The 115,343-nt window shown below is 71.4% G+C and carries 102 protein-coding genes and 1 tRNA gene (2 of these 103 running past the window's edge); 25 read left to right on the top strand and 78 right to left on the bottom strand.

Annotation, left to right across the window (positions count from 1 at the left end; all coding sequences use genetic code 11):
- The 13 genes from metK to EDF47_RS12125 all read right to left on the bottom strand — a co-directional run.
- Nucleotides 1–341, bottom strand: the start of a protein-coding gene (gene metK / locus EDF47_RS12185; RefSeq protein ID WP_133937009.1) for a methionine adenosyltransferase. It extends 871 nt beyond the left edge of the window; the window shows 341 of its 1,212 coding nt (coding positions 1–341); it begins with the start codon at nucleotides 339–341; the stop codon falls past the left edge of the window.
- A gap of 5 nt (nucleotides 342–346) precedes the next feature.
- Nucleotides 347–610: a DNA-directed RNA polymerase subunit omega gene (rpoZ, locus tag EDF47_RS12180; RefSeq protein ID WP_114849971.1), complete on the bottom strand. Its 264-nt coding sequence runs from the start codon at nucleotides 608–610 to the stop codon at nucleotides 347–349.
- 27 nt (nucleotides 611–637) lie between these two features.
- Nucleotides 638–1,576, bottom strand: coding sequence for a guanylate kinase (gene gmk, locus EDF47_RS12175; RefSeq protein ID WP_133937011.1), 939 nt, complete (start codon nucleotides 1,574–1,576; stop codon nucleotides 638–640).
- Nucleotides 1,573–2,457, bottom strand: a complete 885-nt coding sequence (gene pyrF / locus EDF47_RS12170; protein WP_279586384.1) for an orotidine-5'-phosphate decarboxylase — start codon at nucleotides 2,455–2,457, stop codon at nucleotides 1,573–1,575. Before pyrF ends, gmk begins: the two co-directional genes overlap by 4 nt.
- Nucleotides 2,454–5,747 (bottom strand): carbamoyl-phosphate synthase large subunit, encoded by a 3,294-nt coding sequence (gene carB, locus EDF47_RS12165; RefSeq protein WP_133937015.1) that lies wholly within the window; start codon nucleotides 5,745–5,747, stop codon nucleotides 2,454–2,456. Before carB ends, pyrF begins: the two co-directional genes overlap by 4 nt.
- Nucleotides 5,747–6,946, bottom strand: a complete 1,200-nt coding sequence (carA, locus tag EDF47_RS12160) for a glutamine-hydrolyzing carbamoyl-phosphate synthase small subunit (protein WP_123937797.1) — start codon at nucleotides 6,944–6,946, stop codon at nucleotides 5,747–5,749. Before carA ends, carB begins: the two co-directional genes overlap by 1 nt.
- Nucleotides 6,943–7,506, bottom strand: a complete 564-nt coding sequence (locus EDF47_RS12155; RefSeq protein WP_131846507.1) for a hypothetical protein — start codon at nucleotides 7,504–7,506, stop codon at nucleotides 6,943–6,945. Before EDF47_RS12155 ends, carA begins: the two co-directional genes overlap by 4 nt.
- Nucleotides 7,503–8,861 carry a dihydroorotase gene (locus tag EDF47_RS12150; RefSeq protein WP_131846506.1) on the bottom strand — a complete coding sequence of 453 codons (1,359 nt, stop codon included), beginning with the start codon at nucleotides 8,859–8,861 and terminating at the stop codon, nucleotides 7,503–7,505. The genes EDF47_RS12155 and EDF47_RS12150 overlap by 4 nt, the downstream gene beginning before the upstream one ends.
- Nucleotides 8,858–9,817 (bottom strand): aspartate carbamoyltransferase catalytic subunit, encoded by a 960-nt coding sequence (locus EDF47_RS12145; protein WP_123294316.1) that lies wholly within the window; start codon nucleotides 9,815–9,817, stop codon nucleotides 8,858–8,860. Before EDF47_RS12145 ends, EDF47_RS12150 begins: the two co-directional genes overlap by 4 nt.
- Complete coding sequence (gene pyrR / locus EDF47_RS12140; RefSeq protein ID WP_111083911.1) at nucleotides 9,817–10,416, bottom strand: bifunctional pyr operon transcriptional regulator/uracil phosphoribosyltransferase PyrR; 600 nt, start codon at nucleotides 10,414–10,416, stop codon at nucleotides 9,817–9,819. Before pyrR ends, EDF47_RS12145 begins: the two co-directional genes overlap by 1 nt.
- 24 nt (nucleotides 10,417–10,440) lie before the next feature.
- Complete coding sequence (gene nusB, locus EDF47_RS12135) at nucleotides 10,441–10,893, bottom strand: transcription antitermination factor NusB (protein WP_123294314.1); 453 nt, start codon at nucleotides 10,891–10,893, stop codon at nucleotides 10,441–10,443.
- A gap of 11 nt (nucleotides 10,894–10,904) precedes the next feature.
- Nucleotides 10,905–11,468, bottom strand: coding sequence for an elongation factor P (efp, locus tag EDF47_RS12130; RefSeq protein WP_111083909.1), 564 nt, complete (start codon nucleotides 11,466–11,468; stop codon nucleotides 10,905–10,907).
- Between the two features lie 90 nt (nucleotides 11,469–11,558).
- Nucleotides 11,559–13,250 (bottom strand): AarF/UbiB family protein, encoded by a 1,692-nt coding sequence (locus EDF47_RS12125; RefSeq protein ID WP_133937017.1) that lies wholly within the window; start codon nucleotides 13,248–13,250, stop codon nucleotides 11,559–11,561.
- A gap of 135 nt (nucleotides 13,251–13,385) precedes the next feature.
- Here EDF47_RS12125 and EDF47_RS12120 point away from each other — a divergent pair, with 135 nt between their 5' ends.
- Nucleotides 13,386–13,688, top strand: a complete 303-nt coding sequence (locus tag EDF47_RS12120) for a hypothetical protein (RefSeq protein ID WP_131846504.1) — start codon at nucleotides 13,386–13,388, stop codon at nucleotides 13,686–13,688.
- Nucleotides 13,688–13,867 carry a hypothetical protein gene (locus tag EDF47_RS12115; protein ID WP_123937793.1) on the top strand — a complete coding sequence of 60 codons (180 nt, stop codon included), beginning with the start codon at nucleotides 13,688–13,690 and terminating at the stop codon, nucleotides 13,865–13,867. Before EDF47_RS12120 ends, EDF47_RS12115 begins: the two co-directional genes overlap by 1 nt.
- A gap of 7 nt (nucleotides 13,868–13,874) precedes the next feature.
- Here the strand turns inward: EDF47_RS12115 and EDF47_RS12110 are convergent, their stop codons facing one another.
- Nucleotides 13,875–14,489: a nucleoside deaminase gene (locus EDF47_RS12110; RefSeq protein ID WP_123937792.1), complete on the bottom strand. Its 615-nt coding sequence runs from the start codon at nucleotides 14,487–14,489 to the stop codon at nucleotides 13,875–13,877.
- A 391-nt stretch (nucleotides 14,490–14,880) separates the two neighbouring features.
- Between EDF47_RS12110 and EDF47_RS12105 the strand changes: the two genes are divergently transcribed.
- Nucleotides 14,881–16,194 (top strand): LLM class flavin-dependent oxidoreductase, encoded by a 1,314-nt coding sequence (locus EDF47_RS12105; RefSeq protein WP_208320944.1) that lies wholly within the window; start codon nucleotides 14,881–14,883, stop codon nucleotides 16,192–16,194.
- Here the strand turns inward: EDF47_RS12105 and aroB are convergent.
- From aroB to EDF47_RS12060, 9 genes are all read right to left on the bottom strand, one after another.
- Nucleotides 16,191–17,288 (bottom strand): 3-dehydroquinate synthase, encoded by a 1,098-nt coding sequence (aroB, locus tag EDF47_RS12100; protein WP_207895421.1) that lies wholly within the window; start codon nucleotides 17,286–17,288, stop codon nucleotides 16,191–16,193. The two genes, EDF47_RS12105 and aroB, sit on opposite strands and share 4 nt — an antisense overlap.
- Nucleotides 17,285–17,782, bottom strand: coding sequence for a shikimate kinase (locus tag EDF47_RS12095; RefSeq protein ID WP_123294441.1), 498 nt, complete (start codon nucleotides 17,780–17,782; stop codon nucleotides 17,285–17,287). Before EDF47_RS12095 ends, aroB begins: the two co-directional genes overlap by 4 nt.
- Nucleotides 17,783–17,871: 89 nt before the next feature.
- Nucleotides 17,872–19,092 carry a chorismate synthase gene (aroC, locus tag EDF47_RS12090; RefSeq protein WP_123294309.1) on the bottom strand — a complete coding sequence of 407 codons (1,221 nt, stop codon included), beginning with the start codon at nucleotides 19,090–19,092 and terminating at the stop codon, nucleotides 17,872–17,874.
- A gap of 43 nt (nucleotides 19,093–19,135) precedes the next feature.
- Nucleotides 19,136–20,719 (bottom strand): endolytic transglycosylase MltG, encoded by a 1,584-nt coding sequence (mltG, locus tag EDF47_RS20210; RefSeq protein WP_243834050.1) that lies wholly within the window; start codon nucleotides 20,717–20,719, stop codon nucleotides 19,136–19,138.
- A gap of 89 nt (nucleotides 20,720–20,808) precedes the next feature.
- The gene (gene ruvX / locus EDF47_RS12080) at nucleotides 20,809–21,252 is read right to left on the bottom strand and encodes a Holliday junction resolvase RuvX (RefSeq protein ID WP_185094197.1); all 444 of its coding nucleotides are present in this window, start codon (nucleotides 21,250–21,252) and stop codon (nucleotides 20,809–20,811) included.
- Between the two features lie 8 nt (nucleotides 21,253–21,260).
- Nucleotides 21,261–23,918, bottom strand: coding sequence for an alanine--tRNA ligase (gene alaS, locus EDF47_RS12075; protein ID WP_133937019.1), 2,658 nt, complete (start codon nucleotides 23,916–23,918; stop codon nucleotides 21,261–21,263).
- A gap of 80 nt (nucleotides 23,919–23,998) precedes the next feature.
- Nucleotides 23,999–24,181, bottom strand: a complete 183-nt coding sequence (locus EDF47_RS12070; RefSeq protein ID WP_111083901.1) for a hypothetical protein — start codon at nucleotides 24,179–24,181, stop codon at nucleotides 23,999–24,001.
- A gap of 132 nt (nucleotides 24,182–24,313) precedes the next feature.
- Nucleotides 24,314–24,943, bottom strand: a complete 630-nt coding sequence (rpsD, locus tag EDF47_RS12065) for a 30S ribosomal protein S4 (RefSeq protein ID WP_111083900.1) — start codon at nucleotides 24,941–24,943, stop codon at nucleotides 24,314–24,316.
- Between the two features lie 223 nt (nucleotides 24,944–25,166).
- The gene (locus EDF47_RS12060; protein WP_111084157.1) at nucleotides 25,167–26,519 is read right to left on the bottom strand and encodes a replication-associated recombination protein A; all 1,353 of its coding nucleotides are present in this window, start codon (nucleotides 26,517–26,519) and stop codon (nucleotides 25,167–25,169) included.
- A 129-nt stretch (nucleotides 26,520–26,648) separates the two neighbouring features.
- Here EDF47_RS12060 and EDF47_RS12055 point away from each other — a divergent pair, with 129 nt between their 5' ends.
- The gene (locus EDF47_RS12055) at nucleotides 26,649–27,461 is read left to right on the top strand and encodes a peptidylprolyl isomerase (protein ID WP_133937021.1); all 813 of its coding nucleotides are present in this window, start codon (nucleotides 26,649–26,651) and stop codon (nucleotides 27,459–27,461) included.
- Nucleotides 27,462–27,574: 113 nt separating this feature from the next.
- Nucleotides 27,575–28,807: a DUF349 domain-containing protein gene (locus EDF47_RS12050; RefSeq protein ID WP_173168634.1), complete on the top strand. Its 1,233-nt coding sequence runs from the start codon at nucleotides 27,575–27,577 to the stop codon at nucleotides 28,805–28,807.
- Between the two features lie 102 nt (nucleotides 28,808–28,909).
- On the opposite strand, the gene EDF47_RS12045 is transcribed toward EDF47_RS12050, so the two are convergent.
- Genes EDF47_RS12045 through EDF47_RS12025 form a run of 5 tightly spaced genes read right to left on the bottom strand, consistent with a single transcriptional unit; the run spans nucleotide 28,910 to nucleotide 32,163 of the window.
- A complete protein-coding gene (locus EDF47_RS12045) occupies nucleotides 28,910–29,872 on the bottom strand; it encodes a bifunctional riboflavin kinase/FAD synthetase (protein ID WP_133937023.1) in 963 nt (320 codons plus the stop codon).
- Between the two features lie 8 nt (nucleotides 29,873–29,880).
- Complete coding sequence (locus tag EDF47_RS12040) at nucleotides 29,881–30,327, bottom strand: hypothetical protein (RefSeq protein ID WP_123339724.1); 447 nt, start codon at nucleotides 30,325–30,327, stop codon at nucleotides 29,881–29,883.
- A gap of 45 nt (nucleotides 30,328–30,372) precedes the next feature.
- Entirely contained in the window at nucleotides 30,373–30,738 is a 366-nt protein-coding gene (locus EDF47_RS12035) for a hypothetical protein (protein ID WP_111083896.1), read from the bottom strand.
- Nucleotides 30,735–31,694 (bottom strand): tRNA pseudouridine(55) synthase TruB, encoded by a 960-nt coding sequence (gene truB / locus EDF47_RS12030; RefSeq protein WP_133937025.1) that lies wholly within the window; start codon nucleotides 31,692–31,694, stop codon nucleotides 30,735–30,737. Before truB ends, EDF47_RS12035 begins: the two co-directional genes overlap by 4 nt.
- A 22-nt stretch (nucleotides 31,695–31,716) precedes the next feature.
- Entirely contained in the window at nucleotides 31,717–32,163 is a 447-nt protein-coding gene (locus EDF47_RS12025; RefSeq protein WP_133937027.1) for a hypothetical protein, read from the bottom strand.
- Between the two features lie 88 nt (nucleotides 32,164–32,251).
- On the opposite strand from EDF47_RS12025, the gene EDF47_RS12020 reads away from it, so the two are divergent.
- Complete coding sequence (locus tag EDF47_RS12020; protein WP_208320953.1) at nucleotides 32,252–33,106, top strand: A/G-specific adenine glycosylase; 855 nt, start codon at nucleotides 32,252–32,254, stop codon at nucleotides 33,104–33,106.
- A gap of 72 nt (nucleotides 33,107–33,178) precedes the next feature.
- Here the strand turns inward: EDF47_RS12020 and rbfA are convergent, their stop codons facing one another.
- The 12 genes from rbfA to EDF47_RS11955 all read right to left on the bottom strand — a co-directional run bounded on the left by rbfA (nucleotide 33,179) and on the right by EDF47_RS11955 (nucleotide 47,629).
- On the bottom strand, nucleotides 33,179–33,643 hold the full coding sequence (rbfA, locus tag EDF47_RS12015; protein ID WP_123294301.1) for a 30S ribosome-binding factor RbfA: 465 nt from the start codon (nucleotides 33,641–33,643) through the stop codon (nucleotides 33,179–33,181).
- Nucleotides 33,644–33,754: 111 nt separating this feature from the next.
- On the bottom strand, nucleotides 33,755–36,607 hold the full coding sequence (gene infB / locus EDF47_RS12010) for a translation initiation factor IF-2 (RefSeq protein WP_123294300.1): 2,853 nt from the start codon (nucleotides 36,605–36,607) through the stop codon (nucleotides 33,755–33,757).
- A gap of 73 nt (nucleotides 36,608–36,680) precedes the next feature.
- Nucleotides 36,681–36,992 carry a YlxR family protein gene (locus EDF47_RS12005; RefSeq protein ID WP_133937029.1) on the bottom strand — a complete coding sequence of 104 codons (312 nt, stop codon included), beginning with the start codon at nucleotides 36,990–36,992 and terminating at the stop codon, nucleotides 36,681–36,683.
- Nucleotides 36,993–37,058: 66 nt separating this feature from the next.
- Nucleotides 37,059–38,054 carry a transcription termination factor NusA gene (gene nusA / locus EDF47_RS12000; protein WP_111083890.1) on the bottom strand — a complete coding sequence of 332 codons (996 nt, stop codon included), beginning with the start codon at nucleotides 38,052–38,054 and terminating at the stop codon, nucleotides 37,059–37,061.
- A 159-nt stretch (nucleotides 38,055–38,213) separates the two neighbouring features.
- Nucleotides 38,214–39,965, bottom strand: coding sequence for a proline--tRNA ligase (locus tag EDF47_RS11995; RefSeq protein WP_133937031.1), 1,752 nt, complete (start codon nucleotides 39,963–39,965; stop codon nucleotides 38,214–38,216).
- Nucleotides 39,966–40,249: 284 nt separating this feature from the next.
- Nucleotides 40,250–41,383: a flavodoxin-dependent (E)-4-hydroxy-3-methylbut-2-enyl-diphosphate synthase gene (ispG, locus tag EDF47_RS11985; protein ID WP_111083888.1), complete on the bottom strand. Its 1,134-nt coding sequence runs from the start codon at nucleotides 41,381–41,383 to the stop codon at nucleotides 40,250–40,252.
- Nucleotides 41,384–41,457: 74 nt separating this feature from the next.
- Nucleotides 41,458–42,030 carry a cysteine hydrolase gene (locus EDF47_RS11980; protein ID WP_133937035.1) on the bottom strand — a complete coding sequence of 191 codons (573 nt, stop codon included), beginning with the start codon at nucleotides 42,028–42,030 and terminating at the stop codon, nucleotides 41,458–41,460.
- Nucleotides 42,031–42,050: 20 nt separating this feature from the next.
- Nucleotides 42,051–43,523, bottom strand: coding sequence for a cytosine permease (locus EDF47_RS11975; RefSeq protein ID WP_133937037.1), 1,473 nt, complete (start codon nucleotides 43,521–43,523; stop codon nucleotides 42,051–42,053).
- A 24-nt stretch (nucleotides 43,524–43,547) separates the two neighbouring features.
- Nucleotides 43,548–44,882 (bottom strand): site-2 protease family protein, encoded by a 1,335-nt coding sequence (locus tag EDF47_RS11970; protein WP_208320945.1) that lies wholly within the window; start codon nucleotides 44,880–44,882, stop codon nucleotides 43,548–43,550.
- Between the two features lie 174 nt (nucleotides 44,883–45,056).
- Nucleotides 45,057–46,139: a 1-deoxy-D-xylulose-5-phosphate reductoisomerase gene (gene dxr / locus EDF47_RS11965; RefSeq protein WP_132100290.1), complete on the bottom strand. Its 1,083-nt coding sequence runs from the start codon at nucleotides 46,137–46,139 to the stop codon at nucleotides 45,057–45,059.
- 2 nt (nucleotides 46,140–46,141) lie between these two features.
- The gene (locus EDF47_RS11960) at nucleotides 46,142–47,113 is read right to left on the bottom strand and encodes an FKBP-type peptidyl-prolyl cis-trans isomerase (protein ID WP_132100289.1); all 972 of its coding nucleotides are present in this window, start codon (nucleotides 47,111–47,113) and stop codon (nucleotides 46,142–46,144) included.
- A 6-nt stretch (nucleotides 47,114–47,119) separates the two neighbouring features.
- Nucleotides 47,120–47,629: an OsmC family protein gene (locus tag EDF47_RS11955; protein WP_132100288.1), complete on the bottom strand. Its 510-nt coding sequence runs from the start codon at nucleotides 47,627–47,629 to the stop codon at nucleotides 47,120–47,122.
- Between the two features lie 58 nt (nucleotides 47,630–47,687).
- Here EDF47_RS11955 and EDF47_RS11950 point away from each other — a divergent pair, with 58 nt between their 5' ends.
- On the top strand, nucleotides 47,688–48,680 hold the full coding sequence (locus EDF47_RS11950; RefSeq protein ID WP_132100287.1) for an asparaginase: 993 nt from the start codon (nucleotides 47,688–47,690) through the stop codon (nucleotides 48,678–48,680).
- A 5-nt stretch (nucleotides 48,681–48,685) separates the two neighbouring features.
- Here the strand turns inward: EDF47_RS11950 and EDF47_RS11945 are convergent, their stop codons facing one another.
- From EDF47_RS11945 to EDF47_RS11845, 22 genes are all read right to left on the bottom strand, one after another.
- On the bottom strand, nucleotides 48,686–49,354 hold the full coding sequence (locus tag EDF47_RS11945; protein WP_132100286.1) for a hypothetical protein: 669 nt from the start codon (nucleotides 49,352–49,354) through the stop codon (nucleotides 48,686–48,688).
- Nucleotides 49,355–49,424: 70 nt separating this feature from the next.
- Nucleotides 49,425–51,296 (bottom strand): FHA domain-containing protein, encoded by a 1,872-nt coding sequence (locus EDF47_RS11940; RefSeq protein WP_133937041.1) that lies wholly within the window; start codon nucleotides 51,294–51,296, stop codon nucleotides 49,425–49,427.
- A 23-nt stretch (nucleotides 51,297–51,319) separates the two neighbouring features.
- On the bottom strand, nucleotides 51,320–53,779 hold the full coding sequence (locus EDF47_RS11935) for a transglutaminaseTgpA domain-containing protein (protein WP_133937043.1): 2,460 nt from the start codon (nucleotides 53,777–53,779) through the stop codon (nucleotides 51,320–51,322).
- Entirely contained in the window at nucleotides 53,776–55,188 is a 1,413-nt protein-coding gene (locus tag EDF47_RS11930; protein WP_133937045.1) for a DUF58 domain-containing protein, read from the bottom strand. The genes EDF47_RS11935 and EDF47_RS11930 overlap by 4 nt, the downstream gene beginning before the upstream one ends.
- The gene (locus EDF47_RS11925; protein WP_133937047.1) at nucleotides 55,185–56,156 is read right to left on the bottom strand and encodes a MoxR family ATPase; all 972 of its coding nucleotides are present in this window, start codon (nucleotides 56,154–56,156) and stop codon (nucleotides 55,185–55,187) included. The genes EDF47_RS11930 and EDF47_RS11925 overlap by 4 nt, the downstream gene beginning before the upstream one ends.
- Before the next feature lie 69 nt (nucleotides 56,157–56,225).
- Entirely contained in the window at nucleotides 56,226–62,105 is a 5,880-nt protein-coding gene (locus EDF47_RS11920) for an Ig-like domain-containing protein (protein WP_133937049.1), read from the bottom strand.
- A complete protein-coding gene (locus EDF47_RS11915; RefSeq protein ID WP_133937051.1) occupies nucleotides 62,102–63,514 on the bottom strand; it encodes a serine/threonine-protein kinase in 1,413 nt (470 codons plus the stop codon). The genes EDF47_RS11920 and EDF47_RS11915 overlap by 4 nt, the downstream gene beginning before the upstream one ends.
- A gap of 140 nt (nucleotides 63,515–63,654) precedes the next feature.
- Nucleotides 63,655–64,476: a protein phosphatase 2C domain-containing protein gene (locus EDF47_RS11910; RefSeq protein WP_123294286.1), complete on the bottom strand. Its 822-nt coding sequence runs from the start codon at nucleotides 64,474–64,476 to the stop codon at nucleotides 63,655–63,657.
- Nucleotides 64,477–64,479: 3 nt separating this feature from the next.
- On the bottom strand, nucleotides 64,480–65,253 hold the full coding sequence (locus EDF47_RS20205; RefSeq protein ID WP_243698082.1) for an FHA domain-containing protein: 774 nt from the start codon (nucleotides 65,251–65,253) through the stop codon (nucleotides 64,480–64,482).
- 52 nt (nucleotides 65,254–65,305) lie between these two features.
- Nucleotides 65,306–65,884, bottom strand: coding sequence for a hypothetical protein (locus EDF47_RS20200; protein ID WP_165900971.1), 579 nt, complete (start codon nucleotides 65,882–65,884; stop codon nucleotides 65,306–65,308).
- Nucleotides 65,885–65,988: 104 nt separating this feature from the next.
- A complete protein-coding gene (yaaA, locus tag EDF47_RS11900; RefSeq protein WP_131879676.1) occupies nucleotides 65,989–66,750 on the bottom strand; it encodes a peroxide stress protein YaaA in 762 nt (253 codons plus the stop codon).
- 5 nt (nucleotides 66,751–66,755) lie between these two features.
- Nucleotides 66,756–67,019, bottom strand: a complete 264-nt coding sequence (locus EDF47_RS11895; protein ID WP_017885743.1) for a F0F1 ATP synthase subunit epsilon — start codon at nucleotides 67,017–67,019, stop codon at nucleotides 66,756–66,758.
- A 1-nt stretch (nucleotide 67,020) separates the two neighbouring features.
- Nucleotides 67,021–68,475 carry a F0F1 ATP synthase subunit beta gene (atpD, locus tag EDF47_RS11890; protein ID WP_065959250.1) on the bottom strand — a complete coding sequence of 485 codons (1,455 nt, stop codon included), beginning with the start codon at nucleotides 68,473–68,475 and terminating at the stop codon, nucleotides 67,021–67,023.
- A 47-nt stretch (nucleotides 68,476–68,522) separates the two neighbouring features.
- On the bottom strand, nucleotides 68,523–69,425 hold the full coding sequence (locus EDF47_RS11885) for a F0F1 ATP synthase subunit gamma (RefSeq protein ID WP_123339744.1): 903 nt from the start codon (nucleotides 69,423–69,425) through the stop codon (nucleotides 68,523–68,525).
- Nucleotides 69,426–71,054 carry a F0F1 ATP synthase subunit alpha gene (atpA, locus tag EDF47_RS11880; protein WP_123339745.1) on the bottom strand — a complete coding sequence of 543 codons (1,629 nt, stop codon included), beginning with the start codon at nucleotides 71,052–71,054 and terminating at the stop codon, nucleotides 69,426–69,428.
- Between the two features lie 107 nt (nucleotides 71,055–71,161).
- The gene (locus EDF47_RS11875) at nucleotides 71,162–71,956 is read right to left on the bottom strand and encodes a F0F1 ATP synthase subunit delta (protein ID WP_123937769.1); all 795 of its coding nucleotides are present in this window, start codon (nucleotides 71,954–71,956) and stop codon (nucleotides 71,162–71,164) included.
- Nucleotides 71,957–71,958: 2 nt separating this feature from the next.
- Complete coding sequence (locus EDF47_RS11870; RefSeq protein WP_123312395.1) at nucleotides 71,959–72,513, bottom strand: F0F1 ATP synthase subunit B; 555 nt, start codon at nucleotides 72,511–72,513, stop codon at nucleotides 71,959–71,961.
- 9 nt (nucleotides 72,514–72,522) lie between these two features.
- Nucleotides 72,523–72,759: an ATP synthase F0 subunit C gene (gene atpE, locus EDF47_RS11865; protein WP_027465781.1), complete on the bottom strand. Its 237-nt coding sequence runs from the start codon at nucleotides 72,757–72,759 to the stop codon at nucleotides 72,523–72,525.
- A gap of 61 nt (nucleotides 72,760–72,820) precedes the next feature.
- Nucleotides 72,821–73,633 (bottom strand): F0F1 ATP synthase subunit A, encoded by an 813-nt coding sequence (gene atpB / locus EDF47_RS11860; RefSeq protein ID WP_111084153.1) that lies wholly within the window; start codon nucleotides 73,631–73,633, stop codon nucleotides 72,821–72,823.
- A 155-nt stretch (nucleotides 73,634–73,788) separates the two neighbouring features.
- Complete coding sequence (locus EDF47_RS11855) at nucleotides 73,789–74,280, bottom strand: hypothetical protein (protein ID WP_123294279.1); 492 nt, start codon at nucleotides 74,278–74,280, stop codon at nucleotides 73,789–73,791.
- A complete protein-coding gene (locus tag EDF47_RS11850) occupies nucleotides 74,277–75,503 on the bottom strand; it encodes an MraY family glycosyltransferase (RefSeq protein WP_111083866.1) in 1,227 nt (408 codons plus the stop codon). The genes EDF47_RS11855 and EDF47_RS11850 overlap by 4 nt, the downstream gene beginning before the upstream one ends.
- The gene (locus tag EDF47_RS11845; RefSeq protein WP_123294277.1) at nucleotides 75,500–76,174 is read right to left on the bottom strand and encodes an L-threonylcarbamoyladenylate synthase; all 675 of its coding nucleotides are present in this window, start codon (nucleotides 76,172–76,174) and stop codon (nucleotides 75,500–75,502) included. Before EDF47_RS11845 ends, EDF47_RS11850 begins: the two co-directional genes overlap by 4 nt.
- Before the next feature lie 37 nt (nucleotides 76,175–76,211).
- Here EDF47_RS11845 and EDF47_RS11840 point away from each other — a divergent pair, with 37 nt between their 5' ends.
- The gene (locus EDF47_RS11840; protein WP_131879678.1) at nucleotides 76,212–76,862 is read left to right on the top strand and encodes an HAD family phosphatase; all 651 of its coding nucleotides are present in this window, start codon (nucleotides 76,212–76,214) and stop codon (nucleotides 76,860–76,862) included.
- A 126-nt stretch (nucleotides 76,863–76,988) separates the two neighbouring features.
- Here EDF47_RS11840 and prmC read toward each other — a convergent pair whose 3' ends face one another.
- The 9 genes from prmC to argS form a co-directional block, all read right to left on the bottom strand.
- A complete protein-coding gene (prmC, locus tag EDF47_RS11835) occupies nucleotides 76,989–77,825 on the bottom strand; it encodes a peptide chain release factor N(5)-glutamine methyltransferase (protein WP_207913252.1) in 837 nt (278 codons plus the stop codon).
- A gap of 64 nt (nucleotides 77,826–77,889) precedes the next feature.
- Nucleotides 77,890–78,972: a peptide chain release factor 1 gene (gene prfA, locus EDF47_RS11830; protein WP_123294274.1), complete on the bottom strand. Its 1,083-nt coding sequence runs from the start codon at nucleotides 78,970–78,972 to the stop codon at nucleotides 77,890–77,892.
- Between the two features lie 3 nt (nucleotides 78,973–78,975).
- Nucleotides 78,976–81,273 carry a transcription termination factor Rho gene (gene rho, locus EDF47_RS11825; RefSeq protein WP_133937053.1) on the bottom strand — a complete coding sequence of 766 codons (2,298 nt, stop codon included), beginning with the start codon at nucleotides 81,271–81,273 and terminating at the stop codon, nucleotides 78,976–78,978.
- Nucleotides 81,274–81,455: 182 nt separating this feature from the next.
- Nucleotides 81,456–82,397, bottom strand: coding sequence for a homoserine kinase (gene thrB / locus EDF47_RS11820; protein WP_123294435.1), 942 nt, complete (start codon nucleotides 82,395–82,397; stop codon nucleotides 81,456–81,458).
- Between the two features lie 101 nt (nucleotides 82,398–82,498).
- Nucleotides 82,499–83,578: a threonine synthase gene (gene thrC, locus EDF47_RS11815; protein WP_123294272.1), complete on the bottom strand. Its 1,080-nt coding sequence runs from the start codon at nucleotides 83,576–83,578 to the stop codon at nucleotides 82,499–82,501.
- 70 nt (nucleotides 83,579–83,648) lie between these two features.
- Nucleotides 83,649–84,956, bottom strand: coding sequence for a homoserine dehydrogenase (locus tag EDF47_RS11810; protein WP_123294271.1), 1,308 nt, complete (start codon nucleotides 84,954–84,956; stop codon nucleotides 83,649–83,651).
- Nucleotides 84,957–84,981: 25 nt separating this feature from the next.
- Nucleotides 84,982–86,409 carry a diaminopimelate decarboxylase gene (gene lysA, locus EDF47_RS11805; RefSeq protein ID WP_131920025.1) on the bottom strand — a complete coding sequence of 476 codons (1,428 nt, stop codon included), beginning with the start codon at nucleotides 86,407–86,409 and terminating at the stop codon, nucleotides 84,982–84,984.
- A 58-nt stretch (nucleotides 86,410–86,467) separates the two neighbouring features.
- Nucleotides 86,468–87,223, bottom strand: a complete 756-nt coding sequence (locus tag EDF47_RS11800; protein WP_131879684.1) for a DUF2993 domain-containing protein — start codon at nucleotides 87,221–87,223, stop codon at nucleotides 86,468–86,470.
- A gap of 178 nt (nucleotides 87,224–87,401) precedes the next feature.
- Nucleotides 87,402–89,072, bottom strand: a complete 1,671-nt coding sequence (gene argS, locus EDF47_RS11795; protein WP_131879686.1) for an arginine--tRNA ligase — start codon at nucleotides 89,070–89,072, stop codon at nucleotides 87,402–87,404.
- Nucleotides 89,073–89,131: 59 nt separating this feature from the next.
- Between argS and EDF47_RS11790 the strand changes: the two genes are divergently transcribed.
- From EDF47_RS11790 to EDF47_RS11775, 4 genes are all read left to right on the top strand, one after another.
- Entirely contained in the window at nucleotides 89,132–89,719 is a 588-nt protein-coding gene (locus EDF47_RS11790; RefSeq protein ID WP_133937055.1) for a hypothetical protein, read from the top strand.
- A gap of 404 nt (nucleotides 89,720–90,123) precedes the next feature.
- Nucleotides 90,124–90,195: transfer RNA gene (locus EDF47_RS11785), tRNA-Arg, on the top strand.
- A gap of 296 nt (nucleotides 90,196–90,491) precedes the next feature.
- Nucleotides 90,492–94,376 (top strand): Pls/PosA family non-ribosomal peptide synthetase, encoded by a 3,885-nt coding sequence (locus EDF47_RS11780; RefSeq protein WP_131879690.1) that lies wholly within the window; start codon nucleotides 90,492–90,494, stop codon nucleotides 94,374–94,376.
- 26 nt (nucleotides 94,377–94,402) lie between these two features.
- Entirely contained in the window at nucleotides 94,403–95,731 is a 1,329-nt protein-coding gene (locus EDF47_RS11775; RefSeq protein ID WP_243698083.1) for a M1 family metallopeptidase, read from the top strand.
- On the opposite strand, the gene EDF47_RS11770 is transcribed toward EDF47_RS11775, so the two are convergent.
- A complete protein-coding gene (locus EDF47_RS11770) occupies nucleotides 95,728–95,997 on the bottom strand; it encodes a helix-turn-helix domain-containing protein (RefSeq protein ID WP_027465796.1) in 270 nt (89 codons plus the stop codon). The two genes, EDF47_RS11775 and EDF47_RS11770, sit on opposite strands and share 4 nt — an antisense overlap.
- A 32-nt stretch (nucleotides 95,998–96,029) precedes the next feature.
- On the opposite strand from EDF47_RS11770, the gene map reads away from it, so the two are divergent.
- Complete coding sequence (gene map / locus EDF47_RS11765) at nucleotides 96,030–96,797, top strand: type I methionyl aminopeptidase (protein ID WP_131879692.1); 768 nt, start codon at nucleotides 96,030–96,032, stop codon at nucleotides 96,795–96,797.
- Here map and EDF47_RS11760 read toward each other — a convergent pair.
- Together EDF47_RS11760 and EDF47_RS11755 are read right to left on the bottom strand one after the other, a co-directional pair.
- The gene (locus EDF47_RS11760; protein ID WP_131879694.1) at nucleotides 96,781–97,365 is read right to left on the bottom strand and encodes a 4'-phosphopantetheinyl transferase superfamily protein; all 585 of its coding nucleotides are present in this window, start codon (nucleotides 97,363–97,365) and stop codon (nucleotides 96,781–96,783) included. The two genes, map and EDF47_RS11760, sit on opposite strands and share 17 nt — an antisense overlap.
- 46 nt (nucleotides 97,366–97,411) lie before the next feature.
- The gene (locus tag EDF47_RS11755; RefSeq protein ID WP_071255966.1) at nucleotides 97,412–97,615 is read right to left on the bottom strand and encodes a hypothetical protein; all 204 of its coding nucleotides are present in this window, start codon (nucleotides 97,613–97,615) and stop codon (nucleotides 97,412–97,414) included.
- Nucleotides 97,616–97,917: 302 nt separating this feature from the next.
- Here EDF47_RS11755 and EDF47_RS20345 point away from each other — a divergent pair, with 302 nt between their 5' ends.
- From EDF47_RS20345 to EDF47_RS11730, 5 genes are all read left to right on the top strand, one after another.
- A complete protein-coding gene (locus EDF47_RS20345) occupies nucleotides 97,918–99,825 on the top strand; it encodes a TPM domain-containing protein (protein WP_279432385.1) in 1,908 nt (635 codons plus the stop codon).
- Between the two features lie 80 nt (nucleotides 99,826–99,905).
- Nucleotides 99,906–100,631 (top strand): PspA/IM30 family protein, encoded by a 726-nt coding sequence (locus EDF47_RS11745; protein ID WP_133937057.1) that lies wholly within the window; start codon nucleotides 99,906–99,908, stop codon nucleotides 100,629–100,631.
- Nucleotides 100,632–100,686: 55 nt separating this feature from the next.
- Nucleotides 100,687–101,508: an arginase family protein gene (locus EDF47_RS11740; RefSeq protein ID WP_123294263.1), complete on the top strand. Its 822-nt coding sequence runs from the start codon at nucleotides 100,687–100,689 to the stop codon at nucleotides 101,506–101,508.
- Nucleotides 101,509–101,563: 55 nt separating this feature from the next.
- A complete protein-coding gene (locus tag EDF47_RS11735; RefSeq protein WP_123671673.1) occupies nucleotides 101,564–102,967 on the top strand; it encodes an NAD(P)/FAD-dependent oxidoreductase in 1,404 nt (467 codons plus the stop codon).
- A 2-nt stretch (nucleotides 102,968–102,969) separates the two neighbouring features.
- Nucleotides 102,970–103,338, top strand: a complete 369-nt coding sequence (locus EDF47_RS11730) for a Fe-S oxidoreductase (protein ID WP_123294261.1) — start codon at nucleotides 102,970–102,972, stop codon at nucleotides 103,336–103,338.
- Between the two features lie 518 nt (nucleotides 103,339–103,856).
- On the opposite strand, the gene EDF47_RS11725 is transcribed toward EDF47_RS11730, so the two are convergent.
- Nucleotides 103,857–104,654, bottom strand: a complete 798-nt coding sequence (locus EDF47_RS11725; RefSeq protein WP_243650039.1) for an ABC transporter ATP-binding protein — start codon at nucleotides 104,652–104,654, stop codon at nucleotides 103,857–103,859.
- A 26-nt stretch (nucleotides 104,655–104,680) separates the two neighbouring features.
- A complete protein-coding gene (locus tag EDF47_RS11720) occupies nucleotides 104,681–105,598 on the bottom strand; it encodes a siderophore-interacting protein (protein WP_243834049.1) in 918 nt (305 codons plus the stop codon).
- 66 nt (nucleotides 105,599–105,664) lie between these two features.
- On the opposite strand from EDF47_RS11720, the gene EDF47_RS11715 reads away from it, so the two are divergent.
- The 7 genes from EDF47_RS11715 to EDF47_RS11685 all read left to right on the top strand — a co-directional run bounded on the left by EDF47_RS11715 (nucleotide 105,665) and on the right by EDF47_RS11685 (nucleotide 113,589).
- Nucleotides 105,665–106,606: an alpha/beta fold hydrolase gene (locus EDF47_RS11715; protein ID WP_166673227.1), complete on the top strand. Its 942-nt coding sequence runs from the start codon at nucleotides 105,665–105,667 to the stop codon at nucleotides 106,604–106,606.
- A gap of 58 nt (nucleotides 106,607–106,664) precedes the next feature.
- Nucleotides 106,665–108,218 carry an ABC transporter substrate-binding protein gene (locus tag EDF47_RS11710; RefSeq protein ID WP_133937063.1) on the top strand — a complete coding sequence of 518 codons (1,554 nt, stop codon included), beginning with the start codon at nucleotides 106,665–106,667 and terminating at the stop codon, nucleotides 108,216–108,218.
- A gap of 28 nt (nucleotides 108,219–108,246) precedes the next feature.
- Nucleotides 108,247–109,200: an ABC transporter permease gene (locus EDF47_RS11705; protein ID WP_123339771.1), complete on the top strand. Its 954-nt coding sequence runs from the start codon at nucleotides 108,247–108,249 to the stop codon at nucleotides 109,198–109,200.
- Nucleotides 109,197–110,084, top strand: a complete 888-nt coding sequence (locus EDF47_RS11700; protein WP_133937065.1) for an ABC transporter permease — start codon at nucleotides 109,197–109,199, stop codon at nucleotides 110,082–110,084. The genes EDF47_RS11705 and EDF47_RS11700 overlap by 4 nt, the downstream gene beginning before the upstream one ends.
- Nucleotides 110,081–110,923 carry an ABC transporter ATP-binding protein gene (locus EDF47_RS11695; protein ID WP_243834048.1) on the top strand — a complete coding sequence of 281 codons (843 nt, stop codon included), beginning with the start codon at nucleotides 110,081–110,083 and terminating at the stop codon, nucleotides 110,921–110,923. The genes EDF47_RS11700 and EDF47_RS11695 overlap by 4 nt, the downstream gene beginning before the upstream one ends.
- Nucleotides 110,920–111,702: an ABC transporter ATP-binding protein gene (locus EDF47_RS11690; protein WP_133937067.1), complete on the top strand. Its 783-nt coding sequence runs from the start codon at nucleotides 110,920–110,922 to the stop codon at nucleotides 111,700–111,702. The genes EDF47_RS11695 and EDF47_RS11690 overlap by 4 nt, the downstream gene beginning before the upstream one ends.
- A 294-nt stretch (nucleotides 111,703–111,996) precedes the next feature.
- Nucleotides 111,997–113,589, top strand: coding sequence for a DUF4832 domain-containing protein (locus tag EDF47_RS11685; protein WP_133937069.1), 1,593 nt, complete (start codon nucleotides 111,997–111,999; stop codon nucleotides 113,587–113,589).
- Between the two features lie 79 nt (nucleotides 113,590–113,668).
- On the opposite strand, the gene EDF47_RS11680 is transcribed toward EDF47_RS11685, so the two are convergent.
- Both EDF47_RS11680 and EDF47_RS11675 read right to left on the bottom strand, forming a co-directional pair.
- On the bottom strand, nucleotides 113,669–114,328 hold the full coding sequence (locus EDF47_RS11680; protein ID WP_133937071.1) for a ThuA domain-containing protein: 660 nt from the start codon (nucleotides 114,326–114,328) through the stop codon (nucleotides 113,669–113,671).
- Nucleotides 114,325–115,343 carry the 3' portion of a heparinase II/III family protein gene (locus tag EDF47_RS11675; RefSeq protein ID WP_133937073.1) on the bottom strand. 880 nt of this gene lie beyond the right edge of the window, so 1,019 of the gene's 1,899 nt are visible here — the last part of the coding sequence; its start codon lies off the right edge, out of view — the gene reads right to left on this strand; it ends in the stop codon at nucleotides 114,325–114,327. The genes EDF47_RS11680 and EDF47_RS11675 overlap by 4 nt, the downstream gene beginning before the upstream one ends.

Here is a 115,343-nt window from a genome sequence, read left to right as displayed (position 1 = left end):
AGCGACTCGTCGACGCCCTGCGCGATGTCCGGCGACTGCGCACCGATCGACACCTCGACGCCGCACGTGGCGCCGTCGAAGGAGACGTCCGACGAGTTGTAGCCGATGCCCGTGATGACGTCACGGACGAGCTTGGGGATCTCGACGTAGCCCGAGGTCGTGACCTCGCCGGCGACGTGCACGAGGCCGGTCGTCACCATCGTCTCGACGGCGACCCGAGCGTGCGGGTCCACCGTGAGCAGTGCGTCGAGGATGCTGTCCGAGATCTGGTCGCAGATCTTGTCGGGGTGCCCCTCGGTCACCGACTCGGACGTGAAGAGGCGCAGAGCAGCTGCAGTCACCGGGATCAGTCGGAGGGCTGCTGCTGCTTGGTGACGGTGAGCTTGTCCTCGTTGATCTCGTGGAGAGCCACGGACAGCGGCTTGTCGTCGATCGTCGAGTCGACGAGCGGGCCGACGTTGTCGAAGAGCGAGCCCTCGTGCAGGTCGGCGTAGTAGTCGTTGATCTGACGCGCGCGCTTGGAAGCGAAGATGACGAGCGCGTACTTCGACTCGACCTTGCTGAGCAGGTCGTCGATGGGCGGGTCGATGATGCCCTGGGGGTTGGCCATGGAGTCTCCTCGTCGTCGGTGCACCCGTCAGGGCGCAGAGAACAAGTCTACGACCTGTCGTGCCGCGGTGCCGACATCGGAGTTCACGATGCGGACGTCGAACTCGTCCTGGGCGGCCAGTTCGACCTTCGCGGTGTCGAGTCGACGCGCCTGTTCCTCGGGCGACTCGGTGCCGCGGCCGATGAGTCGACGCACCAGTTCTTCCCACGTCGGGGGCAGCAGGAACACGAGCACGGCCTCGGGCATGGCGTCACGGACCTGGCGAGCACCCTGCAGGTCGATCTCGAGCATGACCCGCTCGCCGGCGTCGAGCGCTCGGTCGATCGGCGGCCGCGGGGTGCCGTACCGGTACGAGTTGTGCACCGTGGCCCACTCGAGCAGTTCGCGCTCGCGGATCATCCGGTCGAACTCGGCGTCGTCGACGAAGTAGTAGTGCACGCCGTCGACCTCGCCCGGGCGGGGCTTCCGGGTCGTGGCGGAGACGCTGAGGTTCACGTCCGGGTACTGCTCGCGGATGTACGCGCTCACCGTTCCCTTGCCGACGGCGGTCGGCCCGGCGAGGACGACGAGCTTCGAGGCACCGCGCTTGCGACCGCGCGCGGCGAGCCAGTCGGCCAGGGCCGTGCGCTGCCGGGTGCCGAGGCCCCCGAGGCGCTTCGACGGCGCGATGCGCAGGGTGCCCATGATCGACTCGGCACGCGCCGGACCGATGCCGGACAGGCTGACGAGCAGGTCGCGCACCCGGAGCGAGCGCTCCGCCGAGGTCGTGTCGACCAGGGCGTCGTCCCATGCCGATCGAGCGACCTCGAGTGCCGAGCGCTCCCCCGACGCGACCTGGGACTTCACCGCGGCCCGGGCGCGTCGCGCGGCGACCGCCGCCTGGGCCGCCGCGACGCGGTCGACCTCCGGTGGGGTGCGGTGGGCCGGCAGGCCGGTGCCGTCGGTGCGGTCGCCGCCGGTGGTCATGCTGCGGCTCCGAGGGCGGCGCGGATCCGGTCGGCGCGGTCGGACACGAGTGCCGTGACCCCGTCCGGACCGTCGGTCAGCAGACCGCGCGACTCGCTGACGAGCACCTGCTCGGCGCGCGCACCGTACAGCGCACGGAGGTCCTCGATCCGGGCACCCTGGGCACCGAAGCCCGGGGCGAGCACCGGCGCGGTGCCGATCGCGTCCGCGTCGATGCCGAAGTCGTCGAGGTGAAGGGTCGCGCCGAGCACGAGCCCGACGTCGCCGAGGGCCTGGTCGCCCGCGGCCCGGTTGTCGTCTGCCACGTCCAAGACGATACCGGCAGCCACGGACCGCCCGGCACGCGGGCCCTCCGCCAGGACCGCGGTCTGCAGCACCCGCGCCTCCGGGTTGCTCGTCGCAGCGAGCACGAAGACCCCGGCACCGTTCCGCCGGGCGACGTCGACCGTCCCGCTGAGCGAGCCGTAGCCCAGGTACGGCGACACCGTCATCGCGTCGGCCGCGAACGGCCCGTCACGGTCGAGCCACGCGAGCGCGTAGTCGTCACCGGTCGACCCGATGTCGCCCCGCTTCACGTCGGCGACGACCAGGAGGCCCGCATCACGTGCACGACGGATCGTCGCGTCGAGCGCGCGGTAGCCCGCCACCCCCGCCGCCTCGAAGAAGGCGATCTGCGGCTTCACGATCGCCGCGCGGCCAGCGGCCGCGTGGACCAGCGTCGCTCCGAAGGCGGTCAGGCCCTGCTCGTCGCGGCCGAGCCCCCACGCCGCCAGGGTGGTGGCGTGGGGGTCGATGCCGACGCAGAGCGGTGAACGCTCGCGCATCGCGGACGCGAGCCGATCGCCGAAGGAGGCCGGGCCTCCCGTGTGCCCCTCGCTCACCAGGTGGCGCGCTCCCGCGCGTAGTCCTGCAGGCTCCGGACGTTGAGCGGCGTGCCGATCGTCTCGATCGCCGCGACCGCCGCACCGATCTGCGCGATCGTCGTGAACAGCGGCTTGTCCGCTGCGACCGTGGCCGCACGGATCTCGTACCCGTCCGCACGACCGGCGGCACCCGACGGCGTGTTGATGACGATGTCGACCTCGTTGCGCGTCAGCAGGTCGACGACGCTCTCGCCGCCCTGGCTGTACTTGCCGACGATGCCGACCTCGATGCCGTTGCGGCGGAGGATCTCCGCCGTGCCCTCGGTTGCGATGATCGTGAAGCCGAGCTGCTGCAGGCGGTGCACCGGCAGCACGATGGCGCGCTTGTCGGTGTCCGCGACGCTCACGAAGACCGTGCCGCTGGTCGGCAGGCCGCCGTACGCGGCGTCCTGCGACTTGAGGAACGCCCGCGGGAAGTCGCGGTCGATGCCCATGACCTCGCCGGTGGAGCGCATCTCGGGGCTGAGGACCGAGTCGACGACCTGACCCTCGCGGGTGCGGAAGCGGCGGAAGGGCAGGACGGCCTCCTTGACGGCGACCGGGGCCTCCATCGGGACGAACGCCCCGTCGCGGGCCGGCAGCATGCCCTCGGCGACGAGCTCGTCGACGCTCGTGCCGGTCATGATGCGCGACGCGGCCTTGGCCAGTGCGATGCCGAGCGCCTTCGAGACGAACGGGACCGTGCGGCTGGCGCGCGGGTTCGCCTCGAGGACGTAGAGCACGCCGGCGCCGATGGCGAACTGGACGTTGAGCAGACCCTGCACGCCGATGCCGCGGGCGATCTTCTCGGTCGCGTCGACGACGCCCTGGATCTCGGCGCGGCCGAGGCCGACCGGGGGCAGGGTGCAGGCGGAGTCACCGGAGTGGATGCCGGCCTCTTCCAGGTGCTCCATGATGCCGCCGATGTAGAGCCGCTCACCGTCGAAGAGCGCGTCGACGTCGATCTCCACCGCGTCGTCCAGGAACCGGTCGACGAGCAGCGGGAGCTCCGGGCCGATGATCGCCTGGTCGGCCATCCGGTCGAAGTAGTCGGCGAGCGACGGGGAGTCGTACAGGATCTCCATACCGCGGCCGCCGAGCACGAAGGACGGGCGGACGAGCACCGGGTAGCCGATCTCCTCGGCCACGGCGGTCGCGCTCGCCAGGTCGTGGGCGGTGCCGTTGCGCGGCGCGAGCAGCCCCGCGGCGTCGAGGATGGCGGAGAACTGGCCGCGCTCCTCGGCGGAGTCGATCGCCGTCGGGCTGGTGCCGAGGATCGGGATCCCCGCCGCCTCGAGCGGCTTCGCCAGGCCCAGGGCGGTCTGCCCGCCGAGCTGCACGACGACGCCGACGAGCTCGCCCGACGCCGCCTCGGCCTCGATGACCTCGAGGACGTCCTCGGCCGTGAGCGGCTCGAAGTACAGGCGGTCCGAGGTGTCGTAGTCGGTGGAGACCGTCTCGGGGTTGCAGTTGATCATGATCGTCTCGAACCCGGCGTCGCTCAGCGCGAAGGACGCGTGCACGCAGGAGTAGTCGAACTCGACGCCCTGGCCGATGCGGTTCGGGCCGGAGCCCAGGATGACGACCTTCTTGCGGTCGCTCGCGACCACCTCGGTCTCGGCGTCGTACGACGAGTAGTGGTACGGCGTCAGGGCCGGGAACTCGCCGGCGCAGGTGTCGACGGTCTTGAAGACGGGGCGGATGCCGAGGGCGTGCCGGTCGTCGCGGACCTGCTGCTCGCTGACCGGGTGCTCCGGGGTGCTGCGCAGCGCCGCGATCTGGGTGTCGCTGAATCCGTGCTCCTTGGCCCAGCGGATGGTGTCCGCGTCGAGCTCGTCGGCGGCCGCGACCTCGGCGGCGACCTCGTTGATGAGCACGATCTGGTCGATGAACCACGGGTCGATCTTCGTGGCTTCGAAGACCTCGTCGGCGGTGGCGCCGGCGACCAAGGCCTGCTGCACCGTGACGATCCGGCCGTCGGTGGGGATGGACGACTTCGCGAGCAGGGCGTCCTTGTCGAGCTCCGACGCCGGGGTGTCCCAGTGGAAGCTCGAGCCGCGCTTCTCGAGCGAGCGCAGCGACTTCTGCAGCGCCGTCGCGTAGTTGCGGCCGATGGCCATCGCCTCGCCGACGCTCTTCATCGTCGTGGTGAGCGTGGCGTCCGCCGCGGGGAACTTCTCGAACGCGAAGCGCGGGGTCTTCACGACCACGTAGTCGAGCGTCGGCTCGAAGCTGGCCGGGGTGACCTTCGTGATGTCGTTCTGGATCTCGTCCAGGCGGTACCCGATGGCGAGCTTCGCGGCGATCTTCGCGATCGGGAAGCCCGTGGCCTTCGAGGCCAGCGCCGACGAGCGGGAGACGCGCGGGTTCATCTCGATGACGATCAGGCGGCCGTTCGACGGGTCGACGGCGAACTGGATGTTGCAACCACCGGTGTCGACACCGACGCGACGGATGATGTCGATGCCGATGTTGCGCATGTTCTGGTACTCGCGGTCGGTGAGCGTGAGCGCCGGGGCGACGGTGATCGAGTCGCCGGTGTGCACGCCGACCGGGTCGACGTTCTCGATGGAGCAGATGACGACGGTGTTGTCGTAGTTGTCGCGCATCAGCTCGAGCTCGTACTCCTTCCAGCCGAGGATCGATTCCTCGAGCAGGACCTCGGTCGTCGGGCTGGACTGCAGCCCGTCGCCGACGAAGCGGACGAGCTCGGCTTCGTCGTACGCGAAGCCCGAACCGAGACCACCCATGGTGAAGGACGGGCGGACGACGAGCGGGTAGCCGAGGTCCTTCGCGAACTCCTTCGCCTCGTCCAGCGTGTGGGCGATGTGGCTCCGGGCCACGTCGGCGCCGGACTCGAGCACGAGCTCCTTGAAGAGCTGGCGGTCCTCACCGCGCTGGATGGCGTCCACCTTGGCACCGATGAGCTCGACGCCGTGCTTCTCGAGGATGCCGGCCTCGTCGAGCGCGATCGCCGCGTTCAGGGCGGTCTGGCCGCCCAGCGTCGGCAGGACGGCGTCCGGCTTCTCGATGCGGATGATCTCCTCGAGGCACGCGTTCGTGATCGGCTCGATGTAGGTCGCGTCGGCGAAGTCGGGGTCGGTCATGATCGTCGCCGGGTTCGGGTTGACGAGGATGACCCGGACGCCCTCGGCGCGGAGGACACGGCACGCCTGGGTGCCGGAGTAGTCGAACTCGGCGGCCTGACCGATGACGATCGGGCCGGAACCGATGACGAGGACGGAGTTGATGTCTGCGCGCTTGGGCATCAGTTCGCTTCCTTGGTGATGTCTGCTGCGGGAGTGGTCGCGTCGGCGGTGGCCGCGTCGAGCGGCTCCCCGTCACGTCGCGCGCGCACCAGGTCCGCGAACCGGTCGAAGAGGTACATGCTGTCGTGCGGACCAGCGGCGGCCTCGGGGTGGTACTGCACGCTGAACGCGGGCACGTCGAGCGCCCGCAGGCCCTCGACCACGTCGTCGTTCAGCGAGTAGTGCGAGACCTCGACGCGGCCGAACCCGGCCGGCGACTCGAGGACCTGCCCCAGGGGAGCGTCGACCGCGAAGCCGTGGTTCTGGCTCGTGATCTCGACCTTGCCCGTGGTGGTGTCGAGCACCGGCTGGTTGATGCCGCGGTGACCGAAGGGCAGCTTGTAGGTGCCGAAGCCGAGCGCGCGGCCGAGCAGCTGGTTGCCGAAGCAGATGCCGAAGAACGGGCGCCCGGTCCGCAGGCTGCCCTGCAGCAGTTCGACCTGGGCGTCCGACGCGGCGGGGTCGCCGGGGCCGTTCGAGTAGAACAGGGCGTCCGGTGCGAGCTCCTCGAGCGCCGCAGCGGAGATGTCCTGCGGGACGACGTGCACCTCGAACCCGCGCTGGGCGAGGTAGCGGGTGGTCGACGCCTTCACGCCCAGGTCGAGCACGGCCAGCCGGCCGATCTGCTCGCCCTCGGCCGGCACGACGTAGGTCTCCGGGGTGGACACGATCGCCGAGAAGCTCGCGCCGGCCATCGTGGCCTGCGACCGGACGGCGTCCAGCTGCTCCGACTCCGACAGCGTCGCGTCGGCGCCGCTGAACACGCCGCCCTTCATGGCGCCGGCGTCGCGGATCCGGCGCGTGAGGGCGCGGGTGTCGATGCCGGAGATCCCGACGATGCCGTCGCGCACCAGGTGGTCGTCGAGCGACGCGTTCGCGCGGTGGTTCGAGACCACGCGGCTGGGGTCGCGCACCACGTACCCAGCGACCCAGATGCGACGGGACTCGGGGTCCTCGTCGTTGACGCCGGTGTTGCCGATGTGCGGTGCGGTCTGCACCACGATCTGGCCGGCGTAGGACGGATCGGTCAGCGTCTCCTGGTAGCCGGTCATGCCGGTCGCGAAGACCACCTCGCCGAGCGTGCGCCCGCGGGCGCCGTAGGCCCAGCCGTCGTACCGGGTGCCGTCTTCGAGGACCAGGACGGCCCGTTCGCGTGTCATGCTTTCTTCCCTTCGCCCGCGGTTCGCGGGGCATCGGCCGCAGTCGCCTGCGGCCCGGTCTCGGTCAGTCCCTGCAGGGCGAGCAGCGCGGCTGCGTCGCCCTCCGGGAACCGGAAGTACGTGTCGAGGTCCGTCGCACCTGCGGCGCCGGTCGCCGTCCATCGCAGACGGACCAGTCCCCCGGGCTCGACCACCCGGTCGATCGCCCACGTCGAGCGGTCGGCACCGCGGACCGCAGCACGTGCGATCCAGCGGTCGTCCGCGCCGGCGAGTCGCAGGACCACACCGGTCGCGTGGACGCGCACGCCGCCGCGACCCCGGAACCCGAGTCCGCCGGCGGTGATGCGTTCCAGCGGCTGGTCGGCACGGGTCGTCGCGACGGAGAAACCGTCCCAGGACCCGACTGCCGGTCCGATCGTGGTCGGGACGGGGACGGGAGGCACGGATTCCGCTTGCTTCCTGGTCCGCGTCCGCCAGGTGCGCGCCATGGCGACGAACAGCGCGGCCACCGCGAGCAGGATCACCCCGCCGAGCAACCAGCGCGCGGCGTCGCCGCTCATGCGCGCGCCCCCGTCCGGAGCGCAGCGGCGTGCGCGGCGACGGTGTCGGCGTCGACGAGGCGGCCGTCGAGCACCGTCGGCGCCCCCAGGTGGAACGTGGCGACGACCCGGCCGGGCAGCGTCATGCCGAGGTACGGCGAGTTCTGCGACTGTCCGGCGAGGTCGGCGACCGCGAACTCGCGGCTGGCCGTCGGGTCGTAGAGCGTGATCTCGGCGGGCGCGCCCTCGGCGATGCGCTGACCGTGGCCCTCGACTTGGCCGATGCGTGCGGGCGCCTCGGACAGGACCCGGGCGACGTCGGCCCAGTCGAGCTGGCCCGACGCGACGACGGCGGACTGCACGACGCTGAGCGCCGACTCGAGGCCGACCATGCCGTTCGCCGCCGCGGGCCACTCGCAGCACTTCGCCTCGGCGGTGTGGGGTGCGTGGTCGGTCGCGACGATGTCGATGGTGCCGTCGGCCAGGGCTGCGCGCAGGGCGTCGACGTCCTCGCGTGCCCGGAGCGGCGGGTTCACCTTGTAGCGGGCGTCGTACCCGGGGGCGCCGTCGTGCCCGGCGATGAGGTCCTCGGTGAGCACGAGGTGGTGCGGGGTGACCTCGGCGGTGACGTCGATGCCGCGGGACTTGGCCCAGCGGATGACCTCGACGCTGCCGGCGGTCGACACGTGGCAGACGTGCAGTCGTGCGCCGACGTGGTCGGCGAGCAGGACGTCACGGGCGATGATCGCCTCTTCCGCCACGGCCGGCCAGCCCGCGAGGCCGAGCTCCGACGACAGCCGGCCCTCGTTCATCTGCGCGCCGATGGTGAGTCGGGGTTCCTGCGCGTGCTGCGCGAGCACCCCGCCGAAGCCCTTGATGTACTCGAGTGCGCGGCGCATGAGGAGCGGGTCGGACACGCACGAGCCGTCGTCCGAGAAGACCCGGACCTTCGCCCTGCTCGTCGCCATGGCACCGATCTCGGACAGGTGCGTGCCCTGCAGCCCCTGCGACACCGCGCCGATCGGGCGGACCGTGACGTAGCCGGCGTCGTCGCCGAGTGCCTGCACCTGCTCGACGACCCCGGCGGTGTCGGCGACCGGGCTCGAGTTCGCCATCGCGTTGACGGCGGTGAAGCCTCCGGCCGCCGCGGCGCGCGAGCCGGTGAGGACCGTCTCGGATTCTTCGTGACCGGGCTCGCGCAGGTGGGTGTGCAGGTCGACGAGACCCGGCAGGGCGATGAGCCCGTCGGCGTCGACGACCGTGGCACCGCTCGCGTCCACGCCGGAGCCGATCGCCGTGATGCGGCCGTCCTGCAGTCGGATGTCGGCGCGCGAGCCGTCGACCAGCTGCGCGCCGCGGATCAGGTGAGCGGTCATGCTGCGGACTCCTTCGGTTCGGTGCCGGTCAGGGCCAGGTAGAGGACCGCCATGCGGACCGAGACGCCGTTCTCGACCTGCTCGACCACGGTGGAACGGGGGTCGTCGGCAGCGACGCCGGCGATCTCCAGCCCGCGGTTCATCGGACCGGGGTGCATGATCAGTGTGCGCTCGGACAGCCGCGCGAACCGCGCAGCCGTCAGGCCCCAGTGCCGCGTGTACTCGCGCGGGTTCGGGAAGAACGCGTCGTCCATCCGCTCCTGCTGGATCCGGAGCGTCATGACGACGTCCGGGTCCTCGGCCAGGGCGGCGTCGAGGTCGTGGTGCACCGCGGCTCCGAACGGCGTCGTCGTCGCGGGCAGGAGCGTCGGCGGTGCGGCGAAGGTCACGCTCGCGCCGAGGGTCCGGAGCAGCCACGCGTTCGACCGGGCGACGCGGCTGTGCAGCACGTCGCCGACGATCAGGACCCGGACGCCGTCGAGGCCCTGTCCACGCGACCCGGCACCGTGCAGGCGACGGCGCATGGTGAAGGCGTCGAGCAGCGCCTGCGTCGGGTGCTCGTGCGTGCCGTCGCCGGCGTTCACCACGGGGACGTCGATCCAGTCGGCGTCGGCCAGCACGCGCGGCGCACCGGACGAGCCGTGCCGCATCACGATGCCGTCGATGCCCATCGCGCCGAGGGTCTGCACGGTGTCCTTGAGGGACTCGCCCTTGGAGACGCTCGAGCCCTTGGCCGCGAAGTTGATGACGTCGGCCGACAGGCGCTTCGCCGCGGCCTCGAACGAGATGCGCGTGCGGGTCGAGTCCTCGAAGAACAGGTTCACGACGGTCTTGCCGCGCAGGGCCGGGAGCTTCCGGACCTCGCGCGTGTTGACCTCGGCCATCTCCTCGGCGACGTCGAGGATGTGCACGGCCTGGTCGCGCGACAGGTCGGCGGTGGAGAGCAGGTGCCGCATCACGCCACCCCCTGCTCGATGAACACGGTGTCGTCGCCGTCGGTCTCGGACAGGTGCAGGGTGACCCGCTCGTCCGAGGCGGTCGGCAGGTTCTTGCCCACGTGGTCCGCGCGGATCGGCAGCTCGCGGTGGCCGCGGTCGACGAGCACGGCGAGCCGGACGGCGCGCGGCCGGCCGATCCCCTGCAGGGCGTCGAGCGCTGCCCGGACCGTGCGACCGGAGTACAGGACGTCGTCGACGAGCACGACGACCTTGCCGTCGATGCCGCCGGCGGGGATCACCGTGCGGTGCGGGGCACGACCGATGCCGTGCCCGAGGTCGTCCCGGTGCATGGTCACGTCGAGCGTGCCGACCCGTTCGGATCCGATGCCGGCCCGCGCGGACTGCCACTCGGGCTCGATGTCCGCCAGGACGCGGCCCAGCCGTTCGGCGAGCACGGCGCCCCGGGTCGGGATGCCCAGGAGGACGAGGTCCGAGCCGCCGTGGTTGGCCTCGAGGATCTCGTGTGCGATGCGCGTCAGAGCGCGCGTGATGTCGGGTTGCTGCAGGACCGTTCTGGTACCCACGTCGACCCCCTTCCCCGCCTCACTGGACGGCATTAAAGGATGCTGACGTGCACAAGCCTAGCGGGACTCCTGGTCCCCTGCGACCGTCCGACCGGACGGTGCACGACCGCCGGCGACGGCTCCGAGGACACCGTTCACGAAGCCCGCGGAGTCCTCGGTCGAGAGCGACTGGGCGAGCTCGACGGCCTCGGCGATCGCGACGGCGTCCGGCACCTCCGGGTTGAACCGGAGCTCCCAGACGGCCATCCGCAGGATGCAGCGGTCGAGCACCGGCATCCGGGCGATCGACCACCCCTGGGCGTGGTCGATGATGACGGAGTCGATCTCGTGGCGGGCGTCATCGACGCCCGTCACGATCTGCCGTGCGTAGTCCCAGCTCGAGGCACGCTCGGGCTGGTCCAGGTGACGGACGGTCTCGGTCGCCAGGACGTCCGTGATCGGGAGCTCACGCACCTCGGCCACGTACAGCATGTCGAGGGCGCGCTTGCGGGCCTTCGAACGAGCACTCATACGGACGTCGCCTAGGAGTTGACGCGGCCGAGGAAGCTGCCGTCGCGCGTGTCGATCTTCACCGTGGTGCCGCTCTCGAGGTACAGCGGGACCTGGATGCGGTGGCCGGTCGCGATGATGGTCGCGTCCTTGGTGCCACCGGAGGAGCGGTCGCCCTGCAGGCCCGGCTCGGTCTCGACCTCGGTCACGATCGACGTCGGGAGCTCGACGTAGAGCGGGTTGCCCTCGTTCATCGCGATGGTGACCATCGCGGACTCGAGCAGGTAGTTCTTCGCGTCGCCGACGACCGTCGCCGAGACCGGGATCTGGTCGTAGGTGTCGGTGTCCATGAACACGTACGAGTCGCCGTCCTCGTAGAGGAACTGGTAGTCGCGGCGGTCGACCACGGCGGTGTCGATCTTCGCACCGGCGTTGAAGGTGCGGTCGACGACCTTGCCGGAGACGACGTTCTTCAGCTTGGTGCGGACGAACGCGCCACCCTTGCCGGGCTTGACGTGCTGGAACTCCACGACCGACCACAGCTGGCCGTCGATGATGAGAACGGCGCCGTTCTTGATGTCAGTGGTACTGGCCATGAGTCTTCGGTGTCCCGTTCGGTCGTGTTGTGAAAGGTCTGCGGGCCGCGCTGGCCCCGGACGAGTGTAGCGGACGCCCGACCGTCGCCATCAGCGCCGTCGCCGGGCGCGCCAGGAGTCGATCGCGGCCCAGCCGAGCAACACCACGGCCGCTCCCCCGAGCAGTGCCCCGGCCACCGCGGTCGAGATCGCCGCGTCCAGTCGGGCGGGCAGTGCCAGGTAGACGATCGCCAGGATGCCGGCACCGGCGCCGAGCAGCACGAGCAGGATGCGCCGGATCATGCCGGACACGAGTTCGCGGTCGCGGCGGTCCGCGAAGAGCCGGATGTTGACGGTGAACTTGCCCGTCTCGATCGCCTCGCCGATCCGGTCGACCCGGCGCGGCAGTCGTCGGGCCGCGGAGACGACGCCGATCAGCTCCTTCGCCGCCAGGTCGCGCAGCTTGCCGGGGCGCAGCTGGTCGGTGATCTGCTCACGGGCGAGCCCGCGGGACTCCTCGAGCAGGTCGAACGAGGGCGCGAGCGTCCGGAGCGTGCCCTCGAAGATCGCCAGCGCCCGCGCGGCGGCGACGAAGTCCGGCGGCGCTTTGAGCCGGTACCGCCCGAACACCTCGACGGCGTCGTCGACGGTCTCGACGCCGATGCGCGCGCCCGGTCCGAGCTCGTCCGCGACGAAGCGCGCGATGTCCCGACGGAAGTCTGGCTCGTCGTGCGCGTCGCGCACCGGTGCCATCCGCAGGACCGCATCGGCGATCCGCGAGGTGTCGTCCTGCAGGTAGGCGACCAGCAGGTCCTGGACCGTGTCCCGGAGGGTCGGGTCGAGCCTCCCGACCGATCCGAAGTCGATCAACGCGGGCCGCCCGTCGGGCAGCACCAGAACGTTCCCGGGGTGCAGGTCGGCGTGGTACAAGCCGTCGAAGACGACCTGTCGCAGGAACGCCCGCAGGATCGCGCGCATCGGGCCGTCGAGGTCGCGGTCCGCGCGCTCGGCGCGGATCGCGCTGAGCGTGTCGCCCTCCAGGAACTCCATCACGAGCACGCGGCGCCCGGACAGGTCCGGGTACGGGTCCGGGAAACGGACCTCGTCCGGACGGGCACTGCGGGCCTGTGCGGCACGCAGGGCGGTGAGGTTCCGCAGCTCGGAGACGAAGTCGACCTGGCGGACCAGGTCGTCGGCGTACTGCGCGGCCACGTCCTGCACGCCGACCTGCCGGGCCTCGGTCGACCATCGCGCCATGAAGCGGACGACACGGAGCGCGATGTCGACGTCGCGGCGGACGGCGGCGTCGATGCCGGGACGCTGCACCTTGACCGCGACCGCGGTGCCGTCGGGCAGGCGGGCGCGGTGGACCTGGGCGATCGAGGCCGCGGCGACGGGCACCGGGTCGAAGGACGCGAAGACCTGGTCGACCGGTGCGCCGAGTTCCTGTTCGAGCAGGGCGAGCACCTGGTCGGCGGGGGCGGCGGTGACGTTGCGCTGCAGGTGGGCGAGGCCCTCGGTCCACTCCTCCGGCAGCAGGTCGTCACGGGTGGAGAGCAGCTGGCCCATCTTCACGAACCCGCCGCCCGCTTCCTCGAGCGCACGGCGCAGGTGCTCGGCCTGGCTGCGGCGCAGGTCGGCGGTGGCCGGGTCGTGCGAGAAGTCGAGGCGACGGAACGGGACGAGGCGGTGGCGTCTCGCGATCGACAGCAGTTCGGTGAACCGGCGGCCGCGGGACCGGAGGGTGCCGGTGTCGGCCTCCTGCGAGCCGGACAGGTCGCTCAGTCGGGGTGGGTTGGGCACGTCGTCAGTCTGCTCCCCGCTGCTGGGTCCGCCGGGTGCGCCGGTTGTCGTGCACAGGCCGGGAGGCGCGGTCCGGCATCCACAGGTCGGCTCGCGTGTCGCGTCGGGTCGCGCCCACTGCCGCAGGCTTGCCCAATGGAGACAGCACTGGTCGCGGCGTGCATCGCCGCCGGCGCGGCGATCGTGGCGGCGGTCGTCAGCTGGTTCGGGGCGTTCCAGAGCCGGCGGACGACCGATCGAGAACACGCCTGGAAGCGGTTCACCTGGTCGCTCGCCCAGCCACGAGGCGGCGGTGCATACGACATTTCGAGAACTGTGCTCCGGGAACTCGAGACCGTACGGTGGTGGTCGAAGGCGGACCGACGGCTCGCCACTCGTGCACTCCGGAGGCGAACCGCCGCCGATCACGTCCACCCTGAGGAAGAGGAGTCCACCTGATGCCGATCTTGCGACCCTTGCCGGATGCGCCCGACGTGGACGCGGACGACGACGTGCTCTTCGCGTGGGACAACGGAGCCACCGTCGCGGAGTTCCGGGAATGGCAGCGGACCGGCGTCCTCACCGTGTCGATGCAGGTCAAGTGGTGGTGGCGACGGACGCGGCGGGTGTTGCGCTGACGCCGGGTCAGGCGCCGCTGCCGTTGTAGCGCGCGGTGGCACCCGACTCGACCAGGTCGCGGTAGCGCTCGAGCGCCGTCTCGGCACCGGTGCCGTGCTCCTGGTGCACGTCGATCCCCCGAGCAACGAGCTGCTCACGCCAGTCCCCCGGCACCGGGCCCTCGTCGAAGCCCGTGATCCGCTCGACCGTGGCTCCGTCGGCGGCGAACTCCAGCGCGGAGACCCCCGACCACAGCAGGGCCCCGAGGCACATCACGCACGGTTGGGCGTTCACCACGAGCACACGCCGGTGGCCGACGTCACGGCCGAGGTTCCAGGCCCCCGTCCGAGCCTGTGCGAGTCCGAGGGTGACGACCTCGGCGTGCATCGACGACAGGTTGGTGTGCAGCACCAGGTTCACCCCGAGGGCGACGACCGCGCCGGTGTCCTCGTCGACGACGGCCGCCGCGAACGGACCGCCGGTGCCCTCCTCGACGTTCCGTTCGGCGAGGGCGTTCACGAGCGCGAACCGCTCCGCACGGGTGCCGAGGTGTTCCGGAGCAGCGGCCTGCGCGTCGCGGAGCCAGTCGGGGACGCCGACACGGAGCTCGGTCGGGAACGGGGCGAGGGCTGCTGCAGACATGCGGCGACGCTAACGGCGCATCGTTTCGACGGTGTTTCCCGATCGAAACGATGCCGAAACACCGCGCCCGTAGCGTCGTCCACCACCGGCTCGAGCCGGTGGGAGAACGCGACACGAGCACGGGCGACAGGGGGCGACGATGACGGCACACCACGCGACCGCTGCGTCCCGCTGCTGGCCCCGCGGCGCCATCGCGCACGGACACTGACGGCCGTCCGACCGACCGTTCGTCCGTCTGACCGCCGCGCGCCGATCCGCCGGGCGGTCCACGTGCCCTGGAGCGCGCCGTCTCGCCGAGCCGCGCCGATCCGCGCACCTTGCTCCGAGCCTCCTGGCCGTCCGCCGGAGGCACCCACCCACCTGCTGCACCGTCCCCTCCGAGAGGACCCCCGTGACCACGATCCACCTCGCAATGTTCCTGTTCCCCGGCTACCACCTCGGCGCCTGGCGCCTGCCGGACGCCGTCCCCGAGCTCGACCTCGGCATCGACCACTACGTCCGCGCCGCCGAACTCGCCGAGGCGGCGAAGCTCGACGCCCTGTTCTTCGAGGACCAGGCCGCAGTCCGGCGCAGCAACGACATCTTGGCCGATGACACCTACGGTGCCGCGAACCCCCGCTCGATCCACTTCGACCCGACGATGCTCCTGCCCGCCCTGGCGATGCGGACCACGCACCTGGGTCTCGCAGCGACGTCGACCACGACCTTCAACGACCCCTACAACCTCGCGCGGCGGTTCTCGACCCTCGACCACATCAGCAAGGGCCGCGCGGGGTGGAACCTCGTGACGTCCTTCAACGAGGACGAAGCCCAGAACTTCGGACTCGACGCCCACGTGCAGCACGCCGCCCGGTACGAGCGGGCGAGCGAGTTCGTCGACGTCGTCACCGGGCTCTGGGACTCGTGGGACCCGGACGCGATCGTGCGCGACAAGGAGTCCGGCACTTACTTCGACATCGAGAAGATGCGGTTCCTGCAGCACGACGGCGAGCACTTCCGCGTGCGAGGACCGCTGACGACGGGTCGGAGTCCGCAGGGACGGCCCGTCGTGTTCCAGGCGGGTGCGTCGGAGCCGGGCCGCGCACTCGCGGCGCGCACCGCCGACGTCGTGTTCACCCTGCAGTCCGACCCGGACGAGAGCCGCGCGTTCCGCGACGACATCCGAGCGCGCGCCGAACGGTTCGGCCGCGACCCCGACCACGTCAAGGTGCTCGTCGGGATGACCCCGATCGTCGGCGACACCGACCAGGACGCACGCGACCTCGCCGACCGGATGATGGCGTTGATCCCCGACGACCTGGCACTGAGCAACCTGAAGCCCCTCGCCGGTGGCGTCGACTTCCGGCAGTTCGACCTCGACGCGCCCGTGCCGGAGCTGCCCGAGTCGAACGCCGGCAAGTCGCACCGGGCAGCGATCATGGCGGTGTCACGGCAACAGGGGCTGTCCGTCATCGAGACCGCCCGGTACTTCGCCGAGGGCAGCTACCGGAAGATGATCGGGTCACCGTCGACGATCGCCGACACCATGCAGGCGTGGTCGGAGGCCGGGGCGTGCGACGGGTTCCTGGCGGTGCCGACGCACTTCCCGGCCGGGGTCGAGGACTTCACCCAGAAGGTCGTGCCGGAGCTGCAGCGCCGCGGACTGCACCGGACCGAGTACACCGGACCGCACCTGCGCGACCACCTGGGCGTGCAGAAGTACTAGACGCCGACCTCTTGGTAGGCGGTGAACAGCAGGTGGTCCTCGGGGCCCTCGAGGATCACCGGCTTGCCGACACCGTCGAGGATGATGAAGCGGAGCATGCCAGCACGGGCCTTCTTGTCGCGACGCATCGCGGCGAGGAGGCCCTGCCACCGGCCGAGACCGTACGACGTCGGCAGGTCCAGGGAGTCCAGGATCGCCCGGTGCCGGTCCACGGTCGCGTCGTCGAGGTGGCCCGTCAGGCGTGCGAGCTCGGCGGCGAACACCATGCCGACCGACACCGCAGCACCGTGCCGCCACTGGTACCGCTCCGCGTGCTCGATGGCGTGCCCGAGCGTGTGACCGTAGTTCAGGATCTCGCGTCGTCCCTGCTCGGTGAAGTCGTCGGACACGACCTCGGCCTTCAGGGCGATGGCGAGTTCGACCACGCGGCGGAACTCCGGCGACGTCGGGTCGGTGACGCGGGCGACGTCGGACTCGATGATGTCCAGGATCTCCGGCACGGCGATGAACCCGGCCTTCACGATCTCGGCGAAGCCGGTGAGGATCTCGTTGCGCGGCAGGGTGCGGACGAGGTCGAGGTCGGCGACCACCGCGCGCGGGGCGGAGAAGGAACCGACGAGGTTCTTGCCCTCGTTCGTGTTGATGCCGGTCTTCCCGCCCACGCTGGCGTCCACCATGCCGAGCACGCTCGTCGGCACCGACACGTACGGCACCCCGCGCAGCCACGTCGCCGCGACGAAGCCCGCCAGGTCGGTGACGGCACCGCCGCCGAGGCCGATGACGGCGTCGGTGCGGGTGAAGTCGGACTGGCCCATGATCTGCCAGCAGAACGACGCGACCTCGATGCGCTTGGCGGCCTCGGCGTCCGGCACCTCGGCGATGAGGGCTTCGAGGCCGGCGTCGACGAGCAGGTCGCGCAGGTCGTTCGCCCGCGCACCGAGGGTCGGGGCGTGCACGATGAGGACCTTGGCGACGCGGGGGCCGAGGATCGCGGGCAGCGAGGCGAGCAGGCCCGAACCGACCGCCACCACGTAGCCGTCGTCACCGCCGACGCGGATCTCGGTGGTGCCTGCGGGCAGGATCGGGTCGGTCACGGTGCTCCTTCGGTGGTGGGGGCGCTGCTGTCGCTCCGCAGCCAGGTGACGACCTCGTCGACCACCCGGGACATCGGACGGCGCGAGGTGTCGACGACGACGTGCGCGAGCTCGGCGTAGGTCGCCGCTCGCTCGTCCATGATCGTCTGCCAGGCGTCGATGCCGCCGTTCGCGAGCAGGGGCCGGTCCGAGCCGGCGATCCGCTCGGCGACGGCCTCGGGCGAGACGGTGAGCAGGACGATGCGGGCGCCGGACAGTGCCTCGCGGGTGGCGGCGTGCGTCACCGCTCCGCCGCCGACTGCGATCACGCCCCCGGTGCCGAGGGCGGTCCGGACGGCGTCGGCTTCGAGGGCACGGAAGGCCGGCTCACCACGGTCCGCGAAGATGCCGGGGATCGGTCCGTGCTCGCGGACGATGACCCGGTCGGTGTCGGTGAACGGCACGCCCAGCGCCTTCGCGACGCGCTTGCCGACGCTGGACTTGCCGGCGCCCATCGGGCCGATCACGACGACGGGCGCAGCCAGACCTCGCGCGGCACCGCCGGACGGGACGTCGCCGGGCGCGGCGCCGCCGCCGTTCGTGCTCACGACGCGTCGGCCGGTGCCGCCGGCTCCGTCCGACGGGTGCGGAGCGTCTCCGGGATCGACGCGAGGTAGGCGTCGAGGTTGCGCTTGGTCTCGACGACGTTGTCGCCACCGAACTTCTCGAGCACGGCGTCGGCGAGCACGAGCGCCACCATCGCCTCGGCCACGACGCCGGCGGCCGGGACCGCGCAGACGTCGGACCGCTGGTGGTGCGCCGAGGCGTCCTCGCCCGAGACGACGTCGACGGTGTGCAGCGCGTGCGGCACGGTCGCGATCGGCTTCATGCCGGCACGGACGCGCAGGACGGTGCCCGTGGACATGCCGCCCTCGGTGCCGCCGGCGCGGTCGCTCGTGCGGTAGATCTCGCCGTCCTCGCGGTAGAGCTCGTCGTGGGCCGCGGAGCCGCGACGACCAGCGGTCGCGAAGCCGTCGCCGACCTCGACGCCCTTGATCGCCTGGATGCCCATGATCGCCGCGGCCAGACGGGCGTCGAGCCGACGGTCCCACTGCACGTGCGAGCCGAGCCCCGGCGGAACACCGTAGAACAGCACCTCGACGACGCCACCAAGGGTGTCGCCGTCCTTCTTCGCGGCCTCGACCTCGGTCACCATGCGCGCGGAGGTGTCGGCGTCGAAGCAGCGCAGCTGGTCGTCGTCGAGACGGTCGACGTCGTCGGGGAGCGGCAGGTCGGTGCCGTCCGGCACGCGGACCGTGCCGACCTGCAGGGTGTGCGCGACCGACCGCATGCCGAGTTCGGCGAGGAAGGACTTCGCGACGGCGCCGAGCGCGACGCGGGCCGCGGTCTCACGGGCGCTCGCGCGCTCGAGGATCGGGCGAGCCTCGTCGAAGCCGTACTTCTGCATGCCGACCAGGTCGGCGTGGCCCGGACGCGGGCGGGTCAACGGGGCGCTGCGGCCACGCGACATCTCGGTGGACTCGACCGGCTCGGGGTTCATGACCTCGACCCACTTCGGCCACTCGGTGTTGCCGATCCGGATCGCGATCGGGCTGCCGAGCGAGAACCCGTGCCGGACACCGCCGGACACGTGCAGCTCGTCCTGTTCGAACTTCATGCGCGAGCCTCGACCGTAGCCGAGCTTGCGGCGCGCGAGATCGGTACGGATGGACTCGAACGACACCGGGACACCCGCGGGCAGGCCCTCGAGCATCGCGATCAGTTCGGGTCCGTGGGACTCACCAGCAGTCAACCAACGAAGCATGCTGCAATCCTCCCACAGCGCACCGCTGTGCGACGTCGCCGCCCTACTGGTAGTCGGGGTGCGCCCGGAGCCACGCCTGGAACTGCTTCACGGCGACGAGGTGCTCGTCGTAGGTGTTCGAGAACACCGTCTCGCCGGTCTCCAGGTTCACCGTCACGAAGTACAGCCACTTGCCCGGGGCCTCGTTCGTCACGGCCTTGATGGCGATGTCCCCGGGGTTCGAGATCGGTGCCGGCGGCAGCCCCTCGTGCACGTACGTGTTGTACGCGTTCGACTCGTCGGCGCGTTCTGCGTCGGTCGTCGTGACGGTGTGGGTGTTGCCGGTGCCGTAGGCGACGGTGGCGTCGGACTGCAGGCGCATGCCCTGGTCGAGCCGGTTCTGGAACACCCGCGCGACCTTCGGGTAGTCGGCGGCGAGGCCGGCTTCCTTCTGCACGAGCGATGCGAACACGATGACGTGCTCCTGGTCGGCCTCCTTGACGCCGGCGGCGGCCAGGTGCTCCTTCATCGTGTCGACCATCGACCCGAAGTACTGCTCCGCGGTCCACCCCGGGTTGATCGGGTACGTCGCGGGGAACAGCCAGCCCTCGAGCGTGGTGACGCCGGACGGCAGGTCGTACGCGGACAGGTCCTTCGCGGCCTTGGCGACCTCGGCCTTGGTGAGCCCGGCCTTCGAGACCATGCCGGCCTCGATGTCCGCCAGCGCGGTGCCCTCGGGGATCACGATCGAGGCCTGCACGCGGTTCTTCTCGTCCTGCAGCGCGGCCAGGGCCGACTTCGAGCTCATCTGCTTCTTCAGCGAGTACGAACCGGGCTGGAACTGCACGTCGGGCGACGCCAGCAGCAGCTTGTAGAAGACCTTCGAGTCCTTCACGACCCCGCTGCGCTGCAACGTCGCGGCGACGTTCTCGCCGATGTCGCCCTGCTTGATCGTGATGGTGACCTTGGCCTTGCCGGAGCCGGTGTAGTCGTCCGGTTCGGTCGAGCCGCTGACCGCGGCGACGATCTGCTGGATCTTCGGGGCGGCGAACGCGTACGCGCTCACCCCGCCGGCCACGACCACGGCGACGATCACGATGCCGGCGATGAGCGGCCCGCGTCGGCGCTTCGGGCGCGGTTCGCGCGGCGGCCTGGAGGCTCCCCCGCGTCCGCCACGGCCACCACGTCCGCCGCCTCCCGGGGCTCCACCGCCACCGGTGCGCCCGGCGTCGTCGGTACCGTCGGGCCCGTCGGACCCGGCTCCGCCGGCGGCGGGCGCCGAGGGCACCTCGCCGGTCAGCAGCGCGGCGACCTCGGGATGGAGTTCGGGGGCCGCCTGCTGCGGTCGAACGGGCTCCGGTGCCGGCTGCTCGCGCGGAGCGGTCGAGTCGGGGTCCATGCGGTCGGCAGCGGCGGCGGCCTCCTCGGGTGTCTGCTCGGAGTCGGGCCCGGGGGCGGCGTCGCGACGAGCGCGTTCCGCTTCGTGCGCCCGAGCCTCGCGGCGGGACATCGGACGGTCCGGCTGCGGGGTCACCCGCGCGGAGTCGTCACGGTCATCGGTACCTGCTGCGCGGTCGGAAGTGGTCTTCCGCCGCTCGGCTTCGTTGCCGGGCGCGATGATCGCGTTCCAGTCCAGATCGTCTGCCAACGGTTCTCGGTCTCTCGGTCGGGAACTCCGCCTGGGCACCGTCGTCCTCGGGTGACGGAAGGGCAGCCGGGTCGCGGTGGGTTGCCCTGTCAGGGAAGCGTGGTGCCCGGAGGGGCACCGGCACTGCGTTCGTGGTCGAGCGCGTGTTGCAGAATGATAACAGCGGCCGCTTGGTCGATCACGGACCGCGACTTCTTCGTGTTCTTGCCGGCCTGGTGCAGGCCGCGTTGCGCGGTCACCGTGGACAGCCGTTCGTCGACCAGCCGGACCGGGCGGTGCTCGGCGATCCGGGCGGCGAACGCCCGGGCGTCCTCGGTCGACGCGGTGTCGCCGCCGGACATCGACAGGGGCAGTCCGACGACGAGCTCGAGCACGTCGTACTCGTCCGCGATCTCGAGGATCCGACGCAGGTCGGTCGAGTCGTCGCGGCGCACGGTCTCGACCGGCGTCGCCAGCAACCCGTCGCGGTCGCACACGGCGATCCCGATCCGGGCGCGGCCGACGTCCACGCCGAGCCGCCGCCCGGACCGGATCGCCACGATCAGCCCGCGATCCGAGCGGTCACGGCGCGGAGCGCAGCCGGGAGCGCAGCCGGGTCGGTGCCGCCGCCCTGGGCCAGGTCCGGCTTGCCGCCGCCGCCGCCACCGAGCACACCGGCGGCCTCCTTGGCGAGCGGACCCGCCTGGACGCCCGCGGAACGCGCCGCGTCGTTCGTCGCGACGATCACGATCGGCTTCCCGCTCACCACGGCACCGAGCACGACGACGGCAGCGCCGTCACCGAGCTGCGCACGGACACCGGTCGCCAGCGAGCGCAGGTCGTCGCCGGACTGCAGGCCGTCGACGGTCTCGGCCACGACGGTGGTCGTGCCGACGGTCGTCGCGGTCCGTGCGATCGACGGGACCCGTTGCTGCAGGTTCGCCGACTCGAACTCGGCGATCCGCTTCTGCGCGGTGCGGAGGTCCTCCATGAGCGACTGCACACGCGTGGGCAGGTCGGCACGGGGGGCCTTCAGCGCGCTGGAGAGCTGCGACACGATCGTCCGCTCGACCGCGAGGTCACGGAAGCCCTCGAGCCCGACGAGCGCTTCGACACGACGGTTGGTCGACCCGACGCTCGACTCCCCCACCAGGTTGACGAGTCCGATCTGGGCACTCGACGCGACGTGCGTCCCACCGCAGAGCTCGCGCGACCACGGACCACCGATGTCGACCATGCGGACCTCGGCGCCGTACTTCTCACCGAAGAGCGCCTGCGCACCGAGCGCCTTGGCCTCGTCGATGGGCATGATGCGGGTCGAGACCTCGAGGTCGGTGCGGATCGCGGTGTTGACGACCTCCTCGATCTCGGAACGGGTCGCGAGCGAGATCGGCTGCGACCACGAGAAGTCGAGGCGCATGTAGCCGGACTTGTTGTACGAACCCGCCTGCAGCGCCTCGGGGCCGAGGATGTCGCGGAGCGCGGCGTTCACCAGGTGCGTCGCGGAGTGCGCCTGCGTGGCGCCGCGACGGTACTCGGCGTCGACCACGGTGCTCGCCGCGTCGCCCACGCCGACCTCGCCCGAGCGGACCTGGACGGTGTGGCTCCAGAGGCCGGCGACGGGACGCTGGACGTCGAGGACCTCGAGGTCGAAGCCGTTGCCGACGATCGCTCCCTGGTCGGCGTCCTGGCCACCCGACTCGGCGTACAGCGACGTCTCGCCGAGGACGACCTCGGCGATGTCGCCCGCCACGGCCCGGTCGACGCTGACGCCGCCGACGATGATGCCGAGCACGTTCGTCTCGGCCTCGAGCGCGTCGTAGCCGAGGAAGACCGTCTCGCCCTTCGCCCGGAACGCGCTGTACACGCTCAGGTCGGCGATCGCGGTCTTCTTGCTCTTCGCGTCGGCCTTCGCCCGGGCACGCTGCTCGGACATCAGGGTCTCGAACGCGGTCCGGTCGACGTGGACCCCGGCCTCTTCGGCCATCTCCATCGTCAGGTCGATCGGGAACCCGAAGGTGTCGTGCAGCAGGAACGCGGTGTCCCCGCCGATGGACGGCGCACCGTCCTGCTTCGCGCGCTCGACGGCGACGTCGAGGATCGTCGTGCCCTGCGCGAGCGTGCGGAGGAACGTCTCCTCTTCCGCGTAGGCGATCCGCGCGATGCGGTCGTAGTCGGAGGCGACCTCGGGGTAGGCGTCGCGCATCGCGTCGCGGGACGCCGGGAACAGCTCCGGGAACGTCGCGGTCTCGACCCCGAGCAGGCGCATCGCACGGACCGTGCGGCGCAGCAGACGACGCAGGATGTACCCGCGGCCCTCGTTCGACGGGCTCACACCGTCGGCGATGAGCATGAGCGCGGAGCGCACGTGGTCCGCGATGACCCGCATGCGGACGTCGTCCTCGTGCACGGCGCCGTAGCGGCGGCCGGAGATCTCGGACGCGCGGTCGAGGACCGGGCGGACCTGGTCGATCTCGTACATGTTGTCGACGCCCTGCTTGATGAAGGCGACGCGCTCGAGCCCCATGCCGGTGTCGATGTTCTTGTTCGGCAGCTCGCCGGTGATCTCGAAGTCGTACTTCGAGCGGACGTCCGCGATCTGGTACTGCATGAACACGAGGTTCCAGATCTCGACGTACCGGTCGTCGTCGGTGGCCGGGCCGCCGTCGATGCCGTACTCGGGCCCGCGGTCGAAGAAGATCTCGGAGCAGGGACCTGCGGGTCCGGGCTGGCCGGTGGACCAGTAGTTCGTGTCCTTGCCGAGTCGCTGGATTCGCTCCTCGGGCAGGGTGGAGTGCTGCTTCCAGAACGCGATCGCCTCGTCGTCGTCCTCGTAGACCGTCACCCAGAGGTCGTCAGGCGAGAAACCGAGCCCGCCGTCGGACTCCGGGTTCGTCAGGAACTCCCAGGCGAACTGGATCGCCTGCTCCTTGAAGTAGTCGCCGAACGAGAAGTTGCCGTTCATCTGGAAGAACGTGCCGTGGCGAGGGGTCTTGCCGACCTCTTCGATGTCGTTCGTGCGGATGCACTTCTGCACGCTCGTGGCACGGGGGTACGGCGCGGGGACGAGCCCGGTCAGGTACGGGATGAACGGCACCATGCCGGCGACCGTGAAGAGGAGCGACGGGTCGTCGGAGACGAGGGACGCGGACGGGACGACGGTGTGGCCGCGGTCACCGAAGTACTGGAGCCAACGGCGGCGGATCTCTGCGGTCTGCATGGTGCTTCCTGGGTTCAGGTCGGGGGTGGGAGGTGGAGGCGGGACGACGGTGCGGCCGGACCGCGGTGGAGCTCGACGACTCAGACGTCGGTGCGGAGCTCGGCCCCGCGGGACCGGTACCCGTCGGCGACCGCGCCCGTGAAGGCCTTCGTGCTCGCGTCGACGACGGCGAAGAGCCGTGCGCCTCCGGGGGTCCTGGCGACCTGGTGCGCCACGGCGAACCCGATGACGACGCCGACCGCGACGAAGAACAGCTGCTTCACGGTGCCTCTCCCTCTGTGCACCCTGGCGGTGCATGCCCGGACAAGCTTAGCCGCCGGGCACTTCGGGGCCGGAACGCCGAACGGCGGGCCGTCCTCGAGAGGACGACCCGCCGTTCGGGTGTGATCAGTGGATCAGCGAGCTGCGTAGTACTCGACGACGAGCTGCACTTCACAGGTCACGGGGACCTCGGCGCGCTTCGGGCGACGCACGAGGCGGGCCTGGAGCTTGTCGATCTCGACCTCGAGGTAACCCGGGACCTTCGGCAGGACTTCCTGGTGGCCACCGGCAGCGGCGACCTGGAAGGGCTCCATCGACTCGGACTTCGGCTTGACGTGGATCAGCTGGCCCTCCTTGACGCGGAAGGAGGGGCGGTCCACGAGCTTGCCGTCGACCAGCAGGTGACGGTGCACGATCAGCTGACGGGCCTGCGCGGTGGTGCGGGCGAAGCCGGCACGGACCACGAGGGCGTCGAGGCGCTGCTCGAGGAGCTCGACCAGGTTCTCACCGGTCAGGCCCTTCGTCTTGCGGGCCTCTTCGAAGACGATGCGGAGCTGCTTCTCGCGGATGCCGTACTGGGCGCGCAGACGCTGCTTCTCACGGAGGCGGACGGCGTAGTCGCTGTCCGCACGACGGCGCGTACGGCCGTGCTCACCGGGGCCGTAGGGGCGCTTCTCGAGGTAACGGGCCGCCTTCGGCGTCAGCGGGATGCCGAGTGCGCGCGACAGGCGGGTCTTGCTGCGGGTACGTGACTTGGTAGACACAGGGTCCTTTTCTCTGTTCGAACTGAATACTCACCGGAGGCCGGGCACGCGAGTGCCCGTGGCCCCGACGACGGGATCCAGAGGGATGAGCCTGTGGGATCGGACGGCTACAGTCCGAACCTCTGCCCGCGTACCACCGGAGTGGCACTCTGTCCTCAACGCAGCCGTGCTCGAGGACCAGGACGTAGGCCCGGCAATGCTAGCAGGAAGTCGACGTGCCGTCCTACTGCCCGCGGGTGATCTTCCGGAGTCGTTCGAGCCGCGGACCGACCTCGCGCTCGTAGCCGTTCGCCGTCGGGGTGTAGTACTCGGTGCCCTCGAGCGCATCGGGCAGGTACTGCTGCTCGGCGACCCCGTGCTCGGCGTCGTGCGAGTAGACGTAGCCCTTGCCGTGGCCGAGTCGCTTCGCCCCGGCGTAGTGCGCGTCGCGCAGGTGCATCGGCACGGTGCCCATCCGGCCGGCCTTGACGTCCGCCATCGCCGCGTTCACACCGTTGTAGGCGGCGTTCGACTTCGGCGCGGTCGCCAGGTACACGACGGCCTCGGCCAGGGGGATGCGGCCCTCGGGCATGCCGATGAGCTGCACGGCCTGGGCCGCCGCGACGGCGATGGGCAGCGCCTGCGGGTCCGCCATGCCGATGTCCTCGGACGCCGAGATGATGATCCGGCGCGCGATGAACCGGGAGTCCTCGCCCGCCTCGATCATCCGCGCGAGGTAGTGCAGCGCGGCGTCGACGTCGCTCCCCCGCACCGACTTGATGAACGCGCTGATGACGTCGTAGTGCTCGTCGCCCTGCCGGTCGTACCGCAGGAGTGCACGGTCGACGGCCGCGGCGACGGTGTCCGCGTCGACCACCGGCACGGTGTCGTCGTCGTCGTCCTGGGCCGCGGTGGCCGAGGCCGCAGCGGCCTCGAGCGCCGTGAGGGCGCGTCGGGCGTCACCCGAGGCCAACCGGACGATGGCCCCACGTGCCTCGTCACCGAGGACGACCGCGCCACCGAGGCCGCGGGGGTCCTCCACCGCACGGTCGACGAGCATGCCGAGGTCGGCGTCGGTGAGCGGCTTGAGCGTCAGGAGCAGGGACCGGGACAGCAGCGGGGAGATGACCGAGAACGACGGGTTCTCGGTGGTGGCCGCGATGAGGATCACCCACCCGTTCTCGACCCCGGGCAGCAGGGCGTCCTGCTGGGCCTTGCTGAACCGGTGGATCTCGTCGAGGAACAGCACGGTCGTGGACCCGTACAGGTCGCGGTGGGTGAGGGCCTTCTCCATGACCTCGCGCACGTCCTTGACGCCGGCGGTGACCGCGGAGAGCTCGACGAACTCGCGCCCGGACTGCCGCGCGATGGCCTGCGCCAACGTGGTCTTGCCGGTGCCGGGAGGACCCCAGAGGATGACCGACACACCGCCCGGGTTGTCGCGGGTACCGGTGGCGAGCTGCACGAGCGGCGACCCGCGGCCGAGCAGGTGCTGCTGGCCGGCGACCTCGTCGAGGCTCGTCGGGCGCATCCGGACCGCGAGCGGGACGGAGCCCTGCGCGAGACCGGCGCGACCGCCCGTCGTGGGCGCACGCATGCTCGAACGGTCCGCTGCCATGCACCAATCGTAGGCCGACCCACTGACAGCCCCGCGCCTCCCAGGCCGTTGATGGTGACGACTCGGATACGCTCGTTCCACACTGCGACGAGAGGGCAGAACAGCACCGTGGCACCGAAGAACCCAGCGCGCGACAACCGCGAGGCGCGCGAGCGCCTCCGTCTCTACCAGGCCCGCCAGGGACTCCACGACCGGCAGCGCCGCCGGCGGGTGCGCGACAACCTGGTCGGCGCCGGTGTCCTCGTGCTGGTCGCCGCCCTGGCCACCGGGTCACAGCTCGCCTTCGCGGGCTCGCAGGGGAACGGGTCGGCGGACGCCAGCGCGAGCGCCACCGCCACACCGACGCCCTCGGCCAGCGCCACGGCGGCGAACACGGGCGACGTGCCGAGCAAGGAGATCGCGAAGGGCGCGACCTGGACGGGCTCACTGACGCTCAACAAGTCGATCGACCTCGGCATCGAACTGGACGGCGAGAAGGCCCCGCAGGCCGCGAGCGTCGAGATCTCGTTGATCAAGGAGCAGTTCTACAACGGCACCACCTGCCACCGGCTCGCCGACAGCGACGGGCTGAAGTTCCTGCAGTGCGGTTCGGCGAACGGCGACGGCACGGGCGACGCCGGGTTCGAGTACGGCCCGCTCGAGAACGTCCCGAGCGACGGCGTCTACGACGAGGGCACCATCGCGATCGCGCGGTCGACGTCGCCGTACTCGCAGTCGACCCAGTTCTTCATCGTCTACGGCGACACCACGCTCGACGGCTCCACGGGCGGCTACACGGTCGTCGGGAAGGTCACGAGCGGCCTGTCCGAACTCGAGTCGAAGATCGCCGCGAAGGGCATCTCGTCACCCGGTGACGACGGCACCGGTGAGCCGAAGGTGGCGACGACGATCACCGCCGCGACCATCGCCCAGGAGAAGTAGTCCACAAGCCGTTGCGTCCGGCGGGCCGCGGAGCCCGTCCGTGCAATAGGCTGACGACCTGACCGTGCCGACGGTGACGTCGGCGATGCACGACCACGATCGAGGCGAGACCTGTGGGATCTGACGAAGCAACGACCTGGGGGCGGGTCGACGAGAACGGGACCGTGTACGTCCGGTACGAAGAGACCGAACGTGCTGTCGGTGAGTACCCGGACGCCACCCCCGAAGAAGCCCTCGCCTACTTCGCGCGGAAGTACGCCGACCTCGAGGGGCAGGTGAAGATCGCCGAGCAGCGCGTCCAGCGTGGTGCGTCGGCGAACGACGTCGCCCGGACGGTCGAGCACCTGACGACCCTGGTGGCCGAAGCCCGCGTGGTCGGTGACATCAAGTCACTCGAGACCCGAGTGGGCGCGCTCACCGAGCAGCTCGGCTCGCTCACCAAGGAGCAGGCGGAGCAGGCGCAGCAGGCCCTGAACGACGCCCTCGCGCACCGTGCGGCCCTGGTCGAAGAGGCTGAGGCACTCGCGGCGGTCGACCCGGCACGCGCGCAGTGGAAGCAGATCACGGCGCAGCTCGACGACGTGTTCGCCCGCTGGCAGCAGCACCAGCACGACGGCCCGCGCATCCCCAAGAACGAGGCCAACGAGCTCTGGAAGCGGTTCCGCGCAGCGCGGTCCACCGTCGACCAGCACCGTCGCGCGTTCTACTCCGAGCTCGACGCGCAGCACCGCGACGCCCGCACCCGCAAGCAGGAACTCGTGACCCAGGCCGAGGCACTCGCCTCGCGCGGGTCCGACGCGATCCCGGACTACCGCCAGCTGCTCGACGACTGGAAGAACGCCGGGCGCGCCGGCAAGCGCCACGACGATGCCCTCTGGGCACGGTTCAAGGCCGCCGGTGACGTGCTGTTCGAGCAGCGCCACGCCGAGAGCGCGGCAGAGGACGAGGAGTTCTCCGGCAATCTCGAGGCCAAGCAGGCGCTGCTCACCGAGGCCGAGCCGCTGCTCAAGGCGACCGACCGGGTGGCGGCGCGCAAGACCCTGACCGGCATCCAGCGCCGCTGGGACGAGGTCGGAAAGGTCCCCCGCGCAGACGTCCGTCGCATCGAGGACCGCCTGCGTGCGATCGAAGACCACGTGCGCGGGCTCGAGGACGCGCACTGGAAGGAGTCCAACCCGGAGCGCAAGGCCCGGCAGACCGGACTCGCCAGCCAGCTCGAGGACGCCATCGGCAAGCTCGAGTCCGAGCTCGCCGACGCGCAGGCCTCCGGCGACGCCCGCAAGATCAAGGACGCCCAGGAAGCGCTCGACGCCCGCAAGATCTGGCTCGACGCCCTCGGCAGCTAGTCACCGCACACGACGACGCCCCCGTGACCGATCGGTCGCGGGGGCGTCGTCGTGTGGTGCCGTGTGGGCACTGTCTGCTGGCGTCCGGTGTGCCGCCGCCGTTCAGACCGGCGTGGGCAGGCCCAGCAGCAACCGGATGTCGAGGTCGTCCTGCCGCATCTGCGTGGCGAGCTCGTCCATCGAGTCGAACTTCACCATGCCGCGGACGTACGAGACGAACAGCACCGAGATGCGGTCGCCGTACAGGTCGAGGTCGACGTCGAGCAGGTGCGCCTCGATCTGCTTGGCGGGCACGCCCTCGAACGTCGGGTTGTTGCCGACCGAGACGGCCGCCGGGTACACCGTGCCGTCGTGCAGCACGCGCGCGGCGTAGACGCCGTCGGCCGGTGCGAACCCCTCGAACGCCGGGTCGAGGTTCGCCGTCGGGTACCCCATGGCGCGCCCGCGCTGGTTGCCGTGCACGACGGTGCTGCGGACCGCGTGCTCACGCCCGAGCAGCCGGGCGGCCTCGGCCACCCGCCCGTCGCCGAGCAGCTCGCGGATCCAGGTCGACGAGACGCGCCGCTCGCCGTCGGGGCGGACGTCGTCCACCAGGTCGACGTCGTCGATGAGCTCGACCGTGAAGCCGTGCTCCTCCCCCAGGGTGCGGAGCAGGGCGACGTCGCCGGCACCCTTCGCCCCGAAGCGGAAGTCGCTGCCGACGAAGACGAGCCGGGCGTGCAGGGTGTCGACGAGGATCTCGGACACGAACGCCTCGGGCGACTTCGACTGCAGTTCCTCGTCGAAGCGGAGCAGCAGGGTGGCGTCGACCCCGGCGTCGTCGAGGAGCTCGCGCCGCTGCGCCGTGCTCGTGAGTGCCGGCGGGACGTGCTGCGGGTCGATGACGTTGAGGGGGTGCCGGTCGAACGTCACCACGGTGGCGACCAGGCCCTGCTCGTGGGCGGCACGCTCCAGGTGCGCGATCACCGCGCGGTGTCCGACGTGCACGCCGTCGAACTTGCCGATCGTGACGGCGCTCGGACCGAAGCCCTCGGCCACGTCGGCGATGTCGTCGTAGAACTGCACGGCTGCTCCTACTCGCCCACGGGGGCGGTGGTCGATGCGGGCACCGGTTCGACCGTCGCGGTGCGGTGGTGCTTGCGGAGCCACCAGAGTCCGGCGATCGGCAGCACCAGCGGCGCGAAGGCGTAGCCCATGCCGTAGTACGACCAGATCGTGTCGTCGGGGAAGAGCTGCCGGTCGAACAGCGAGAGCGTGCCGATGACGAGCACACCGGTCATCTCGAACACGATCGTGACGCACGCGACGCGGTACCAGAAGCGTCCGGGAACGATCAGGGCGATCATCGCCACGATGTACACGACGGCGGCGATGGCGCTCACCGTGTACGCGAACGGCGCGAAGGAGAACTTCTCGATGATCTGCACGACGCTCCGGCCCGTCGCCGCCAGGGCGAGGATGCCGTACACGGCGATGAGGACGCGGCCGATGCCGGTCGCGAGTGAGGATCTTGTCGCCATTGCACCGATTCTACCGACGTGCGCGGACCACCATGACGCTCGGCGTCAGTTCAGGGCGAACCAGATCTGGTACATCCGGTAGATCATGACCGCGACGGTGAAGGCGCCGGCGCCGAGGACGACGGTGCTCCACTTCGTGCGGTCCACGAGCGCCCAGACGATGGCCGCCGGCGGCACCAGGAGCACCGACACGGCGTAGACCCCGAACTCGAGGGCGTTGCCGTCCGGCGGGCTGCCCGTCGCGGGCAGCACGATCGAGATGACGCCCTGCACCAGGAGCAGGACCTCGATGAGCGCGAGGGACCCCACGGTGTAGTCGTTCGGCTTCCAGCCGATGAACCCGACCACGACGGCGAACAGCCCGGCCAGGACCGCGACGACGAGCTGGACCCACATGAACCACTCGATCACGCGTGCGCCCCGTTCTGCGACGCCGGAGCAGCCGGCGCCGGGAAGTTCGTGATGACCCGGAGCAGTCCGCGCCGGACCGAGACCAGTCCGACGAGGCGGTCGTCGTCGACGGCCACGGCAGCCACCGGCTCGTCCGAGTCGGGGTGGTCGGCTGCGACGCGCTTGCCGTCGGTCAGGTCCTTCGCCGCGGCCGAGTCGAGCGACACCGACGAGAACAACCGGCGTGCCACGTCGGCCGGACGGGCGAGCGCCGCGCGGACGTCGACGGCGTCGTCCTCGAGGTCGATCGCGTCGGCCACGTCGAACGGACCGACCTGGGTGCGGCGGAGCGCGCTGAGGTGCGCGCCGGTGCCGAGGGTGGCGCCGACGTCGCGTGCGAGAGCCCGGACGTACGTGCCGGACGAGCACGTCACGACGACGTCGAGGTCGACGACCGCCACCTCGGCACCGTCGACCGTGACGGTGCGGTCGTTCCTGCCGGTGACGTCGAACCGCGAGACGGTGACCGTGCGGGACTTCAGCTCGACGGTCTCGCCCTTGCGCGCCAGGTCGTAGGCGCGGCGCCCGTCGACCTTGATCGCGCTGACGGTGGACGGGACCTGGTCGATCGTGCCGCGCTGCAGGGCGACGGCACGTTCGACGGACTCGTCCGAGACGTCTGCTGCGGCGATGCCGGTCGCGGCGGTCGGAGTGCCGTCGGCGTCGTCGGAGTCCGTGGACACGCCGAGCCGGATGGTGGCGGTGTAGGTCTTGCCGAGGCCCACCAGGTGGGTGAGCAACCGGGTGGAGTGCCCGATCCCCAGGAGCAGCAGCCCGGTCGCCATCGGGTCGAGGGTCCCCGCGTGGCCGACCTTCTTCAGACCGAGGCGGCGGCGGGCGATCGACACGACGCGGTGGCTGGAGATCCCCTGCGGTTTGTCGACGAGGAGGATGCCGTCCGGCACGGTTTCGAGCACCAGAGGAGATTACCAGCGCCGGTCAGCAGGCGTCATTCCACTCGCGACGGGGGTGCTCGGGATCGGTGACGTCGAGGACGGCGGAGGCGGCGATCTTGACGTCCGCCCGACGTTCGAGCCGGCCGGCTTCCTGCTCGACCCACAGCGACCAGCGCCAGAGCCCGCGGACCCCCGGAGCCAGCAGTCCGGGCCCGTGCACGACCAGCACGCCGTCACCGGCGCCGGTGGTGCGGAACGGGGCGACCACCTCGTCGCGCAGCGTGTCGGCATCGGCGGACGGCGCCGTCGCGGCCATCGCGGACACCCCGTGCTGCTCGAAGCCGGCCACCAGCGTGGCGGCGACGTGTTCGAGATCGGTGCCGGCCTGCCCGTCGATGCCGATCACGGTCCGGTTCGTGCCGACCTGCGCGACCACCTCAGCAGCGATCGCGGCCATCGTGTCGGTCTCTTCGGGTGCCCAGCGTGCCATGCGTCCACCGTAGGCTGTCGTGGTGAACGCGAGCAGGGCCTCCCAGCCGGATGTGGAGAACGCGAGCGTCCCCGACATCGCGACCCCGTTGACCACCTGGTTCCGACAGGAGGCCCGCGACCTGCCGTGGCGTCGTCCCGGCTTCCCCGCGTGGGGCACCCTGGTCAGCGAGATCATGCTGCAGCAGACGCAGGTCGCGCGCGTGATCCCCCGACTGGAGGCGTGGCTCACCCGGTGGCCGACGCCTGCGGACCTCGCGGCGTCGCCCCCGGCGGACGCGGTGCGTGCGTGGGACCGGCTCGGCTACCCGAGACGCGCGCTCGCGCTGCACGCGGCGGCCACGGTGATCGCCACCGAGCACGACAACGTCGTCCCCCGGGACGTCGAGGCGCTGCTCGCGCTGCCGGGGATCGGCGACTACACGGCACGGGCCGTCGCCGTGTTCGCGTACGGCGACCGGCACCCCGTCGTCGACGTCAACGTGCGGCGGGTCCTGAAGCGCGCGCTCCTCGGCCAGGGCGAGCCCGGGCCGGCGAAGGCCAAGGACGACCTGCCCCTGATGGAATCCGTGCTGCCGGCCGACCGCGACGACGCCGCTGCGACGAACGCGGCGGTGATGGAACTCGGAGCGCTCGTTTGCGTCGCCCGCTCCCCCGCGTGCGACGCGTGCCCGATCGCGGACCGCTGCGCCTGGCGTGCGGCCGGGTACCCCGAACACGACGGGCCACGCGCCCCGAAGCAGGCGAAGTTCGCCGGCAGCGACCGGCAGGTGCGCGGGCTGATCATGGCCGAGCTGCGCGCGAGCGACGTGCCGGTCGCCCGGTCGGAGATCGAACCGGTCTGGCCGGACGCCGAGCAGCGGGACCGAGCGCTCGCGTCGCTGCTGCGCGACGGACTGGCGGTCGGCGACGACGCCACCGGGTACCGGCTGCCGGACGCCTGACGTCTCCGCCGGGCACGACGCACGAGCGCCCCGCCGCACACGGTGCAGCGGGGCGCTCGGACGCTCGTCGGGCTACGCCCGCGCCACGTCCTGCTCGTCGTCGGACTCGTCGTCCTCGTCCTCGTCGTGCTTGTACGGGTCGGCGTCGCCGGCGAACGTCGCACCGACCGACGCAGCTCGCACCTGCTCGTCACGCACCTGGGCCTGCACGAGCAGGTCCTCCATGTGCGCCGAGGTCTCCGGCAGTGCGTCGGCGATGAACTCGAGCGACGGGGTGAGCCGCGCCGTGATGTTCTTGCCGACCTCGGAGCGGAGCATGCCGGTCGCGGCCTTGAGTGCCGCGGCGGAGTCGGCGCGCTCCTCGTCGGTGCCGTACACGGTGTAGAAGACCGATGCGTGCTGCAGGTCTCCGGTCACGCGGACGTCGGTGATCGTCACGAACCCGAGACGCGGGTCGCGCAGACCCTTGTCGAGACGGCGTGCGACGACTTCCTTGATGCGGTCCGCCATCTTGCGTGCGCGCTGCGGATCGGCCATGGGTGCCTCCTGAGGCAGTGGCGGGACGTTTCCCGCCGGTGGTTCTGCGTGGAAAGGGGTCGGGCCCCGACCTCCCGCGAAGGGAGGCCGGGGCCCAGGGTAGTCACACGATCAGTCGCGCGGCTTCTCGACGAGCTCGGTGGTCTCGATCTCGTCACCGATCTGGAGATCGTTGAACTTGCCGAGACCGATACCGGCCTCGAAGTCCGTGCGGACCTCGGTGACGTCGTCCTTGAAGCGACGGAGCGACTCGATCGCCAGTCCGTCGGCCAGGACCACACCGTCACGGATGACGCGCGCCTTGGCGTTGCGCGTGATCGTGCCGGAGCGGACGATGACACCCGCGATGTTGCCGAACTTCGAGGAGCTGAAGACCTCGCGGATCTCGGCGACACCGGACTGGACCTCTTCGTACTCGGGCTTGAGCATGCCCTTGAGGGACTGCTCGATGTCGTCGAGTGCGTTGTAGATGACCGAGTAGAAGCGCACGTCGATGCCTTCGCGCGCCGCACGCTCGCGGGCCTTGACGTCCGGACGGACGTTGAAGCCGACCACGATGGCGTTGTCGATCGTGGCGAGGTCGATGTCCGACTCCGTGATCGCACCGACACCGCGGTGGAGGATGCGGAGCTGGACACTGTCGTCGACCTCGATGTCCAGGAGCGACTGCTCGAGTGCCTCGACGGCACCGGAGACGTCACCCTTGATGATGAGGTTGAGCGAGTCGACCTTGCCCTCTTCGAGTGCACGGGTGAAGTCCTCGAGCGAGATGCGCTTGCGGGCCTTGGCCAGCTGGGCGTTGCGCTCGGCGGCTTCACGCTTCTCGGCGATCTGACGTGCCGTTCGGTCCTCTTCGGTGACGAGGAACGTGTCACCGGCGCGGGGCACCGAGGACAGACCCTGCACCTGGACCGGGCGGCTCGGCGTGGCGGCCTTGACCGCGACACCGTTCTCGTCGGTCATCGCACGGACGCGGCCGTAGGCCGTGCCCGCCACGATGGCGTCGCCGACGTGCAGCGTTCCGGACTGGATGAGGACGGTCGCCACCGCACCACGGCCCTTGTCGAGCCGTGCTTCGATCGCGACGCCGCGGGCGTCCTTGTCGGGGTTCGCACGCAGGTCGAGCCCGGCGTCAGCGGTGAGCAGCACGGCGTCCAGGAGGTCCTGGATGCCGATGTTCTGCCGAGCCGAGACGTCGACGAACATGACGTCTCCGCCGTACTCCTCCGCCACCAGGTTGTACTCGGTGAGCTGCTGGCGGACCTTGGCCGGGTTCGCGCCTTCCTTGTCGATCTTGTTCACCGCGACCACGATCGGCACGTTGGCCGACTGCGCGTGGTTCAGCGCCTCGATCGTCTGGGGCATGATGCCGTCGTCCGCCGCGACCACGAGGATCGCGATGTCGGTGACCTGCGCACCACGAGCACGCATGGCCGTGAAGGCCTCGTGACCCGGGGTGTCGATGAACGTGATCGGACGCTCGATGCCCTCGTGCTCGGTGACGATCTGGTACGCACCGATGTGCTGGGTGATGCCACCGGCTTCGCCCTCGACGACCTTCGAGTTCCGGATCGCGTCGAGCAGTCGCGTCTTACCGTGGTCGACGTGACCCATGACGGTCACGACGGGGGGACGGACCTGCAGGACGGAGTCGTCCTCGTCGGCGTACTCGGCATCGATGTCGATGTCGAAGCCCTCGAGGAGCTCCTTGTCCTCGTCCTCGGGCGAGACGATCTGGATCTTGTAGCCCAGCTCGTCACCGAGGACCTCGAAAGTGGCCTCATCCAGCGACTCGGTCGCGGTCGCCATCTCACCGAGGTGGAACAGCACCGTGACCAGGTTGCCGGGCATGGCGTCGATCTTGTCCGCGAAGTCCGAGATGCTCGCACCGCGACGGAGTCGGACGACCGTGTTGCCGTCGCCACGAGGGACCTGCACACCGCCGAGCGACGGGGCCTGACGCATCTCGTACTCGGCGCGCTTCGTCCGCTTCGACTTGCGGGCACGGCTCTTGCCGCCACCGCGACCGAACGCACCGGCGGTACCACCACCGGGGCCACGACCACGGCCACCGCCACCGGCGGGACGCGGGCCGCTGAAGGCCGGACGCGGGAAGCCGCCACCGGCACCGCCGCCGGCACCCGGACGGGCGCCACCGGGGCCGCCACGACCGCCACCCTGGCCCGGGCGCTGCCCGAAGCCGTTGGGACGGTTCGCCTGACCGGGTCCACCCGGACGCGGTGCACCCGGACGCGGGACGCCGGGACGCGGGGGCTGCGGACGCGGGATGCCCGCTCCACCGGCACCAGCGGCGGGGCGCTGGCCCATGCCCTGGTTCGAGGCGAAGGGGTTGTTGCCGGGGCGCGGCGGGCGCGAGCCCATGCCCTGGTTCGACGCGTAGGGGTTGTTGCCCGGACGTGCGCCGGGCTTCGGGCCACCGGGCTTGGGACCGGCAGCGGCGGGCTTGGCACTCGAGCCAGGCTTCACCGCGTCGGTCTTCGGCTCGTCACCGGTCGAGTCGGCCGGCTGCGTGGCAGCCTGCTGCTCGGCGGCGGCCTTCTCGGCACGGGCCTTCTGTGCGGCCTCGGCCTCGGCCTGTCGCTGGGCGACGGACTTCGGTGCGGCCGGGGTCGGGACGTCCTCGGCAGCAGGTGCTGCCTGGACCTCGGGCTCCGGTGCGGGTGCCGGACGGACCGGGCCGGGGCGCGGGCCACCGGGCTTCGGCGCGCCGGACGCGGGCGTGCTGCTCTTGGCCGGCGTGCTCGGCGCGGGGGCCGAGGCTGCGGGCTTGGATGCCGGGACACCGTCCGCCTGCAGGGCGGCACGGAGCTTCCGGGCAACGGGGGGCTCGATGCTCGAGCTGGCACCCCGGACGAACTCGCCGAGCTCCTTGAGCTTCTCGAGTGCGGTCTTGCTGTCGACGCCGAGTTCGCTTGCGATCTCGTGTACGCGTGGTTTAGCCACTGTTCTCCTTCACGGGTCCCACCCCGTAAAGGGCAGGACTCAATGGATGACGGGTCTCATTTCGAGCCGCTCATCAGTTGTCCATAAGCCGTTCAGCCTGTTCTGTCATGTCCGGGCGCTCGGTCGACGCTCGTAAGAGGCCGACGATGTGGTCGAGCACCGCGGACGTGTCGGGATCGCGATCCAACCGGAGCGCACGGCGGAAAGCCCTGCGCTTGACGGCCAGATCGTAGGCATCGACGGTCGGTGTGAGCCATGCTCCCCGGCCCGGCATGACTGCCTTCGGATCCGCCACGACGCGACCATCGCTCAGGGCGACGACTCGGAGGAGTGAGGATCGGGAAGCGCGACGACGACTGCCGATGCACGTTCTGACGGGAACCACTCTACTCCTTGCCTCGGACGTCCGCGATCCGGCGCGCCCTTCTGGGCACGCCGGCGGCGAAATCGCCTAGTCGTCGCCGTCCAGGATGGAGTCCGGCTGGATGTCGATCCGGGCCCCGGTGAGCTTGGCAGCCAGGCGCGCGTTCTGCCCTTCCTTGCCGATCGCGAGCGACAGCTGGTAGTCCGGCACGAGTGCGCGGACGGCCTTGGTCGACGCGTCGAGCACGAAGGCGCTGGTCACCTTGGCCGGCGACAGGGCACTCGCCACGAACGCCGACAGGTCCGGGGACCAGTCCACGATGTCGACCTTCTCGGCACCGAGCTCGTTGGTGACCGCACGCACGCGCGCGCCCAGCTCGCCGATGCAGGCACCCTTCGCGTTGACGCCGGGCTCGTTCGCCTTGACCGCGATCTTCGTGCGGTGGCCGGCTTCGCGCGCGAGCGACGTGATCTCGACGACGCCCGAGGCGATCTCCGGCACCTCGAGGGCGAAGAGCTTCCGGACCAGGCCCGGGTGGGTGCGCGACACCGTGATCTGCGGGCCCTTGTTGCCGCGGGCGACGCTCGTCACGTACACGCGGATGCGCGAACCGTGCGCGTAGGACTCGCCCGGCACCTGCTCTTCGGGCGGCAGGATCGCCTCGACCGTGCCGAGGTCGACCATCACCATGCGCGGATTCGGGCCCTGCTGGACCACACCGGCGACGATGTCGCCTTCCTTGCCGCGGAACTCGCCGAGGATCTTGTCGTCACCGATGTCGCGGAGGCGCTGGTTGATGACCTGCTTCGCCGCGAAGGCCGCGATGCGGCCGAAGTCGCTCGGCTGGTCGACGGCTTCACCGATGACGGTGCCCTCGTCGTCGAGCTCGGGGACGTAGACACTGACCTCGCCGGACTTGCGGTCGAGCTCGACACGCGACTGCGCGTGGGCCGGCTCGCCGTTCTCTTCGGCGTGCTTCTGGTAGGCGGTCAGGATGGCAGATTCGATGATCTGGACCAGTTCGTCGAACGGGATCTCCCGCTCGCGCTCCATGAGTCGCAGGACTGCGAGATCGATCTTCACCGAGGTGCCTCCGTATTCAGATGAGTCGCTCCTGCGGATGGAACCGTCGCAGAAGTCGGCCACAAGCGTACCGCACTGCGGCTCGCGGACCCGAGCCGAGACGGACGGGAGGCCCGGTGCCAGCTGGCACCGGGCCTCCCGTCCGTCTCCTGGTGGCGTCTAGATCGCGCGGACCGCGTCGAGCAGCTCGGCGACCGGCACGTCGCGGCGTTCGCCGCTGGCACGGTTCCACAGCTCGACGACGCCGTCGGCGGCGCCGCGGCCGGCGACGACCACGATCGGCATGCCGAGCAGCTCGGCGTCGCGGAGCTTGACGCCGGGCGACACCTTCGGACGGTCGTCGTAGAGCACGTCGAACCGCTCGCCTTCGAGCTCGGCGACGATCGACGTCGCCAGCTCGTAGGCGACCTGGTCACGGCCGGTGGCGACGATGTGCACGTCGAACGGTGCGACGTTCTTCGGCCAGGCCAGACCCTTGTCGTCGTTGTGCGCCTCGGCCAGGATCGCCAGGATGCGCGTCACGCCGATGCCGTACGAGCCCATCGTGACGGTCGCGAGCTTGCCGTTCTCGTCCTGCACCTTGAGGCCCAGGGCCTCGGCGTACTTGCGGCCGAGCTGGAAGACGTGCCCGATCTCCATGCCGCGGGCGGTCTCGAGCGGACCCGAGCCGTCGGGCGACGGGTCCCCCGCGCGGACGTCCGAGACCTCGGCGACACCGTCGGCCACGAAGTCACGGCCGGCGACCAGGCCGGAGATGTGCACGCCGCGCTCGTTGGCGCCGGTGACCCAGGCGGTGCCGTCGACCACGCGCGGGTCGACGAAGTACCGGATGCCCGTGGCGCTCTCTGCGCCGAGGACCTGCGGGCCGATGTAGCCCTTGACCAGGCCCTTGTGCTTCTTGAAGTCGTCGTCGCCTGCGGCTTCGACCTCGGCCGGGGCGAACGCCACCTCGGCGCGCTTCAGGTCGACGTCGCGGTCACCGGGGAGCCCGACGACCACGACCTCGCGCGTGCCGTCCAGGTGCGTGAGGGCGAGGACGACGTTCTTCAGCGTGTCCGCGGCGGTCCACGGCGCGCCGTCGCGCGGGGCGACCTCGTTCGCGTGGGCGACGAGCGTGTCGATCGTCGGGGTGTCCGACGACGGCAGGAGCACCGCGTCGGGCTGCCCCTCGATCGGCAGCGACGCGGGCACGGGCGTGACGTAGGCCTCGACGTTCGCCGCGTAGCCGTTGGCGCTGCGGACGAAGGTGTCCTCGCCCACGGCGATCGGGTGCAGGAACTCCTCCGACTTGGAGCCGCCCATCGCGCCGGCGTCCGCCTTGACGATGACGTACTCGAGGCCGAGGCGGGCGAAGATCTTCTCGTACGCGTCGCGCATGACCTGGTAGCTGCGCTCGAGGCCCTCGTCGGTGAGGTCGAACGAGTACGCGTCCTTCATGGTGAACTCGCGACCGCGCAGCAGACCCGCGCGCGGGCGTGCTTCGTCGCGGTACTTGTCCTGGATCTGGAACAGCGTGACGGGGAGGTCCTTGTACGACGAGTACAGGTCCTTCACCAGCAGCGCGAACATCTCTTCGTGCGTGGGGGCGAGCAAGTAGTCGGACCCCTTGCGGTCCTGCAGGCGGAACATGCCGTCGCCGTACTCGGTCCAGCGGTTCGTCGCCTCGTACGGCTCGCGCGGCAGCAGCGCCGGCAGGAGCACTTCCTGCGCACCGGCAGCGACCATCTCGTCGCGGATGATCCCCTCGATCTTGGCGCGCACCCGGAGACCGAGCGGCAGCCAGGCGAAGATCCCCGGGGACTGGCGACGGACGTACCCGGCGCGGACGAGCAGCTTGTGGCTCGTCACCTCGGCGTCGGAGGGGTCGTCGCGGAGCGTACGGAGGAACAGATGCGAAAGCCGTGTGACCACGGGGCCAGCCTAGCGGCGTGCGCCGACGGCGCGGGCGCTCGCACCGTGCGAGGTCCGGGGCGAACGGTGCGAGGTCCCGGGCGAACGGTGCGAGGTCCCGGGCGAACGGTGCGAGGTTGCGGGCGAACGGTGCGAGGTCCCGGGCGAACGGTGCGAGGTCCCGGGCGAACGGTGCGAGGTTGCGTACTCGGTGCCGGGCGGGGAGACTCGCACCGAGTACGGAACCTCGCACGGGAGCGCAGCGCGCCGAGCCCCGCCTCGCACGGTGCGAGGGGGAGCGCGCGCTACGGGGTGGTGATGACCTCGGGGCTGCCGAGCGCGGCCTCCGGCCCCATCTCGTCAGCGATGCGGTTCGCCTCGGCGATGAGGGTCTGCACGATCTCGTGCTCCGGCACCGTCTTGACGACCTTGCCCTTCACGAAGATCTGGCCCTTGCCGTTGCCAGACGCCACGCCGAGGTCGGCCTCGCGCGCTTCGCCCGGGCCGTTCACGACGCAGCCCATGACGGCGACGCGCAGGGGGACGGACATGCCCTCGAGCCCCTTGGTGACGTCGTTCGCCAGCTGGTAGACGTCGACCTGGGCCCGGCCGCAGCTCGGGCACGAGACGATCTCGAGCTTGCGTTCGCGCAGGTTGAGCGACTGCAGGATCTGCAGGCCGACCTTCACCTCTTGCGCGGGCGGCGCGGACAGGGACACGCGGATGGTGTCGCCGATGCCCTCGGCCAGCAGGATGCCGAACGCGGTGGCGCTCTTGATGGTGCCCTGGAACTCGGGGCCGGCCTCGGTCACACCGAGGTGCAGCGGCCAGTCACCGGCGGCGGCGAGCTGGCGGTAGGCCTTCACCATGACGATCGGGTCGTTGTGCTTGACCGAGATCTTGAAGTCGTGGAAGTCGTGCTCCTCGAACAGGCTGGCTTCCCACACGGCGGACTCGACGAGCGCCTCGGGTGTGGCCTTGCCGTACTTCTGCAGCAGGCTCGGCTCGAGCGACCCGGCGTTGACGCCGATGCGGAGCGACACGCCTGCGGCCTTCGCCGCGGCGGCGATCGCACCGACCTGGTCGTCGAACTTGCGGATGTTGCCCGGGTTCACGCGGACCGCGGCACAACCGGCGTCGATCGCCTGGAACACGTACTTCGGCTGGAAGTGGATGTCGGCGATGACCGGGATCTGCGACTTCTTCGCGATGATCGGCAGCGCGTCGGCGTCTTCCTGGGTCGGCACCGCGACCCGGACGATGTCGCAGCCCGAGGCCGTGAGCTCGGCGATCTGCTGCAGCGTCGCGTTGATGTTCGTCGTCGGGGTCGTGGTCATCGACTGGACGGACACCGGAGCGTCGCCGCCCACGAGCACCTTGCCGACCCGGATCTGGCGCGACTTGCGTCGGGGGGCGAGGGTTTCGGGCGACTTGGGCATACCGAGGTTCACAGCGGGCACGTGAGCACTCTACGCGCTCGCTCCGAGCGTCCCGGCCCGGTCACACCGGACGCTCAGAGCCGGGCGGCGCTGTCCACCACGGTGATGAGCGGCGCGTACAGCCGCATCGCGCCGAGCGCCCGCTCGTGGTCCGCGTCGCTCGCCCCGGCGCAGGCGTCCGCGACGACCGTCACGGTCGCTCCGGCGTCCGCCGCCGCCAGGGCGGTCGACAGCACGCAGCAGTCGGTCGACACCCCCGTGAGCACCAGGTGCGGGTGGTCACCGACGACTGCCTGGAGGCCCGTCCCCCACTTGCCGAACGTCGGCTCGGTCACGACGGGGTCGTTCCGGTCCCCTGCCGCACTCGCGAAGGGCTCGGTCAGCGCGTACAGCGGGTCGGCGTCCGGCACGAGGGCGAAGGGCCACTCGCGGTAGTACGGCACCCAGGCGCCCTGCGGGCGCTGGGGCGCGACGAACCGGGTGAACACCGTGCGTCCGGTGAACCGGGGCAGCAGGCGTTCGATACCGACCCCGGCGTGGTCGTACCGCGGCGCCGCCCACGGAGACTCCCCCGTGAAGACCTGCTGCATGTCGATGACGACGAGCCAGGCGTCGTCGGGGACGCCCGTGGTCCCTGACGTGCTCACTGCTTCGCTCCCCGTTGCGCTCACCGCTGTGCTTCCTGGCGCCGGACGGAGCCCCGGGCGAACAGCAGGGTGCCGAGGAACCCGACGACGAGCGCGACCAGCACACCGAGGTTCGCGTAGGCCCAGGCGCCGTCGCGTCCGCCGAGGCCGAACGGCCCGAGCAGGTAGCCCTGCCACGACAGCCACGCCGGTGACGCCAGCGTCACCAGACCCCACCCGAGCGCCGTGCCGACCGCGACCAGGGCGATCGCGCCCCACCGGACGTCGCCGTAGCGGCCGCGACGGTCGTCGAGCTCGCCTTCGGCGTAGGCAGTGCGCCGGAGCAGGACGTCCGCGACGAAGATGCCGGCCCAGGCGGCGATCGGGACGCCGAGGGTGATGAGGAACGCCTGGAACGGGCCGACGAAGTCCGTCGCGAAGAAGGCGATGTAGATCGCACCCGCCACCATGAACACGCCGTCCACCCCGGCGGCGACCGGCCGCGGGATCTTCACGCCGACGCTCAGCAGCGCGAGGCCCGACGAGTAGATGTCGAGCACCGCGCCGCCGACGAGCCCGAGGATCGCGACGAGGGCGAACGGGATGAGGAACCACACCGGCAGGATCGTGGTGAGCGCGCCGATCGGGTCGGCACCGATCGCCGCGCTCAGGTCCGGCGAGGACCCGGCGAGCAGGACACCGAAGACCACGAGGATCGCCGGCGCGAGCGCCCCGCCGAAGGTCGTCCACCCGACGACTCCCCCGGTCGACGCCGAGCGCGGCAGGTACCGCGAGTAGTCGGCAGCGGCGTTCACCCAGCCGAGGCCGAAGCCGGTCATCACGAGCACGAGCGCACCGATGAACTGCTGGGCACTGCCCGTCGGCATCGCGGCGATCGCGGCGAAGTCGATGGACGGCACCGCGAGCACGACGTAGACGACCGTGAGCACCCCCGTGATGACCGTGATCCAGGTCTGCAGGCGCATGATCACGTCGAAGCCCGCGACGCCGGCCCCGACCACGAGCGCGGCGACCACGACGAGCGCGACGACCTTCGTCAGCACCCCGCCGTCCCAGCCGAGCTCGGTGAACACCGTCGAGGTCGCGAGGACGGCCAGTGCGGCGAGGGCGGTCTCCCACCCGACGGTGAGGATCCAGCTGAGGAACGAGGGCACCCGGTTGCCGCGGACCCCGAAGGCCGCGCGGCTCAGCACCATCGTCGGCGCCGACCCGCGTTTGCCGGCGATCGCGACGACGCCGCACAGCAGGAACGAGAACACCACCCCGACAACCGAGACGACGGTCGCCTGCCAGAACGAGATGCCGAACCCGACCACGAACGACCCGTAGGCGATGCCGAGGACGGAGATGTTCGCCGCGAACCACGGCCAGAACAGTCCGCGCGGGGTGCCCTTGCGGTCGGACTCGGCGATGACGTCGAGGCCCTGCCGTTCGACGGTGCGGACCTCGGGCGCGGCGGTGGTGAGCCCGGAGTTCGTGGGCGCTGTGCTCATCCGCTGAGCGTAGCGCCGCAACGACTACCCGAACAGGTTCACGGGCCGCACGATGTCGGCGTAGATCAGCAGCGCGCTCATCCCCGCCAGCAGCACCACGACGACCATCGTGAGCGGCATCGTCTTCGCCAGGTCGATGGGGCCCGGGTCCGCCTTGCCGACGAGTTTGAAGGACCGTCGCTTGATCGACTCCCACAGGGCGCCGGCGATGTGCCCGCCGTCGAGCGGCAGCAGCGGCACCATGTTCAGCACGAACAGGCCGATGTTCAGCGAGGCCAGCAGCCCGAGGATCGTGTACGCCTTGTCGACCACCGGCACGCCGCTCATCGACGAGACCTCGCCGATCGCGCGGCCGACGCCGACGACCGACACGGGGCTGTCCTGCGACCGCTCCTGCGCGCCGAACGCCGCGTTCCAGACGGCGACCAGGCGCTGCGGCAGGTCGATGATGAGGTGCGCCGACGCGGCGATCTGCGCACCCGTCGCGGGCAGGACCTCGGCCGGCGACTGCCGCACGAGCGACTGCCCGATGCTGACGCCGACGACACCGACCCGCTGGGTCTTCGTCGTGCCGTCGTCGTTCGTGACGACCTTGCCCTCGGCGTCGTAGACGTCGCGGGTGGCGGTCGTCGGGGTGATCTCGAGCGTCTTCCGGGCACCGTCACGCTCGACGACGACCGTCACCTGCTCGCCGGCCGACTTCTGGAACACCTCGGAGACGCGCGCGATGGTCGGGTCCTGCTCACCGTTCACCGAGAGCACGACGTCGCCCGACGCGATGCCGGCCTGCTTCGCCGGCGACTCCGCATCGCCCGAGGTGCACTCGGTCGTCTGGCTTGTCGGCAGGACACAGTCGACGCTCGAGGTGAACGTCGTGGTCGGCGACCCGAAGCCACACAACAGCACGCCGAACAGGACGATCCCGATCACCAGGTTCATCGCGGGGCCAGCGACCATCACGATGATGCGCTTCCACGGGGTCAGCCGGTAGAACGCGCGGGAGTCGTCGCCGCCGGAGTCCGCGATCTGCTCCGCGCTGGCCTGGCGGGCGTCCTGCACGAACGCGCCGTACATGCCGGTGTTCGTGATCGCACTCGGGCGGCCGGAGGCACGCGGCTTGAGCATGCCGACCATCGAGATGTAGCCGCCGAGCAGGATCGGGCGGATGCCGTACTCGGTCTCACCCCGCTTGAACGACCACATGGCCTTGCCGAAGCCCAGCGAGTACTGCGTCACCTTGACGTTGAACAGCTTCGCGAAGGACAGGTGCCCCAGCTCGTGGAGTCCGATCGAGACCAGCAGGCCGATGATGAAGACGACCACGCCGAGGACGAAGAGCAGGACGGTTTCGACGGTCACCGGGAAAGGGTACGGGACGCTTGCCATGACGGAGCCGAGCGCCGTCTTAGAGGTGATCTGAGCCTCTCCCCACCGGCACGGCCGTCCCGCCGCTGGCGCGTCGCGCCGGAACCGGCGGTGTGGGCCCAGTCCGTCACGTGGTGACCATGCGACCGACGGGAGGCGCGGATCGCGTCAGCGGGTCAGCGCGCGGTCCGCCGCGGCGCGGGCCCAGAGCTCCGCAGCGAGCACGCCGTCGAGTGACGGCTCACCCGCGGTGTGCTCCTCGACGACGCGCTCGACCGTGTCGACGATGTCGAGGAACCCTATGGCGCCCGCGTGGAACGCGGCCACGGCCTGCTCGTTCGCCGCGTTGAAGACGGCCGGGAAGGTCCCGCCGAGCTCACCGACACGCTTCGCTAGGGCGACGGCGCCGAACGCGTCAGCGTCGAGCGGCTCGAAGGTCCAGGTGCTCGCCGTGGTCCAGTCGAGCGGCACACCGACCCCGGGCACGCGGCCCGGCCACGCCAGGCCGAGCGCGATCGGCAGACGCATGTCCGGCGGCGAGGCCTGCGCGATGGTGGAGCCGTCGACGAACTCGACCATCGAGTGCACGATCGACTGCGCGTGCACCGTGACCTCGATGCGGTCGTACGGCACGCCGAAGAGCAGGTGGGCCTCGATGACCTCGAGCCCCTTGTTGACGAGCGTGGCGGAGTTCGTCGTGACGACGACGCCCATGTCCCACGTGGGGTGCGCCAGCGCCTGCGCCGGGGTGACGTCGCGGAGCTGCTCGCGGGTGCGGCCGCGGAACGGACCGCCGCTCGCCGTGAGGACGAGCCGCTGCACCTCGGTGTCGGCACCGGAGCGGAGCGCCTGCGCGATCGCCGAGTGCTCACTGTCCACGGGGACGATCTGGCCCGGCGCTGCAGCCTGCTGCACCAGGGAACCGCCCACGATCAGGCTCTCCTTGTTGGCGAGCGCCAGGGTCGCACCGGTCTCGAGCACCGCGAGCGTCGGCCCGAGGCCGACCGACCCCGTGATGCCGTTCAGGACGACGTCGGCCTCGACGCTGCGGACGAGCCGCTCGGAGGCCTGCGCCCCGAACGCCGTGTCGCGCACGCCAAACCGGGCGGCCTGCTCGGCGACCAGGGTGCGGTTGCTGCCGGCGGTCAGTCCGACGACCTCGAACCGGTCGGGGTTGCGGGCGACGACGTCGAGCGCCTGCGTGCCGATCGAGCCGGTGCTGCCGAGGACGACGATGCGGCGCCGGGCCACGGTCAGCCCTTCGCGAGGATGTCGACCACGAAGACGAGCGTGGCGTTCTTCGGGATGCCCGAACCCTCCTGCGGGTTCGCGCCGTAGGCGTCCTCCGGCGTGGCGACGATCAGCACCTGGGAGCCGACCTTCTGGCCGACGAGCCCCGTGACGAAGCCCTTGATGAGTGCGCTCTCGGAGACCGTGAAGGTCGTCGGGGCGCCCTTCGACCACGAGGAGTCGAACTCCTTGCCGGTGCTGTAGACGACGCCCTCGTACTGCACGAGGGCGGTGTCGCCGTCGGCGATGGACGCGCCGTCGCCCTGCTTGAGGACCTCGACGGTCGTCTTGGTCGGGGCCTTCACACCGTCGGGGATCGTGATCTCCGGCTCGCCGGACGCCTTGTCCTTGACCGTCGGCAGGCCGGGGTCCTGGTCCTGCGGGGTGCCGCTCGCCTTGGTGGGGGTCTGCGCGACGACGTCCGCGACCACGACGATCTCGCCGCCGGTGTTGAAGCCGAGTGCCGCGGACTGACCGACCGCTGCCAACCGGTCGCCGACCTTCGAGCAGGCGAGGAGGGCACCGAAGCCCGAGCCGCCGACGGACAGGACCTGCGGGTTGCCCTCGTCGAAACCGACCGTGCCGAGCTTCTTGGCGTCCTTCGCCTCGTAGACCGTGTACGACACCTGGGCGTAGTCGCCCTCGTCCAACGACGCGCCCTTGCCCGAGACGAGCTTCGTGGCCTGCGGGGTCTTGGCCGACAGGCCCGCCGCGAACTTGACGGTCGGGGCCTTCGCGCCCCCGAACGAGCCGGTCGCCCGGATCGAGTCAGAGGCCTTGCCGGGGTCCGGGCAGGACGTGATCGCCGAGGCGGTCGCACTGGCGGTCGGGGTCGGCGAGGCCGTGGACCCGTCCGAACCGGAGCCGGAGCATGCGGCGAGTCCCAGCACGACGGCGGGGACGAGGGCGATCGGGAGCAGGCGCAGACGCTTCACGGGACCCTAGTCTGCCCCACCTGCTGAAGAGTCCCCTGCCAATGTCGCAGCACGGACGACGGTCTGGGCCTCGTGGTGCACCGGGAACGACACCGACCGGGCGATGAAGCAGAGCTGGTTCGCCGTGGCGTGCGCGGCTTCGGCATCGGCCACCCGGTCTGCCTCGAGGATCGTCACGACCGGGTGCAGCGTCGCACCGGTGAGCTCGCCCGAGCCGTCGCGGTTCAGGTTCAGCGACGCAGTGGCCGTGTCGCGGTAGTCGACGACGGTGAAGCCCTGGGTCACCGCGACGTGCAGGTAGCTGAGCATGTGGCACTGGGCCAACGCGGCGACGACGAGTTCCTCCGGGTTCCAGCGGTCGCGGTCACCGCGGAACGTGGGGTCGGCCGAGCCGACCACGTCGGGCTTGCCGACCGCCGAGACGACGTGGTCGCGCCCGTAGTCGCGGTAGCCGGACGTGCCGGTGCCGCGGTCTCCCGTCCAGCTGACGGAGACCTCGTAGGTGTGGTCCTGCACGGGTGCTGCCCCTTCGTCGGCGTCACTGGCGGTCGTCCGCCCTGGCTAGCATGGCGGCATGACGGTGAGCCACGAAGTCCGCACTGATCGCCATCCTCTCACCGCCGACGGGTCGGTCGAACTCGCGGTCCTCGACCGGTCGGGGTTCGACGAGAGCCGGCACATCGGCGCCGGGGTCGTGGTCGACTCCTCGGGTGCCGTCGTCGACTCGGTCGGCGACGTCACCGCCAGCATCTACCCGCGCTCGACGATGAAGCCGTTCCAGGCCCTCGCCGTCCGCGGCGCCGGTGCCCGGTTCTCCGACGAGGAACTCGTCCTCACCACCGCGAGCCACGCCGGTACCGTCGCACACCAGGCCCTCGCGCTGCACATGCTCGAGTCGTTCGACCACGTCGAGGCCGACCTCGGGTGCCCGCCGGACATGCCCTTCGACCGAGCGACCGGCCGGACGATGGACGGCCCCCGGCGCCTGGCGATGAACTGCTCGGGCAAACACGCCGGCATGCTCGCCGCCTGCCGCGTCAACGGGTGGGACGAGGCGACGTACCTGGACATCGAGCACCCGATGCAGCAGCGGGTCCGCTCGGTGGTCGAGGAGTACACGCACGAGACGGTCGACCTGGTCGGCACCGACGGCTGCGGCGCCCCCGTCTTCCCGCTCACGCTGACCGGACTGGCACGCGGGTTCGCCGGCGTCGTCGCCCGGGCCGACGACGACTCCACGGCGCTGACCGACGCCGTCCTGGCGCACCCGTGGGCGATCGACGGGGTCGGTCGGGCCAACACCGTCACGATCGAGCGGCTGCAGGTCCTGGCGAAGCTCGGGGCCGAGGGCGTCATGGTGATGGGGCTGCCCGGTGGGGCCGCGGTCGCGGTGAAGGTGCTGGACGGGTCACAGCGCGCGGGCACCCTCGCAGCGCTGACCCTGCTGCAGCGGAACGGGCTGGTGGGCGCCGACGGCGTGGCCGATGTCCTGGCGGCGACGGGTGAACAGGTGCTCGGCGGTGGTGTGCCGGTCGGCGCGGTCCGGGTCGGCTCCGGCCTGCGCTGAGGCCGTCACCCGACGAGCTCCGGCAGTACCGGGAGCACCGGTCTGAGCGTGACACCACGTCGGTCGGGTGGGCGACGGACGGTGCAGCCGTAGCGGGTGACCTCCACCGCGGCGTCCCACAGCCCTGGCATCGCTCCGAGTCCCGGGACGAGCACGACCGTGCCGCTCGGGCGTCCGGAGCGGTCGAGGCGAGCGAGCACCGCCGTGCCGTCGGGCAGCGTCGTACCGTCGGGCAGCGCCGGGTCGTCGCCAGTTTGGGTTCCGATTCTGCCGGCTGTGCGGAGGTCGTCCCACGGATCGGCGGTGGCGCGGAGCTGTTCGGCGATCGCCCGGAACACCGCGGCGGCGAGTGCCCCGGTGCCGACGACCACGACGTGACCGGTCGTGTCGGTCTCCCACGGCACACCGTCCGAGCCGTGGCCGAGCAGGAGCCGTCCTGGTGCGCTCGGACAGTGGGACTCGATCGCCGCTGCGGAGTAGTCGCCGGACAGCGACTCCGGTTCGCGGCGTCCGCCTGCGCCGGACCGGTGCAGCAGGACGTCGAGCACCGCGCAGCACCCGGCGGCTGCGAACACCACCGCACGGGAAGCGCCGTCGAGGGGCGCGAACACCCCGGCGAGGACGAGCACGACGGCGGTCCCGACCAGGACGCACCGAGCAGCGAACGGGGTCATGCCTCCATCGCAGCAGGACGGCGGCGTCTCCGGGGCGCCGACGACCGATCTGTGGAGAAGTCCGGCAGCGCTACTGCACGAGGAAGAACTGCTCGCCGATGTCCACCCGAGCCCCGCGCTCCACGCGGTACCGACGGCCGGGCTCGCAGCGACGGATCGAACCGTCGATGTGGCGGACGACGGTGCCGTTGCCGGAGAACCGGTCGGACACCCACAGGTCGTCACCGTCGCGGCCGAGCTCGAGGTGGGTCTTCGACACCGACTTGCCCGGGTCGTGGACGGTCAGCAGGTCGTCGTAGCGCTCCCCCGGCTGCGGACGAGGCAGACGACCGAGCAGGCCCGTGCCGTGCACCCCGAACCGCTCGCCCGTGCTGAAGTGCAGCAGGAACGGCGCGCGCGTCGGGGTCTTCGAGACGATGCGGGTCTCGTCGACGTCCTCGTCGAGCTCGTCGGCGTCCGCACTGGCCTCGGGACGGTCCGACGGCGGGAGCGGGAGCTCGGGTGCCGTCGCCCCGGGGAGCGGAGGCAGCGGCGCGGCGAGCGGGGCCTGCGCCGGCGGGACCCAGGACCGTTCGGAGTCCTGCGGTTCTCCGTGCGGTGCCGCGTCCCCGGGCTCGGTCGGCTCGGTCACCGGCGCCGCGTGTGCGCCGCGGGGACGGCCACCCGGGCGCGAGGCCTCGCTGTCCGGCAGGGCCGACTCGTCGTCGGCGGCGGTCTCGTCGGCCACGTCCTCGTCGGACCCGGTCTCGCCGGACCCGGTCTCGTCGCTCGAGGCCTGATCGTCCGCAGGCGCATTGACCGGGATCTCGTCGTCCGGCGCGTCGGTCGACGACGACCCGCCGGCTCCGGCCGACTCCACGCCGGAGTGCTCGGTCGCCCAGTCCGGACGCGCCATCGGCAACGGTACGACCGGTCCGGTGAACGCGGCGGTCACGGCGGGGCGGACTGCTCCGCACTCGCCGCAGAAGATGTCGTCGGGCTCGAGGCGGTTGCCACAGACGTGGCAGATGGTCGTGGCGTGCATGCCCGGCGTCACGAGCGGCGCGGGCCGCGGCGGTCGGCGGTCGATCAGGGGCTCGACGACGGCGGTGTCCCCCGGCTGCGGCGGCGAGACGACGGGCACGGCTGCGGTCGGTTGTCCGAGCGCACCGTCCTGCACGGGCTCGCCGGAGCGGGTGGAAGTCGTGTCGTCAGCACCGTCGGTGTCGGCGTGCACGGCTGCGTCGTCCGTCGCGTGCGGGGACGCCGCGGTGTCGTCTGGCGTGTCGTGGGACGTGTCACGGGGCGTGTCGTCAGCGACGGTCGGTGCACTCGGGACCGGCGGCACGACGGGAGCCGGATCAGCTCCGGCATCGGTTGTGGCGCCGCGACCGACCCACCAGGACGGGCCTGCCGGAGCCGCGGACGGGGCCGGAGCGACCGGCGGCGCCCACACGGGTGCCGGCGCCTCGTCAGCGGCCGGCGGGGTCACGGGACGGTCCTCGACGGGAGCCAACCGGGTCCGCTCGGGGTCGTCGGCGAGGGCGTCGGCGGGCTCGGAGCGGTAGGCGTCCGGGTCCAGTGGCGGTTCGTCCTGGGCGGGGACGGCGTCGGGCTGCGCGGCCGCGTTCGACCAGTCGCCGAGGCCGGAGCCCGCTCCGTGCACGTGCGACGGTGCCTCGCGCGGGGCGAGGTCGTCGGGGCGTTGCACGGGCACCGCGGTCGGGGGTTCGGTGCTGCGGCGGTCGGCACCGGTCAGCCAGGCGCGGGTGGCGGGGTCGAGGGTCGACTCGGGCAACCACGCGTCGGCCGCAGGGTCGGAGCGACGTCCGTGGGAGTCGGGCTGCTGCAGGGGCGGTGGCGGCGCCTGCTCGACGGGGGTCGGAGCGACCGGCCGGCGGCTCGCTCCGGCGGTCACCGCGCGTCCGCACTCACCGCAGAAGATCGCCCCCTCCGGGAGCATCGATCCACAGTGTTCGCATCTGATCACGGTCTGCCTCTGTCCTCACTCGGCCGTCCACGACGCTCGTCAGGCCTCCGGCCATCGTAGTCACCGCGTCTCGCCGAGCCCTGACCGGTGGTGGCGCGCGGCCGTTCGGGTCCCCGCAGGGACCGGAGCGACACGGCGGTGCGGAACCGCTCACGGCGCGTCCGACCGGCGCGCAGGGTCCCCACCGCATCGTCCGTCGCCGACCACATCCGGTCGGCGGCGGCCTGGTCGACATCGCTCGGTCCGAACACCGCCCGGTCGGCGAGGGCGGCCAGTCCGGTCCCGCCCTCACCCGGAGCACCGGTCACGGTCTCGCGTCGTGTGGCCGATCCGGCCACGTCGTGGCCACGGTCGAGGAGCGCATCGCGGTACTCGTCCCAGGCCCCGACGATGCGACCGCGCGGCGTCGGAGCACGACGGCGCCGTCGGCGGCGGACCCGCTTCAGCAGGACGATCACCCCGAACGGCAGGAGCACGAGGGCGATCAGCCCCAGTGCACCGAGCACCCACGGCAGCGCTGCGAGCAGGATCTGCAACCACAGCGGCTGCACGGGCGGCGTGTTCCGATCGCTCTGCGGCGGCGCCTGCTGGTCCTGGTCCTGCTGGTCGACGGGAGGCGGCGGCACGACGGTCTCGGGACGGGTCACCGGCTGCGGCGTCTGCTGCTGCTCGTTCGGGATCTCGCGGACACTCGGGTTGGGGTTGAGCATCACCCACCCCCACTGCGCAGTGTCGACCTCGATGCGCGCGGTGACGTCCGAGCCGCGGAACGTCGTGGTGCCGCCGCTCGCCGACGCCCCGCCGGACCCCGAGTCGCCGCCTGCGGTGAAGCCCATGACCACCCGTGCCGGGAACCCGAGCTCGTCGGCCATCAGCGCTGCTGCGGCGGCGTACTGCTCCTGGTCGCCGATCATCAGCGGCGACGTCAGGAGCTCCTGGATGCGGTCGGCGCCGTGCCCCGAACGGCTCATCCGGTCGTCACCGACGCCGTGGCTGACGTACCCGTTGCGCTTGAGCGCCTGGATCACCGCGACGAGCTTCGCACCAGAAGTCGCATCGGCGTCGGTCGTCGCCTCGACCGTCTCGCGGACGGCGTCCGGCACGTCGCGCGCCGTCGGGACCGCGGCACTGCCCGGGCGGGCGGCCGCGAGCTGCTCGTCCGTCGGCTGGTCGGGGACCACGGCGGTCAGGTCGTAGGAAGTGCCTTCGCGGACACCGCCGACCACGGCGCCCGTCTGCGTCGAGCCGTTGTAGAAGAAGGAACCGCGCTCGTCGTCGGCGTCGGTCCCGGTGAAGTCGACGCGCTCCAGGTCCCCCACCGTCGGCAGCCAGACCCCGCTGTAGCCGTCGACGGTCACCCCGACGCGCACCGTGGTGCCGTCCACGCCACGGACGTCGACCGACGTCGGCACGCGCTCGAACGTACCCGACGACGAGGAGCCGTCCGACCCGCCGACCCGGTAGACCACGCCGTCGTAGGTGTCGAGCGTCGCGATGCGCACGAACCCGTTCTCCGGCAGTCCGGTGACCCGGAGCTGTGCGGTGTCCGCCGCGCTCTGTTCCTCGTACGCGCGGAAGCCGCTCAGCGGGCTGACGTAGTCGCGGGGGTCGAACGGCTTCACGACGTCCGTGCGGGCGACGGTGCGCTCGTTGGCCGGTGGCGCGACCAGCCCGAGACCCGTGGCGACGACGGCCGCCGCGACGATCGTCCCCGTGCCGACGAGCGCGGGGCGCACGACGGACCGAGCGATCGGCACCGGCGACCCGATCGTGGTCGCCACGGCGACCGCGCGACGTGCGTGCCGCACCGTCAGCGCCCACACGAGCGCGACGGCGACGAGCACGACGGCCGTCACGATCGACGTGTCCAGCCGGCTCGGCCCGACGACCACCCCGATCGCGAACAGCACCAGTGCCGGGATGCTCGCGAGTTCCTGCCTGGAGGCCCGGGTCGCCACGCTCACGGCCGTCACCGTGGCGACGAGGAGCGTCACGAAGTACGGCACGAGGAGCGCCTCGTACGAGCCGACCGGCAGGCTGATGGTCACCAGCTGCTTCCACCCCAGCGCGACGCCGGCGAACAGCGCGAGCAGGCCCGGGCCCGTCGGCAGGACCCCGTTGGCCTGACCGGGCACGGCGGCGGGTACACCGGCGAGCGTGAACGCCGCCACCGTCGCGATCGCCACCACGACCAGCGGCAGCCGCAGGACCGCGCCGACGAGGGCGACGAGGGTGCCGAACGCGATTGCGGTCACCGCCGCGACGATCATCGAGTCGTCGCGGTAGACCGGCCACCACGACACACTCGCGATCGCGAGCAGGAGCCACACGACGAGGGTCCCGCCGGCCAGACGGAACGGCACGAGCCGCCGGGCATCGCGTCGATCGGAACGCCGGGTCGACCGACGGGCACGCTCCGCGGGCGGCGTCGGCGTGGCCACCGGAGGGGCGCTCACGCGGCGGCCGATCGGTGCAGGGCGTGCCGGAGGTCGTCCAGGTAGCCGATGGTCATCACGGTCAGGCCCGCGACCCGCAGGAACCGTGGCTGTGCTTCGGGCTCGCAGATCACCGCGACGACCTCGACCCCGACCGGGAAGCGCGTCGCCGCGAGCCGGAGCGCCGGCAGTCCGATCGTCGAACCGACCACCAGGAACGCCACCGAGATGCCCTCGGTGTCGCTGCCGACGATCCGGGAGACCTCGGCGATGGGCAGGCAGGCCTCGGCGAGTCCGACCGAGGCGAAGTCGTCGAGCAGGCGCGTCGGGGTGACCGTCGGCAGGGTCCGCACCGCGTAGACGGCACGCTTCGCGAACTCCGGGGTGCGTTCCGACACCACGACCGAGACCTCTCGGCCGTCGCGGATCGCACGGGCACCGAGCGAGGCCGCAGCGCTCACCGCGAGCTCGAACTCCTCGTCGTCCCCGAACTCCGACCGGGCGATGCCGAGTGCCACGACCAGGTGCGAGCGGCGCGTGTCCTCGAACTGGCGCACCATCAGCGCGCCCGACTTCGCCGTCGACTTCCAGTGGATGGTGCGGGGGTCGTCACCCGGCATGTACTCGCGGATGGCGTGGAACGCGATGTCGGCCGGCGACAGGTCGGTGGTCGCCTGCCCCTCGAGGTCGCGCACCAGCCCCGTGCTCGTCGACGGGATCGCGATCGTGCGCGGGTGCACGATGACCTGTTCGCGTGCAGTCCAGACGACCTCGCGACGGACGAGACCGACGGGGTCGGCGCGGACACCGGTGACCGGCCCCACGTCGAGCACGCCGCGGCGCACGGTCGGCACGGGCACCAGCTGCTCGAACGTGCCGTGCGCGCCGATCGCCGGGATCGCGACGTCGACGAGACCCGGGCCGACCGGCACCTCGACCGTCGTCGGCACCGAGGGCAGACGTGTCGGGTTCTCCGCCGTGACCACCACACCGGCCTCGTCGCCGACCGCCACTCGGTGCTGCGGCAGGCGCATCCGGATCACCAGCCGCGTGCGGCCGATGAGCGCGATCGCGGCGACGACGACGAGCACCGCTCCCGCGAACCCGACGACGACGATCTCGCGCAGGCCGAACCGGTAGCCGGCCACGAACGCGACGAGCGTGAGGGCCGCGACCGTCCACCCGAGCCCGGTGACGACGGAGGAGACCTCGCCCCAGGAACGCTTGACGAGCCTCCAGGCCGTTGCCCAGACCCGGACGATCCCGACGACCGCATCCGCCGCGACGCCTTCGCGGTCACCGACGATCCGTGAGCGGACGTTGGTCAGGCCGGCGACCGTCCCCGTGCGCTCGTACGCCGTCGTCCCGCGACGCGACCGCGTCGAGGACGGACGGCGTGAGCGCGTGGAGACGGGCCGGCGGTCCGTCACGTCGTGACTCGGTCGGCCGGCGGCGGCGTCTCCACCAGCAGCTGCGCGATGACGCTCGGCGCGCTGACACCGTCGAACTCCGCCTCGGCGTCGAGCACCAGGCGGTGCGCGAGCACCGGGACGGCGAGGGCCTTGACGTCGTCAGGCGTGACGTAGTGGCGGCCGCTCAGCGCCGCGAGCACGCGTGCCGAACGGATGAGGCCCATCGCGCCGCGGACGCTGACGCCCAGGCGGACCTCGCTGGCCGAACGGGTCGCGTCGACCAACCGTGCGACGTAGTCGGCGATCACGGCGTCGACGTGCACCGTGCGGGCCAGCGCGGCCATCTCGGTGATCGTCGACGCGGGCACGACGCTCGCGAGCGGAACCGATGCCGACGGAGCCGACGAGGTCTCGAGGATCTTCACGGTGGCGGCGTGGTCCGGGTAGCCGATCGAGGTCTTCATGAGGAACCGGTCGAGCTGTGCCTCGGGCAGACGGTACGTGCCGGCCTGCTCGATGGGGTTCTGCGTCGCGATGACCATGAACGGAGCTGCCAGACGGTGGTTCACGCCGTCGACCGTGATCGCCGACTCCTCCATCGCCTCGAGCAGGGCCGACTGCGTCTTCGGGCTCGCACGGTTGATCTCGTCGGCGAGGACGATGTTCGCGAAGACCGGGCCGCGGTGGAAGTCGAACTCCTGCGTGCGCTGGTCGTACACGCTGATGCCGGTGATGTCGCCGGGCAGCAGGTCGGGGGTGAACTGGATGCGGTTCGTCGTCCCCTGCACGCTCTGCGCCATCGCCCGCGCCAGGCTGGTCTTGCCCGTGCCGGGGACGTCCTCGAGGAGCAGGTGGCCCTCGCTGAGCATCGCCGTCACCGCGAGGCGGATCACGAACGTCTTCCCGAGGAGCACCTGCTCGACGTTGGTCACGATGCGGCCTGCGACGTCGGCGAACCAGGTGGCCTGCTCCGGGGTCATGCTCATGCGGGGTCGTTCCTCGTTCTCGGGGATGGCGGTAGGTGCAGCGTACGGTCAGCGGGCGGCGGAACCGGGTCAGCCGGGCGCGGGTTCCGGATCGGGCTCGCCCGGATCGGACGGCTCCGGCTCGGGGTCCGGCACCGGCGCAGCTGCGATCGGGAACGCATCGGTCGTGGCGTCGGACTTCTGCGAGCTCGAGCCGTCCGTCGCGGTGACCGTCGCTCGGACCTTGACGGAGCTCGCGCCGAGTGGCGGAGTCGGCGCGGGTTCCCCGGCGTTCCAGCTGTCGGTCCCGCGGAAGATGTTGCCGTCCTCGTCGAAGTACCAGTACGCGGTGTAGCGCACCGAGATCCCGGAGCCGCTCGGCCCCGTCACCGCGATCGGCTGTCCCTGCTGGGCGGCGGTCACCGAGAGGTTCGAGTCGAGGGCCGTGGCGTTGCCCGTCCACGATTGGTCGTCGGACGTGCAGAACGTGCTGCCCGGTCCGCCGCAGGCACGCAGGAGCATCTGCGCGGACACGTTGCGCGCTCCGGACCCCGGCACGCCTGTCCAGGTCTGGCCCGGCTGCAGCGTGATCGGCTGCCCGCCGGTCTCGAGCTGGTAGTGGTGCGCGTTCCGCGAGGGAGCCGTGACGCTGACGTTCCAGAGGTTCGTCCCGACCTGCACGACGTCGACGGAGGGTCGTCCGGTCCCCGTGGGACGTTCGTACGTCACCGCGTCCGTGTACTCGACGTTGCAGAAGTAGCCGTTCGACACGGTCACGGCGTACCGCGTCGACCCGCCGCCGACGCCGTCGTCGCGCGTCGGGCTCGACGAACCGATCGAGCCGGACGGGGTGGCAGCGCAGTCGACGTTGCCCGAGCGGAACACCCCGTACCGCAGTCCGGACCCGCCTGCCGCGTCGGGAGCACCCCAGGTCACGGTCACGGTCGACTTCCCCGAAGAGTCCGCCTGCTCACCGGCGACGGCTCGGACGTTCGTCGGCTTGCCGGGCGTCCCGACGGCCGTACCCGTGGCCGATGCCGAGTTCCACTGCACGACCGTGCCGTTGCGGTCCGCGTCGTTCCGGGCCGAGATCGTCACCTTGTACTGCGCGGCGCTCTGCGCTCCGGTGAACGAGGTGCTCGTCGCCGTGCCGGTGTGCCGGGTGCCGGACAGCCCCGGTCCCTCGATGGTGACGATGTAGTCGTCGACCGCGCTGCCACGGTTCGGAGCGGGAACGGCCTTCCACGCGACGTCGAGCTGGTTCGGCGTCGACCCGTTCGGTGTGACGGTGATGCCCTTCGGCGGCGCCGGCACGTAGTCGGCGCTGATCGGGGCCGAGCTGCCCGACGGCTTCGAGTCGCCGATCGCGTTGGTGGCGATGACCTGGAAGCGGTACGACGCCTTCGGGTCGAGGCCGGTCAGGGTGCAGACCGTGGCGGTGCCGCAGTTCTTCGCGACGCCGTTCGTGCCGGTGACGCGGTACCCGGTGATCGGCGAGTTGTTGCCCTGCGGGGTCGACCAGGTCAGCGTGGCCTGGCCACCGTCGTAGGACCCGGTCCGGGTGGGCGTGCCGGGGGCGTCGGGGACGTCCTGCACCGAGATCGTCACGTCGCCCCACACGTAGCGGTCCGGGTCGTTCGTGGCGTCGGCGACCTGGTACTGCAGGTGGGCGTCCACCGGCTTGGCGCTGTCGGAGACGCGGACCTGGAGACGGGTGCGGTCGCCGCTCGGGGTCACGGAGACGCCGCTCGGCAGCCCGCCGGACAGACCACGGATGTTCACGACGCGCAGCCGCTGTCCGGGGAACGGGTTCGTCGGTTGGTCGTTCGTCAGGACGTCGATGGTGGTCGTCGCACCGCGCTTGGTGATCGACCGGTCGGCGCCGGGTTGCACGAGCGGACGCGTCGAGGCCACGACCCCGACGGTCACGGTGCCGGCACGACCGGCGTTCGCGTCGTCCTGCACCCCGATGCCGATCGACGCCGTGGTGTTCTTCTTCGCGGTGTCGGCGACCGTGATGGTCAGCTGCTGCTTGGAGATCGAGGCGGTGGTACCGGCCGCTGGACGGCCGACGACGGAGTAGCGCAGCTCCGGCAGGTCCTTCGGGTACGGGTAGTCGGTGAGCTTCGTCAGGTCGACGGTGCGCGTCTCACCAGGCTGCATCTCGACCGCCGAGCCGGTGAACGCCGGAGGCTGGTTCGACCGCGGCGTCACGGTGACCGGGAGCACGAGCGTCGCGACCCGGCCCTTCCCGCCGTTGGCCGCGGAACCGTCCGTGACCTCGAACGAGATGGACGCGTTGCCGTAGTACAGCTTCGACGAGGTGAACTGCAGGGTGGACGAGTCCACGACCAGGCTCTGGCCGTTCGCGTGCGTCGCCTTCACCGTGCCGCGGTCCGTGATCTTCGCCGTCTGGCCGTTCGCGGTCACGACGTAGTCCTCGAGCGGGATCCGGACCGTCGCCTCGCTCTTCACGGTGACGGCACCGGCCGAGCGGTTGATCTGCGGCAGGGCGTCGTCGAACCCGGGGACGTTGATGAAGCCGTAGGACACGATGTCGGGGTGGTCGACCCGTGCGACCGAGAACGGGATGACCTGGGACTCGTCGGTGAGCCGGACCGTGATCCGTCCGTCGTCGGTGAGCCGTGCGGTGTCGCCGTAGCCGTCGACGATCCCGACCTGCAGGTCGGCAGCGGTGCCCTCGGCGAAGAAGACGTTCTCGAGCACGTCGACGGTCACGCTCTCGCGCCGCAGGATGTCCTGCAGGTCGAGGGTGGTGTCGTCGACCTCGGGGCGGAGGGGCTGCGCGTCCGGGTCGACCGTGACGGTGAGGAACGCGGTGCTCGATCCCCCGCTGGCGTTCGCCACCGTGTAGAGCACGGCGTAGTCGCCCGACTTCGCGGTCTTCGGGGGTGTGACCCGGATCTGCTGCTTCCGCAGGATCTTCGCCGACACGTCGTCGGCGGTGGGCTCGGCCGCCGACACGGTGAGCTGGCCGCCCTCGGGGTCGGAGTCGTTCTGCAGCACCCGCACGGTCACCGACCCGCCGGGGCGGATGGTCACGTGGTCGGCCTCGGCGACGGGGTTCGACGCCTGTTCGGCCCGGGGGGCGATGCCCACGCGGACGGTTCCGGTGGCGCGCGCGCCGAGGGCGTCGACCACCGTGTAGGTGAACTCGTCGGTGCCGGCCGAGTAGTCCCCCGCCTCGTAGGTCAGCGCGTCGGACGCGACGTCGGTGACGGAGCCCTTGTCGGGGTTCGACCCGACGCCGACGAGCTGCACCGAGTCGCCGTCCGGGTCGATCCCGTTCAGCGGCACCGAGATCCGCACCGACGAACCGGCCACGACCCGGGCGGTCACGGTCTGCGGGACCGGCGGGTTGTTCGTCGCGGCGTCCCGTTCGCGCACCGAGATCGAGACGGCGGCGTCGGCGTACTGGCCGTCCGGACCGGCGACCCGGTAGACGGCGGTGTAGTTGCCGGGGGTCTTCGGCGCGAGGTAGCGCAGGTGGTCGCCCGAGGCGAACAGCAGACCGCCGTCACCGGGCACGTTCTGCACGAGCTCGGGCTCGAGGGTCAGGGGCTCGCCCTCGGGCTGGGTGTCGTTGTCGAGCACGTCGATGTTCGCGACGTCGCCGACCCGGACGGTCGCGCTGTCGGGCTGGGCGACGGGCGGCTGGATCCGGTCGGGCTTGGGGATCTCGACGACGGTGATCGTGCCGGTGGACGACGCCAGGCCGTTCGTCTCGGTGTACCCGAACGACACCGGCCCGTCGAGCGGTGCGGTCAGCGTGACGCGCACGGTGTGCTGGTCGAGGATGCTCGCCTGGACCCCGCTGCCCCGCACCGGTCCGTCGAGGGCGGTGACGAGCAACACCCCGCCCGCCGGGTCGATGTCGGTCGCGGTGACGTCGGTGTCCTTGCTCGACAGCGTGTTGACGAAGACCGTCTTCGGGGTCGTGATGGGCGCGGTCGAGGTGTCCGGCGGCGCGAGGATCGTGACCCGGACGATGCCGCTCGACGTCTTCACACCGTCGGTCACGGTGTACTCGAGCTGATGGTCGCCGGCACTCGCCCCCTGCACCCGGAACGTGCCCGCGTCGTAGCTCGGGGTGACCGTCAGCCCCGCCGACGACGACACACTCGTGAGGGTCACGGTGCCGTTGCCGCCGCGGACGTGGTCGAGCGGCTCCACCGTGAAGGCCTTGCCGGCGTAGCCCTGCACCGGGAACGGGTCGGCACGCAGCGGCACACTCCCCTGCTTCGCCACGCGCACGGTCACCGAGCCACGGCCGTCGGCGCGTCCGTCGCTCACGACGAGCTGCACGGCACGGTCACCCGTCCGGCCGCTGTCCGCACGGAAGTCGAGCAGGCCGTCCGGGGTGGTCGACACCCGGTCGCCGTCCGAGGCGGTCGCGGACTTCAGGTACACCGGGTCGCCGTCGGGGTCGACCCAGTCGCCGAGCACGCTGCTGACGACGTGTCCGTTCTGCACCACGTCCGCCGAGGTGTCGCGCACCTGCCGCGGGGCCTCGTTCTGCGACTCAGGCCGCACCGTGACGCGGACGGTCGCGGTGTCGGATCCGCCGTTGCCGTCGGTGATCGTGTACGGGAAGGTCACGGTGCCGGTCGCGCGCGACGACAGCGTGACCTGCAGCCGTTGGCCGTCGGCGACGATGGCGACGCGGCCGGCGGACTCCGAGATGGACCCGACCTCGCTCACGATGATCGGGTCACCGTTCGGGTCGTAGTCGTTGAGCAGGACCGGGAGGCTCGTGGTGCGTCCCGGACGAGCGCCCAGGTCGTCGTCCACCGCCACCGGCGGCTTCTGGTCCTTGTCGACCTCAGGGTCGTCGTCGGAGACCTGCTCCTGCTGCTGCTCGTCGTCCTGCTTGATGAGGTCGGCCCAGTTGTCGATGAGCTGGCCGCTGCGGTCGATCGCCCAGGAACGACCGCTCGACGGGTCGTTGGCGACGACGGTCTGCCCGTTGTGCAGGATCTGCATCGTGCTGGTCCCGCCGGTGCTCGCGAGCCGCTGGAGGGCGTTGCCGTCGCAGGTGTCGATCGCCTGGCCACCGGCCCACGCCGCGTAGGTGCAGGACCCGTCGACGTAGGGGCGCGCCGCACGCCCGGACACCTGGAGCGCGGTGGCGTCGACGGACCCCGAGGCACTGACCCGGACGAGTCCGGCGGTGCCCGCGACGGTGACGTCGGACGAGGTGTCCGACGATCGCTGGAGCGCGGGTGACGCGCCGACGCGGTCGCCGAGCTCCACGGTGCGGCCGTCGATCGACAGGGCGCCGCTGGTGCGGTCGAGCACGGCCAGGTGACCGTCGAAGGTCGCGACCTGGAAGTCGTCGGTGCGGTCCATGTCGACCTTCCACCGTTGGTCGACGGACAACGTCGACCCGACGTCGACGAGCGATGCCGTGCCGGTCTTCGCCGAGTACACCGCGACGTGTCCGTCCGAGGCGTCGAAGACGGTGTCCGCCCCGAGCGTCAGGTCGGCCTTGGTCGAGGCATCGAACTCGGCGAGGTCGGCAGCGGGCGTCGCCCACAGCTCGCCGGTGTCCTGGTTGCCGATCACCGCGGTGTCCCCCGCGAAGAAGACCTGGGGTGTCCCCGCGGGCAGGGTCACGGAGTCGCCGACGGTGGCGTCGGCGACGTCGACCTTGGCCACGGTCCCCTTGGTCTGGTCGACGCTGTAGACCATGGACCCGCGCTGCAGCACGGCCAGGTCGTCGCTCGCGGTCTCGACGGCGGTGTTCAGCTGGAGGACCCCGGTGTTGGCCCGGCCGACCGCTCCGTACTCGGCGGAGGGCACCCAGACGGTGCCGTCCCCGAGGTCGACTCGTTGCGTGTGGTACCCGGTCGAGACGATCGCGGTCGTCGCGACGACCGCGGCGACCAGGACGGAGACCCCGGTGGTGACGGCGGCGGATCGGTGCTTCGCGACGAGCGCGCGGATCACCCGGTGCTCCCGACGGTCGCGCACTTCTGCGCGCTCGCTGCACCGGTCTTGCCGTCGCGGTTGACGGCGACCGCGATGCACTCCTCGTCGCCGCGCTGACCGGAGACGACGAACGTGGTGCCGGTCTGCTGGCTGGACGCGCCGTTCGATGAGATGACGTAGGTGTCGCCGCTCTTGAGGCCCGGGTCCGCCCACGAGAACGACACCGACTGCGCCGAGGGCTGTGCGCGGACGTCCGCCACCACGGGGATCGCCCCGGCGCCGAGCCGCCCGACGACGACCACGGTCGCGATGGCGAGGGCGGCGACCACGACGACGGCGAGGGACGTCGCCCAGACGAGTGTCGACCGGGTGCGTCGACGCGCACGTGTGACCGATCCGGTGCGGTGGACGGTGCCGACGCTCTGCGAACCGCCGGCGACGACGCCGCCCTGGACCGCGCGACGGGTGCGGCGGCGGGCGCCGACCCGGGACGGCGGCTGGAGCTCGCGGATCATGGTCCGGTCGCCCTCCGGGGTCGGGGTCGCGATGGCCCACGCCTCGACCGCGACGTCGGCCGCGGTCTGCGGGATCCCGAGCTCGGCCTCGACCTGCTGGAACCCGCGCACGAGTTCGAGCACGGTCGTCGGGCGCGACGACACCTTGCGGGACAGCGCGGTGGCGAGCAGGCGCTCGAGCGACGGTGGCACGTCGGTCCGACCGGTGGGCTTGACACCGCCCTTGTCGATCCGGCTCATCAGGTCGCTCGCACCGTTCTTGCCGCCCCGGACCTCGAACGGGCTGCGGCCGGCGAGCAGGGAGTACACGGTGGCGGCGAGCGAGTACACCTCGGACTGGATCGTGCCCCGGGACTCGTCGATCAGGACCTCGGGTGCCGACCACGGGATCGACATGCCGATGGGCTCGTCCGGGTCGGTCCCGCCGATGGTGGCCGCGATGCCGAAGTCGGACAGCACGGGGTTGCCGTACGCCGTGAGCAGGATGTTCGACGGCTTGATGTCCCGGTGGAGCACGCCTTCGCGGTGCGCGGTCTCGAGGGCGGACCCGATCCGGACACCGATCGAGAGCACCTCGGACACCGGGATCGGCTCACGCCGGTACCGCTCGCTGAGCGACGAGGAGCACAGCTCCATCACGAGGTACGGACGTCCATCGGCCGCGACGCTCGCCTGGAACACCGTCAGGATCGACGGGTGGGTGCTGAGCCGCGCCATCAGGTTGGCCTCGGCCTGGAACATCTGCCGTACGCGGTCGTCGACGACCTCGTCGAGCAGGACCTTCACCGCAACCTGACGACGCGGCATGTCTTGTTCGTAGAGGAAGACGTCGGCGAAGCCACCGGAACCGAGGACGTGCACGGGGTTGAAGCCGCCGATCACGGGCGGGTTGGACGGCAGGCGACGCGCCATCGACATCTCCTCCCCGGCCGAGCGGCCAACTCTCTCGTCGTGGCACAGTCATTGTACGAAGCGCCGGTGACCGTCGATCCGCACACCGACCACCTGTGGACGGGCGCACTCCCCCAGTTCGGGGGGTCATGTGCCGACGGTCAGTGCCGCGGCAGGGTGTCCTCGAGGTCGCCGTCGTCCGGGGCGGCGTCGACCTGGAGCACCACGACGGTGACGTTGTCGCGGCCCCCGGCGACGACCGCGTCGCCGACGAGCCGTTCGGCGAGTCCCTGCGCACCGGCTTCCCGCGCCGCGATGCGGGCGATGCCGGCGTCACCGAGCTCCTTCGTCAGGCCGTCGGAGCAGACGATGTACCGGTCGCCCGCGCGGAGCGGCAGGGTCCACCAGTCGGGCGCCGGCGGTTCGCCGAACCCGACCGCGCGGGTGATGACGTTGCTGTCCGGGTGCTGTTCGGCGTCCTCGGCCCGCAGCAGCCCGGCGTCGACCATCTCCTGCACCACGGAGTGGTCCACGGTGACGCGGCGAAGAACGCCGTCCTCGATCCGGTAGGTCCGCGAGTCGCCGACGTTGAACACGAGGGCCGCCGGCTGCCCGAGCGACGCGACCAGGGCGATGCCGGTCACGGTCGTGCCCGCTCCGATCGCGTTGCCGCCGGCTGCGCGCTCGATGTCGGCCGTGGCGAGGAGCAGCGCGCGCTGGATGCCCTGCCGCGTGGTGAAGGGCTCCTGCGTCACCTGCTCGAGTCGACGCACGACGGCGTCGCTCGCGCGGTCGCCGGCGAGGTGTCCGCCCATGCCGTCGGCGACGACGAAGAACGGCGCCCCGACGATGTAGCTGTCCTCGTTGTGGTCACGGCGACGACCGACGTCGGTCGCGGCTCCCCACGAGAGCGTCAGGGTGGCGCCGTCGGCACCGGGGACGTCGATGGCGTGCGCAGTCGCTGCTCGGCCGAGTTCGGTCACGTTTCAGGATCGCTCTCTGGGGGTTCGGGGCGTGCCGTGTGCTGTCTGGTCGGTGGGCCACGGGGGAACCGGTGGGAACCCGTCCGCCGTCGGTGCGACCCGGAGGTACGGCGAGAGGACCTCGATGGCGTTGCCGTCACCGACCTCGACTACCGTACCCGTCAGCGCGACGATCGACGCACCCGATGCCATGCGGTACACCGGCGCGCCCGCCGGTCGGACGACGGTTCCGTTCGTGGACCGCAGGTCCTGCACCACGACGGCTTCGCCCTCGGCGTGGATGCGGACGTGCGAGGACGACACCTGCCCGTTGGCGGACCGCACCGTCACGAGCTCCGGTTCGGGGCCACTGGTGATCCGCGGCAGCGACGGACGCCGTCCGATGACGACCGGGTGGTCCAGTCGGAAGGTGCGGTCGCCGATGCGGATCGACGGCACGCGCGCCGCGGGCGCGGCAGGGACGGACGGGAGGCCCGTGGCGGCTCCGGCGGGCACGCTCGGTCCGGCGACGGTCCGGACACGGGCGCGGACGACCGTGTCCTCCGGGTCGGCTCCGTCGTCGGCAGGGTCGTCGGCTCCGTCGTCGGCAGGGTCGTCGGCTCCGTCGTCGGCACGGTCACCGACCGGTTCGGACGGCTCCGTGCGCGGCCGGATGACGGTGTCACCGAGCACGTCGTCGAAGCGATCGCCGCCCCCGGCACCGCGGGGTCGCCGGATGACGGTGTCCTCGATGTCGTCGTCGCGCAACCGGAGCCCTTCGGATGTGGTGTCCTCCACCGTAGACGATCCGGTCGACCCGTCGCACCGCACCGACGGCCGCCCACGCCGGTCACGATCGGTGCCGGTCGCGACGGGGCCCGGCCCACGTCGGCGCGCTGCCGGCCAGGACCGACCGCAGGACCAGCCCGGCGAGCGGGTCGTCGGCACGGGTCTCGAGGGCGTAGCGCGCCCGTGTCTCGGCGCGGGCCGACGACCCGAGCGCCCACGCGCACCAGGCCCCGAGTGCGAGCGCACCGGCAGCTCCGGCCGTACAGTCCACCTGACCACCCTCGGCGCGCCAGACCCGCCAGGCCTCGGCGCACCGGTCGCCGGCCGTGCGCAGACGAGCGCGGTCCGGTTCCGGTCCGAGGCCGTGCAACGCCGGCGGCGTCGGGTCGTCGAACGGGTCGAACCCCCGGATGGCCCGCGGATCCGGCTGGTCTCGGGCGGCCAGGAACGGGATGAGCGCCATGCGGGTCGACAGCGCACCGCAGGCGGTGACGATCGCGATCGCGCCGACGCGGGAGCCAGCGCCGACGCCCGACGTGACCAGCGCTGCCGCCGCTGCCGGGAGGGTGACCGCCGCCGCGATCTCGCGAGGGAACCGGACTGCGGTGTGGTCGGGGGTGTGTGCCGTCAAGGGGATCATGCACGCCATCGAAGCGTGATCCGGGCCTCCAGTCAGGCACGAACCGACCACCTGTGGACAGCAGCGCCCCGGCCCGACCTGTGGAGGACGGACCGGGGCGATGATCAGACGGTGACGGGTTCCAGGCTCTCGGCGACCAGGTCCCAGCCGGAGTCGCTGCGTTCGACCACGGCGCCGTTCGCGGCGGCCCAGTCGACCAGGTCGTCCATGGTCGCGACGACCGCTCCGGTGCGCGCGAGCAGCGCGACGAGTCGGCCCTTCGCCGTCTTGTTCCAGTGGTTCAACGCCCGCCGCCGACCGGAGCCGTCGATGCTCACGACGCGCGGGGCGACCGCCTCCGGGACGGGACCGAGCTGGCGGTAGCCCTCGGACCGGAGGTCGAGCACCAGGCCGTCCGCCCGCTCGGCCAGGACCCGGGACGAGGCCGCGGGCCAGTGCGACGCCAATCGGATCGTCCCGAGCCGGGAGTCGTGCGACAGGCGGTACGCCGGGATCGGGTCACCAGCACCGATCGGTCCGAACATGGCCGACTGCACGACCACGTGGTCGTGCCACCACGCCCGCGTCGACGCGTCGGCGGTCTGCGCGCCGAGGGGGTCGTAGAGCACCCCCGTGTAGCGCTCGATCGCCGGCATCGTGCCCGACGTGTCGAGTTCGAGGTTGCGGAACCGTTCGGCGATCGACTTCGGGCCGAGCTTCAGAGCCGTCCTGGCCGAGGACTCCTCGGAACTGACAGAGCGGGCCGCGGTGATCACCGCGGCCCGCTCTTCGGCCAGTTCCGGGAACGAGAGTGCACGCAGATCGAGCGTGCGGCTCGTGTCCCCACCCTCCCGCTTCGTCTCCGAAGGCGGGAGGAGGACGGTCAGTCCGGTCAGGACGCCAGCGCGGCCTGCCGCGCGACGATCGTCACCGTGTCGTGCTCCACCGACAGGAAGCCGTCTTCGGCGTCGACCGCGACGGTCGACCCATCGGCCCGCGTGATGCGGACCTGACCCTGCGCGAGGATCGCGAGCATCGGCTCGTGTCCCGCGAGGATGCCGATCTGGCCCTCTGTCGTGCGTGCGACGACCATGGTGGTGTCGCCCGACCAGACCTCACGGTCGGCCGAGACGACGCTCACGTTGAGACCCGCCATGTCAGCGGTTCTCCTTCTGGATCTGTGCCCACTTCTCTTCCACGTCGTTGATGCCACCGACGTTGAAGAACGCCTGCGTCGCAACGTGGTCGAACTCGCCGTCGGCGATGGCGCGGAAGGACTCGATGGTGTCCTTGAGCGGCACCGTGGAGCCCTCGACGCCCGTGAACTTCTTCGCCATGTACGTGTTCTGCGAGAGGAACTGCTGGATACGACGAGCGCGCTCGACCGTGATCTTGTCCTCTTCGGAGAGCTCGTCGACACCGAGGATGGCGATGATCTCCTGCAGTTCCTTGTTCTTCTGGAGGATCTGCTTGACGCGCGTGGCCGTCTCGTAGTGGTCGGCGCCCAGGTACCGCGGGTCCATGATCCGCGACGTCGAGGTCAGCGGGTCGATCGCGGGGTACAGACCCTGCGACGCGATCTCACGCGAGAGCTCGGTGGTCGCGTCGAGGTGCGCGAACGTGGTGGCCGGAGCCGGGTCGGTGTAGTCGTCAGCCGGCACGTAGATCGCCTGCAGCGAGGTGATCGAGTGACCACGCGTCGAGGTGATGCGCTCCTGGAGCACACCCATCTCGTCGGCGAGGTTGGGCTGGTAGCCCACGGCGGACGGCATGCGACCGAGCAGCGTCGAGACCTCGGAGCCGGCCTGCGTGAAGCGGAAGATGTTGTCGATGAAGAGGAGCACGTCCTGCTTCTGGACATCGCGGAAGTACTCCGCCATCGTCAGCGCCGACAGGGCCACGCGGAGACGCGTTCCCGGCGGCTCGTCCATCTGGCCGAACACGAGGGCCGTCTTGTCGAAGACCCCCGCCTCTTCCATCTCACCGATGAGGTCGTTGCCCTCACGGGTGCGCTCACCGACACCGGCGAACACCGACACACCGCCGTGGTCCTGCGCAACGCGCTGGATCATCTCCTGGATGAGGACCGTCTTGCCGACGCCCGCACCACCGAAGAGGCCGATCTTGCCACCCTGCACGTACGGGGTGAGGAGGTCGATGGACTTGATGCCGGTCTCGAACATCGAGGTCTTCGACTCGAGCTGGTCGAAGGCCGGGGCCTTGCGGTGGATCGGCCAGCGCTCGGTGATCTCGAGCTTCTCGTCCGTGTTGAGCACGTTCCCGAGGACGTCGAAGACCTTGCCCTTGGTGACGTCGCCGACGGGGACCGAGATCGGAGCGCCCGAGTCACGGACCTCCTGGCCACGGACCAGGCCGTCGGTCGGCTTCAGGGAGATGGCACGGACCAGGTCGTCGCCCAGGTGCTGGGCGACCTCGAGGCCGATCTCCTGCGACGAGTCACCGATGGTGATGGTCGTGAACAGGAGGTTGTACATCTCCGGGATTGCGTCGTGGGGGAACTCGATGTCGACGACGGGACCCGTGACACGGGCGATCCGGCCGACACCGGGCGCCGACGACGTCTCGACCGCGGTGGTTGCGGTGTCGGTCATGGCTGGTGCCTTCCTGAGGGTGGGTATCTGTCCGCGAACGACGCGGACTACTTCTTCTTCGACGAGAGGGCGTCGGCGCCGCCGACGATCTCGGAGATCTGCTGCGTGATCTCCGCCTGACGCGCGTTGTTCGCGAGTCGGGTGAAGTCACGGATCAGCGAGTCCGCGTTGTCGCTGGCCGCCTTCATCGCCTTCTGACGCGCGGCGTGCTCGGAAGCAGCCGACTGCAGCATGGCGTTGAAGATGCGGCTCTCGATGTAGACCGGGAGCAGCGAGTCGAGCACCGCATCGGCGTCCGGCTCGAACTCGTAGAGCGGCAGGGGCTCGTTGCCCTCGGGCTCCTCGACCCCTTCGACGACCTCGAGGGGCAGCAAGCGAACGACCTGCGGCTCCTGCGTCGCCATGCTGAGGAACCGGTTGAACACGATGTGGATCTCGTCCACGCCGCCCTCTGCGGTGTCCTGGAGGAACTTCGCCACGACGGCGTCGCCGATCTCCTTGGCCGTCGAGAACTCGGGCTGGTCGGTGTTGCCGACCCACTGCTGCTCCGACGCGCGCTCACGGAACGCGAAGTACCCGACGGACTTGCGGCCGACCAGGTAGTAGACGACGTCCTTGCCCTCGCTGCGGAGCAGGGAGGCGAGCTCCTCGCCCTGCTTGAGGACGTTCGTGCTGAACGCGCCGTTCAGGCCGCGGTCCGAGGTGAAGAGCACCACGGCCGCACGGGTCGAGGACTCCGGCTCGGTGGTCAGCACGTGGTCGACGTTCGAGAACGTCGCCACGGCCGACACCGCACGCGTCACGGCTCGCGAGTACGGGCCGGACGCAGCCATTCGGGCCTGCGCCTTCTGGATCCGCGACGCCGAGATCAGTTCCATCGCGCGAGTGACCTTCTTCGTGGTCTTCGCGGACTTGATTCGCTGTCGGTAGACCCGGACCTGCGCTGCCATCTAGCGACGACCCTTGACGATCTGCTCCTGGTCGACGTCCTCGGAGTCTGCCGCGTCGAACTGCTCGGAGCCGAGGGTCTTGCCGTCGCTCGTCTGGAAGCTCTTCGTGAACTCGTCGATCTGCTTCGACATCTCGGCGACGGTCTCGTCGCTGAGCTGGTTCGTCTCGCGCAGGGTCGTGAGGACCTCGGAGTTGCGACGCAGGTGGTCGAGCAGTTCGGACTCGAAGCGCAGCACGTCCGGCACCGGGACGGTGTCGAGCTTGCCGTTGGTGCCGGCCCAGATCGAGACGACCTGCTCCTCGACCGGGTACGGCGAGTACTGCGGCTGCTTGAGGAGCTCGGTCAGACGGGCACCACGGTCCAGCTGACGACGCGACGCCTGGTCGAGGTCGGACGCGAACATCGCGAACGCCTCGAGGGAGCGGTACTGCGCCAGCTCCAGCTTCAGCGTGCCGGAGACCTTCTTGATCGACTTCACCTGGGCGTCACCACCGACGCGGGACACCGAGATGCCCACGTCGACGGCCGGACGCTGGTTCGCGTTGAAGAGGTCCGACTGCAGGAAGATCTGGCCGTCGGTGATGGAGATGACGTTGGTCGGGATGTACGCCGAGACGTCGTTCGCCTTGGTCTCGATGATCGGGAGACCCGTCATCGAACCGGCGCCGAGCTCGTCGGACAGCTTCGCGCAACGCTCCAGCAGACGGGAGTGCAGGTAGAAGACGTCACCCGGGTACGCCTCGCGCCCCGGCGGACGACGCAGGAGGAGCGACACGGCGCGGTAGGCCTCAGCCTGCTTCGACAGGTCGTCGAAGATGATGAGGACGTGCTTGCCGGAGTACATCCAGTGCTGGCCGATGGCCGAGCCGGTGTACGGGGCGAGGTACTTGAAGCCGGCCGGGTCGGACGCGGGGGCGGCGACGATGGTGGTGTACTCCATCGCGCCGGCGTCCTCGAGCGCACCCTTGACGGAGGCGATCGTGGAACCCTTCTGACCGATGGCGACGTAGATGCAGCGGACCTGCTTGTCCTCGTCGCCGGACTCCCAGTTGGCCTTCTGGTTGATGATCGTGTCGATCGCGATGGCCGTCTTGCCGGTCTGGCGGTCGCCGATGATCAGCTGACGCTGACCACGGCCGACGGGGATCATCGCGTCGATGGCCTTGATGCCGGTCTGCAGCGGCTGGTGGACCGACTTGCGGGCCATGACGCCGGGAGCCTGGAGCTCGAGGGCGCGACGGCCCTCGGCAGCGATCTCGCCGAGACCGTCGATCGGGGCGCCGAGCGGGTCGACGACGCGACCGAGGAAGGCGTCGCCGACGGGGGCGGAGAGGACCTCACCCGTGCGGGTGACCTCCATGCCCTCTTCGATGCCGGCGAACTCGCCGAGCACGATGGCGCCGATCGAGTCTTCGTCGAGGTTCTGCGCGAGGCCGAGCGTGCCGTCCGCGAAGCGGATGAGCTCGTTGGCCATGACGCCGGGGAGGCCCTCGACGTGCGCGATGCCGTCGCCGGCGTCGGTGACGTGCCCGACCTCGGCCGTGGAGGCCTTCGTCGGCTCGTAGTTCGAGACGAAGTCCTTCAGGGCATCACGGATCTCATCGGGGCTGATGGTGATGTCTGCCATGGGATTTTCCTTGTGGTTTTCCGGGGCCCTTCGGCTCCGAGAGGGTGACGCTGCCGGACTCGGCAGTTCCCGTTGTGGACTTGGGAGGAGCGGCTTCGACCGTACGCCTAGCCGGCGAGCTGGAGCCGGAGCTCCGAGAGCCGCGTGGACACGGTGCCGTCGATGACGTCGCCGCCGATCTGCACCCGGACCCCGCCGACGACCGTGGGGTCGACGACCTGGTTGATGCTGATGTCCTTGCCGTAGCGCTCGGCCAGCCCGCGTGCGACGCGTGCCGACTGGGCGGTCGTGAGTGCCGTGGCGGTGACCACGGTCGCGACGAGCTTGCCGTCCTGCTCGGCCACGATGCGCGAGGCATCGCGGACGAGTTCACCGATGCGGCGGCCGCGAGGCTGCTGCACGAGCGCGGAGACGATGGTCACGGTCTGCTGCGACGCCTTTGGGCCGAGGAGCCGCTCGACGAGCGCGCCCTTCTGCGCCGGGCTGCCGAGCTTCGTGCCGAGTGCCAGCTCGAGCCCGGCGTCCGAACGGACAGCGGTCTCGAAGGCGAACAGCTCGGACTCGATCGGCGAGTCGGTACCCGCGGTGGCGGCGACGGCGCGGATGCCCGCGTCCTCGATGCCGGCGAGCAGGTCCTGGTGCGAGGACCAGCGCGAGCCGGCCACCGCGGTCAGGACAGCACGAGTCGCGTGCGACTGACCGGCGAAGACGCGGTCGATGAGGACCTTCTTGCCGGCCGGGTCGGCCGTCGGGTCGGACAGCAGCCCGAGCAGCTGCGGCGCACCGGCGATCGCACGCCCGGAGGCGAGGATCTCGGCACCCACGGCCAGGTCGGCGCTCGAACCGAGGTCCGAGAGCACCGCCCTGGTGGACGCGAGTGCTTCTCTGGTAGCGCTGCGCATGCTCAGTGCTCCCCCGTCTTCGTGGCCTGCGAGGCCTCGAGGTCGGCGAGGAAGCGGTCGACGACTGCCGACGACTTGGCGTCGTCCTTGAGCGATTCGCCGATCACACCGGACGCGAGGTCGAGGGCAAGGGTGCCCACCTCGGACCGGAGCGACTGGACGGCGCTCTGACGCTCGGCTTCGATCTGCGCCTGGGCGTTGGCCGTGATGCGTGCTGCATCGGCCGCTGCCTGCTCGCGGACCTCGTTACCGATCGCCGTGGCGTCGGCGCGGGCCTGCTCACGGATGCGGGACGCCTCGGAGCGGGCGTCGGCGAGCTGCTTGTTGTACTCGTCGAGCGCAGCAGCGGCCTGCTCCTGAGCAGCCTCTGCCTTCTTGATGCCACCCTCGATGGCCTCAGTGCGCTCATCGAGCATCTTCGTGATGCGCGGCGTGACGACACGCCACATCACCACGAGGATGATGAGGAAGGCCACCGCGGACCACACGATGTCGTACACCGGCGGAATGAGGGGGTTGTGCGTCTCCTCCGCCGCGATGATGAGTGCGTTGTGCATCGAGGAACCTTAGTTGGTGAAGATGAAGTACGTGGCGATGCCGATGAAGGCCAGGGCCTCGGTGAAGGCGATACCGATGTACATGAGGGTCGTCAGGCGGCCCTGGAGCTCGGGCTGGCGGGCGACGGACTCGATCGTCTTGCCGACGACGATGCCGACACCGATGGCCGGGCCGATCGCAGCGAGGCCGTAGCCAACCGTCGCGATGTTGCCGTTGATCTCCGCGAGAACGGTCGTTGCGTCCACGTGTTTTCCTTTCGAGGTGCGGGTCCGACGGTTGCCGGTCCCGTAGGGGGTCAGTGAGGAATCAGTGCTCGTCAGCCAGCGCCAGCTGGATGTAGACGGCGGTGAGGAGCATGAAGACGTAGGCCTGCAGCAGCGCGACGAGGATCTCGAAGAAGCTGAACGCGATGCCGAACGCGAGGGTCCCGACACCGAAGGCCTTGAAGCCGAGCGAAGCGTCGAAGAAGAAGAACTGCGTCGCCGAGAAGAACAGGACGAGCAGCAGGTGCCCGACGACCATGTTCATCAGGAGTCGCAGGGTGAGCGTCACCGGACGGAGCACGAAGGTCGAGACGAGCTCGATCGGCGTCACGATGATGTAGAGGAACCACGGCACCCCGGGCGGGAAGAGCGAGTTCCGGAGGAACGTGCCCGGGTGCTTGCGGAGGCCGGCGTAGATGAACGCGACGTAGGCGACGATCGCGAGGATCATCGGCATCGCGATGCGACTGGTGCCGGCGAGGTTCATGCCCGGGATCAGACCGGTCAGGTTCATGAACAGCACGCCGAAGAAGATCGTCGCCAGGAGCGGCAGGAATCGCTTGCCGTCCTTCTCTCCGAGGTTGTCGAAGGTGTTGCGACGAACGACGTCGAACGCGTACTCGATGAACGCCTGACCGCGGTTCGGGACGAGCTTCAGCGCGCGGGTTCCCACGAAGGCGAACACCAGGAGCACGGCGACGGCGAAGAAGCGGATGAGGACGACCCGATCGATCTCGAACGGCGTCCCTGCGAAGAAGATCGCATCCGGGAAGAACTCGTTGATCGACGGACCATGGAACTCGGCGGCCTTGCTGCTCCCCGCCGCAACGGTGTCAACCGCAGCAGAGAGGGACAGGGGAAGAGCGTGGGATAGCAGCGCTGTCTCCTGTGTCGGCGCGCGCACATCATGGCACGCGATGGTGGACGTTGTGGAGGCTTGCCCGCTCCGAGCGAAAGGCTCCGGTGGCGGACTCCGAGAAGCCTATCAGGTGCGAGAGGCTTCCCGGCTTCTCAGTTGCGGGGGGTCGGGTTCTCAGCGTCCGCGGAGCCACCCGACCCGTCACCGGGCAGCTGCACGCCGATCGGGATGCGGGCCTTCGCCACCGCGACGACGTCGATGACCAGGGACCCGACGACCCCCGCGATGATCACGATCGCGAGCACCGGGAAGTCCACCCAGGTACGGTCCTTCAGTGCCACCAGCAGCACGATGAACACGATGAACTTGAGCAGCCAGGTGCCCATCACGATGCCGAAGAAGGCACCCGAGATCATCTGCCCCTTGGACACCCGTAGCGCGACAAGGACACTGACCGCGGTGAGGCCGAGGAACACCACGCTGAGCACGGCTCCGAGCAGGCCGCCGACGAGCCCGGGAGTGTCGGCGACGAGCAGCCCCACGACTCCCCCGACGATCGCCAGGGCGACCGCGAGCACCGCGCCCCACGTGATGATGCGGCGGAACACCGGCCGGACGTGGTCGAGCGCGTTCGGTGCGGTCACGTGATGTCTCCTGGGATCGTGCGGTCGTTGGCGGCCCGGTCGAGCGGGTCGAGGCTGGCGTCCACCACGGCGGCGGAACGGTTGGCGGTCTGGGCGGCGATCTCGGTGCGCTTCCGGCCGAGCGGCGCGAACGTGGCGACGGCGCACACGGTGAAGCCGACCGCGACGAAGGCGACCACCCAGTACCAGTCCACGAACAGGAACAGCAGGCACCCGACCGCGACGGTGGCGGTCCACGCGTAGAAGATCAGGACGGCGTGGAAGTGCGAGTGCCCCATGTCGAGCAGACGGTGGTGCAGGTGCTTGCGGTCGGCCGAGAACGGTGACTTGCCAGCGCTGAGCCGCCGGGTGACGGCGAGGCCGAAGTCCAGGATCGGCACGATCAGGATCGCGAAGGGCAGCAGGATCGGGATGAAAGCCGGCAGCAGCGCCTGGCGTGTCTGCACCGCTGCGGGATCGATGTTGCCCGTGACCGACACGGCGCTGGTGGCCATCAGGAAGCCGACGAGCAGCGCTCCGGCGTCGCCCATGAACAGCTTCGCCGGGTGCCAGTTGAGGATGAGGAACCCGAAGCAGGAGCCGACGAGCACCGCGGTCAGCAGTGACGGCAGGTTGAAGAAGAACTCGGTCTGCACGACCACGCGGTTGATGAAGAACGTGTAGAGGAAGAACACCCCGCCGGCGATGATCGCGACCCCGGCGACCAGGCCGTCGAGTCCGTCGATGAAGTTCACCGCGTTCATCACGAGCACCACCGCCAGCACCGTGAAGATCAGGCTCATGTACGACGAGCCCACGCCCAGGGTGTTGCCGATCGGCAGCGACACGATCGCGACGCCCTGCCAGGCGAGGATGCCCGCAGCGATGATCTGCCCGGCGAGCTTCGTCATCCAGTCGAGGTCCCAGATGTCGTCCGCGACGCCGAGCACCACGATGATCGTCGCGCCCCCGAGCACCGCCAGCACGCGGCCCGGCTCGGAGAACACCAGCCGGAAGTAGTCGGTCCCCGCGATCGACGGGAACAGGAACCACGCCGCCAACAGCGACACGATGACGCCGATGTACATCGCGATCCCGCCGAGGCGCGGAGTCGGCGTGCGGTGCACGTCGCGCTCGCGGACCTGGGGGTACCACTTGTACTTCAGCCCGAGTTTCCACACCAGCACGCTGACCAGGAAGCTCACGACCGCGGCGATCGCCCCCGCCAGCAGGTAGTACTTCATCCGACGAGGTCGGCTCCGACGACCCGGATGATCTCGTCGTCGGAGATCACCCCGTGTCGGACGATGCGGAGCTTCCCGCCGTCCGACAGCCCCGTCGCGTCGACGATCGTCGAGCCGGTGGAGGCTTCGAAGCCCTCGTGCTCCCCGATCGCGCCGCCGTCCAGGTACACGGCGACGCTGTCGCCGAGCATCCGCTCAGCGGCATCGACGTCCATCGCGGCCGGGTCGCCGGTCGAGTTCGCGGACGAGACCGCGAGCGGACCGACCTCTTGCAGGAGCTCGAGCGCGATCCGCGAGTCCGGCATCCGCAGGGCGACCGTGCCCCGCGTCTCGCCGAGGTCCCAGTCGAGCGACGGCTGCGCGCGCAGGATCACGGTCAGGCCGCCGGGCCAGAACTCGGCGACGAGGTCGCGCACCTGCTGCGGCACGTCGCTCGCGAGCGCGTCGAGCGTCGGCGGGCCGGGGATCAACACCGGCGGCGGCGACTGCCGCGTCCGGCCCTTCGCGTCGAGCAACCGCTGGACGGCGGCCGCGTTGAAGGCGTCCGCGGCGAGGCCGTAGACGGTGTCGGTGGGGACGACGACGAGGTCTCCGCGCCCGAGGGCGGCACGTGCGAGCCGCATCCCGGTCAGGAGCCCGTCGGAGTCGGTGCAGTCGTATCGGGATGCCATGACTCGACGATGATAGTGCGACACAATGGAGGACATCGTGAACGAGACCCCTGCGCCCCACCTCCTGTTCCTCTTCGACATGGACGACGTCCTCGTCCGGTACGACTGGCAGGTGCGGATGGCCGCACTCTCCGAGTTCACCGGACACGAGTTCGAGGAGCTCCGACGCCGCTGGTGGGACTGCGGCCACGAGATGCGTGCCGAGGCCGGCGACTTCGCCGACGGCGACGAGTACCTCGCCGCGTTCGAGCGGGCGATGGAGTGCGACGTCCCCGAGGCCGAGTGGGCGCGCATCCGCGGGTCCGCGATGACCGAGCTGCCGGAGCGCATCGAGGCCGTCCGGATCGCGAGCGAGCACGGGCGTGTCGGCCTGCTCACCAACAACGGGCCGCTCGCGGGTCGGTGGATCCACCAGTGGGCACCGTCACTGCCGGGGCTGTTCGGCGAGCACCTGGACACGTCGAGCAACTTCGGCGCCCGCAAGCCCGAGCCCGAGGTCTTCCTCCGCGCGATGGAGCACCACGGCGTGCCCGCCGAACGCACGTTCTTCGCCGACGACATGCCGGAGAACATCGCGGGTGCCCGGAGCGTCGGCATCCATGCGGTCCTGGTCGAGCGCGACACCGACCTGCGCGAGCACGTCCGCGCCTTCGTCGCGCAGCAGCGCGAGGCCTCCCCCGTCGCCTGACCCTTCCCATCACGTTCGAGATGGCAACAAGCAACGGGCGTACCTGGTCGTTCTGAACGGCCAGGTACGCCCGTTTCCGCTCGGTACGGCACGGCATACCGACCGGGAGGCCCGGGGTGCGTCCGCCTACCGGGTCGCGGTGGTCGTGCGGTCGCGACCCGTCAGGTCGACGTGCGTCTCCGGGGTCCGGAACCCCCGGCGCGCCAGGACCTCGCGGACGCCGGCGCCCTGCGGCTCGGCGTGCTCGATGACGAGCACCCCGCCGGGCACGAGCAACCGCCACGCCGTCTCGGCCAGGGCGCGCACGGCGTCGAGGCCGTCCGGCCCGCCGTACAGCGCCATCGCGGGGTCGTGGTCGCGGACCTCGGGGTCGATCGGGATCGCGTCGTCCGGCACGTACGGCGGGTTCGACACCACCACCGAGACCGTGCCGTCGAGTTCGGGCAGCGCGTCGGCGAGGTCGCCCTCGACGAGTCGCACCGTGCCGCCGTGGGCGTCGGTGTTCCGGCGGGTCCAGAACAGGGCCTCGGGCGATCGTTCGACGGCGTACACGACGGCGTTCGGCACCTCGGTGTCCATGGCGATCGCGATGGCACCGCTCCCGGAGCCGAGGTCGACCGCGATCGGCGCCGGCACCGCGACCGCCCGGAGCGCGTCGATGCCGAACTGCACGACGCCCTCGGTCTCGGGACGGGGCACGAACACGCCGGGTCCGACCGCCAGGGTCAGTGCTCGGAAGTACGCCTGCCCGGTGATGTGCTGCAGCGGCTCGCGGGTGCTCCGTCGGGCGATCGCGTGCCGGAAGCGCTCGACGTGCTCCGGAGCGATCGCGCCGCCGGTCATCGCGCGGGCCTGTACCGCACCGCGCGAGGTGTCGGTCGCCCACGCGAGCAGCAGCTCGGCGTCGACCTGGGGCGTCGGGACGCCGGACGCGACGAGCGCCGCGGCCGCCTGCTCGAGCAGGCGATCCGCGGCGTACGTGAGGGGCGTGTCGGCGGTGATCCGGGCCTCCAGGCTGGGTGTGCGGTTACGCGTCCTGGTCGCCGATGGCGGCCAGACGTGCCTCTTCGTCCGCCTGGATGGCGGACTGGACGACGGGCTCGAGCGCACCGTTCATGACGCGGTCCAGGTCGTACGCCTTGTAGCCGGTGCGGTGGTCCGCGATCCGGTTCTCCGGGAAGTTGTACGTCCGGATGCGCTCCGAACGGTCCATCCCACGGATCTGCGACTTGCGCGCATCCGAGGCGATCGCGTCGAGCTCCTCCTGCTGCCGCGCGAGGATGCGTGCACGGAGCACGCGCATGCCGGCCTCACGGTTCTGGAGCTGCGACTTCTCGTTCTGCATCGCCACCGTGATGCCCGTGGGCAGGTGCGTGATGCGGACCGCGGAGTCCGTCGTGTTGACGGACTGCCCGCCGGGACCGGAGGACCGGTACACGTCGATCTTCAGGTCGTTCTGGTTGATCGCGACCTCTTCGGGCTCGTCGACCTCGGGGAACACCAGCACGCCGGTCGTCGAGGTGTGGATGCGCCCCTGCGACTCGGTCTGCGGCACGCGCTGCACACGGTGCACGCCGCCCTCGTACTTCAGGTGCGCCCAGACACCCTGCGACGGGTCGGTCGTGTTCGACTTGATCGCGACCTGGACGTCCTTGTAGCCACCCAGGTCGGACTCGGTGCGCTCGAGGAGCTCGACCTTCCAGCCCTTGGTCTCGGCGTAGTGCGAGTACATGCGCAGGAGGTCGGCCGCGAACAGCGCCGATTCCTCGCCGCCCTCGCCGCCCTTGATCTCCATGATCACGTCGCGCCCGTCGTCGGGGTCGCGCGGGATGAGCAGCCGGCGGAGACGCTCCTGGCGCTCCGCCAACTGCTCCTCGAGCTCGGGGACCTCGTCCGCGAACGCCGAGTCCTCACGCGCGAGCTCCTGGGCGGCGGCGAGGTCGTCCCCCGCCGCCTGCCAGGACTCGTACGCGGACTTGATCTGGTTGAGCTCGGCGTAGCGCCGGTTCACCTTCTTCGCCCGGGCCGCATCGGCGTGGAGCGCGGGGTCCGACAGCTGCTGCGTCAGGTCCTCGTGTTCCGCCAGCAGCCCTGCCACCGACTCGAACACGCGTTACTCCTGGTGACCGTTGTGGTGAGCGCCGCCGGTCGTCGGGACCGACTTCTGCACCTGCACCAGGAACTCGACGTTCGACTGCGTCTCCTTGAGGTTCCGCAGCACGATCTCGAGGGCCTGCTGCGGGTCGAGCCCGGCGAGGGCTCGGCGCAGACGCCAAGTGATCTTGACCTCGTCGGCGGAGAGCAGCTGCTCCTCGCGACGGGTGCCGGAGGCGTTGACGTCGACGGCCGGGAAGATCCGCTTGTCGGCCAGGTGACGGTTCAGGCGGAGCTCCATGTTGCCGGTGCCCTTGAACTCCTCGAAGATGACCTCGTCCATCTTGGAACCGGTCTCGACGAGCGCGGTGGCGAGGATGGTCAGCGAGCCGCCGTCCTCGATGTTGCGCGCGGCACCGAAGAAGCGCTTCGGCGGGTAGAGCGCCGCCGAGTCGACGCCACCGGAGAGCACGCGGCCCGACGCCGGGGTCGACAGGTTGTAGGCACGGCCCAGACGGGTGATCGAGTCGAGCAGCAGCACGACGTCGTGGCCCAGCTCCACCAAGCGCTTCGCACGCTCGATGGCGAGCTCGGCGACCGTGGTGTGGTCCTCGGCCGGACGGTCGAAGGTCGAGGCGATGACCTCGCCCTTCACCGTGCGCTGCATGTCGGTGACCTCTTCGGGCCGCTCGTCGACGAGGACGACCATGAGGTGCGCCTCGGGGTTGTTCTTCGCGACGGCGTTGGCGATGGCCTGCAGCACGACGGTCTTGCCGGCCTTGGGCGGCGAGACGATGAGGCCGCGCTGGCCCTTGCCGATCGGCGACACGAGGTCGATGATGCGGGTGCTCAGCTTGCCCGGCTCCGTCTCGAGGCGCAGGCGCTCGTTCGGGTACAGCGGGGTGAGGTCCGAGAAGTCGACACGGGCCGCTGCTTCTTCGGCGGTCTGGCCGTTGACCGAGTCGACGGTCACGAGCGCGTTGTACTTCTGACGGCTCTGCTGCTCGTTGTCACGGGGCTGCTTGATCGAACCGACGACGGCGTCGCCCTTGCGCAGGTGGTACTTCTTCACCTGGCCGAGGGAGACGTAGACGTCGTTCGGTCCGGGCAGGTAGCCGGTGGTGCGGACGAACGCGTAGTTGTCGAGGACGTCGAGGATGCCCGCGATCGGGATCAGGACGTCGTCCTCGGTGACCTCGGGCTCGAAGTCGTCGTTCTGGCCGCCACGGCCGCGCTTGCGGTCACGCTGGCGACGGCTGCGGCCGCCCTCGGTGTCGTCGGCGTTCTGCTGGGCCTGCTGGCCCTGCTTCTGCTGACCGTTCTGCTTCTGCTGGTTGGCCGCCTGCTGCTTCTGCTCGGCGCGGTCGTCCTGCTTCGCGTCGCGCTGCTTGGAGTCGCCCTGCTTCGCGTCGGCCTGCTTGGCGTCGGCCTGCTTCTGCTGGTCGCCGCCGTTCTGCTTCTGCTGGCCGCCCTGCTGGTGCTGCTGGCCGTCCTGCTGCTCGCCGTTCTGCTCGCCGTTCTCGGCGTTCTGCCCACGCCCACGACCACGACCACGGCTGCGACGGCCGCGACGCGAACCGCCCTCACCGTTCTGGTCGTTCTGGTCGTGCTGCTCGCCGGAGTCGGCGGCACCGGACTGGTCCTGCGACTCGCCGTCGGTGCTCTGCTGCTCGGTCCGCGCCTGCTGTTCGGTCCGCGCCTGCTGCTCGGTGCGGGCCTGCTGGTCGGTCTGAGCGGGTGCCGAGGTCGGCGTCTGCTGGTCGGCCGACTCGTTCGGCTGCTGGGCCTGCTGGTCGGCACCGCGCTGGCCGCGGCCGCGACGCTGCCCACCGGTCTGCGTCTGGGCGGCTTCCTGGGCGTCCTTCTCGGCACGCACCTGGTCGAGGCCCGCGAGCAGGTCCTCGGTGCCGGTGTGGCCGGCGTTGGTGTGCTCGGCGGCCGAGGTCGGGCCGGCGTTCACGGTGCCACCGGACGACGCGCGGCGCGAACGGCGGGCACGCGACGGCGCGGCCGGCTCGGACTCGACGGCGGGTGCCTCGGGGTCGGCGACCGGAGCGATCGGTGCCTCGGCTCCGGGCTCCGGCAGCGTCGGCTGCTCGGTCACCGGCGCCGCGGCGGGGGTCGTGGCGGGCGCTGCCGCAGCGGGGACGTCGTCCGTGACGGGGCGCTTGTCCTCGATGGAGGCGATGAGGTCGCCCTTGCGGAGCTTGGAGAGCCCGGTGATGCCGAGCGAGGAGGCGATGCGCTGGAGTTCCGGCAGGCGGAGGGCGCGCAGGTCGCTGGGGATCTCCACCGGGGCGGAGTTGTTGTCGGTCAAGGTCGGTGTTTCCTTTCGAACCGCAGAACGCGGAGAGTTTCCACCGTCCCGGATGCACGGGTATGCATCGACCGCCGTTCAGACGACGGACCGGGATTCGGTGATCAGAAAGAGATGCACACCCGCGCGCCGGACCCTGCGACGTCGCAGGCGCTGTCCTTGAGGACGGGCATACCGTGCGGTTACGCGGGTTCGGCTTCGAGCGCCGAGTGCGCCACCACTGTAGCACCACCGAGATCGACGGCCAGCATGAGCGCGCGCCAGTCGGATTCCCCGTGTCGGGCGACGAGATCCGCGGCCGTGAGCCGTTGTGCCGGGTCGCTGCCGAGCACGAGCAGGCTCGGTCCCGCCCCGGACACGACGGCCGCGAGGCCGTGCTGCCGGAGCAGGCCGATCAGTGCGTCGGTCTCCGGCATCGCGCTCGCCCGGTACGCCTGGTGCAGGCGGTCCTCGGTCGCGGCGAGCAGGAGCTCGGGGCTCTGGATGAGCGCGGCGACGAGCAGCGCGGAACGGGAGACGTTGAACGCGGCGTCGGCGTGCGGGACGTTCTCGGGCTGCAGGGAGCGGGCGAGCTTCGTCGACAGCGTGGACGTCGGCACGAACACGACCGGTGCGACGCCGCGGTGCACCAGGAGGCGCTTGTACGCGGGTCCCTCGGCCGTCATCCACGCGATGGTGAGCCCACCGAAGAGTGCGGGGGCGACGTTGTCCGGGTGCCCCTCCATCTCGGTGGCCAGGCTGAGCAGGGTCGAGGCGTCCAGGTCGACGATGCCCTCGAGCAGCCCGCGGGCCGCCATCAGGCCGGCGACGATCGCGGCCGCCGAGGAACCGAGCCCGCGGCCGTGCGGGATCGCGTTCGTGGCGTGCAGCTCGAGGCCGGGCTGGTCGACGCCGGCGTGCTCGAGGCCGCGGCGGACGGCGCGCACGACCAGGTTCGTGTCGTCGGTGGCGACCTCGCCGGCACCGACGCCCTGCACCGTGACGGTGGCGCCGGCTTCCGGTCGGACCCGGACGACGACCTCGTCGTACAGCGAGAGCGCAAGACCGAGCGAGTCGAACCCCGGGCCGAGGTTCGCGGACGTCGCCGGCACGCGGACGCGCACGGCCCGTCCGGCGGGCAACACGTGGGCCGCCCGCCCGGCGGGCACAGCGTGGACCGCCCGTCCGGCCGGTACAGCACTGTGGGCGGTGACGCCCTCCCCCGGTCCGGACGAGCGGTCGGGGCTCACTGCGCCGCGACCAGTCCGAGCACGTCCGCGATCGACTTGGTGTCGACCGGCACGCTCGTCGGGGTGACCTCGCTGCCGTCCTCGGTGCGCAGGGCCCACTGCGGGTCCTTCAGGCCGTGGCCGGTGACGGTGATGACGACCTTCGCGCCCTTCGGCACGACGCCGGCGTCGGCGCGCTCGAGCAGCCCGGCGACACCGATGGCCGACGCGGGCTCGACGAAGACGCCGACCTCGGCCGACAGGATGTGGTGCGCGGCGAGGATCGCCTCGTCCGAGATCGCGCCGAAGTAGCCGTCGGTCTCGTCGCGGGCCTCGAGGGCGAACTGCCACGAGGCCGGGTTGCCGATGCGGATCGCGGAGGCGATGGTGTCGGGGTTCTTGACGACCTCGCCACGGACGATCGGTGCGGAACCGGCGGCCTGGAACCCGAACATGCGCGGGAGCTTCGTCGTGCGACCGGCGGCCACGTCCTCGCGGTAGCCACGGGAGTACGCGGTGTAGTTGCCCGCGTTGCCGACCGGCAGGAAGTGGAAGTCCGGGGCGTCGCCGAGGACGTCGACGACCTCGAACGCAGCGGTCTTCTGACCCTCGATGCGGTCGTTGTTGACCGAGTTGACGAGGTGCACCGGGTAGTTCGCCGCCAGGTCGCGGGCGATGTCGAGGCAGTCGTCGAAGTTGCCCTGGACCTGCAGCAGCTGGGCGTCGTGGGCGACGGCCTGGCTGAGCTTGCCCATGGCGATCTTGCCCTCGGGCACGAGCACCGCGGCGGTGATGCCGGCGTGCGTGGCGTACGCGGCGGCCGAGGCGCTGGTGTTGCCGGTCGAGGCGCAGATGACGGCCTTCGCGCCGTGCTCGACGGCCTTCGAGATCGCCATCGTCATGCCGCGGTCCTTGAAGGACCCGGTCGGGTTCATGCCCTCGAACTTGACGTAGACCTCGGCGCCGGTGCGCTCGGAGAGCCGACGAGCCGGGATGAGGGGCGTGCCGCCCTCGCCGAGCGTGACGATCGGCGTCGCCTCGGTCACGTCGAGTCGGTCGGCGTACTCGCGCAGGACTCCCTGCCACTGGTGGGCCATCAGGCTTCTCTCTCTGTCCGGTGGGTCGGTCTGGTGGTGGTTCGCGGTCGGCCTGGAGGCCCGTGGTGCGTCAGGCGCCGACGAAGCGCAGGACGCTGGTCACGTCCAGGACCACGTCTTCGCCGCGGAGCGTGCGGACGGTGTCCGCCAGGTCGGCTTCGCGCGCCAGGTGCGTGCCGATGACGAGCGCTGCCGTCCCCTCGGAGGCACCCGTGGTGGTCTGCTCGACGGTCTCGACGCTCACGCCGTGCTTCGCGAGCACGCCGGCGACCGTCGACAGCACGCCGGGAGCGTCCGTGACGTGCAGGGTGATCTGGTACCGCGTGCGCACGGTGCCGATCGGGAAGACGGGCAGGTCCGACTGGGTCGACTCCGCGACACCCGGGCCGCCGATGACGTGCCGACGTGCGGCGGACACCAGGTCGCCGAGGACGGCGGACGCGGTCTCGACACCACCGGCACCGGCGCCGTAGAACATGAGGTCGCCCGCGGCCTCGGCCTCGACGAACACGGCGTTCTTCGCGCCGTGCACGCTCGCCAGGGGGTGCGACTCCGGCACGAGGGCCGGGTAGACGCGGGCGCTGACGCCCTCGCGGCCGTCCTCGTCGGTCAGTCGCTCGGCGGTCGCCAGGATCTTCACGACGTAGCCGGCCTTGCGCGCGGCGCGGACCTGCTCGATGGTCACCGAGGTGATGCCCTCGCGGTGCACGGCAGCGAGCGGCACCGAGGTGTGGAACGCCAGCGAGGCCAGGATCGCGGCCTTCTGCGCGGCGTCGTAGCCCTCGATGTCGGCGGTCGGGTCGGCCTCGGCGTACCCGAGCTCGGTCGCGGTCGCCAGGGCGTCCTCGAACGTCGCGCCCTCGCGGTCCATCAGGTCGAGGATGAAGTTCGTGGTGCCGTTGACGATGCCCATGATCCGCTCGATGCGGTCCCCGGCGAGCGAGTCGTGCAGCGGTCGGATGATCGGGATCGCTCCGGCGACGGCGGCCTCGTAGTACAGCTGCGCACCGACCTGCTCGGCCACCGCGAAGAGCTCCGGACCGTGGGTCGCGAGGAGCGCCTTGTTGCCGGTCACGACGTCCGCGCCGGACTGCAGCGCCTGCAGCACGAGCGTGCGCGCGGGCTCGATGCCACCGATCAGCTCGACGACGATGTCGGCACCGAGGATGAGCGACTCGGCGTCGGTCGTGTAGAGGTCCTTCGGCAGGTCGACGTCGCGCGGGGCGTCGACGTCGCGCACGGCGATCCCGACGAGTTCGAGGCCGGCACCGGCGCGCGAGGCGAGTTCGTCGGCGTGCTCGAGCAGGAGCCGCGCGACCTGGGACCCGACCGAGCCGGCCCCGAGCAGCGCGACGCGGACGTTGCGGTATTCGATCATCTGGAGTTGGTTCCTGTTCGTCGGGTCAGCGACCGGTGCCGGCGTGGGGCACGGGGCGGACCCCGGTGTCGCGGGCGAGGAGGTCGTCGATCGACTCGCCCCGCACGAGGATACGGGTTGTGCCGTCCGCCACGGCGACGACCGGCGGGCGGCCCACGTGGTTGTAGTTGCTCGACAGCGCCCAGCAGTACGCCCCGGTGGCTGCGACGGCGAGCAGGTCCCCCCGCTGGACGTCACCCGGCAGGTACTCGTCGTTGACCACGATGTCCCCGCTCTCGCAGTGCTTCCCGACGACGCGGGTGAGGACGGCCGGCGCCTCGGACGTCCGGGCGAGGCGAGCGGTGTAGTCGGCGCCGTACAGGGCAGGACGGGCGTTGTCGCTCATGCCGCCGTCGACGGACACGTAGGTGCGGGTGGCGTGGCCGGTGTCCGCGTCGCCGGTCTCGAGGGTGACGGGCTTGATCGTGCCGACGCGGTAGAGCGTGATGCCCGCCGGCCCGACGATGTAGCGACCGGGCTCGACGGCGACCTCGGGCACCGGGATGTCCCGCTCGGCGCAGGCCTCGGCGATGATCGCGGCGAGGGCGTCGGCGACGTCCTCGGGAGCGAAGGCGGAGTCGGCCTCGGTGTAGTCGATGCCCCAGCCGCCGCCGAGGTTCAGCTCGGGCACCGGACCGGTCTCGACGAGGGTGGCGTGCACGTCCATCAGGCGTCGAGCGGCTTCGCGGAACCCGGACTCGTCGAAGATCTGCGACCCGATGTGCGAGTGCAGCCCGACGAACACGAGCGACGACTCGGCGCGCACCGCCTCGGCCGCGGCGACGGCCTCGGTGAGCGGGATGCCGAACTTCTGGTCCTCGCGCGCGGTCGCCAGGTACTCGTGAGTGGACGCGTGGACGCCGCTGTTGATGCGGATCCGGACGCGCTGCACGACCCCGGCGTCGGCAGCGGCACGGGCGACGCGCTGGACCTCCTCGTGGCTGTCGAGCACGATCGTGCCCACGCCGACCTCGACCGCGCGGGCGATCTCGGCGTCGGACTTGTCGTTGCCGTGGAAGCCGAGCATCGCCGGGTCGATGCCCGCAGCCAGGGCGACCGCGAGCTCCCCGCCGGTGCAGACGTCCACACGCAGGTCGGCCTCGGCCATCCACGCCACGACCTGCGTCGTCAGGAACGCCTTGCCGGCGTAGTAGACGTGCGCCCGGGTGCCGATGCCCTCGAAGGCCTCGGTGAACGCGTTCCGCACCCGGACCGCACGCGACTGCACGTCACGCTCGTCGACGACGTACAGCGGAGTGCCGTACTGCCGGACGAGGTCCGTCGCGGTGACACCGCCGACCGCCAGGTCGCCGTCGTCGGTCCGCGTCGCGGACGCGGGCCAGATCCGGTCCACCAGCTCGGAGGCGTCCGTCGGGAACCGCAGTCGCGGCGGTGCAAGGGGGTTCTCGCTCACGGGACCCGATCCTACCGACGCGGGGCGGGCCTCCCGTCCGTGTGACGCAGCCACGGGATCAGCCGCAGCTGCCGACCGTCTGCAGGCCCTGCTCGTTGAGCGGTAGCGCGTCCGCGGTGACGCGGACCGTCGCGTCGGCCTTCGAGACGTCGAGCGAGCGCACGCGGAGCGCCTCGGGCAGGAACTGCGCCGTGCAGACCTGCACCGGCACGTTCGTGACGCCGGGGATCGAGTCCACCTTGAGGCCGAGGTCGGAGTTCGTGATCCGCACGCTCTTCGGGGTGATCGTGATGCCGCGGCCGTCGTCCTGCGCGACCACGTCGCCCTTCGCCGCGTAGGTGATGTCGTAGCCGAGCACCGCCGTGGAACCGGACAGCTCGACGCCGCCGTCCACCAGGGACAACCGGTCGAACAGCGGGCTGTACTTCGACAGGTCCTTCACGCTCGACGACGCCAACGTGACCGTGCCGTCGACGTCGTGCACGTCGCCCTTGCCGTCCACGGGGACGTCCTTCGCGGTGACGTCGGCGGCGAGCGGGATGCCGTCGACGGTGAGCTTCTCGGACGTGATCTCGACCTGGTCGAGGGTGCCACCGATCAGCTGCGGGATGACGATGCCGTCGGCGTGCGCCTCGACCTGGCCCGTCGTGCCGTCGGGCAGCGACTGCTCGACCTGCTGGGCGATGATGCGGTCGACGACCCCGCGGAGCACGAACTCGGCGATCACGACGAGGGCGGCGAGCAGGACGACGACCACGAGCAGGACGACGGGCCAGCGGCGGCGCTTGCGGGGGCGTTCGGTGGCGGCGGACATGCGTCCCACCCTGCCAGGTGGTCCCGTCAGCCTGCCTGGAGGCGCGGGGGGCGTCCGGTGGGCGGGTGCGGCGGGGCGATGGGTTCCTTCCACACCGTGGAACGGACACAGCACCGCGGGATTCCGCGGTGCTGTGTCCGGAACCTGGTTCCGGGGGGGGGGGGGGGCGGGCGCTCCGCTACATGCGGGACGGAGCGCTCACGCCGAGCAGGCCGAGGCCGTTGCGGACGACCTGGCCGGTGGCGTCGTTCAGCCACAGGCGCGTGCGGTGCAGGTCGGTGACCGGCTCGTCGCCGAGCGGGGTCACGCGGCAGGCGTCGTACCAGCGGTGGTACAGGCCGGCGAGCTGCTCGATGTAGCGGGCGATGCGGTGCGGCTCGCGGAGCTCCGCGGCGTGGCGCACCACGCGCGGGTACTCGGCGAGGGCGCCGAGCAGCGCACCCTCGGAGTCGTGCGTCAACAGCGAGGCGTCGAACACGGAGCGGTCGACCCCCGCGGCCTCGGCGTTGCGGGCCACCGACTGGGTGCGCGCGTGGGCGTACTGCACGTAGAAGACGGGGTTGTCGTTGGTCCGCTTCGTGAGCAGGTCGAGGTCGATGTCGATCGCGGTGTCGCTGGCGAACCGGACGAGCGAGTACCGGCCGGCGTCGACGCCCACCGCGTCGACGAGGTCCTCCATCGTGACGATCGTGCCGTTGCGCTTGGACATGCGCATCGGCTCGCCGTCCTTGAGCAGGTTGACCATCTGCCCGATCAGGATCTCGAGGTTCGTGCCCGGCTCGTCGCCGAACGCGGCGCACATCGCCATCATCCGGCCGACGTAGCCGTGGTGGTCCGCACCGAGCATGATCAGGTTGCGATCGAAGCCGCGCTCGCGCTTGTCGAGGTAGTACGCCAGGTCGCCGGCGATGTACGCGGGCTCGCCGTCGGACTTGATGACCACACGGTCGCGGTCGTCGCCGAAGTCGGTCGTGCGGAGCCACTCGGCGCCCTCGGCCTCGTACATCACGCCCGCCGAACGCAGCCGGGCGATGGCGCGCTCGACGGCCTTCGACTCGTGCAGGGCGTTCTCGTGGAAGTAGACGTCGAAGTCCACGCCGAAGTCGTGCAGCGACGACTTGATGTCCGCGAACATGAAGTCGACGCCCTCACGCCGGAAGAGTTCCTGCGCCTCGTCGCGCGGCAGGTCCTTCACGTCGACCGAGGGGTCGAGCGTCGCGATGACGCGGGCCGCGATCTCGGCGATGTACGCACCGCCGTAGCCGTCCTCCGGCGTGGGCTCACCGAGCGCCGACGCGACGAGCGAGCGGGCGAAGCGGTCGATCTGCGCGCCGTGGTCGTTGAAGTAGTACTCGCGGGTGACGAGGCCGCCCTGCGCCTGGAACACGCGAGCCAGGCTGTCGCCGACCGCCGCCCAGCGCACGCCACCCATGTGGATCGGGCCGGTCGGGTTCGCCGACACGAACTCCAGGTTGATCCGGACGCCGTCGTACAGGTCGCCGTGCCCGAAGGCGTCGCCGCCCTCGACGATCGTGCGGGCGATCTCACCGGCCGCTGCGGCCTCGAGCGTGATGTTGATGAACCCCGGGCCGGCGACGTCGACCGAGGCCACGCCGTCGAGCTCGGTCAGCTCGCCGGCGATCTCCGTCGCGAGCTCGCGCGGGTTCGTGCCGATGCGCTTCGCGAGCTGCATGGCGGCGTTCGAGGCCCAGTCGCCGTGCGCACGGTTCTTCGGACGCTCGAGCACCACGTGGGAGTCCCCGATCGTCACGGTCTCGGACGCGCCTCGTCGCTCGACGATCCCGGTCAGGATCGACAGGTACGCGGCGGAGAGTTCGGCAGGAGTCACGGCGGACGAGTCTACCGGGACACCCAGGTGCACGCCGGACGATGGGCCATCATGTCGGGATGACCACCCGAAGCCGTGCCCGGGCGTGCTCCGTCGCCGTCGTCACCGCCGCAGCAGCACTCGCGTTGTCGGCCTGCTCGGGCGGCGGGGACAGCCACCCGACGCCCAGCCCGACCCCGGTCGGCAAGACGGTGTCGCAGACCTGCGCCGAGCTCCTGCCGACCGAGGCCCTGTCGGTGTACGGGACGACCTTCGCGCTCGACGGCTCCTTCACCCCCGCGAAGGGCTCCCCCGCCGCCACGATCGCGAAGCAGCGGGGCCGCGTCTGCCAGTTCGTCGCCACCGACGACGACACCGAGACGATCACCCTGGCTGTCGCCGACCTGCCTGAGAAGTCGCTCACGAACCTGAAGGACGCCCTGTACGACCGGGGCGGATCGGTCCCCACCTACCGCGTCGAGGGCTACTTCGCGCTGAACGACGGCATCGGCCGCGCGGATGTCTTCGCCGACCCGTACTGGATCACCACGCAGTCGACGCTGTTCACGGAGCCCGGCGGCGCACAGCCCGTCGTCGACGCGGTGCGCGCAGCGCTGCAGCCGTCGGCGACGGCGACGGCGACGGCGACGGCGACACCCGCGGGCTGAGGCGACCGCGCCGGCACGGTGCGGGGTCCGCCGCCCGGTGCGAGGTTGCACGCTTGGTGCGCGCTTGCAGCGCCGCACGGAGCGCGCAAGCCCGCACGGGCCCGAAACGCGCGCACGGTGCGGACGGGAGGCCCGTGGCGGGCCCGCACCGCGCCTCCCGTCCGACGGCCACCACGCACAGTGCCGGGCCCGCCGCCCGGTGCGAGGTTGCACACTTGGTGCGCGCTTGCAGCGCCGCACGGAGCGCGCAACCTCGCACGGGCCCGAGACGCACGCACGGTGCGGACGGGAGGCCCGTGGCGGGCCCGCACCGCGCCTCCCGTCCGCCCTGCAGCCGCGTCTCGTGCGCGACACGCGCTGTCCAGGAGGGCACGCCGGACCTGCTACGGTTGTTGCACCCCTTGGCCCCCATAGCTCAGGGGATAGAGCACTGCCCTCCGGAGGCAGGGGCGGAGGTTCGAATCCTCCTGGGGGCACCGTGACATTCCCGCGCAAGCAGTTGTCTTCGCTGCGCTCAGTCAGTTGCGCGCGATGTCGCCTGCGGCGACCTTCCCCCGTTGAGACTCTCCGGGATGGGTTGCGCACGTCGTGGCGGATGTTGGCGTTCGCGCGGATGATGAGCAGGAATGGTCGGGTCGGGGGAATCGACTCGACAGTTTCTGCTCACGAAGCGCCCGCGCGCACCGCGCTACCCCGTGTTTCCCCGCGCGTCACGCGCACCCCCTAGGATCACGGGCCGGTCGTCCTGCACGCGACCGGGAAGAGGGAACCGATGACCACCGGCACCGGGAACGCGCAGCTCGAACTCGCACGCGGCGGGCACGCCCCCGCACCACGGACCCTGTTCGACGTCCTCGCGGCGACCGCGGCCACCCACCCGACCGCCACCGCGCTCGAGGACCCCGCGGGCACCGTCGACTACGCCGCCCTGCTCGACCTGGTGCGCGCGCAGGCCGACGACCTCGCCCGTCGCGGCGTCCGCCGGGGTGACCGGGTCGGGGTGCGGATCCCCTCCGGCGGGCGTGCCCTGTACCTGTCGATCCTCGCGGTCCTCGCCGCCGGAGCCGCCTACGTGCCCGTCGACGCCGACGACCCCGAGGAACGCGCGACCCTCGTGTTCGGCGAGGCCGGCGTCGTCGGCGTCATCGGGGCCAGCGGCGTCCTGCGCGACCGCGACGGCGGCGAGCTGCCCGTGACGGACCCCACGGCGAGCGCCGCACGCCCCCACGAGGACGACGACGCGTGGATCATCTTCACCTCGGGGTCGACCGGGGTGCCGAAGGGCGTGGCGGTCACCCACCGCAGTGCTGCGGCGTTCGTGGACGCCGAGGCGCGGATGTTCCTGCAGGCGGCGCCGATCGGTCCCGGTGACCGCGTGCTGGCGGGGCTGAGTGTGGCGTTCGATGCGTCGTGCGAGGAGATGTGGCTGGCATGGGGGCACGGTGCCGCGTTGGTGCCGGCGCCGCGGTCGCTGGTGCGGACGGGGGTGGACCTCGGGCCGTGGTTGATCGCGCACACGATCACGGTGGTGTCGACGGTGCCGACGCTGGCCGCGCTGTGGCCGGACGACGCGTTGGAGCAGGTGCGGCTGGTCATCTTCGGTGGTGAGGCGTGCCCGCCGGAGCTGGCGGCGCGGATCGCGAGCCGGGATCGTGAGGTGTGGAACACGTACGGTCCGACGGAGGCGACGGTGGTGGCGTGCGGGTCGCTGCTCGACGGGAGCCAGCCGATCCGGATCGGGCTGCCGCTGGACGGGTGGGACCTGGCGGTCGTGGACGGTGCCGGGCAGCGGGTGGAGCCGGGCGGGGTCGGTGAGCTCGTGATCGGCGGTGTCGGGCTGGGTCGGTACCTGGACCCGGCGAAGGACGCGGAGAAGTACGCCCCGTTCCCGGAGCTCGGGTGGGAGCGGGCGTACCGGAGTGGTGACCTGGTGCGGTACGACCCCGAGGGGCTCGTGTTCCAGGGGCGTGCGGACGACCAGGTGAAGCTCGGTGGTCGGCGCATCGAGCTCGGGGAGATCGACGCGGCGCTGCAGGCGCTCGACGACGTGGCCGGTGGTGCGGCCGTGGTGCAGCGGACCCCGGCGGGCAACCAGGTGCTGGTGGGGTACGTGGCACCGGTGGCGGGTGCCACGGTGGACGTCGCGGCTGCGAACGCCCGGTTGCGGCGGGAGCTGCCCGCTGCGCTCGTCCCGCTCGTCGCCGTGGTGGACTCGTTGCCGACGCGGACGTCGGGCAAGGTCGACCGTGCGGCGCTGCCGTGGCCGTTGCCCGGGGCGACGGACGCCGCGATGCTGCCGGACACGGTGGCGTGGATCGCGGAGCGCTGGGCGGCGATCCTCGGGGTGCCGGTGTCGAGCGTCGACGACGACTTCTTCGCGCACGGTGGCGGGTCGCTGACGGCGGCGCAGCTGGTGTCCGCGATCCGCGAGCGGTTCCCGACGACGACCGTCGCCGACGTCTACGACCACCCGCGCATCGGCGCGCTGGCGGCCGCGTTGGACGAGTCCGGTCCGGTGGCGGCCGCATCGCGCGACGTGACGCCGGTCCCGCCGACGACGGGCCTCGCGATGACGCTGCTGGGCTTGCCGGTGCAGGTGCTGCGCGGGTTGCGGGTCCTGACGTGGACGGCGCTGGTCGCGGCGGTGCTGCACGCGACGACGCTGCCGTTCCTGCCGGTGCTCCCCTGGCCGGCGCTCGTGGTCGCGCTGCTGGTGTTCGTGACGCCGATCGGCAAGATGGCGCTCACGGTCGTGCTGGCCCGGCTGCTGCTCGTCGGGGTCCGGCCGGGCGACCACCCGCGGGGCGGTTCGGTGCACCTGCGGGTCTGGCTGGCGGAGCGGATCGCCGAGGCGGTCGACGGTCCCTCGACCGCCGGGGCACCGTGGATCAGCTACTACGCCCGTGCGCTCGGGGCGCGGATCGGCACGGACGTCGACCTGCACACGCTCCCGCCGGTGACCGGGATGCTCACGATCGGCAAGCGTGCGTCGATCGAGCCCGAGGTGGACCTCGCGGGGCACTGGGTGGACGGTGACGTGTTCCGGCTCGGCCGGGTCCGTGTCGACGACGACGCCGTCGTGCACAGCCGCACCACGCTGCTGCCCGGTGCGCACGTGGGCGCGGGTGCCGAGGTCGAGGCCGGCTCGGCCGTCGCCGGCCGGGTGCCCGCCGGTCAGCGCTGGGCGGGTTCCCCCGCCGAACGCGTCGGGTCGGCCAGGCACGGCCGGGAGGCCCGTCCCCCGTCGCGTCGACGCTGGCTGCTGGCGTACGGGGCCGGCTCCGTGGCCGTGGCCGGGTTGCCGGTGATCGGGGTCGCGGTCGGGCTGCTGGTCGCCGTCGCCCTGGTCGGGCGTGCGTCGACGCTCGGTGACGCGGTGCTGCGCGCCCTCGCGACCGTGCCGCTCGCGACCGTCGTCGCCGGGGCCGTGTACGCGCTGCTCGTGGTGGGGTCGGTGCGGTTGCTCGGCATCGGGCTGCACGAGGGGCGTCACCCCGTGCGTTCGCGGATCGGGTGGCAGGCGTGGTCGACGGAGCGGGTGCTGGACGCGGCGCGGACGCTGCTGTTCCCGCTGTACGCCTCGCTCGTGACGCCCGTGTGGTTGCGGCTGCTCGGGGCGAAGGTCGGCCGGAACACGGAGATCTCGACGGTCCTGCTAATCCCCGCGCTGACGCAGATCGCGTCCGGCGCCTTCCTGGCCGACGACACCATGGTCGCCACGTACGAGCTCGGTGGTGGCCGGGTGCGGATCGGCCGGTCGAAGGTCGGGCGGCGGGCGTTCCTCGGCAACAGCGGGATGACGGGCGCCGGACGCTCGGTCCCGCGCGAGGCGCTGGTGGCGGTGCTGTCCGCCGTGCCGAAGAAGGCCAAGCGCGGGTCGTCGTGGCTCGGCTCACCCCCGGTGCGGCTGCGCCGTGCGGCGACGCAGTTCGACGAGGAGCGCACCTTCCGTCCGCCCGTCCGACTCAAGGTCGCCCGCGGCTGCTGGGAGCTGCTGCGGCTCGTCGCCCCGATGGTGTCCGCCGCGATCGCCCTCGGGGTGGCGGGCACCCTGCTCGCCCTGTGGTCGGCGGTCGGCGTCGGGTGGACGGTGCTGCTCGCCGGACCGGTGCTCATCGTCGCCGGGGCCGTCGCCGCGGTGGTGTCGACGATCGCGAAGTGGGCGTTCGTCGGCCGGATCACCGCCCGGGAGCACCCGCTGTGGTCGTCGTTCGTGTGGCGCAACGAGGTGCAGGACACCTTCGTCGAGACGGTCGCCCGACCCTGGTTCGCCGAGCAGGCCACCGGCACCCCGGCCCTGGCGGCGTGGCTGCGGAGCCTCGGCGCGACGATCGGCCGCGGCACCTGGCTCGAGACCTACTGGCTGCCCGAGGCCGACCTCGTCACGATCGGGGCCGGCGCATCGGTGGCGCGCGGGACCGTCGTGCAGACCCACCTGTTCCACGACCGGGTGATGCAGCTCGACACCGTGCACCTCGACGCCGGCGCGACCCTCGGGCCGCACAGCGTCGTCCTGCCCGCAGCCGGCATCGGCACGGGCGCCACGGTGGGTCCGGCCTCGCTCGTGATGCGCGGCGAGCAGGTGCCCACCGGGTCCCGCTGGTCCGGCAACCCCATCGCTCCGTGGACAGCCGAACCGGCCACCGTGGCGGACTGACCGGCGCCATGGGGTTGACTGGGACCGTGCCGAACACCCCCACTGCCGACCCGTACACCCCGCACAGCGGCGACCGACGCTGGAGCGCCGAGCACTACGACCTCCGCCTCGACTACCGCGTGGCCACGAACCGTCTCGACGGCACGGCGACGATCACCGCCCGAGCCCACGAACCCCTCGACCGGATCGTCATCGACCTGCACGGCCTGAGCGTCGAGCGTGCCGACGTCGACGGCACCCGCGCGAAGAAGGTGTCGAAGGCGGTGCACAAGGTCACCGTGACCCCGGCGTCGCCGATCGCGGCCGACACCACGTTCACCGTGCACCTGCGGTACCGCGGCAACCCGCGCCCCGTCCGCAGCGCCTGGGGCCAGGTCGGGTGGGAGGAACTCACCGACGGCGTCATCGTCGCAGCCCAGCCGACGGGGGCACCCTCGTGGTTCCCGTGCAACGACCGACCGGACGACAAGGCGACCTACCGGTTCGAGATCGCCGCCGAGGCTGCGTACGACGTCCTGGCGAACGGTGAACTGCTCGGCAAGGAACGCGACCGCATCGGCACCCGCTGGACCTACGCCACCACCGAGCCGATGGCGACGTACCTGGCGACGGTGCAGATCGGGCGGTACCGCACGACGAGGCTCCGCGGCGCCGTCGTCCCCGTGACCCTGCACCACCCCGCCGACCTGGCGGCCGCCGCGAAGACCGACTTCGGGCAGGTACCGGAGATGCTCGCGCTGTTCTCGGACCGCTTCGGCCCGTACCCGTTCGCGGCGTACGGCGTCGTGGTCACCGACGACGAGCTCGAGATCCCCCTCGAGGCCCACGGGCTCGCGGTGTTCGGCCGGAACCACGTCGACGGCGAGCACGGCACCGACCGGCTCATCGCGCACGAGCTCGCGCACCAGTGGTTCGGCAACTCGGTGACGGTCACCCGCTGGCAGGACATCTGGCTGCACGAGGGGTTCGCCTGCTACGCCGAGTGGTTGTGGTCCGAGCACCACGGCGGCGACACCGCCGACGTGCTCGCTGCGCAGTACCGGCAGGGGCTCCTCGACCAGCCAGAGGACCTCGTCGTCGGCGACCCCGGCGCGAAGGACATGTTCGACGACCGGGTCTACAAGCGCGGCGCCCTCGCACTGCATGCCGTCCGCCACGCGTTCGGCGACGACGCGTTCACCGCCGGGCTCCGCAGCATCACCGAACGGCACCGGCACGGTTCGGTGACGGTGCCCGACGTGCTCAGTGCGTTCGCCGACGCCGCCGGCCGTTCCGTCGCGGACGTCCGGGCGGTGACCGGGCCCTGGATCGACGAGGCGTCGGTACCGGCGCTGCCCGCGCCGCGCGTCGACTAGCCAGCCAGCTCGCCGTCGGCCGGGTCGCAGCTGACCTCGGACCAGACCGCGTCGAGCGACAGCCCGACCACGCCGGCGACGGACGCGATGGTCGAGAACGCCGGGGTCGCGATCCGCCCGGTCTCGATCTTGCGGAGCGTCTCGGGCGAGATCCCGGCGGCGAGGGCGGTGTCGACGATCGACCGTGGGCCACGTGCGCGGCGGAGCAGGGCACCGAGACGGCGGCCGCGCGCGACCTCGTCGGGGCGGAGCGGGAGACGGACCATCCCCACATAGTAATACCGGTATGATCATCCGCGTGATCGAGATCCTGACACCCGCCGAGGTCGAGAAGGCCCGTGCCACCGGAGCCCTCGTCGGCACCATCCTGCAGACCCTGCGCGAACGGACCCGCGTGGGCACCAACCTGCTCGAGATCGACCGGTGGGCGAAGCAGATGATCGAGGACGCCGGCGCGGACTCCTGCTACGTCGACTACGCACCGTCGTTCGGCCGCGGTCCGTTCGGCCACCACATCTGCACCGCCGTGAACGACGCCGTGCTGCACGGGCTGCCGCACGACCGGGTCCTGGCGGACGGCGACCTGCTCACCCTTGACCTCGCGGTGTCGCTGGACGGCATCGCCGCCGACGCCGCCGTGAGCTTCGTCGTCGGCACCCCGCGCGACGAGGACCTCGCCCTCATCGACGCGACCGAGCGCGCCCTGGCCGCCGGGATCGCCGCCGCCGGCCCCGGGGCCCGCATCGGCGATCTGTCGCACGCCATCGGGACCGTGCTCGAGGGTGCGGGCTACCCGGTCAACGTCGAGTTCGGCGGCCACGGCATCGGCTCGACCATGCACCAGGACCCGCACGTGTCGAACACGGGCCGCGCGGGCCGCGGTTACACGCTCCGGCCCGGCCTCCTGCTCGCGCTCGAACCGTGGGTGATGGCGGACACCGACGTGCTCGTCACCGATGCCGACGGCTGGACGCTCCGCAGTGCCACGGGAGCCCGGACGGCCCACACCGAGCACACCATCGCGATCACCGAGGACGGCGCCGAGGTGCTCACACTCCCCCGCTGAGCGTCCCCTCGACCACGACGGGCAGCCCGCCGGCCGCGACGACGAGCACCAGGTCGGGTGCCGGCCGGTGGATCGTCACCGGGTGGTCTCGCCCCTCGAACCGCGCGGTGCCGGCAGCGACGTCCACGTCGACCGACAGCGGATCGACGCGCAGGCCCCGACCGTCGCGCTTCAGCACGGCCTCCTTCGCCGCCCAGCAGGCCGCGAGCAAGCCGGCATCACCGGCCGAGCGCTCGCGTTCGCCGGGCGTGAAGACGTCGAGGGGCGCTGCGCCGACGCGGGACACCCGCTCGAGGTCGACGCCGACCGGGCCCGGCGCGACCGCGAGCGCGAGCACGCCGGTCGTGCGCGACAGACTGACGCCGACCGCGGTGCCGTGCACCGTGGCCCAGGGACGACCGTGATCGGTCCCGGCACAGTGTGGGCAGACGCGCCCCGCGCGCACGGCCGCCGTCTCGACGCCCGCAGCCGCCGCGACGGCGGCGACCAGGGCCTCCCGGTCGGCGGCACGGTCCGGACCCGGCGCGCACAAGGTCACCACGACCGCCTGGAGGCCCGACTCACCCACGCACGCAGCCTACGGTGCGCGGACGGCCGGCCCAGGGCCGTGGTCGCTACGCGTGCGTGAGTGCGATCAGTGCGACGTTCATCGTGCTGTAGAGACCCTCGGATCGGGTCGCCTGGCGGACGCGTCCGCGCAGCACTTCGTAGCGGCCGTCGTGCTCGCGCACGAAGCCGATCACGCCGGTCGCCGGCGTCGAGACGCGGTGGTAGCCGTCCTCGAGCGGGACGACCTCGGTACTCGTGGTTCGCTCCATTGCTGTTCCCTTCCGTTCGTCGTCGAACAGTGGCGCCAGCATACCCCGGTCCGGGGGACAAGACACCCATGGATCGGCTTGTCCACAGGGTTCGCCGAGAGTCCGTCCGTCGCTTGCGCGCCGTGGATAGACTCCGGGCGACGGCGCTCTCAGAGCGCCGTTCGGGACGGCGTCGACGGCGCCGACCGGTGACGGACGGAGGACGGATGCGAACGGTCCAGCGTGGATCGGGCACAGGCGGGTCGAGGACGGAACGGGGGACAGCGCGGCTCTGGGGTCGCGTCACGGCAGCAGTCGTGGCGATGCTGATCGTCCTGGCTCCGGCGGCGACCGCGCAGGCCACGGCACCGGTCGACCTGGGTGGGGCGTACGTCCTCGACGAAGCCGACGCCCTCAGCTCCTCGCAGCAGGCGCAGGTCGAACAGGCGGTGCAGGACCTGTACGCCGAGACCCAGACGCAGCTGTACGTCGTGTTCGTGCCGACGTTCACCGATCCGACGGACCACACCGCGTGGGGCTCCGCGGTCATGGAGCAGAACCAGATCGACACCGACGGCATCCTGCTGTCGGTCGCCGTCGACGACCGCAACTACGACGTGCAGCAGACGAACGAGACCGCCATCTCCGAGTCCGACGTGCAGAGCGCCGTGAACGACTCGCTGCTCCCCGCGCTGAAGCAGGGCGACTGGTCCGGCGCGGCCGTGGCGTTCGCGAACGGGCTGACGGACACCCAGGCGCCGCCGAACCTGACCTGGCTCTGGATCCTGTTGCTCGTCGTCGTCGTCGGCCTGATCGTCGTCGTGCTCGTCATCCGCACCCGCAACAAGCGGAAGACCGCCGCGGCCACCCAGGCACAGCAGGAGTCCCTCGCCGACCTCGAGCGCACCGCCGGCGGCGCACTCGTGACGATCGACGACGAGCTCCGCACCGCCGAGCAAGAGGTCGGGTTCGCCACGGCCCAGTTCGGTCCCGACGCCGCGAAGCCCTTCGCCGACGCCGTCGCCGCTGCGCAGCAGGCCGTGCGCAAGGCCTTCACGTTCCGGCAGCAGCTCGACGACGAGATCCCGGACTCCCCCCAGCAGCGTGCCGACTGGGCGAACCAGATCATCGCGATCTGCCAGCAGGCGCACGCCTCGATCGAGGAACAGACCGAGTCGTTCGACAAGCTCCGGTCGCTCGAGGACGGCGTCGAGGAAGCAGCCGCCGCACTGGCCCAGGCCGTCGCGGAAGCGCCGGCGTCGGTCGGCGCAGCAGCAGCCGCGCTCGACCGCGTCCGAGCCAACTACACCGGACGCACCCTCGCGACCGTCGCCGACAACGTCGACCAGGCACACCAGGTGCTCGCCTACGCCACCGAGCGCTCGAACGCGGCCACCGCGGCGATCGCGGCCGGCGACAAGGGCGAAGCGGTGGTCGCCGTGCGCGACGCCCAGCACGCCCTGGCCCAGGTGCAGCAACTCACGAACAGCGCGGTCGCGGCCGAGGGCACCTTCACCGAGGCCACCGCACGCGCCGAGGCGATGCGCATCGACATCGAGGGCGACGTCGCCGCGGCCCGGACCCTCACCGTGGGCGGGCCCGACCTCGCCGCGGCCGTGACCCGGGCGCAGACCGTGCTGCGGCAGGGGTTCGACCCGAAGGACCCGATCACCGCGGTCGACGCCCTCACGAAGGCGAACACCGAGATCGACCAGGCCATCGCGGCCGCCCGGGGTGCCGAAGAGCAGCAGCGCCGGGCGTCCCGCGCCCTCGACGACGCCCTGCGCGACGCCCGGAACCGGATCAGCCAGGCGCGCGAGTACATCTCGCTGCACCGTGGCGGCATCGGACCGACCGCCCGCACCCGCCTGTCCGAGGCCGAACGCGCCCTCGACGACGCCGTGCAGCTCGCCACCACCGACCCCGGACAGGCACTGCAGGCAGCACGGGCGGCCGAGCAGTACGCCGCCGCGGCGATGGACTCGGCGAACGACGACATGGGCGGCTGGGGCGGCGGCGGCGGCGGCTTCGGTGGTGGCGGCGGCAACGGCGCCCAGCTCGGCGGCCTCGTCACCGGCATCGTGCTCGGCGGCCTGCTCGGCGGTCGCGGTGGCAGCTTCGGCGGCGGCTCCTTCGGGGGCGGCGGGGGCGGCGGCTTCGGCGGCGGGGGCGGTTTCGGCGGTGGCGGAGGCGGCGGCGGAGGCGGGTTCTCCGGCGGCGGCCGCTTCTGACCCCGACCCACCCGACGACCAGACCACACACCCGACAGACCAGACACACGACGTCAGACCTTCCAGGAAAGGGAACAGCAATGGCAAAGCAGACGATCTTCGGCCGCATCTCCACCCTCGTGCGGGCGAACATCAACCAGCTCATCGACAACGCCGAGGACCCGCAGAAGATGCTGGACCAGCTCGTGCGTGACTACACGAACAACATCGCCGACGCGAAGACGGCGATCGCGCAGACGATCGGCAACGTGCGGCTGCTCGAGCAGGACCACGAAGAGGACAAGCGCGCCTCGTCCGAGTGGGGCCAGAAGGCCGCCAACGCCTCCACCGCCGCGGACAAGTACCGCGCCGAGGGCAAGACGGCCGAGGCGGACAAGTTCGACAACCTCGCCAAGATCGCGATCGGCAAGCAGATCGCGGCCGAGCAGGAGGTCAAGGACGCCGAGCCGAACCTCGCCTCGCAGAACGAAGCGGTCGAGAAGCTCAAGACCGGGCTCGCCGGCATGGAGCAGAAGCTCGAGGAGCTCCGTGCGAAGCGCGACAACCTCGTCGCCCGCTCGAAGACGGCCGAGGCGCAGTCCAAGGTCAACGACGCCCTCGGCAACATCGACGTACTCGACCCGACGAGCGACCTCGGTCGCTTCGAGGAGAAGGTCCGTCGTGAAGAGGCCAAGGTCCTCGGGCAGCATGAACTGCAGTCGTCGAGCCTCGACGCCCAGTTCGAGAGCCTCGAGGACGTCGGCAAGGACGCCGAGGTCGAGGCACGTCTCGCCGCGCTGAAGTCGGGCGGCTCGTCGAGCCTCTGACGTTCCCGGACGACCTTCCCGGACGACGCCGGACCCCAGCTGACAGACTGAGACGATGCAGTTCCTCGTGGTCGGTCAGTGGCAGGGTTCGGCGTCGTCGCGCGCGATGCGCCTCGGGGACGGAGCGACCGCGATCGCGGCCGACCTCCCCCGTGCGTCCACCACCGTGGTCGACGTCCCCGCCGGCGCGGGCGACCGGCTCGAGACGGCCGTCGCCCGCTACACCTCCGTGCTCGCCGTCGCCGACCGCGTGGCCGAGGAGACCGGCGTCGCCAGCGAACCCGTCCTCGTCGTCGGCGGGGACGGTGCGAGCGTCCTCGGCGCGACCGTCGGCCTCGGACCGGACACCGCGTTCGTCCGCATCGCCGGGTCCAGCGGGTACCGCGCACTCAACCGCGCCCAGCCCGTCGCCGCCGAGACCGCAGCCCTCCGGATCCTGGTCGACCGCGCCGACGAGCTGTTCCCCGCGCTGCCGGTGCTCCCCGCCTCGTCGGTCGTGGTCGCGGGCGTCCGCGGGCTCGACGACGCCGAGGACGCCGCCCTCGACCGTGCCGGGATCACACGACTCGACGTCGACGCCGCCACCCCGGAGGCCCTCGCCGCCGCCGTCGACGCCACCGGAGCGACCTCGGTGTTCGTGCACGTCGACCTCGACGTCCTCGACCCGTCCGAGGTCGACGGCCTGCTCGAGCCGGTGCCGTTCGGACTCGACGGCGCGGGACTGGTCGAGCGGATCCAGGCCGCGACCCGCGGCCGCCGCCTGGCCGGCGCCGCGCTCACCGGATTCGCTCCCGTCGACCCGGAGCGTGCAGTGGACGACCTCGGCGTGATCCTGCGCGTCGTCGGGGCGTTGACCAGCGCCTCCCGGGTGGCCTGAGAACCGACCCGGCGCGCCGGGCGCACCCCATGCCGGTCCGCGTACGCTCGGCCTCATGACGGACTACGACCTCATCGTGATCGGCGCCGGCGCAGTCGGCGAGAACGTGGCGGACTACGCCCACAAGCGCGGCCTGGCGGTCGCGATCGTGGAGTCCGAACTGGTCGGCGGCGAGTGCTCCTACTGGGCGTGCATGCCGTCGAAGGCACTGCTGCGCAGCGGCCACGCCCTGGCAGCGGCGAAGCGGCTCGACGGCGCGAAGCAGGCCGTCACCGGCGAACTCGACGCCGCCCACGTGCTCGCGCGCCGCAACTCGTTCACCTCGGACTGGAAGGACGACGGCCAGGTGTCCTGGCTCGAGTCCGCCGACATCGCCCTGATCCGCGGCCACGCCCGCATCACCGGCGAGAAGACGATCGAGGTCGGCGGCGAGACGCACACCGCCCGTGCCGCCGTCGCCGTCGTGACCGGCTCGCTGCACGCGCTGCCCGACGTGCCGGGACTCGCCGAGGCGAAGCCGTGGGGCACCCGCGAGGGCACCAGCGCCCAGCAGGTGCCGGAGAGCCTGCTCGTGATCGGCGGCGGTGTCGCCGGCTCCGAGCTCGCCACCGCCTGGGCATCGCTCGGCGCGAAGGTCACCCTCGTCGCCCGGCACGGACTGCTCGGCGGCATGGAACCGTTCGCCGGCGAACTCGTCACCGATGCCCTCCGCGAGCTCGGCGTCGACGTCCGCACCGGCGTGAACCCCGTGCGGGTCGACCGCGACGAGCACGGGCTCGTCACCACCACGCTCGACGACGACACCACCGTCATCACGAGCGAGGTGCTGGCCGCCACCGGCCGCACCCCGCACACCGCCGACCTCGGGCTCGAGTCCGTCGGGCTCACCGCCGGCGACTGGCTCGAGGTCGACGACACGATGCTCGTGCACGGCACCGACTGGCTGTACGCCGTCGGCGACGCCAACCACCGCGCCCTCCTCACCCACCAGGGCAAGTACCAGGCCCGCGCTGCCGGCGAGGCGATCGCCGCCCGGCACCAGGGCACGCCGCTGCACACCGAACCGTGGGGCGCACACGTCGCGACCGCCGACCACGCCGCGGTCCCCCAGGTCACGTTCACCGACCCCGAGGTCGCGAGCGTCGGCCTGACCGAGAAGGCCGCGCGCGAGCAGGGGCTGAACGTCCGTGCCGTGGAGTACGACCTCGGCGGCGTCGCGGGTTCCGCGCTGCAGGCCGACGGCTACACCGGCCGCGCCAAGATGGTCGTCGACGAGGACCGCGGGGTCGTCGTGGGCGTCACCTTCGTCGGCCAGGACGTCGCCGAGATGCTGCACGCGGCGACGATCGCCGTCGTCGGCGAGGTACCGGTCGACCGCCTCTGGCACGCGGTGCCGGCCTACCCGACGATGAACGAGATCTGGCTCCGACTGCTCGAGACCTACGGTCGCCCGGCCTGAGCATGCGCGGACTGGCACGCCGGGCGCTGCTCGACTCCCCCGTGTCGCGGGTGGGCTGGCTGTTCGCCACGGCGGTGGGCCTGGCGATCGGTGTGCCGCTGTCGACCGGCCGCGTCCGCGTGGTCGACGGGCTCGTCGTCTGCTCGGGGCTGCCGCGGTGGGTGTTCCGTCGCGGTGGCACCTGCGTGGGTTCGGTGTACCTCACCCGGGACAACGACGGGCCCCGGGTGCTGCGGCACGAGCGGGTGCACGTCGAACAGTGGCGGCGGTACGGCATGCTCATGCCCGTGCTGTACGCCGTCGCCGGCCGAGACCCGCTCCGCAACCGCTTCGAGGTCGAGGCGGGGCTGGAGGACGGCGGCTACCGCTGACGGGTGTCCGTGCGCGGCGCTCTTCCTGCTGCGCTGCCCTGCGTTGCCCTGTGCCGTGTGTGCCGATCGGTCACGACACCCCGTCGGGCTGGCGCCGAGTGGTCGCAGACCGTCGGCGGCTCCGGCCGCATCCGACTGTCTGCGACCGCTCGGCGCGGCACGCGCGGCGCGGCGTGACCTCCGGTGAGGGCCGGGCGGGCGACGAGACGTGACCGAACGGCGGACAGGAGGCACGGATCACGGCCGCCACGGGCCTCCCGTCCGCCGTGGTCCTGCCTACCTGCCCGGCTGAGGAGCGCTGATCGGTCGCGACACTCCGCCGGGGCGGCGCCGAGCGGTCGCTGACCGTCGGCCGCACCGGCCGTGGCCGACGGCACGCGCCCGCTCCGACGCCCTCCACCCCTGCCGCCGAGGTTCCACGACATGCCGCGTGCGTTGCGCCGAGGTTCCACGGGCGGCCCGGAGGTGGCGCGAGATGCCGAGATTTCGGAACCTCGGGGTGCGGAGGGGCGGGCGAGTCAGGCGGCGGGACGACGGGGAACGATGAGGGGCGTGCCGGTCTCGGGGTCGGGGACGACCACGCACGGCAGGCCGAAGACGTCCTCGACGAGGTCGGCCGTCAGCACCGCGGCCGGGGGCCCGGCAGCGACGATCGACCCCTGGCGCATCGCGATGACGTGGGTGGCGTACCGCGCCGCCTGGTTCAGGTCGTGCAGCACCGCGACGACCGTCCGACCCGCGGCGTGCAGGGCGGAGGCCAGCTCGAGCACGTCGTACTGGTGTGCGATGTCGAGGAACGTCGTGGGCTCGTCGAGCAGCACGATGTCGGTCTCCTGCGCCAGGACCATCGCGATCCACACCCGCTGCCGCTGCCCGCCGGAGAGCTCGTCGACGCTCCGGTCCGCCAGCTCCACGGTCGACGTCTGCTCCAGGGCGGCCTGCACGGCACGCCGGTCGGACCCGGACGACGGGTGCAGCAGGTCCTGGTGCGGGAACCGCCCGCGGGACACGAGGTCGCGCACGGTGATGCCGTCCGGTGCGATCGGCGTCTGGGGCAGCATGCCGACCCGCCGGGCCACGGCCTTCGGACGGTAGGAATCGATCGGCGCCCCGTCGAGGTACACCGTGCCGGCTCGGGGCTTGAGGGTGCGCGCGAACGACTTCAGCAGCGTCGACTTGCCGCACGCGTTCGGACCGACGATGACGGTCAGTTCACCGTCGGGGACGTCCACGTCGAGCCCGTCCACCACGATGCGGTCGTCGTACGCGAGCGTCAGCCCACGCACGCCGAGCGCGGTCGTGGGGACCCCGACCACGCTGGTCGGCAGTCCGCCTGCGGCGTTCAGTTCTCGGCCTTGCCGTGCCGCCAGTACCCCATGAACGCGACCTGCTTCCGGTCGATGCCGACGCCGCGCACCAGGTGCCGTCGGAGCTCCTTGACGCAGCCGGCCTCGCCCGCGATCCAGGCGTAGACGGGGCGCGACTCCTCGGTGGCCGGCACGTCCCAGAGGACCTGCTCGTCGACGTCGACGTCCGCCAACTCGACGGTGTCCCCACAGGCGGGACCCGCTGCGACGGGTGCAGCACCGGCGACGACCGTCGACGCCCACGCGTGCACCTGGTCGGTCATGCGGACGCCGTGGGTCGCACCGTTCCGGGCGATCCAACGGACCTCGACCCCGGCGGGCGCGGTCACGGGCAGCCGGTCGGCGTCGGTCGGCACCTCGATGAAGACGTGTCCGACGGTCGAGACGTCGAGCGCCTCGAGGATGGCGCAGATGGCCGGGGCGGCGGTCTCGTCCCCGGCGAGCAGGATGCGGTTCGCGTGCCCGGGTGCGAACTCGGCGGCACCGGTCGGCAGGTCCTCGGGCGATTCCGGCACACGGGGTCCGACGATCCGGAGTTCATCGCCGACCCGGCAGGACGACACCCACCGGGATGCGGGTCCGGCGTCGCCGTGTGCGACGAAGTCGATGTCGAGCTCACGGGCGTCGGGCCGGAACGAGCGGACCGTGTAGGTGCGCAGCGGGTTGCGTTCCGCGTCCGGCAGCGCACGCCAGGCGGCGTACCAGTCGTCGTCCTCGGGCAGTTCGGAGAACCCCACGCCGTCGAGCGGCAGGACGACCTTGATCCGCTGGTCGAGCCCGACCGAGGAGAAGTCCGCCAGGGCATCGCCCGTCAGCGTCACCCGGACGAAGTGCGGGGTGAGCGACGTGACCGCTGCCACACGGACGGAGAAGACGCGGTACCGGGTTGCCACGGATCCGAGTATGGCATGCCTTACCTAACGTCTCCAGACCCCGCAGACGGTGCGAAGATCGGTTCCGTGCCCGATGCCCCCGACGACGAATTCGCAGACCTGGCCGCCCTCGCCCGCGCGAGCGGCGTGACGGAGCCGCTCCGCGCATCCAGGCAGGTGGTCCGCACCGATGACGGGCAGGAGACGTCCGCCATCCGGTGGGGCGACCGGGAGGCCCGGATCACCTACCTGCACGGGCTCGGCATCGACGCCCACAGCTTCGACCAGACCGCGCTCGCCGTCGGCGAGCCGGCGGTCGCCCTCGACCTGCCCGGCCACGGCCGGTCGTCGTGGCGGGACGACGCCGACTACGGGGCGTCCGTGACGGCGCCGACCGTGCTCGCCGCGCTCGACGCGCTCGAGGTGCCGCCGGGGATCGTCGTCGGGCACTCGCTCGGCGCGATCCTGTCGGCACGACTCGCGGCCACGGCTCCGGAGCGGGTGACCGGGCTCGTCCTCGTCGACATGTCGCCGGACTTCGCGCAGCGGGCGGTCGACCGGATCGCCCGCGCGCTCGAGGCCGAGGAGCCGTTCGCCACCCTGGACCAGGTCGTCGACCGGGCGATCGAGGCACGAGTCGGCGACGACCGGCACGTGCTGCTGCGTGAGGCGCGCCACACCACGCGGCTCGGTGACGACGGAGCGCTCGTGCGGCGCCACCACTTCCCGCACCTGCCCGCCGGCCGCACGTCGTCGGTGGGGCGCTTCGCCGACGCCTGGCCCGATCTCGAGGCCCTGCGCGTGCCGATCCTGCTCGTCCGCGGCGACCGCGGGTACGTCTCGCCGAAGCTGCACGCCGCGTTCGCCGAGCGGCTGCCAGAGGCCGAGATCGTGACGGTCACCGCACGGCACGCGGTGCAGAACCAGGCGCCCCTCGAACTGGCTTCGGCGATCCGGGCATGGGCCGCACGTCACGGATTGTTGCACCGGATCGATGAACCGTCGCGGGACCGTACCGGCCCCCGGTAACCTCGTGCGAGCGCGAGCTGTGACCATCGCCCTCGCGTCCGGAAGGAACCCACACCCCATGAGTCCGCTCCTGTCCCGCCGTACCGCCCGGGCTGCGCGCACCACGCGCCTCGGACGTGCTGCCCTCGCCGCCACCGCGGTCGCCGTCGTCTCCGCCCTCGCGCTGACCGGCTGCTCCGGCTCGTCGAACGAGGACGGCGGCGCCGACGCCACCGTCCGCGTCGGCCTGGTGCTCGAACCGACCAGCCTCGACATCCGCACGCAGTCCGGTGCAGCGCTCGACCAGGTGCTCATCGACAACGTGTACCAGGGGCTCGTCGGCCGGACCGCCGACGGCGACATCCGCGACGTGCTGGCCTCCGAGCACGAGGTCTCCGACGACGGCCTGACGTACACGTTCACGCTGCGCGACGGCATCACCTTCCAGGACGGCAAGGACGTCACCGCGGCCGACGTCGTGTGGTCGCTGGAGCAGGTCAAGTCGAACGAGACCTACGTCGACTCCGCCAAGCTCGCGGGCGTCACCTCGATCACGTCACCGTCGACCGGTGTGGTCGAGCTCAAGCTGGCGAAGCCCGACTCGGACCTGCTCTGGAACCTGACCGGCCGCTCCGGGCTGGTGCTCGAGAAGGCCGCGACGAACGACCTGTCGGACACCGCGAACGGCACCGGCCCGTACGAGGTCGCGAGCTGGAAGCAGGGCGACTCACTCACCTTCGACCGCAACGACGACTACTGGGGCACGAAGGCGAAGGTCGCGAAGATCGTCTTCCGGTACATCACCGACCCGTCGACGGCCGTCAACGCCATGGCGAACGGCGACCTCGACGTCCTCAACCCGGTCGACGGAACGCTCAAGAGCCAGCTCGATGGCAACTCGGACATCGCGCTGCACTCCGGCAAGACGACCGACAAGTACACGCTCGCGTTCAACGACCAGAAGGCGCCGTTCACCGACAAGAAGGTGCGCCAGGCGATCCGGCAGGCGATCGACCCGAAGGCCCTCATCAAGGCCATCGGTGGCACGGGCGTCGAGCAGGGCGGCCCGATCCCGGAGCTCGACCCCGGGTACGAGGACCTGACCGACATCGACGCGTACGACCCCGACAACGCGAAGCAGCTCCTCGCCGCCGCCGGTCAGGAGAACCTCAAGCTCACGCTGACGTACGCGAACATCTACCCGGCGACCATCGGCGACGTGCTCAAGTCGCAGCTCGCCGACGTCGGGATCACCCTGACCGTCAAGCGTGTCGACTTCGCCACCTGGCTGTCGACGGTGTTCCAGGCGCCGAAGTCGGGTGAGCGCGACTTCGACCTGTCGATGGTGGACCACGTCGAGGCCCGCGACTTCGGCAACTGGGCGAACCCCGACTACTACTTCGGGTACGACAACGCCGAGGTGCAGTCGCTGTACGCCGAGTCGATCGCGGCCACCGACGAGGACGCCAAGGTCGACGCCCTGCGGAAGGCAGCGAAGATCGTGAGCGAGGACGCCGCCGGCGAGTGGCTCTACACGGCCACCGAGATCACCGCCGTGCGCACCGGCGTGACGGGCTTCCCGGTCGACGGCGGCAACTCACGACTCGACCTGTCGAAGCTCGCCGTCAAGTGAGACGACCCGCGCCCGGGGCTCCGAGCACGTGACCCGGTTCCTGGTCGGCAGGCTGCTGCTGTTCGTCGTCGGGCTGCTCGTCGCGAGCGTCATCATCTTCGCGACCCTGCGGGTGCTGCCCGGCGACGTCGCACAGGTCGTCGCCGGCACCCAGTCGACCCCGGCGCAGGTCGAGCAGCTCCGGCAGCAGCTCGGCCTCGACCGGCCCGTCGTGGTGCAGTACCTCGACTGGATCGGCGGGGTGTTCCGCGGCGACCTCGGCCGGTCCCTGGTGACCAACGGGCAGGTCGCGCCGGAGATCGCGCAGAAGCTGGCGATCACGCTGCCGCTCGCGGGCATGTCACTCGTCACCGCGCTCGTGATCGGCGTCCCCCTCGGGGTCGTCGCCGCGGTGCTCCGCCGTCGACCGGGCGGCGCCGTCATCGGGTTCGTGGCGCAGGCCGTCGCCGCGATCCCGGTCGTCTGGGCCGGCATGCTGCTCGTCGCGCTGTTCGCCGTCACGCTGCACTGGCTGCCGACACAGGGCTTCCCGCTCGACGGCTGGTCCGAGCCGGGGCGTGCGTTCGCGTCGCTCGTGCTGCCCGCCCTGACCATCGGCGCGGTCGAGGGCGCCGTCATCCTGCGCTTCACCCGGTCCGCGACGCTGTCGGTGCTCGACGCCGACCACGTCCGCACCGCGGCCGCGATCGGGCTGACGCGCACGCAGGCGTTGCTCCGGCACGGGCTGCCCTCGGTCGCCCTCACCGTGCTCGCCGTGCTCGGGGTGCAGATCGCCGGGCTGCTGGTCGGGGCCGTCGTCGTCGAGCAGCTGTTCTCGCTGCCCGGGGTCGGTCGCATGCTCGTGACCGACGTCGGTCGCCGCGACGTCACCAAGGTGCAGTCCGAGCTGCTCGTGCTCACCGGGCTCGTGCTGCTGGTCGGCTTCGCCGTCGACGTCGTGCACCGCGCCCTCGACCCACGCCAACGCGAGGTGTCCGGATGATCCGCCGCCTGCTCTCCCGCCCCACCGGGGTCTTCGCCGTCGTCGTGCTCGGCCTGCTCGTGGTGCTCGCCGCCGTGTCGCTCGTGTGGACGCCGCAGGACCCGTTCCGCGCCGATCCGTTCCACCAGTGGGAGGGCCCGAGCGCGGCGCACTGGTTCGGCACCGACGCCGCCGGTCGCGACATCGCGAGCTACCTGCTCGCCGGCACCCGCACCACGGTGCTCGTCGCCGTCGGGGCCGGGGTGATCGCGAGCGTCATCGGCATCGTCCTGACCGCGATCGGGTCGCTCACCGCCCGCTGGGTGCGCGAGGGCACGGCCGTCCTGCTCGACATCCTGGTGGCGTTCCCGACCCTGCTGACCGCGATGCTGCTGACCGCGGTGTTCGGTGGGTCGCTCGGGGTCGTCATCGTGAGCGTCGGACTGTCCTTCGGCGTCACGATCGCTCGGGTCGCCCGCGGCGAGATTCGCCGAATCGCCCGCAGCGACTACGTCACCGCGGCCCGGGCCTCCGGTGTCGGTGGTGTCGGGGTGCTGTTCCGCCACCTGGTGCCGAACGCCGCGCCGCTGTTCACCGTGCAGCTCTCGCTCGCGATGGCCACCGCGGTCCTCGCCGAGGCCGGGCTGTCGTACCTGGGCTACGGCGCGGGGTCGGACACGGCGTCGTGGGGCAACCTGCTCTCCGACCTGCAGACCTACATCGGCGTGCACCCGTGGAGCGCCACCTGGCCGGGAGCCGCGATCGCGCTGGTCGTCGCCGCGCTCTCCCTGCTCGGTGACGCGATCCGCGACGCCACCGACCCGCGGTTGACGACGAACGACCGCGCAGCGGGCGGCGACCGTCGCACCGACCCGGCCACGACCACCCCGGGGGTGACCGCATGACCGACCGCAGCCACAGCCGCAGCGACACCGGCAGCCACAGCGACACCGGCCCCGGCGGGCTCGCGGTGGTGGGGCTCTCCGTCCGCATCGCGGGGCGGACGATCCTCGACGACGTGACGTTCACCGTGCCTCCCGGCGAACGCGTGGGCGTGATCGGCGCATCCGGATCCGGCAAGTCCATGACCTCGCTCGCCCTGATGGGCCTGGAGCCCGCCGGCGCGACCGTCACCGGCAGCATCCGCCTGGACGGCACCGAACTCGTCGGCCTGACCGACCGGGAGCGCGCGGAGCACCGCGGATCCGGCATCGGCATGGTGTTCCAGGAGCCCGGCACCGCCCTCGACCCGCTGCGCCGCGTCGGCGCGCAGATCGCGGAGCCGCTGCGCCTGCACCGCGGACTCGACCGGCGGGCGGCACGCGCCGCGGCGACCACCCTGGCGGCGGACGTCGGACTGCCGGACCCGGAGTCGCTGCTGCGGCAGTACCCGCACCAGCTGTCCGGCGGGCAGCGTCAGCGGATCTGCATCGCGATGGCGATGGCCGGGCAGCCCGCGTACCTCGTGGCCGACGAGCCGACCACGGCGCTCGACGTCACGACCGAGGCGCGGATCCTGGACCTCTTCGAAGGACTACCGGCCGGCATGGTCTTCGTCACGCACGACCTCGCCGTGCTCGCGCGGATCGCCGACACCGCCGTCGTGCTCGACGGCGGACGGGTCGTCGAACAGGGCTCGGTCGCGTCCCTGCTCGCCGCACCGCAGCACCCCGCGACCGTCGCGCTCGTCGACGCCGCGCGCGCCACCGCCCGTCGTGCCCGTCCGTCCGGAGGCTCCGTATGACCGCCATCCTCGAGGGGGTCGGGCTGCACCGCACCTACCGGCTCCCCCGCCGGGGGCCCTTCGAACCGGGCCCCGTCCGCACCGCCGTCGACGGCGTCGACCTGACGGTCGCCCCCGGCCAGCGGCTCGGGATCGTCGGCGAATCGGGGTCCGGCAAGTCCACCCTGGTGCGGCTGCTCGCCGGCCTGGAGGCACCTTCCGCGGGTTCCGTGACCGCCTCCGGTCGTCCGGTGGTGGCGTCCGGTTCCGCGGCCGCGATGCGCTGGTTCCGTCGCGAGACCGGGGTGGTGTTCCAGGACCCGTACGCGTCCCTCGACCCGCGGATGCGCGTCGGCGCGATCGTCGGCGAACCGCTGCGGGCGCTCCGGATCGACGGGGACCACCGGGTGCTGGTGCGCGACGTGCTGGATCGGGTCGACCTGCCGGCGGATGCTGTCGACCGGTACCCGCACGAGTTCTCCGGCGGGCAGCGGCAGCGCATCGCGATCGCCCGGGCCGTGGTGCACGGGCCGCGGATCCTGTTCGGCGACGAGCCGATGAGCGCCCTCGACGTGGTGGTGCGGGCACGGGTCATCGAGCTGTTCCGCTCGCTCGCCGACGACCTCGGGCTGACCCTGGTGCTGGTGTCGCACGACATCGGTGTTGTCCAGCGGCTGTGCGACACCGTCGCGGTGATGTCGGCCGGGCGCATCGTGGAGCACGGGCCGGTGTCGGTGCTCGATGCGCCGGCGCACCCGGTGACGCGGGCGCTGGTGGAGGCTGCGCCGACGCTGCCGTAGGGGCGGGGCGGGGCGGCGGGCGGCGGGGCGGCACGCGATTCGCGACATCCCATGAGTCGATCAACGCGTGGGATGTCGGAACATGCACACGCACCGGATGCACGTGCATGGTGCGACGATCCACGAGGTGATCGACGCGTGCTTCGTCGGAACATGCACACGCACCCACCTCGCACCCCCAGCACAGCGGCCAGGGGTGTGCGACTCCTGTTCGACTGGGCGGGACTCCTTGCCCACTGAGCGGGACGCCGGGACGATCGACCTGCACCGATCGCTTCTCGAAGGGGAGAACGCATGAGCAAGTCGCACGACATCACCAGGCGCACGGCACTCGGACTCGGCATCGTCGCCACCGCATCGGCAGCGAGCGGGGTGCTCGGCAGCACACCGGCGAGCGCCCACGGCCGCGCCCACCCCGGCACAGGCCCCGCCGGCCCCGGCCACCCCGGTCGCCCGCACCTCGCCGCAGCGATCGAGCGGGAGTTCGCCGCCGACACCACCACGGTCCTGCGGAACCCGCTCAACGGCTGGGCACTGTACGGCTCGTCGGCACCGCCCGCGAACTACTGGACGCAGTACGACGACGTCCCGCTGCCCGACGGCACCACGGTCACGGTGTCCGACCACGCCTCGGTCATGTACATGCGGGTCTCGTGGACGATCCTCGAGCCGTCCGAGGGCGTGTACGGCTGGGACACGAACGCGGCGTTCGCGGGCATCCTCGCCGAGGCCCGTCGCCGTGGGCTGCGGCTGGCCTTCCGCGTCGTGGTGGACAGTCGCGACAAGTCGTCGGACTTCACGCCCGCGTGGGTGCGTGCCGCCGGGGCCGCCGGGTACGAGACGCAGACCGGCAGCAAGACCGTGTGGAGTCCGTACCCGGACGACCCGGTGTTCCAGGCGAAGTACGCCGCGTTCGTCGCGGCCTTCGGGGAGCAGTACGACGACCCGGCCACGACGGACTTCATCGACGGGTACGGGCTCGGCAAGTGGGGTGAGGGCCACTCGATGCTGTACCAGGACGCCGCGAACCGCGAGCCGGTGTTCGACTGGATCATCGACCTGTACCAGGAGCACTTCACCCGTGTGCCGCTGGCGTTGAACTACCACCGGATGATCGGGGGTCCGAAGGACTGGGGCACCCCGGACCCCGAGAGCGAGCGGATGCTCGACGGTGCGTACGAGAAGGGCTACGTCCTGCGCCACGACGCCTTCGGCATGACCACGTACTACGCGGACTGGGAGAAGTCGATGGCCGCGAAGTGGCGGTACCGGCGGCCGATCATCATGGAGGGCGGGTGGGTCACGGCCCAGCACGACGTCACGCAGGACCCGCGCGGGTACGTGACGACCGCCGACGTCCGTCAGGGCGAGTTCGACGACTCGGTCGAGGCGCACGTGAACATGATGGACCTGCGGAACGGCGAGGCCCTGTCGTGGTTCGCGGCGCAGACCTTCCCGTTGACGCAGCGGTTCGACGCCGAGGGTGGCTACCGCCTGCACCCGTCGCGCGTGGTCGTGCCCGGTTCGGCGTCCGCCGGCGCGACGGTCGACGTCACGCACGAGTGGACGAACACCGGGTGGGGCTACCTCCCCGACAACCTGCCGGTGTGGAACGGCAAGTACAAGGCAGCGGTCGCGTTGCTCCGTGCGGACGGCAGCGTGGCCGGGACGTTCGTGGACACCGCGTCCGACCCGTCGACGTGGTTGAAGGGCTCCCCGACGTCGTACGCGTTCCGTCCGTCACTGGCCGGCGTCGCGGCGGGTGCGTACCGGTGGGGCATCGCGATCGTCGACACCACCGCGGGCAACGCCCCCGGCATCGAGCTCGGTGCGCAGGGCACGCAGCAGGCGGGCTGGCTGGTCGTCGGCGACGTCACCATCGCCTGAGACGCGACTGCCTGGAGGCCCGGTGCCGGTCCACGAGACCGGCACCGGGCCTCCAGGCAGTCGCCCCCACCCCGTCCCGTCAGCGCGCGAGGAACGTCACGGCGCGCGTCAGGAACGCGCGGTGCTCCGGTGACGCGAACGACGCGGCGGAGTGGCCGAGCGCGTCGTAGACGGTGGTGCCGCCGCCGGGTCGTTCGTGCACCCAGGCGAGCGGGTGCCGCTCCCCCTCGTGCTCGTGGTCGAGCAGGACCCGCACCGAGGGCGAGACCCGGAGGTGCGTGTAGCGCTCGTCCTCCACCGTGAAGTCCGTCAGGCCGGCGGTGATCGGGTGCGCCGCGTCGACCACCCGGACGGCCGCGGGCCCGAACGGCGGGTGCATCGTCGTGCCGCGCTCCCACACCCCGCCGAGGGCACGCTCCCAGTGCGGGTCGTCGGCGAACGACGTCGCGGCGACGTGCAGCACGAGCAGGGGCACGTCGCTCGCGAGCAGGCGGTGGAAGCCGGCCCGGGCGTCGGCGAGCGGGACAGGGCGGTCGTCCCGGGGCAACCCGACGTCGACGACGACGAGCGACGGCAGGGGTCCGGTCGCGAGGGCTGCAAGGGCGGTGTCGACGTCCTCCGGTTGCTCGAGCGCGACGCCGGCCGACGCAGCGAGCGCCGTGATCGCGGCGTTCGTCTCGGCGAAGGGGTGCCACGGGTCGGTCCAGCGTCCGGAGCCGCCGAGCAGGACCGCGCTCACGGTGTCGCCCGGGTCACGGTGAGCGCGTGCTCGCCGTCGGTGGACGTCTGCCGTGCGACGAGCCGCACACGGTGCACCGCCGGGCCCCAGACCCGCTCGAGCTTCGCGTCGTCGACGTCCCGCCGCTCGACGTGCACCGCGAACCGTTCGGTGTCGACGGACAGGTGGGCGGGGCCGACGCGCAGCCCGCCGTCGACGGGCACGGGTTCGTCGCGGGTCATGAGCACCAGGGTCATCGTGCCGGGCTCCGCGAACGTCCAGGTGTCGCGGACGACCACGCGTGCGGCGGCGCGGTCACGGGGCACCGCCCGGTCGAGCGTCGCGGTGCGGTGGAGCGATCGCAGTCCGCCGGTCGCCGGGTACGCGGCGGTCAGGTCGGCGGACCACGACGCGACGTCGCCGTCGTCCTCGAACACGGTGCCGATCGCGCGGAACGCGGCACCCTCGTGCTGTTCGACGCCGTTCGGCAGCGGGACGGTGTGCCAGGCACTCCGCATCGTCCAGATGCCGTAGCGGTGCTCCGGCATGAACGTCTCGCGGCGGTACACGCCCACCCCGACGTCGATGAGCACCGGTTCGCCGTCGAGCGAGACGATCACCCCGCCGGCGTCGTTGTGGTTGTGGCTGACGTCGTTGTGCCCGCCCTTCACCGCGAGGACGAACCCGTCGGTCGCGCCGTCGTGGGCGCGGGCGACGGCGACCTCGGTGCCGGGCAGCCACAGCGACGCGGGCATCCCGGGCTCGGCCGGGCCGTCGGTCCACGAGGGGTCCCGCAGTTCGGCGAGCGTCCGACGGAACAGCGCGGTGAGCTGCCCATCGAACCGCAACGCGTGCTGCCGGCCCATCCACCGGGCGTGCCGCACGACCCGGTCATCGTCGACGCGCTCCCCGAAGCGGGCGAGCAGGTTCCAGTTCGCGTTCTCGGCCAGCGCCGGGGAGCCGTCGGAGTGGTTGACCTGCGTCGCGGCACCGATCTGCATGCCCATCGGGAACCGGGCCATGGCGGCGACCGGCT

This window comes from Curtobacterium sp. PhB190 (assembly GCF_004365385.1).
Classification (GTDB): domain Bacteria; phylum Actinomycetota; class Actinomycetes; order Actinomycetales; family Microbacteriaceae; genus Curtobacterium.
This window is presented reverse-complemented; position numbering and strand designations above follow the sequence as displayed.

Bases quoted from the DNA above. Each gene is read 5' to 3' on its own strand.
- EDF47_RS11850 (WP_111083866.1), bottom strand. From the start codon at position 75,503: ATGAAGTACTACCTGCTGGCGGGGGCGATCGCCGCGGTCGTGAGCTTC.
- EDF47_RS12155 (WP_131846507.1), bottom strand. From the start codon at position 7,506: ATGAGCGGCGACGCCGCGCGCTGGTTGCTCGGCGGGGTGATCCTGCTC.
- rpoZ (WP_114849971.1), bottom strand. From the start codon at position 610: ATGGCCAACCCCCAGGGCATCATCGACCCGCCCATCGACGACCTGCTC.
- EDF47_RS12145 (WP_123294316.1), bottom strand. From the start codon at position 9,817: ATGCGGCACCTGCTCTCCACCGCCGACCTGTCGCGCGACCAGGCCGTG.
- pyrR (WP_111083911.1), bottom strand. From the start codon at position 10,416: ATGCCGTCCAGTGAGGCGGGGAAGGGGGTCGACGTGGGTACCAGAACG.
- ispG (WP_111083888.1), bottom strand. From the start codon at position 41,383: ATGCCCAAGTCGCCCGAAACCCTCGCCCCCCGACGCAAGTCGCGCCAG.
- atpD (WP_065959250.1), bottom strand. From the start codon at position 68,475: ATGACCGACACCGCAACCACCGCGGTCGAGACGTCGTCGGCGCCCGGT.
- EDF47_RS11870 (WP_123312395.1), bottom strand. From the start codon at position 72,513: ATGCACAACGCACTCATCATCGCGGCGGAGGAGACGCACAACCCCCTC.
- EDF47_RS11770 (WP_027465796.1), bottom strand. From the start codon at position 95,997: ATGGTCCGTCTCCCGCTCCGCCCCGACGAGGTCGCGCGCGGCCGCCGT.
- EDF47_RS11745 (WP_133937057.1), top strand. From the start codon at position 99,906: ATGGCAAAGCAGACGATCTTCGGCCGCATCTCCACCCTCGTGCGGGCG.
- EDF47_RS12025 (WP_133937027.1), bottom strand. From the start codon at position 32,163: ATGGCACGCTGGGCACCCGAAGAGACCGACACGATGGCCGCGATCGCT.
- thrC (WP_123294272.1), bottom strand. From the start codon at position 83,578: ATGGCCCACCAGTGGCAGGGAGTCCTGCGCGAGTACGCCGACCGACTC.
- EDF47_RS11925 (WP_133937047.1), bottom strand. From the start codon at position 56,156: ATGAGCATGACCCCGGAGCAGGCCACCTGGTTCGCCGACGTCGCAGGC.
- EDF47_RS11735 (WP_123671673.1), top strand. From the start codon at position 101,564: ATGACGGACTACGACCTCATCGTGATCGGCGCCGGCGCAGTCGGCGAG.
- EDF47_RS12120 (WP_131846504.1), top strand. From the start codon at position 13,386: ATGGAGACAGCACTGGTCGCGGCGTGCATCGCCGCCGGCGCGGCGATC.
- EDF47_RS20345 (WP_279432385.1), top strand. From the start codon at position 97,918: ATGCTGATCGTCCTGGCTCCGGCGGCGACCGCGCAGGCCACGGCACCG.
- EDF47_RS12095 (WP_123294441.1), bottom strand. From the start codon at position 17,782: ATGGGCGCCGGCAAGTCCAGCGTCGGCAAGCGCGTCGCGAAGGCGCTG.
- EDF47_RS11950 (WP_132100287.1), top strand. From the start codon at position 47,688: ATGACGGTGAGCCACGAAGTCCGCACTGATCGCCATCCTCTCACCGCC.
- EDF47_RS11885 (WP_123339744.1), bottom strand. From the start codon at position 69,425: ATGGCAGCGCAGGTCCGGGTCTACCGACAGCGAATCAAGTCCGCGAAG.
- EDF47_RS12040 (WP_123339724.1), bottom strand. From the start codon at position 30,327: ATGGCGACAAGATCCTCACTCGCGACCGGCATCGGCCGCGTCCTCATC.
- EDF47_RS11700 (WP_133937065.1), top strand. From the start codon at position 109,197: ATGATCCGCCGCCTGCTCTCCCGCCCCACCGGGGTCTTCGCCGTCGTC.
- EDF47_RS11695 (WP_243834048.1), top strand. From the start codon at position 110,081: ATGACCGACCGCAGCCACAGCCGCAGCGACACCGGCAGCCACAGCGAC.
- EDF47_RS12060 (WP_111084157.1), bottom strand. From the start codon at position 26,519: ATGCGTGCGCCCACGACGGGCGGTCGCGCCGGTCTCGCGCAGGGCTCC.
- carA (WP_123937797.1), bottom strand. From the start codon at position 6,946: ATGACACGCGAACGGGCCGTCCTGGTCCTCGAAGACGGCACCCGGTAC.
- nusB (WP_123294314.1), bottom strand. From the start codon at position 10,893: ATGAGTGCTCGTTCGAAGGCCCGCAAGCGCGCCCTCGACATGCTGTAC.
- EDF47_RS11690 (WP_133937067.1), top strand. From the start codon at position 110,920: ATGACCGCCATCCTCGAGGGGGTCGGGCTGCACCGCACCTACCGGCTC.
- rbfA (WP_123294301.1), bottom strand. From the start codon at position 33,643: ATGGCCGATCCGCAGCGCGCACGCAAGATGGCGGACCGCATCAAGGAA.
- EDF47_RS12115 (WP_123937793.1), top strand. From the start codon at position 13,688: ATGCCGATCTTGCGACCCTTGCCGGATGCGCCCGACGTGGACGCGGAC.
- EDF47_RS12110 (WP_123937792.1), bottom strand. From the start codon at position 14,489: ATGTCTGCAGCAGCCCTCGCCCCGTTCCCGACCGAGCTCCGTGTCGGC.
- EDF47_RS11730 (WP_123294261.1), top strand. From the start codon at position 102,970: ATGCGCGGACTGGCACGCCGGGCGCTGCTCGACTCCCCCGTGTCGCGG.
- EDF47_RS11790 (WP_133937055.1), top strand. From the start codon at position 89,132: ATGACCACCCGAAGCCGTGCCCGGGCGTGCTCCGTCGCCGTCGTCACC.
- atpA (WP_123339745.1), bottom strand. From the start codon at position 71,054: ATGGCAGACATCACCATCAGCCCCGATGAGATCCGTGATGCCCTGAAG.
- EDF47_RS11945 (WP_132100286.1), bottom strand. From the start codon at position 49,354: ATGACCCCGTTCGCTGCTCGGTGCGTCCTGGTCGGGACCGCCGTCGTG.
- EDF47_RS11710 (WP_133937063.1), top strand. From the start codon at position 106,665: ATGAGTCCGCTCCTGTCCCGCCGTACCGCCCGGGCTGCGCGCACCACG.
- carB (WP_133937015.1), bottom strand. From the start codon at position 5,747: ATGCCCAAGCGCGCAGACATCAACTCCGTCCTCGTCATCGGTTCCGGC.
- EDF47_RS12150 (WP_131846506.1), bottom strand. From the start codon at position 8,861: ATGACCGCTCACCTGATCCGCGGCGCGCAGCTGGTCGACGGCTCGCGC.
- EDF47_RS11875 (WP_123937769.1), bottom strand. From the start codon at position 71,956: ATGCGCAGCGCTACCAGAGAAGCACTCGCGTCCACCAGGGCGGTGCTC.
- alaS (WP_133937019.1), bottom strand. From the start codon at position 23,918: ATGCAGACCGCAGAGATCCGCCGCCGTTGGCTCCAGTACTTCGGTGAC.
- EDF47_RS11810 (WP_123294271.1), bottom strand. From the start codon at position 84,956: ATGATCGAATACCGCAACGTCCGCGTCGCGCTGCTCGGGGCCGGCTCG.
- EDF47_RS11740 (WP_123294263.1), top strand. From the start codon at position 100,687: ATGCAGTTCCTCGTGGTCGGTCAGTGGCAGGGTTCGGCGTCGTCGCGC.
- EDF47_RS11755 (WP_071255966.1), bottom strand. From the start codon at position 97,615: ATGGAGCGAACCACGAGTACCGAGGTCGTCCCGCTCGAGGACGGCTAC.
- EDF47_RS11915 (WP_133937051.1), bottom strand. From the start codon at position 63,514: ATGGCGCGTCGCCTGCCGTCCAACCCGCCCGTGATCGGCGGCTTCAAC.
- EDF47_RS20200 (WP_165900971.1), bottom strand. From the start codon at position 65,884: ATGATCCCCTTGACGGCACACACCCCCGACCACACCGCAGTCCGGTTC.
- EDF47_RS11780 (WP_131879690.1), top strand. From the start codon at position 90,492: ATGACCACCGGCACCGGGAACGCGCAGCTCGAACTCGCACGCGGCGGG.
- EDF47_RS11845 (WP_123294277.1), bottom strand. From the start codon at position 76,174: ATGGCATCCCGATACGACTGCACCGACTCCGACGGGCTCCTGACCGGG.
- aroC (WP_123294309.1), bottom strand. From the start codon at position 19,092: ATGCTTCGTTGGTTGACTGCTGGTGAGTCCCACGGACCCGAACTGATC.
- EDF47_RS11975 (WP_133937037.1), bottom strand. From the start codon at position 43,523: ATGAGCACAGCGCCCACGAACTCCGGGCTCACCACCGCCGCGCCCGAG.
- EDF47_RS11895 (WP_017885743.1), bottom strand. From the start codon at position 67,019: ATGGCGGGTCTCAACGTGAGCGTCGTCTCGGCCGACCGTGAGGTCTGG.
- EDF47_RS11685 (WP_133937069.1), top strand. From the start codon at position 111,997: ATGAGCAAGTCGCACGACATCACCAGGCGCACGGCACTCGGACTCGGC.
- EDF47_RS11940 (WP_133937041.1), bottom strand. From the start codon at position 51,296: ATGCTCCCGGAGGGGGCGATCTTCTGCGGTGAGTGCGGACGCGCGGTG.
- efp (WP_111083909.1), bottom strand. From the start codon at position 11,468: ATGGCCAGTACCACTGACATCAAGAACGGCGCCGTTCTCATCATCGAC.
- gmk (WP_133937011.1), bottom strand. From the start codon at position 1,576: ATGACCACCGGCGGCGACCGCACCGACGGCACCGGCCTGCCGGCCCAC.
- EDF47_RS11800 (WP_131879684.1), bottom strand. From the start codon at position 87,223: ATGTCCGCCGCCACCGAACGCCCCCGCAAGCGCCGCCGCTGGCCCGTC.